Annotated in this window: 101 protein-coding genes, 1 tRNA gene and 1 pseudogene (2 of these 103 only partly in view); 64 read left to right on the top strand and 39 right to left on the bottom strand. The window is 58.4% G+C overall.

The window, feature by feature from the left end:
• From PspS35_RS22290 to PspS35_RS22275, 4 genes are all read left to right on the top strand, one after another.
• Positions 1 to 764, top strand: partial view of a substrate-binding domain-containing protein gene (locus PspS35_RS22290; RefSeq protein ID WP_159936819.1) — the 3' portion only. It extends 220 nt beyond the left edge of the window; only the last 764 of its 984 coding nucleotides appear in the window; the start codon falls outside the window, past its left edge; the stop codon is at positions 762 to 764.
• Entirely contained in the window at positions 761 to 2263 is a 1503-nt protein-coding gene (araG, locus tag PspS35_RS22285; RefSeq protein ID WP_159936818.1) for an L-arabinose ABC transporter ATP-binding protein AraG, read from the top strand. The genes PspS35_RS22290 and araG overlap by 4 nt, the downstream gene beginning before the upstream one ends.
• Before the next feature lie 9 nt (positions 2264 to 2272).
• Positions 2273 to 3241: an L-arabinose ABC transporter permease AraH gene (gene araH, locus PspS35_RS22280; RefSeq protein WP_159934689.1), complete on the top strand. Its 969-nt coding sequence runs from the start codon at positions 2273 to 2275 to the stop codon at positions 3239 to 3241.
• 76 nt (positions 3242 to 3317) lie between these two features.
• On the top strand, positions 3318 to 4121 hold the full coding sequence (locus tag PspS35_RS22275; RefSeq protein ID WP_159936817.1) for an IclR family transcriptional regulator: 804 nt from the start codon (positions 3318 to 3320) through the stop codon (positions 4119 to 4121).
• Here the strand turns inward: PspS35_RS22275 and PspS35_RS22270 are convergent, their stop codons facing one another.
• The gene (locus PspS35_RS22270; protein ID WP_159936816.1) at positions 4122 to 5174 is read right to left on the bottom strand and encodes an NAD(P)-dependent alcohol dehydrogenase; all 1053 of its coding nucleotides are present in this window, start codon (positions 5172 to 5174) and stop codon (positions 4122 to 4124) included.
• Between the two features lie 182 nt (positions 5175 to 5356).
• Between PspS35_RS22270 and PspS35_RS22265 the strand changes: the two genes are divergently transcribed.
• Positions 5357 to 6250: an AraC family transcriptional regulator gene (locus PspS35_RS22265; RefSeq protein WP_159936815.1), complete on the top strand. Its 894-nt coding sequence runs from the start codon at positions 5357 to 5359 to the stop codon at positions 6248 to 6250.
• Here the strand turns inward: PspS35_RS22265 and PspS35_RS22260 are convergent.
• A complete protein-coding gene (locus PspS35_RS22260; protein ID WP_159936814.1) occupies positions 6247 to 7638 on the bottom strand; it encodes a PLP-dependent aminotransferase family protein in 1392 nt (463 codons plus the stop codon). The genes PspS35_RS22265 and PspS35_RS22260 overlap by 4 nt on opposite strands.
• A 348-nt stretch (positions 7639 to 7986) precedes the next feature.
• Here PspS35_RS22260 and PspS35_RS22255 point away from each other — a divergent pair, with 348 nt between their 5' ends.
• Positions 7987 to 9183 (top strand): benzoate/H(+) symporter BenE family transporter, encoded by a 1197-nt coding sequence (locus tag PspS35_RS22255; protein WP_159936813.1) that lies wholly within the window; start codon positions 7987 to 7989, stop codon positions 9181 to 9183.
• A 191-nt stretch (positions 9184 to 9374) separates the two neighbouring features.
• On the opposite strand, the gene PspS35_RS22250 is transcribed toward PspS35_RS22255, so the two are convergent.
• Positions 9375 to 11039, bottom strand: coding sequence for an electron transfer flavoprotein-ubiquinone oxidoreductase (locus tag PspS35_RS22250; protein ID WP_159936812.1), 1665 nt, complete (start codon positions 11037 to 11039; stop codon positions 9375 to 9377).
• Positions 11040 to 11544: 505 nt separating this feature from the next.
• Here PspS35_RS22250 and PspS35_RS22245 point away from each other — a divergent pair.
• The 14 genes from PspS35_RS22245 (at position 11545) to PspS35_RS22180 (ending at position 23221) form a co-directional block, all read left to right on the top strand.
• The gene (locus PspS35_RS22245; RefSeq protein WP_159936811.1) at positions 11545 to 12294 is read left to right on the top strand and encodes an electron transfer flavoprotein subunit beta/FixA family protein; all 750 of its coding nucleotides are present in this window, start codon (positions 11545 to 11547) and stop codon (positions 12292 to 12294) included.
• A gap of 2 nt (positions 12295 to 12296) precedes the next feature.
• Entirely contained in the window at positions 12297 to 13226 is a 930-nt protein-coding gene (locus tag PspS35_RS22240; RefSeq protein WP_159936810.1) for an FAD-binding protein, read from the top strand.
• A gap of 84 nt (positions 13227 to 13310) precedes the next feature.
• Positions 13311 to 14126 (top strand): transporter substrate-binding domain-containing protein, encoded by an 816-nt coding sequence (locus tag PspS35_RS22235; RefSeq protein WP_159936809.1) that lies wholly within the window; start codon positions 13311 to 13313, stop codon positions 14124 to 14126.
• A gap of 9 nt (positions 14127 to 14135) precedes the next feature.
• The gene (locus tag PspS35_RS22230; RefSeq protein ID WP_159936808.1) at positions 14136 to 14498 is read left to right on the top strand and encodes a DUF4398 domain-containing protein; all 363 of its coding nucleotides are present in this window, start codon (positions 14136 to 14138) and stop codon (positions 14496 to 14498) included.
• Positions 14495 to 15310, top strand: coding sequence for an OmpA family protein (locus tag PspS35_RS22225; RefSeq protein ID WP_159936807.1), 816 nt, complete (start codon positions 14495 to 14497; stop codon positions 15308 to 15310). The genes PspS35_RS22230 and PspS35_RS22225 overlap by 4 nt, the downstream gene beginning before the upstream one ends.
• A gap of 271 nt (positions 15311 to 15581) precedes the next feature.
• Positions 15582 to 17021 carry a PLP-dependent aminotransferase family protein gene (locus PspS35_RS22220; protein WP_159936806.1) on the top strand — a complete coding sequence of 480 codons (1440 nt, stop codon included), beginning with the start codon at positions 15582 to 15584 and terminating at the stop codon, positions 17019 to 17021.
• Positions 17022 to 17147: 126 nt separating this feature from the next.
• Positions 17148 to 17639 carry a translation initiation factor 2 gene (locus tag PspS35_RS22215; RefSeq protein WP_159936805.1) on the top strand — a complete coding sequence of 164 codons (492 nt, stop codon included), beginning with the start codon at positions 17148 to 17150 and terminating at the stop codon, positions 17637 to 17639.
• A gap of 162 nt (positions 17640 to 17801) precedes the next feature.
• Positions 17802 to 18056 carry a YkgJ family cysteine cluster protein gene (locus PspS35_RS22210; RefSeq protein WP_017527406.1) on the top strand — a complete coding sequence of 85 codons (255 nt, stop codon included), beginning with the start codon at positions 17802 to 17804 and terminating at the stop codon, positions 18054 to 18056.
• Between the two features lie 41 nt (positions 18057 to 18097).
• The gene (locus tag PspS35_RS22205) at positions 18098 to 18703 is read left to right on the top strand and encodes an START domain-containing protein (protein ID WP_159936804.1); all 606 of its coding nucleotides are present in this window, start codon (positions 18098 to 18100) and stop codon (positions 18701 to 18703) included.
• Between the two features lie 103 nt (positions 18704 to 18806).
• Positions 18807 to 19043 carry a hypothetical protein gene (locus tag PspS35_RS22200; protein WP_159936803.1) on the top strand — a complete coding sequence of 79 codons (237 nt, stop codon included), beginning with the start codon at positions 18807 to 18809 and terminating at the stop codon, positions 19041 to 19043.
• A 213-nt stretch (positions 19044 to 19256) separates the two neighbouring features.
• Positions 19257 to 19598 (top strand): ribonuclease E inhibitor RraB, encoded by a 342-nt coding sequence (locus PspS35_RS22195; protein ID WP_025854181.1) that lies wholly within the window; start codon positions 19257 to 19259, stop codon positions 19596 to 19598.
• A gap of 457 nt (positions 19599 to 20055) precedes the next feature.
• Positions 20056 to 21465, top strand: a complete 1410-nt coding sequence (locus tag PspS35_RS22190) for a circularly permuted type 2 ATP-grasp protein (protein WP_159936802.1) — start codon at positions 20056 to 20058, stop codon at positions 21463 to 21465.
• 5 nt (positions 21466 to 21470) lie between these two features.
• Positions 21471 to 22421 carry an alpha-E domain-containing protein gene (locus PspS35_RS22185; RefSeq protein ID WP_159936801.1) on the top strand — a complete coding sequence of 317 codons (951 nt, stop codon included), beginning with the start codon at positions 21471 to 21473 and terminating at the stop codon, positions 22419 to 22421.
• Positions 22418 to 23221 carry a transglutaminase family protein gene (locus tag PspS35_RS22180; protein WP_159936800.1) on the top strand — a complete coding sequence of 268 codons (804 nt, stop codon included), beginning with the start codon at positions 22418 to 22420 and terminating at the stop codon, positions 23219 to 23221. Before PspS35_RS22185 ends, PspS35_RS22180 begins: the two co-directional genes overlap by 4 nt.
• Before the next feature lie 229 nt (positions 23222 to 23450).
• On the opposite strand, the gene PspS35_RS22175 is transcribed toward PspS35_RS22180, so the two are convergent.
• The gene (locus PspS35_RS22175; protein WP_159936799.1) at positions 23451 to 24257 is read right to left on the bottom strand and encodes a cytochrome c; all 807 of its coding nucleotides are present in this window, start codon (positions 24255 to 24257) and stop codon (positions 23451 to 23453) included.
• Between the two features lie 641 nt (positions 24258 to 24898).
• Here PspS35_RS22175 and PspS35_RS22170 point away from each other — a divergent pair.
• From PspS35_RS22170 to PspS35_RS22160, 3 genes are all read left to right on the top strand, one after another.
• Complete coding sequence (locus PspS35_RS22170; protein WP_159936798.1) at positions 24899 to 26104, top strand: acetyl-CoA C-acetyltransferase; 1206 nt, start codon at positions 24899 to 24901, stop codon at positions 26102 to 26104.
• A gap of 16 nt (positions 26105 to 26120) precedes the next feature.
• Positions 26121 to 28268 carry a 3-hydroxyacyl-CoA dehydrogenase NAD-binding domain-containing protein gene (locus PspS35_RS22165; protein ID WP_159936797.1) on the top strand — a complete coding sequence of 716 codons (2148 nt, stop codon included), beginning with the start codon at positions 26121 to 26123 and terminating at the stop codon, positions 28266 to 28268.
• A gap of 84 nt (positions 28269 to 28352) precedes the next feature.
• Entirely contained in the window at positions 28353 to 29066 is a 714-nt protein-coding gene (locus PspS35_RS22160) for an amidotransferase (protein ID WP_159936796.1), read from the top strand.
• On the opposite strand, the gene PspS35_RS22155 is transcribed toward PspS35_RS22160, so the two are convergent.
• From PspS35_RS22155 to PspS35_RS22140, 4 genes are all read right to left on the bottom strand, one after another.
• A complete protein-coding gene (locus PspS35_RS22155; RefSeq protein ID WP_122305989.1) occupies positions 29063 to 30034 on the bottom strand; it encodes a magnesium and cobalt transport protein CorA in 972 nt (323 codons plus the stop codon). The two genes, PspS35_RS22160 and PspS35_RS22155, sit on opposite strands and share 4 nt — an antisense overlap.
• A gap of 140 nt (positions 30035 to 30174) precedes the next feature.
• Complete coding sequence (locus PspS35_RS22150) at positions 30175 to 30897, bottom strand: 1-acylglycerol-3-phosphate O-acyltransferase (RefSeq protein ID WP_159936795.1); 723 nt, start codon at positions 30895 to 30897, stop codon at positions 30175 to 30177.
• Positions 30898 to 31111: 214 nt separating this feature from the next.
• Positions 31112 to 31804: a crotonase/enoyl-CoA hydratase family protein gene (locus tag PspS35_RS22145; RefSeq protein ID WP_159936794.1), complete on the bottom strand. Its 693-nt coding sequence runs from the start codon at positions 31802 to 31804 to the stop codon at positions 31112 to 31114.
• Entirely contained in the window at positions 31797 to 32063 is a 267-nt protein-coding gene (locus tag PspS35_RS22140; RefSeq protein WP_159936793.1) for a hypothetical protein, read from the bottom strand. Before PspS35_RS22140 ends, PspS35_RS22145 begins: the two co-directional genes overlap by 8 nt.
• Before the next feature lie 60 nt (positions 32064 to 32123).
• Between PspS35_RS22140 and PspS35_RS22135 the strand changes: the two genes are divergently transcribed.
• A tRNA-Ser gene (locus tag PspS35_RS22135) sits at positions 32124 to 32213 on the top strand.
• Positions 32214 to 32848: 635 nt separating this feature from the next.
• Here the strand turns inward: PspS35_RS22135 and PspS35_RS22130 are convergent.
• Positions 32849 to 34534: a YfjI family protein gene (locus PspS35_RS22130; protein ID WP_159936792.1), complete on the bottom strand. Its 1686-nt coding sequence runs from the start codon at positions 34532 to 34534 to the stop codon at positions 32849 to 32851.
• Between the two features lie 233 nt (positions 34535 to 34767).
• Between PspS35_RS22130 and PspS35_RS22125 the strand changes: the two genes are divergently transcribed.
• The 7 genes from PspS35_RS22125 to PspS35_RS22095 all read left to right on the top strand — a co-directional run bounded on the left by PspS35_RS22125 (position 34768) and on the right by PspS35_RS22095 (position 46040).
• Positions 34768 to 34956, top strand: coding sequence for an AlpA family transcriptional regulator (locus tag PspS35_RS22125; RefSeq protein ID WP_105162734.1), 189 nt, complete (start codon positions 34768 to 34770; stop codon positions 34954 to 34956).
• Positions 34957 to 35496: 540 nt separating this feature from the next.
• Positions 35497 to 36171 (top strand): inovirus-type Gp2 protein, encoded by a 675-nt coding sequence (locus PspS35_RS22120; protein ID WP_105162733.1) that lies wholly within the window; start codon positions 35497 to 35499, stop codon positions 36169 to 36171.
• 272 nt (positions 36172 to 36443) lie between these two features.
• Positions 36444 to 37606, top strand: a protein-coding gene (locus PspS35_RS22115) for an IS3 family transposase (RefSeq protein WP_159936791.1) whose coding sequence is annotated in 2 segments (ribosomal slippage) — positions 36444 to 36699 and positions 36699 to 37606 — 1164 coding nt in all. Because the reading frame shifts where the segments join, the coding sequence is not laid out codon by codon here.
• A gap of 422 nt (positions 37607 to 38028) precedes the next feature.
• Entirely contained in the window at positions 38029 to 40845 is a 2817-nt protein-coding gene (locus tag PspS35_RS22110) for an ATP-binding protein (protein WP_137205666.1), read from the top strand.
• Positions 40842 to 42035: an EAL domain-containing response regulator gene (locus PspS35_RS22105; RefSeq protein ID WP_137205665.1), complete on the top strand. Its 1194-nt coding sequence runs from the start codon at positions 40842 to 40844 to the stop codon at positions 42033 to 42035. The genes PspS35_RS22110 and PspS35_RS22105 overlap by 4 nt, the downstream gene beginning before the upstream one ends.
• Positions 42036 to 42137: 102 nt before the next feature.
• Positions 42138 to 45371: a hybrid sensor histidine kinase/response regulator gene (locus PspS35_RS22100; RefSeq protein ID WP_137205664.1), complete on the top strand. Its 3234-nt coding sequence runs from the start codon at positions 42138 to 42140 to the stop codon at positions 45369 to 45371.
• Positions 45372 to 45392: 21 nt separating this feature from the next.
• Positions 45393 to 46040 (top strand): response regulator, encoded by a 648-nt coding sequence (locus PspS35_RS22095; RefSeq protein WP_137205663.1) that lies wholly within the window; start codon positions 45393 to 45395, stop codon positions 46038 to 46040.
• A gap of 4 nt (positions 46041 to 46044) precedes the next feature.
• Here PspS35_RS22095 and PspS35_RS22090 read toward each other — a convergent pair whose 3' ends face one another.
• From PspS35_RS22090 to PspS35_RS22065, 6 genes are all read right to left on the bottom strand, one after another.
• On the bottom strand, positions 46045 to 46527 hold the full coding sequence (locus PspS35_RS22090; RefSeq protein ID WP_159936790.1) for a fimbrial protein: 483 nt from the start codon (positions 46525 to 46527) through the stop codon (positions 46045 to 46047).
• Between the two features lie 67 nt (positions 46528 to 46594).
• Positions 46595 to 47074: a fimbrial protein gene (locus tag PspS35_RS22085; protein WP_137205661.1), complete on the bottom strand. Its 480-nt coding sequence runs from the start codon at positions 47072 to 47074 to the stop codon at positions 46595 to 46597.
• A gap of 18 nt (positions 47075 to 47092) precedes the next feature.
• The gene (locus PspS35_RS22080; protein WP_159936789.1) at positions 47093 to 48049 is read right to left on the bottom strand and encodes a fimbrial protein; all 957 of its coding nucleotides are present in this window, start codon (positions 48047 to 48049) and stop codon (positions 47093 to 47095) included.
• The gene (locus PspS35_RS22075) at positions 48039 to 50630 is read right to left on the bottom strand and encodes a fimbria/pilus outer membrane usher protein (protein WP_159936788.1); all 2592 of its coding nucleotides are present in this window, start codon (positions 50628 to 50630) and stop codon (positions 48039 to 48041) included. The genes PspS35_RS22080 and PspS35_RS22075 overlap by 11 nt, the downstream gene beginning before the upstream one ends.
• Before the next feature lie 41 nt (positions 50631 to 50671).
• Positions 50672 to 51370, bottom strand: a complete 699-nt coding sequence (locus PspS35_RS22070; RefSeq protein ID WP_159936787.1) for a molecular chaperone — start codon at positions 51368 to 51370, stop codon at positions 50672 to 50674.
• Between the two features lie 54 nt (positions 51371 to 51424).
• Positions 51425 to 51997 carry a fimbrial protein gene (locus tag PspS35_RS22065; protein WP_137205657.1) on the bottom strand — a complete coding sequence of 191 codons (573 nt, stop codon included), beginning with the start codon at positions 51995 to 51997 and terminating at the stop codon, positions 51425 to 51427.
• A gap of 581 nt (positions 51998 to 52578) precedes the next feature.
• Here PspS35_RS22065 and PspS35_RS22060 point away from each other — a divergent pair.
• The 6 genes from PspS35_RS22060 to PspS35_RS22035 all read left to right on the top strand — a co-directional run bounded on the left by PspS35_RS22060 (position 52579) and on the right by PspS35_RS22035 (position 59384).
• A complete protein-coding gene (locus PspS35_RS22060) occupies positions 52579 to 53643 on the top strand; it encodes a fimbrial protein (protein WP_159936786.1) in 1065 nt (354 codons plus the stop codon).
• A 231-nt stretch (positions 53644 to 53874) separates the two neighbouring features.
• On the top strand, positions 53875 to 54399 hold the full coding sequence (locus PspS35_RS22055; RefSeq protein WP_137205655.1) for a fimbrial protein: 525 nt from the start codon (positions 53875 to 53877) through the stop codon (positions 54397 to 54399).
• A gap of 62 nt (positions 54400 to 54461) precedes the next feature.
• Positions 54462 to 55148 (top strand): molecular chaperone, encoded by a 687-nt coding sequence (locus tag PspS35_RS22050; protein ID WP_159936785.1) that lies wholly within the window; start codon positions 54462 to 54464, stop codon positions 55146 to 55148.
• A 119-nt stretch (positions 55149 to 55267) separates the two neighbouring features.
• The gene (locus PspS35_RS22045) at positions 55268 to 57850 is read left to right on the top strand and encodes a fimbria/pilus outer membrane usher protein (RefSeq protein ID WP_238785921.1); all 2583 of its coding nucleotides are present in this window, start codon (positions 55268 to 55270) and stop codon (positions 57848 to 57850) included.
• A gap of 43 nt (positions 57851 to 57893) precedes the next feature.
• Positions 57894 to 58892 carry a fimbrial protein gene (locus PspS35_RS22040; RefSeq protein ID WP_159936784.1) on the top strand — a complete coding sequence of 333 codons (999 nt, stop codon included), beginning with the start codon at positions 57894 to 57896 and terminating at the stop codon, positions 58890 to 58892.
• A gap of 81 nt (positions 58893 to 58973) precedes the next feature.
• Entirely contained in the window at positions 58974 to 59384 is a 411-nt protein-coding gene (locus PspS35_RS22035) for a hypothetical protein (protein WP_159936783.1), read from the top strand.
• A 231-nt stretch (positions 59385 to 59615) separates the two neighbouring features.
• On the opposite strand, the gene PspS35_RS30430 is transcribed toward PspS35_RS22035, so the two are convergent.
• Both PspS35_RS30430 and PspS35_RS22025 read right to left on the bottom strand, forming a co-directional pair.
• A complete protein-coding gene (locus PspS35_RS30430; protein ID WP_238785919.1) occupies positions 59616 to 59798 on the bottom strand; it encodes a DUF3596 domain-containing protein in 183 nt (60 codons plus the stop codon).
• 157 nt (positions 59799 to 59955) lie between these two features.
• A complete protein-coding gene (locus tag PspS35_RS22025) occupies positions 59956 to 60267 on the bottom strand; it encodes a hypothetical protein (protein ID WP_159936782.1) in 312 nt (103 codons plus the stop codon).
• Between PspS35_RS22025 and tnpB the strand changes: the two genes are divergently transcribed.
• The 4 genes and pseudogenes from tnpB to istB all read left to right on the top strand — a co-directional run bounded on the left by tnpB (position 60266) and on the right by istB (position 63830).
• Positions 60266 to 60469 carry an IS66 family insertion sequence element accessory protein TnpB gene (gene tnpB, locus PspS35_RS22020; protein ID WP_238785917.1) on the top strand — a complete coding sequence of 68 codons (204 nt, stop codon included), beginning with the start codon at positions 60266 to 60268 and terminating at the stop codon, positions 60467 to 60469. The genes PspS35_RS22025 and tnpB overlap by 2 nt on opposite strands.
• A 173-nt stretch (positions 60470 to 60642) precedes the next feature.
• Positions 60643 to 61418: pseudogene (locus tag PspS35_RS22015) on the top strand (transposase); the annotation flags it as partial.
• Positions 61419 to 61534: 116 nt separating this feature from the next.
• A complete protein-coding gene (gene istA, locus PspS35_RS22010) occupies positions 61535 to 63034 on the top strand; it encodes an IS21-like element ISPpu27 family transposase (RefSeq protein WP_159935364.1) in 1500 nt (499 codons plus the stop codon).
• The gene (istB, locus tag PspS35_RS22005) at positions 63027 to 63830 is read left to right on the top strand and encodes an IS21-like element helper ATPase IstB (protein WP_010466203.1); all 804 of its coding nucleotides are present in this window, start codon (positions 63027 to 63029) and stop codon (positions 63828 to 63830) included. The genes istA and istB overlap by 8 nt, the downstream gene beginning before the upstream one ends.
• Before the next feature lie 332 nt (positions 63831 to 64162).
• On the opposite strand, the gene PspS35_RS22000 is transcribed toward istB, so the two are convergent.
• A complete protein-coding gene (locus tag PspS35_RS22000) occupies positions 64163 to 64528 on the bottom strand; it encodes a DUF2784 domain-containing protein (RefSeq protein WP_159936781.1) in 366 nt (121 codons plus the stop codon).
• Positions 64529 to 64635: 107 nt separating this feature from the next.
• Here PspS35_RS22000 and PspS35_RS21995 point away from each other — a divergent pair, with 107 nt between their 5' ends.
• Positions 64636 to 65322, top strand: a complete 687-nt coding sequence (locus PspS35_RS21995) for an HAD-IA family hydrolase (protein WP_159936780.1) — start codon at positions 64636 to 64638, stop codon at positions 65320 to 65322.
• 66 nt (positions 65323 to 65388) lie between these two features.
• Here PspS35_RS21995 and PspS35_RS21990 read toward each other — a convergent pair whose 3' ends face one another.
• Positions 65389 to 66135, bottom strand: a complete 747-nt coding sequence (locus PspS35_RS21990; protein ID WP_159936779.1) for a 3-oxoacyl-ACP reductase family protein — start codon at positions 66133 to 66135, stop codon at positions 65389 to 65391.
• Positions 66136 to 66261: 126 nt separating this feature from the next.
• On the opposite strand from PspS35_RS21990, the gene PspS35_RS21985 reads away from it, so the two are divergent.
• Positions 66262 to 67185: a LysR family transcriptional regulator gene (locus tag PspS35_RS21985; protein ID WP_159936778.1), complete on the top strand. Its 924-nt coding sequence runs from the start codon at positions 66262 to 66264 to the stop codon at positions 67183 to 67185.
• A 29-nt stretch (positions 67186 to 67214) separates the two neighbouring features.
• Here PspS35_RS21985 and PspS35_RS21980 read toward each other — a convergent pair whose 3' ends face one another.
• The 3 genes from PspS35_RS21980 to PspS35_RS21970 all read right to left on the bottom strand — a co-directional run bounded on the left by PspS35_RS21980 (position 67215) and on the right by PspS35_RS21970 (position 70629).
• A complete protein-coding gene (locus PspS35_RS21980) occupies positions 67215 to 67943 on the bottom strand; it encodes an aspartate/glutamate racemase family protein (protein ID WP_159936777.1) in 729 nt (242 codons plus the stop codon).
• 13 nt (positions 67944 to 67956) lie between these two features.
• Complete coding sequence (locus PspS35_RS21975; protein ID WP_159936776.1) at positions 67957 to 69486, bottom strand: NCS1 family nucleobase:cation symporter-1; 1530 nt, start codon at positions 69484 to 69486, stop codon at positions 67957 to 67959.
• 408 nt (positions 69487 to 69894) lie between these two features.
• Positions 69895 to 70629: a phosphoadenylyl-sulfate reductase gene (locus PspS35_RS21970; protein ID WP_159936775.1), complete on the bottom strand. Its 735-nt coding sequence runs from the start codon at positions 70627 to 70629 to the stop codon at positions 69895 to 69897.
• A 151-nt stretch (positions 70630 to 70780) separates the two neighbouring features.
• Between PspS35_RS21970 and thrH the strand changes: the two genes are divergently transcribed.
• Positions 70781 to 71398 carry a bifunctional phosphoserine phosphatase/homoserine phosphotransferase ThrH gene (gene thrH, locus PspS35_RS21965; protein ID WP_099582722.1) on the top strand — a complete coding sequence of 206 codons (618 nt, stop codon included), beginning with the start codon at positions 70781 to 70783 and terminating at the stop codon, positions 71396 to 71398.
• A 271-nt stretch (positions 71399 to 71669) separates the two neighbouring features.
• Here the strand turns inward: thrH and pabB are convergent, their stop codons facing one another.
• From pabB to PspS35_RS21945, 4 genes are all read right to left on the bottom strand, one after another.
• On the bottom strand, positions 71670 to 73013 hold the full coding sequence (pabB, locus tag PspS35_RS21960) for an aminodeoxychorismate synthase component I (protein WP_159936774.1): 1344 nt from the start codon (positions 73011 to 73013) through the stop codon (positions 71670 to 71672).
• Between the two features lie 99 nt (positions 73014 to 73112).
• A complete protein-coding gene (locus PspS35_RS21955; protein WP_090400363.1) occupies positions 73113 to 74099 on the bottom strand; it encodes an alpha-L-glutamate ligase-like protein in 987 nt (328 codons plus the stop codon).
• A complete protein-coding gene (locus PspS35_RS21950) occupies positions 74099 to 75631 on the bottom strand; it encodes an inactive transglutaminase family protein (RefSeq protein ID WP_159936773.1) in 1533 nt (510 codons plus the stop codon). Before PspS35_RS21950 ends, PspS35_RS21955 begins: the two co-directional genes overlap by 1 nt.
• Positions 75632 to 75636: 5 nt before the next feature.
• The gene (locus PspS35_RS21945) at positions 75637 to 76170 is read right to left on the bottom strand and encodes an ATP-dependent zinc protease (RefSeq protein WP_159936772.1); all 534 of its coding nucleotides are present in this window, start codon (positions 76168 to 76170) and stop codon (positions 75637 to 75639) included.
• 271 nt (positions 76171 to 76441) lie between these two features.
• Here PspS35_RS21945 and PspS35_RS21940 point away from each other — a divergent pair, with 271 nt between their 5' ends.
• From PspS35_RS21940 to prpD, 6 genes are all read left to right on the top strand, one after another.
• On the top strand, positions 76442 to 77155 hold the full coding sequence (locus tag PspS35_RS21940; protein WP_159936771.1) for a GntR family transcriptional regulator: 714 nt from the start codon (positions 76442 to 76444) through the stop codon (positions 77153 to 77155).
• Positions 77152 to 78045 (top strand): methylisocitrate lyase, encoded by an 894-nt coding sequence (gene prpB, locus PspS35_RS21935; protein ID WP_159936770.1) that lies wholly within the window; start codon positions 77152 to 77154, stop codon positions 78043 to 78045. Before PspS35_RS21940 ends, prpB begins: the two co-directional genes overlap by 4 nt.
• Before the next feature lie 160 nt (positions 78046 to 78205).
• The gene (gene prpC, locus PspS35_RS21930) at positions 78206 to 79333 is read left to right on the top strand and encodes a 2-methylcitrate synthase (RefSeq protein WP_159936769.1); all 1128 of its coding nucleotides are present in this window, start codon (positions 78206 to 78208) and stop codon (positions 79331 to 79333) included.
• A gap of 133 nt (positions 79334 to 79466) precedes the next feature.
• Positions 79467 to 82061, top strand: coding sequence for a Fe/S-dependent 2-methylisocitrate dehydratase AcnD (acnD, locus tag PspS35_RS21925; RefSeq protein ID WP_159936768.1), 2595 nt, complete (start codon positions 79467 to 79469; stop codon positions 82059 to 82061).
• A gap of 10 nt (positions 82062 to 82071) precedes the next feature.
• Complete coding sequence (gene prpF / locus PspS35_RS21920) at positions 82072 to 83262, top strand: 2-methylaconitate cis-trans isomerase PrpF (RefSeq protein ID WP_159936767.1); 1191 nt, start codon at positions 82072 to 82074, stop codon at positions 83260 to 83262.
• A 129-nt stretch (positions 83263 to 83391) separates the two neighbouring features.
• Positions 83392 to 84876 carry a 2-methylcitrate dehydratase gene (gene prpD / locus PspS35_RS21915; RefSeq protein WP_159936766.1) on the top strand — a complete coding sequence of 495 codons (1485 nt, stop codon included), beginning with the start codon at positions 83392 to 83394 and terminating at the stop codon, positions 84874 to 84876.
• Positions 84877 to 84938: 62 nt separating this feature from the next.
• On the opposite strand, the gene PspS35_RS21910 is transcribed toward prpD, so the two are convergent.
• From PspS35_RS21910 to PspS35_RS21890, 5 genes are read right to left on the bottom strand one after another with little or no spacing between them, the layout of a single operon-like run.
• Positions 84939 to 85667, bottom strand: a complete 729-nt coding sequence (locus PspS35_RS21910) for an alanyl-tRNA editing protein (RefSeq protein WP_159936765.1) — start codon at positions 85665 to 85667, stop codon at positions 84939 to 84941.
• A 2-nt stretch (positions 85668 to 85669) separates the two neighbouring features.
• A complete protein-coding gene (locus PspS35_RS21905) occupies positions 85670 to 86662 on the bottom strand; it encodes a serine O-acetyltransferase (protein ID WP_159936764.1) in 993 nt (330 codons plus the stop codon).
• Between the two features lie 37 nt (positions 86663 to 86699).
• Positions 86700 to 87614: a PLP-dependent cysteine synthase family protein gene (locus PspS35_RS21900; protein WP_159936763.1), complete on the bottom strand. Its 915-nt coding sequence runs from the start codon at positions 87612 to 87614 to the stop codon at positions 86700 to 86702.
• 15 nt (positions 87615 to 87629) lie between these two features.
• Entirely contained in the window at positions 87630 to 89492 is a 1863-nt protein-coding gene (moeB, locus tag PspS35_RS21895) for a molybdopterin-synthase adenylyltransferase MoeB (RefSeq protein WP_159936762.1), read from the bottom strand.
• A gap of 23 nt (positions 89493 to 89515) precedes the next feature.
• Positions 89516 to 90409 carry an EamA family transporter gene (locus tag PspS35_RS21890; RefSeq protein WP_161799284.1) on the bottom strand — a complete coding sequence of 298 codons (894 nt, stop codon included), beginning with the start codon at positions 90407 to 90409 and terminating at the stop codon, positions 89516 to 89518.
• 160 nt (positions 90410 to 90569) lie between these two features.
• On the opposite strand from PspS35_RS21890, the gene PspS35_RS21885 reads away from it, so the two are divergent.
• Positions 90570 to 91994, top strand: coding sequence for a PLP-dependent aminotransferase family protein (locus PspS35_RS21885; protein WP_159936760.1), 1425 nt, complete (start codon positions 90570 to 90572; stop codon positions 91992 to 91994).
• A 76-nt stretch (positions 91995 to 92070) separates the two neighbouring features.
• Here PspS35_RS21885 and PspS35_RS21880 read toward each other — a convergent pair whose 3' ends face one another.
• The gene (locus tag PspS35_RS21880) at positions 92071 to 92889 is read right to left on the bottom strand and encodes a pyruvate, water dikinase regulatory protein (RefSeq protein ID WP_003193298.1); all 819 of its coding nucleotides are present in this window, start codon (positions 92887 to 92889) and stop codon (positions 92071 to 92073) included.
• 177 nt (positions 92890 to 93066) lie between these two features.
• Here PspS35_RS21880 and ppsA point away from each other — a divergent pair, with 177 nt between their 5' ends.
• The 8 genes from ppsA to PspS35_RS21840 all read left to right on the top strand — a co-directional run bounded on the left by ppsA (position 93067) and on the right by PspS35_RS21840 (position 101162).
• Positions 93067 to 95442 carry a phosphoenolpyruvate synthase gene (gene ppsA / locus PspS35_RS21875; protein WP_159936759.1) on the top strand — a complete coding sequence of 792 codons (2376 nt, stop codon included), beginning with the start codon at positions 93067 to 93069 and terminating at the stop codon, positions 95440 to 95442.
• 106 nt (positions 95443 to 95548) lie between these two features.
• A complete protein-coding gene (locus tag PspS35_RS21870; protein ID WP_159936758.1) occupies positions 95549 to 96538 on the top strand; it encodes an alpha/beta fold hydrolase in 990 nt (329 codons plus the stop codon).
• A gap of 187 nt (positions 96539 to 96725) precedes the next feature.
• Positions 96726 to 97217, top strand: coding sequence for a ribonuclease E activity regulator RraA (gene rraA / locus PspS35_RS21865; protein ID WP_017527456.1), 492 nt, complete (start codon positions 96726 to 96728; stop codon positions 97215 to 97217).
• A 24-nt stretch (positions 97218 to 97241) separates the two neighbouring features.
• Positions 97242 to 98237, top strand: a complete 996-nt coding sequence (locus PspS35_RS21860; RefSeq protein ID WP_159936757.1) for a zinc transporter ZntB — start codon at positions 97242 to 97244, stop codon at positions 98235 to 98237.
• 86 nt (positions 98238 to 98323) lie between these two features.
• Entirely contained in the window at positions 98324 to 98569 is a 246-nt protein-coding gene (locus tag PspS35_RS21855) for a hypothetical protein (protein ID WP_010208493.1), read from the top strand.
• 2 nt (positions 98570 to 98571) lie between these two features.
• On the top strand, positions 98572 to 99396 hold the full coding sequence (locus tag PspS35_RS21850) for a mechanosensitive ion channel domain-containing protein (protein ID WP_003175519.1): 825 nt from the start codon (positions 98572 to 98574) through the stop codon (positions 99394 to 99396).
• A gap of 87 nt (positions 99397 to 99483) precedes the next feature.
• A complete protein-coding gene (gene sigX, locus PspS35_RS21845) occupies positions 99484 to 100074 on the top strand; it encodes an RNA polymerase sigma factor SigX (RefSeq protein ID WP_003175518.1) in 591 nt (196 codons plus the stop codon).
• Positions 100075 to 100181: 107 nt separating this feature from the next.
• On the top strand, positions 100182 to 101162 hold the full coding sequence (locus PspS35_RS21840; RefSeq protein WP_124526652.1) for an OmpA family protein: 981 nt from the start codon (positions 100182 to 100184) through the stop codon (positions 101160 to 101162).
• Between the two features lie 56 nt (positions 101163 to 101218).
• Here the strand turns inward: PspS35_RS21840 and cobA are convergent, their stop codons facing one another.
• From cobA to PspS35_RS21815, 5 genes are all read right to left on the bottom strand, one after another.
• Positions 101219 to 101962: a uroporphyrinogen-III C-methyltransferase gene (gene cobA / locus PspS35_RS21835; RefSeq protein WP_159936756.1), complete on the bottom strand. Its 744-nt coding sequence runs from the start codon at positions 101960 to 101962 to the stop codon at positions 101219 to 101221.
• 26 nt (positions 101963 to 101988) lie between these two features.
• Positions 101989 to 103659 (bottom strand): bifunctional protein-serine/threonine kinase/phosphatase, encoded by a 1671-nt coding sequence (locus tag PspS35_RS21830; protein ID WP_159936755.1) that lies wholly within the window; start codon positions 103657 to 103659, stop codon positions 101989 to 101991.
• Positions 103659 to 104870, bottom strand: coding sequence for a nitrate/nitrite transporter (locus tag PspS35_RS21825; protein WP_159936754.1), 1212 nt, complete (start codon positions 104868 to 104870; stop codon positions 103659 to 103661). The genes PspS35_RS21830 and PspS35_RS21825 overlap by 1 nt, the downstream gene beginning before the upstream one ends.
• A 211-nt stretch (positions 104871 to 105081) precedes the next feature.
• Positions 105082 to 105657 carry an ANTAR domain-containing protein gene (locus PspS35_RS21820; protein WP_159936753.1) on the bottom strand — a complete coding sequence of 192 codons (576 nt, stop codon included), beginning with the start codon at positions 105655 to 105657 and terminating at the stop codon, positions 105082 to 105084.
• A 13-nt stretch (positions 105658 to 105670) separates the two neighbouring features.
• On the bottom strand, positions 105671 to 106897 hold the full coding sequence (locus PspS35_RS21815) for a CmpA/NrtA family ABC transporter substrate-binding protein (protein ID WP_159936752.1): 1227 nt from the start codon (positions 106895 to 106897) through the stop codon (positions 105671 to 105673).
• A 269-nt stretch (positions 106898 to 107166) separates the two neighbouring features.
• On the opposite strand from PspS35_RS21815, the gene sctC reads away from it, so the two are divergent.
• The 3 genes from sctC to PspS35_RS21800 all read left to right on the top strand — a co-directional run bounded on the left by sctC (position 107167) and on the right by PspS35_RS21800 (position 109731).
• Positions 107167 to 108606 (top strand): type III secretion system outer membrane ring subunit SctC, encoded by a 1440-nt coding sequence (gene sctC, locus PspS35_RS21810; protein ID WP_159938104.1) that lies wholly within the window; start codon positions 107167 to 107169, stop codon positions 108604 to 108606.
• Between the two features lie 233 nt (positions 108607 to 108839).
• Positions 108840 to 109238: a winged helix-turn-helix domain-containing protein gene (locus PspS35_RS21805; protein WP_159936751.1), complete on the top strand. Its 399-nt coding sequence runs from the start codon at positions 108840 to 108842 to the stop codon at positions 109236 to 109238.
• A complete protein-coding gene (locus tag PspS35_RS21800; RefSeq protein WP_174244887.1) occupies positions 109231 to 109731 on the top strand; it encodes a transglycosylase SLT domain-containing protein in 501 nt (166 codons plus the stop codon). Before PspS35_RS21805 ends, PspS35_RS21800 begins: the two co-directional genes overlap by 8 nt.
• Here PspS35_RS21800 and PspS35_RS21795 read toward each other — a convergent pair.
• Positions 109712 to 110971, bottom strand: coding sequence for an IS256-like element ISPsy17 family transposase (locus PspS35_RS21795; protein WP_159934745.1), 1260 nt, complete (start codon positions 110969 to 110971; stop codon positions 109712 to 109714). The two genes, PspS35_RS21800 and PspS35_RS21795, sit on opposite strands and share 20 nt — an antisense overlap.
• A gap of 189 nt (positions 110972 to 111160) precedes the next feature.
• On the opposite strand from PspS35_RS21795, the gene PspS35_RS21790 reads away from it, so the two are divergent.
• Entirely contained in the window at positions 111161 to 112183 is a 1023-nt protein-coding gene (locus PspS35_RS21790) for a quinone-dependent dihydroorotate dehydrogenase (RefSeq protein WP_159936750.1), read from the top strand.
• A gap of 155 nt (positions 112184 to 112338) precedes the next feature.
• Here the strand turns inward: PspS35_RS21790 and PspS35_RS21785 are convergent, their stop codons facing one another.
• Positions 112339 to 112554 (bottom strand): ribosome modulation factor, encoded by a 216-nt coding sequence (locus PspS35_RS21785; RefSeq protein ID WP_002553055.1) that lies wholly within the window; start codon positions 112552 to 112554, stop codon positions 112339 to 112341.
• 532 nt (positions 112555 to 113086) lie between these two features.
• Between PspS35_RS21785 and rlmKL the strand changes: the two genes are divergently transcribed.
• Positions 113087 to 115343: the 5' portion of a bifunctional 23S rRNA (guanine(2069)-N(7))-methyltransferase RlmK/23S rRNA (guanine(2445)-N(2))-methyltransferase RlmL gene (rlmKL, locus tag PspS35_RS21780; protein ID WP_159936749.1), read on the top strand. 8 nt of this gene lie beyond the right edge of the window; the window shows 2257 of its 2265 coding nt (coding positions 1-2257); the start codon lies at positions 113087 to 113089; the stop codon falls past the right edge of the window.

The following is a 115343-nucleotide window of genomic DNA, read 5'->3' as shown; positions in this document are numbered from 1 at the left end:
GCCTGGCCGCCAACGGCGCCAAGGGCTTTGTGATCTGCCCGCCGGACGTGTCCCTCGGCCCGGCCATCGTGGCCAAGGCCAAGCTCAATGGCTTGAAAGTCATGGCGGTGGATGACCGCTTCGTCGATGCCAAGGGCAACTTCATGGAGGACGTGCCGTACCTGGGCATGGCTGCGTTTGAAGTCGGCCAGAAACAAGGCGCCGCCATGGCCGCCGAAGCGAAAAAACGTGGCTGGGATTGGAAGGACACCTACGCGGTGATCAACACCTTCAATGAACTCGACACCGGTAAAAAACGCACCGACGGCTCGATCAAATCCCTCGAAGAAGCCGGCATCCCCAAAGACCACATCCTCACCGCCGCGCTGAAAACCCTCGACGTGCCGGGCAGCATGGATGCCACCAACTCGGCGTTGGTCAAGCTGCCCAGCGGCGCGAAAAACCTGATCATCGGCGGCATGAACGACAACACCGTGCTCGGCGGCGTGCGCGCCACGGAAAGCGCCGGCTTCAAGGCGGCCAACGTGATCGGCATCGGCATCAACGGCACCGACGCCATCGGCGAACTGAAAAAGGCCGACAGCGGCTTCTTCGGCTCGATGCTGCCGAGCCCGCATATCGAGGGCTACAACACCGCGCTGATGATGTACGAGTGGGTCACCAAAGGTACCGAACCACCGAAGTACACCGCGATGGATGAAGTGACCCTGATCACCCGCGCCAACTTCCAGGAAGAACTGACCAAGATCGGGCTGTGGAAATGACCGCTGCGGCCCTGCGGTTCGAGGGGATCGGCAAAACCTTTCCCGGGGTCAAGGCGCTGGACGGCATCAGCTTCAGCGCCCAGCCGGGGCAGGTGCACGCGTTGATGGGCGAGAACGGCGCGGGCAAGTCGACGCTGCTGAAAATCCTCGGCGGCGCCTACATTCCCAGCAGCGGCACGGTGCAGATCGGCGAGCAGACCATGGCGTTCAAATGCGCGGCGGACAGCATCGCCAGTGGCGTCGCGGTGATCCACCAGGAGCTGCACCTGGTGCCGGAAATGAGCGTGGCCGAGAACCTGTTCCTCGGCCATCTTCCGTCGCGCTTCGGCATGGTCAATCGGGGCCTGCTGCGCAAGCAGGCCCTGGCTTGCCTCAAGGGGCTGGCGGATGAAATCGATCCTGAAGAAAAGCTCGGACGGCTGTCCCTGGGCCAACGCCAACTGGTGGAAATCGCCAAGGCGTTGTCCCGTGGCGCCCATGTGATTGCCTTCGACGAGCCCACCAGCAGCCTATCGGCGCGGGAGATCGACCGCTTGATGGCGATCATCACGCGCCTGCGCGATGAGGGCAAAGTGGTGCTCTACGTGTCGCACCGCATGGAAGAAGTGTTCCGCATTTGCAACGCAGTGACGGTGTTCAAGGACGGCCGTTACGTGCGCACCTTTGACGACATGAGCGCGTTGAGTCACGACCAGTTGGTGACCTGCATGGTCGGTCGCGACATTCAGGACATCTACGACTACCGCCCGCGTGAGCAGGGTGAGGTGGCGCTCAAGGTGGATGCTTTGCTGGGCCCCGGCCTGCGCGAGCCGATCAGTTTCGAGGTGCGCAAGGGCGAGATTCTTGGGCTGTTCGGCTTGGTCGGGGCAGGGCGCACGGAGCTGTTCCGCTTGCTCAGCGGTTTGGAGCGCAGCAGTGCCGGCAGCCTTGAGTTGTGCGGCGAAACATTGCAACTGCGCTCCCCGCGTGACGCCATCGCCGCCGGTGTTTTGTTGTGCCCGGAAGACCGCAAGAAGGAGGGCATCATTCCGCTTTCCAGCGTCGCCGAGAACATCAACATCAGCGCCCGTGGCGCCCATTCCGCGTTCGGTTGGTTGCTGCGCGAAACCTGGGAAAAAGGCAACGCCGACCAGCAAATCAAGGCGATGAAAGTCAAGACGCCGGATGCGCAACAGAAAATCATGTACCTGTCCGGCGGCAATCAGCAGAAGGCTATTTTGGGCCGCTGGCTGTCGATGCCGATGAAGGTCTTGCTGCTGGATGAGCCAACGCGGGGCATCGACATCGGCGCCAAGTCGGAGATTTACCAGATCATCCACAACCTCGCGGCCAGCGGCATTGCGGTGATTGTGGTGTCCAGCGATTTGATGGAAGTGATGGGCATTTCCGACCGCATCCTGGTGCTGTGCGAAGGCGCCCTGCGCGGTGAGCAAACCCGTGCACACGCCACTGAATCCAACCTGCTGCAGCTGGCCCTGCCGCGCCGCGTGACGAACTGAGAGACGACCATGACCACTCAAAACAACGCGTTGCCAACCGCACGCAAACCCCTCGACCTGCGTGCATTGCTCGACAACTGGGCGATGCTGTTGGCCGCGGTGGGCATCTTTGTGCTGTGCGCCTTGCTGATCGACAACTTCCTCTCACCGCTGAACATGCGCGGCCTGGGCCTGGCGATTTCCACCGTGGGCATCGCCGCCTGCACCATGCTGTTCTGCCTGGCGTCGGGGCATTTCGACCTGTCCGTAGGTTCGGTGATTGCCTGCGCCGGCGTGGTGGCGGCGATTGTGATGCGCGACACCGAAAGCGTGATGCTCGGCATCGGCGCTGCGCTGTTGATGGGCCTGATCGTCGGGTTGATCAACGGCATCGTCATCGCCAAGCTGCGGGTCAATGCGTTGATCACCACCTTGGCGACCATGCAGATCGTGCGCGGCCTGGCCTACATCTTTGCCGACGGCAAAGCGGTTGGCGTGTCCCAAGAGCAGTTCTTCGTATTCGGCAACGGCCAGTTGTTCGGCGTGCCGGTGCCGATCCTGATCACCATTGTGTGCTTCGTGTTTTTCGGCTGGCTGCTGAACTACACCACCTACGGGCGCAACACTATGGCCATCGGCGGCAACCCGGAAGCGGCGTTGCTGGCGGGGGTGAACGTTGATCGCACCAAGATCCTGATCTTCGCCGTACACGGCCTGATCGGCGCACTGGCCGGCGTAATCCTCGCCTCGCGCATGACCTCGGGCCAGCCGATGATCGGCCAGGGTTTTGAACTCACGGTGATCTCGGCATGCGTGCTGGGCGGGGTGTCGTTGAGCGGCGGGATTGGCATGATCCGGCATGTGATTGCGGGGGTGTTGATTTTGGCGATCATTGAGAATGCGATGAACCTGAAGAACATCGACACGTTTTATCAGTACGTAATTCGCGGCTCGATCCTGCTGCTGGCGGTGGTCATCGACCGCATGAAACAACGCTGATCCCTCCCACATTTGGATCTCCACTGCATTGAGGTTTTTGCCATAATGCCCGCGCTTTTTTACTTATAGGCCTGATATGCAACAACCTCCCGACAGCCCGAGCAAAGACGCCGCCCCCACTGGCACCCAGACCCTGCTGCGTGGCCTGGGCGTGGTGCAGGCCGTGGCGGCCGGTGCGCGGGATCTGAAAGAGATCGCCAAGCGCATCGGCACCACCCGCAGCACCACCCATCGCCTGGCCAGTTGCCTGGTGGACGAGCGCTACCTGCGCGTGGTGCCGCAAGTCGGTTACCTGCTAGGGCCAAAGTTGATCGAGCTGGGGTTCCAGGCCCGCGAAGAGTTGCCGTTGGTGACCCTGGCCGTGCCGTACCTGGACGAGCTGTCGGCGTTGACCGGCGACACCATTCACCTGGCGATTCGCGAGTTCGACGACGTGCTGTACCTGCACAAGAACCCCGGCCGTAATGGCCCGGAAATGCGCTCGCGGGTCGGCCACCGCATGCCGCTGGCGCGCACGGGCGTAGGCAAGGCAATGTTGCTGGATGACTCGGTTGCAGAGTGGCAACGCTTGTACGAAACCAGCCTGCCAGCGGGCGGAAAAAACCTGCAGTGGCCGCAGCACCCGGAACAGTCCTGGGCACAGTTCGAGCAGCGCATGCATGAATACGTGGTGGGTGGGTATGCATTCGACCTGGAAGACAATGAACCGTCGATCCGTTGCGTCGCGGCACCGGTGCGCGATGCCAGCCGGCGAATCGTCGCCGGCATCAGCATCGCCAGTACCGTGCCCTACATGCCGCTGGAGAAAATGGCCGAGCTGATCCCTGTGATCAAACAGGTTGCGGCGCGGCTGTCAGCGGAGTTGGGCGCGAAGGCCTGATCAGACCTTCAGGGTCGCCATGTCGATGACAAAGCGGTACTTCACATCACCGGCGATCATGCGGGCGTAGGCCTCGTTGATCTGGCGGATGTCGAGCATTTCGATGTCGCAGGTGATGCCATGTTCGGCGCAGAAATCCAGGACCTCCTGGGTTTCTGCAATGCCGCCGATCAGCGAGCCGGCCAGCACTTTACGCCCCAGCACCAGTTTGGCTGCGTTGACCGGCGGGTCCACCGGCTCGATCAAACCGACCAGGATGTGCACGCCATCAAAGCGCAGCACGTCGAGGTAGGGGTTGAGGTCATGCTGCACCGGAATGGTGTCCAGCAGGAAGTCAAAGTGCCCGGCGGCGGCTTTCATCTGCTCGGCGTCGGTGGACACAATCACGTGATCGGCGCCCTGGCGACGGCCTTCCTCAGCCTTGCTCGCCGAGCGGGTGAACAGCGTGACTTCTGCGCCCATCGCCTTGGCGAACTTGATGCACATATGGCCCAGGCCGCCCATGCCCAGGATCCCGACTTTATCGCCGGCCTTCACGCCGTAGTGCTTGAGCGGCGAATACGTGGTGATGCCGGCGCACAGGATCGGCGCGGCGCTGGCCAGGTCGAGCTTGGCCGGAATCTTCACCACAAAGTGCTCGCTGACCACGATGCTGTCCGAGTAGCCGCCCATGGTGTTGCTGCCATCCACACGGTCCGGGGTAGCGTAGGTCATGGTCGGGCCTTCGAGGCAGTATTGCTCCAGGTCCGATTGGCAGGCTTCGCAGTGACGGCACGAATCGACCATGCAGCCCACGCCGACCAGGTCGCCGACTTTATGCGCGGTGACGCTGGCGCCGACGGCAGTGACCTTGCCGACAATCTCATGGCCCGGCATCAGCGGGTACACCGCGATGCCCCATTCGTTGCGTGCCTGGTGGATGTCGGAGTGGCAGACGCCGCAGTACAGAATCTCGATGGCCACGTCGTCGGCGCGCGGGCTGCGGCGTTCAAACGACATGGGGGCGAGGGGAGTGGTGGCCGACTGGGCGGCATAACCGATGGCGGTATACATGGTGAAACCTCGCAAAAAGCAGTGACAAGTGAGGCGGGTCATTCTCCCCATCGACCGTCGGGGCGGCCATGACGATTGCTCCGAGTCTCATGCCTATTCGTCCGGGAGTGCCCTGTGTTTGGATTTATGTGCCCCCAGACCTGCGATGATGTTCCCATCCCTTTTTCGCGAAGTTTTTTGCCATGTTGTTGACCCGCCATCTCGATGCCAACGCCACGCTGGTTTCCCTGATTGAGGGGCTCACGCCCTGTGACGGTTTTTCGCCGACCCACCTGCCCGGTGTAAAGGTGCTGCGCGCCAGTTGCGATGTGGCGCGTGGCCCGCAGATCTATGAGCCGAGCCTGATGTTCGTGGCCCAAGGCAGCAAGCTCGCGTACCTGGGGCCGCGTACCCTGGAGTACGGTGCGGGGCATTACCTGATCCAGGCGATGCCGGTGCCGTTCGAGTGCGAGACATTTGCCCTGGCGCCCGATGCGCCGCTGTTGGGGGTGTCGGTGGGTATCGACCGTGTGGTGTTGGGGGAGTTGGTGATGGCGATGGGCATGCAGGCCGGTCCACCGCCGACGGCACAGACCTTGGCGTCGATGAGTTCGGTGGTGCTTGATGACGCCATGCGCGGCTGCGTCGAGCGCCTGTTGCAGTGCCTGCACGATCCGCTGGAAAGCCGGATCATGGGCCCGGCGCGTGTGCGCGAATTGTTGTTCACCGCGCTGCGCGGGCCCCAAGCCGATGTACTGCGTGCGTTGGTGGAGCAACAGGGGCAATTCTCGCGGATTGCCACTTCACTGAATCACCTGCATGCCCATTTCGCCGAGCCGCTGAATATCGAGACGTTGGCTGGCTATGCGCACATGAGCGCATCAACCTTTCATGAACACTTCAAGCGCTGCACCTTGCTGTCGCCGGTGCAGTACCTCAAGCGCCTGCGCCTGCTCAAGGCCCAGCAGTTGCTGCTGCTCGAAGGCATGGGTGTGGCCCAGGCGGCGCACAACGTGGGCTACCAGAGCACGTCGCAGTTCAGCCGCGAATACAAACGCTACTTCGAGCGTAACCCTGGGGAAGAGCGCGCGGCCTAGTAGTAACGGCGCGGGTCGGAATCGATCAGGCTGGCCAACTTGGTCAGGGCGAAGCGCAATTCGTCCTGGCTGGTGGGCGACATCAGTACCAGCCGCACACTGCGCGTCACCCCGCAGCGTTCGGCCTGGAACTGCGTGCCACTGAGCACCAGCACCCCGTTGGCCCGCGCCAGCATGGTGAATTCATCGCTGGTCCACGGCTCGGGCAGCGTCAGCCAGACATGGTAGGAGTAGGGCTGGGTCTTGAGTTCGTAATTGGCGAAGATCTCCTGGGCAATCGCTTGGCGCCCGGCGGCTTCGTTGCGCTGGATACGGATCAGTTTTTTGTCCAGCCCTTCGGTGATGACATTGCTTGCCAGTTGCGCGGTCAGTGGCGACGGCATCCACACGCTGCTGCGCACCATCGACGTCAGGCGTGACAGCAGTTTTGGCGGGCTGTACAGGTAGCCGATGCGCAGCGCAGGCATCACCGACTTCGACAGGCTGGTCAGGTACACCGAGCGGTCCGGGGCAAACGCCGACAGCGGCTTGATGGACGGGTCGGTGGCGAGAAAACCGTAGATGTCATCGTCGAGGATGATGAAGTCGAACTCTTCGGCCAGTGCGGCGATTTGCGCCCGGCGTTTTTGCGACATGATCGCCGCTGTCGGGTTCTGGCAGGTTGCCACGCACACCAGCATCGCCGGTTTTTCGCGCAGGCACAGTTCGCGCAGAGCCTCGGGGATGATGCCTTCGTCATCCATCGGCACGCCCCGCAGGCGGCGCTCCAGGCCGTGGGCCAGGGAGATGATGCCGGGGTAGCAAAGTTCTTCGCAGAGCACCAAATCACCGGCGTTGGTCAGGGCGCTCATGGCCACCATCAAGCCGTGCTGGGCGCCGGCGGTGATGATCACTTGCTGCCACTGCGCGTCCGGCAATGAATGCCGCAACCACTGCGCGCCCGCCTCGCGATGCGCCGGGTGGCCGCCGTCCGGGGCGTAGTCCAGGGCGCGTGCGAAATCGGTGCTTTTGGCCATGCCGATCAGTGCGTCGCGCAGCCAGTATTCCAGGGTTTCGCTGTAGGGCTTGATGATCGACAGGTCGAGCAGTTCGGGATGCCCCAGGTTCAATGGCATCGACGCGCTGTCACTCGCCGGCAGTTCCAGTTGCTTCTGATTGAGCACGTACGTCCCGCGCCCAACTTCCCCCTGCACCAAGCGACGCCGCTGGGCTTCGCTATACGCCCGGCTGATGGTGCCCGGCGTGACATTCAGGGTCGTGGCCAGCTCCCGCAGGGTCGGCAGGCGATCGCCTTCGTTCAATACGCCGTTGCCGATGTCGCGTGCCAACGCATCGGCAATCGACAAATACATCGGCTGGCCGAATTCGCTTAGCTGGGGAACCCACATGAATGATCACTGCCCATCGTAGAAATGATGAATATCCGAGCATATCACATGGAGGTTGAGCAGCTAATAAATCGACACAATCGATAAATTGAGTCGATTGATGCTGTGATTGAGTCGAGATTGATCGTCAGGTCCGGATATTTTTTACTTTTTTAATCGCTTTATAAATCAATTGATTAAATGGTTTTCAAGCGGAAAATCGGCACCATTGGCAAAAAAACATCTGCTAACAACCTCATTGGCTATTGAGTCAACTCAATTACCTCAAATACACTCATTTCGAATCGAGTCAATCGACTCAATTCTCCCCAGGTCACTGCCGGCCCTGCCGCGCCAACTCGAGGCATCATGGACACACTCAGAAAGGATCTATCCCTGTCAGCCGTCATCGCGGGCTTTATCGCCGTGATCATTTCCTATGCCGGCCCCTTGATCATCGTGTTTCAGGCCGCCAAGGAAGCGCACCTGCCCAACGACGTGGTGTCTTCGTGGATCTGGGCGATTTCCATTGGCAGCGGCATCACCGGCCTGTTCCTCAGTTGGCGCCTGCGGGTTCCGGTGATCACCGCGTGGTCGACACCCGGTGCGGCGTTGCTGGTGTCGATGCTGCCCACGGTGACGCTGCCACAGGCCATCGGTGCGTATGTGGTCGCCTCGGTGATCATTGCCGTGGTGGGTTTGTCCGGCGCCTTCGACAAGTTGATGAGCCGCCTGCCCAAGGCAATCGCGGCTGCCATGCTTGCCGGCATCCTGTTCCGTTTCGGTGCCGAGCTGTTCACCTCGATCAAGCTGCAGCCCGCGCTGGTGTTGTCGATGATCGCGGCCTACCTGATCTTCAAGCGCCTCTCGCCGCGCTACGCGATTCTGTCGGTGCTGATTGTCGGCTGTGCGGCCGCCGCCTCGTTTGGAGAGCTGAACAGTACGGCAATCACCATCGCCGTGGCGCACCCGGTGTTTATCGCGCCGCAGTGGAGCTGGCACGCCATCATCAACATCGGCTTGCCGCTGGCGCTGGTGACGCTGACCGGGCAGTACGTGCCGGGCATGGCGGTGTTGCGCACCTCGGGCTACAACACCCCGGCGCGCTCGATCATTTCGGTGACGGCGATTGGTTCGGTGCTGATGGCGCCGTTCGGCTCCCACGGCGTTAACCTGGCGGCGATCACCGCCGCCATCTGCACCGGCCGCGAAGCCCACGAAGACCGCGACAAACGCTACATCGCCGGGATCGCCTGCGGGGTGTTCTACATTCTCATGGGCACCTTCGGCGCGACCCTAGCCTCGGTGTTTTCCGCCTTGCCTAAAGAGCTGATTGCCTCCCTCGCCGGGCTGGCGCTGTTCGGTGCAATCAGCGCCGGGCTGACCGGGGCTATGGCTGATGAGAAACAACGGGAAGCGGCGTTGATCACTTTCCTGGTCACCGCCTCGGGCATGAGTTTCCTCGGCTTGGCCGCCGCGTTCTGGGGCTTGATCTTTGGGCTGGTCGCCCACTGCGTGCTGACCTACACCCGGGAAAGCAAGGCCGTCGCGATGGCGGGGGGGTAGCCGACCATGAGCCTGCAAAATCTCTATCCCGTCGTTGCCCGTCTGATTGGCCGCGAACGCAATCGCCAGCAAACCCACCCGGCGCCGTGTGATGCGCCTGTGTGAATGTTTTCCAGTGTACTTGCTGAGCGGATGCCCACAAAAAAGCCAACGCGTTGGGGCGTTGGCTTTTTGTGTTTCAGGCAACCGGCTTACATGTTCGGGTAAGTCGGCCCACCTGCGCCTTCCGGCGTGACCCAGGTGATGTTCTGCGAAGGGTCCTTGATGTCACAGGTCTTGCAGTGCACGCAGTTCTGGGCGTTGATCTGGAAGCGCTTCTCGCCGTCTTCCTTGGTGATCACCTCATATACGCCGGCCGGGCAGTAGCGCTGCGCCGGTTCATCATAGAGCGGCAGGTTGGTGCCGATCGGGATGCTCGGGTCCTTGAGCTTCAAGTGGCACGGCTGTTCTTCTTCATGGTTGGTGCTGGAGAGGAACACCGAGCTCAGCTTGTCGAAGCTCAGCTTGCCGTCGGGTTTGGGGTAGTCGATCTTCGTGCTGTCTTTGGCCAGCTTGAGGCAGGCGTAGTCCGGCTTGGTGTCGTGCAGGGTGAACGGCATTTTGCCGCCGAGGATGTTCTGGTCGAACCAGTTGAAGCCAGCGCCGATGATCGGGCCGAACTTGTGCATCGCCGGGCCGAAGTTACGGGTGGCGAACAGTTCTTCGTAGAGCCAGCTGGCTTTGAAACTATCGACGTAGTTGGTCAGCTCGTCACCGCCTTCGGACTCGGCGAACAGACGCTCGGCCACGGCGTCTGCGGCGAGCATGCCGGACTTCATGGCGGTGTGGCTGCCTTTGATCTTGGCCACGTTCATGGTGCCCAGGTCGCAGCCGATCAGCGCGCCGCCCTTGAAGACCATTTTCGGCAGCGAGTTGATGCCGCCCTTGGCCAGCGCACGTGCGCCGTAGCTGATGCGCTTGCCGCCTTCCAGATACTGGGCCAGCACCGGGTGATGCTTGAGGCGCTGGAACTCATCGAACGGCGACAGGAAGGTGTTGCTGTAGGACAGGTCGACGATCAGGCCCACGACCACCTGGTTGTTTTCCAGGTGATACAGGAAGGAGCCGCCGGTGTTCTCGTTGCTCATGATGTCCAGCGGCCAACCGGCGGTGTGGACCACCAGGCCTGGCTGGTGCTTGGCCGGGTCGATTTCCCAGATTTCCTTGAGGCCGATGCCGTAGTGCTGGGCGTCGGCGTCGCTGTCCAGGTTGAAGCGTTTGATCAGTTGCTTGCCGATATGGCCACGGCAGCCTTCGGCGAACAGCGTGTACTTGCCACGCAGTTCCATGCCGGGGGTGTACACGCCTTCCTTGGGATTGCCTTCGCGGTCGACGCCGAGGTCACCGGTGATGATCCCGCGTACCACCCCGTTCTCGTCGAACAGGGCTTCCTGGGCGGCGAAGCCTGGGTAGACTTCCACGCCGAGGTTTTCGGCCTGTTGGGCCAGCCAGCGGCACAGGTTGCCGAGGGAAATGATGTAGTTGCCTTCGTTGTGCATGGTCTTGGGCACAAAGAAGTCAGGCACTTTGGTGGAGGCTTCGGGGCTGCGCAGTACATAAATGTCATCGCGCACCACGGGGGTGTTGAGCGGGGCGCCGAGTGCTTTCCAGTCCGGGAACAGTTCGTTCAGGGCGCGCGGTTCAAACACGGCACCGGAGAGGATGTGTGCGCCGACTTCGGAGCCTTTCTCGACCACGCAGACGCTGATTTCCTTACCGGCTTCGGCGGCCTTCTGCTTCAGTCGGCAGGCGGCGGACAGGCCAGCCGGGCCAGCGCCGACGATGACCACGTCGAATTCCATGTATTCGCGTTCCACAGGCTATCTCCTACTCAAGGCTCAACAGGCTTTTTTTCTAATGGGTGGAGGTTCGGTGTCGTCTTGCGGCAACGGCAAGACCCACCTTTCTCTCTAGGTGGCGCATTATATATAGACCACTGTCAGCGTCCAATACAAACGTTTGTTTGAATTGCCCGCAGGCTAGGTAAATCAAAGCAACGCGGCTTATGACTGGCCATTTTGGCGTATTGACCAGAATAGGCGTTCCAGTCAATATACGGTCGGTTTTGCGCTTACCGTAGGCAGACAGCAGGTTTCAAGAGCACGTCCAAAAGCGAAACAGGTGACGCGCGCCTAAACACCGGCGCGCAGTTTACACGCCGCGATAAAGAATGACCTCTCAGTCACCACTGACGAACGGTCATCATTTCCCGTGAGCAAGGTCATTTGTCCAGGTTTTGGAGGTGCCCTTGTGTGCCGATGAGCATCAACCGCCAGGTTCGCCTAGGCGACTTTCTTTTCACCGGAGAGTAACGAGGAATCCATGAAGGTTCTTGTAGCTGTCAAACGCGTTGTCGATTACAACGTGAAAGTTCGCGTCAAGGCGGACAATTCCGGCGTCGACCTTGCTAACGTCAAGATGTCGATGAACCCATTCTGTGAAATCGCCGTGGAAGAAGCCGTACGCCTGAAAGAAAAAGGCGTGGCGACTGAAATCGTCGTGGTTTCCATCGGCCCAACCACTGCTCAAGAGCAACTGCGTACCGCCCTGGCACTGGGTGCCGACCGCGCCGTGCTGGTCGAGTCCGCGCACGAGCTGACCTCCCTGGCCGTTGCCAAGTTGCTCAAGGCCGTTGTCGACAAGGAGCAGCCTCAACTGGTGATCCTCGGCAAACAAGCCATCGACAGCGACAACAACCAGACTGGCCAGATGCTGGCTGCACTGACCGGTTATGGCCAGGGCACCTTCGCTTCGAAAGTCGAAGTGAGCGGCGACAGCGTTGCCGTCACCCGTGAAATCGACGGCGGCGCGCAGACGGTTTCCCTGAAACTGCCGGCCATCGTCACCACCGACCTGCGTTTGAACGAGCCGCGTTATGCGTCCCTGCCAAACATCATGAAAGCCAAGAAGAAGCCTCTTGAAGTGCTGACTCCGGATGCTTTGGGCGTTTCCACCGCCTCCACCAACAAGACTGTCAAAGTCGAAGCGCCGGCTGCACGCAGCGCGGGCATCAAGGTCAAGTCGGTGGCTGAACTGGTCGAGAAACTGAAAAACGAAGCGAAGGTAATCTAATCATGACTATCTTGGTAATCGCAGAACACGACAATAAGGTTGTGGCCCCCGCCACCCTGAATACCGTGGCTGCTGCCGCTAAAATCGGTGGCGATATTCATGTGCTGGTAGCCGGTCAAGGCGCTGGCGCTGTGGCTGAAGCCGCTGCGAAAATCGCCGGTGTGAGCAAAGTACTGCTGGCCGACAACGCCGCCTACGCTCACCAACTGCCGGAAAACGTAGCTCCGTTGATCGCAGAGCTGGGCGCTGGCTACAGCCATATCCTGGCTGCCGCCACCTCCAACGGCAAAAACATCCTGCCACGCGTTGCCGCGCAGCTGGACGTTGACCAGATCTCCGAGATCGTTTCGGTCGAAAGCGCCGACACCTTCAAGCGCCCGATCTATGCCGGTAACGCGATTGCCACCGTGCAATCGACCGCTGCCATCAAAGTGATCACCGTGCGTGCCACCGGTTTCGACCCGGTTGCCGCTGAAGGTGGTTCGGCTGCCGTTGAAGCCGTCGCTGCTGCCCACGACGCTGGCACCTCCAGCTTTGTCGGCGAAGAGCTGGCCAAGTCGGATCGCCCTGAGCTGACCGCTGCCAAGATCGTCGTTTCCGGCGGTCGTGGCATGCAGAACGGTGACAACTTCAAGCACCTGTACGCCCTGGCCGACAAGCTGGGCGCTGCGGTTGGCGCTTCCCGCGCGGCCGTCGACGCAGGTTTTGTACCCAACGACATGCAGGTCGGCCAGACCGGCAAGATCGTTGCGCCACAGCTGTACATCGCCGTCGGTATCTCCGGCGCGATCCAGCACTTGGCCGGTATGAAAGACTCCAAAGTGATCGTCGCGATCAACAAGGACGAAGAAGCGCCGATCTTCCAGGTGGCCGATTACGGCCTGGTGGCGGACTTGTTCGACGCCGTACCTGAGTTGGAGAAGCTGGTCTAATCCAGCCGCTTCACTTATAAAGAGCCCGGTCTTATGACCGGGCTTTTTTTTGCCCGGGCTTTTTTGAACATCGGAGAAACCGCCATGGAACTGCGCCCCTGGGCCGTACTGCTGGGCCTTACGCTACTGCCGAGCCTGACCCTGGCCGCCGGTAAATGCGAGCGCCTGGTGATCACCGGCAGCCCGGACGCACCGCCGTTGCTATGGCGTGACCCCCAAGACCCGACGCATCTGATCGGTGCCACCGCTGACGTCTTGCAGCAACTGGCCAAGGACCTTGGGTTGAAAATCGACCTGCTCTACGGCGGCAAACGTTCCCTAGCCCTGGACGAAGTGCGCAGCGGGCGCATGGACATCCTTGCCGATGCGCCATTGAATCTCGGCGAGCTGGACAATCTCGACTACATCCACCCGGCGTTGGTGCAGACCGATTATCTCGTCTGGACGCGCAAGGACTCGGCCTTGGTCTATACCACCGCTGCCGATCTGCACGGGCATAAGGGTGCAGTGTCGGAACGTTCGCGGTTGAGTGCCGGATTCGAGACATTCGCCGCTGAGCAATTGACCCTGCAGCGCCTGCCAACGTTGACGCCGGCGTTCCAGAAACTGCTGCTGGGAGAAGTGGACTACGTGCTGGCCGGACGTTACTCCGGCATGGCGATGGCCCAGACGCTGGGCATGAGCCATGACCTGGTTGCTCGCGATATGCCTATTGACCAGCCGGGCCTGTACCTGGCGATTTCCCACAACTCGGCCTGCAATGATCCGTGGTTGCGCGGACAGCTCGCTAAAAAGATGACAGAATTGTCCTCCTCCGGTGTGGCACAAGCAGCGTTGCAGAGCAATCTGGAGCGCTGGAAAGCGCAGTTGCAGCAACCCGTTGGCACTCCAGCAAAGTAAGGATTTTCAGTGAATCTTCGACCCCTTTTCGCGGCCCTCGCCGTTGTCGCTCTGGCGGGATGTGCAACCGATCCTGCGCCGAATGAACAAATGCGCCTCACCCAGCAAGCCCTGGAACAAGCCAGTGCGGTGGGGGCAAACGCGGATGAATCGCCTGAATTGAAACTGGCCGAAGCCAAATTCGCCCGCGCCAAGGGCAGCATGGCCGACGAATCCTACAAGAACGCCCGCATGCGCGCCGAGCAAGCGGAACTGGACGCACGCCTGGCCGAAGCCCAAGTGCTGACCCGCAAGAGCCAGGAACAACTGAACGTGCTTAACACCCGCATTACGCGCTTGCGCAAGCAGTTGCAGTTGGGAGAAGCCCAATGAGCCCGCTGATCCGTGGTCTGAGCGGTGCCGTGTTGCTGGGCAGTGCAGTGCTGGGCGGTTGCGCCAGCCACCCGAGCGGCGAGCAAGCCTTGCAACAGGCCGGCAGCGATTTCCAGAAGGTCAAGGAAGACGCCAATGTGCTGCGTATCGCGCCCAAGGACGTGATTCGCGCCGGTGAATCCCTGGCACGGGCCGATCGTTTGTCCAGCTACTGGGGCAGCGGTGCCGACGTGGTGCATTACGCCTACCTAAGCCAGCGCTACAGTGCCATCGCCCGTGAACACACCGAGCAGGCCCTCAACGAAGAGCGCGCCGCCAAGCTCGAACTGGAACGCCAACGCCTGCAATTGGCCCTGCGTGAAAGCAAGTTGATCAGCGTGCAGCAACAGGGCAAATGGCTCGAAGAACAGATCGCCAGCCTGACCACCACCCAGACCGATCGCGGCCTGGTGATGACCTTGGGCGATGTGCTGTTCGACACTGGCGAGGCAGAGCTGAAAAACTCGGCCAACCGCACCGTGCTGAAAATCGTGCAGTTCCTGCAACTGAACCCCAAGCGCGTAGTGCGCATCGAGGGTTACGCCGACAATACCGGCGGCCAGCAGGAAAACCTCAAACTGTCCCGTGACCGCGCGCAATCGGTGGCTGATGTGCTGGTGGACCTGGGGATCGACGAGAAGCGCATCCACGTCGAAGGCTATGGCGACCAGTACCCGGTGGAGGCCAATGCTTCCGAGCGGGGCCGGGCGCAGAATCGTCGCGTTGAAATAGTCTTCTCGGACGAGAAGGGCCAACTGGGCGCCGCACGCTAGCGCCTTGCACCGATCAAAACTGTGGGAGGGGGCTTGCCCCCGATAGCGGTGGTTCAGTCAATATTTTCGGTGACTGACACTCCGTCATTGGGGTGTAGCCCCCTCCCACAGTTTTCTGCACCCGCCTGAAAACTCTATCCGCCGCCCCTACAGTTTTTACTGTCACTCCCGCCCGCGCTCGACTATTGTGGCAACTGTCCCCGTACACTTCTAAACTGTGCTGGTATGTTTCACACAAAAATAAAATACCCGTGAAATCGAGTGCTGCGTCATGACCAATCTGTTGCTTTACCAACGTATTGCCCAGCAACTGGCTGAGGACATCCGCCGTGGTGTCTATCAGCCGGGTGAGCGCGTGCCTTCGGTCCGCAAGATGAGTTCCCAGCTCAATGTGAGCCACGCCACGGTATTGCAGGCCTACGCCAACCTGGAAGACCAGGGGCTGATCCGTGCGCGGCCGCAGTCCGGCTACTACGTGCACCAGACGCCAGCGCTCACTGCGCCGACGCCGGACATTGCACGGGTCGAGCGCCCGGGGTTGGTCACACGCAGCAGCATTATCCAGCAGGTATTGGGCGAGTCGCGCCGCGAAGGCGTGTTCCCGCTAGGCGCAGCGGTGCCGAGTGTCGACTACTTGCCAGTGCGGGCGTTGCACCAGCAATTGGCCAAGGTCACGCGGTTCCAGAGCCCGCGCGCATTCAGCTATATGTTCAGCCCCGGTTTCGAGCCGTTGCGCCGCCAGGTGGCGATCCGCATGCGCGATGCCGGCGTGGTGGTGGACCCGTCCGAAGTGGTCATCACCCACGGTTGTGTCGATGCCTTGCAGATGTCGCTGCGCGTGCTGACGCGCCCTGGCGATCTGATTGCAGCGGAATCACCGACCTATTACGGGTTGCTGCAACTGGCCGATCTGCTGGGCCTCAAGGTTATTGAGATCCCCAGCGATCCGTCCACCGGCATGAGCCTGGAAGCCCTGCAACTGGCGGCGAACCAATGGTCGATCAAGGCCCTGGTGCTGACCACGCGCTTGAGCAACCCGCTGGGCGGCACCATGCCCGAGGAGCGGCAGAAACAGTTGCTGCGCCTGGCTTCGGATTTCGATATCCAGATTGTCGAGGACGATATCTACGGCGAACTGATGTTCGAAATCGGCCGCACCAAGGCGCTCAAGGCCTACGACCGACTCGACCGGGTGATCTACTGCTCAAGCTTCTCCAAGACCTTGTCGCCGGGCGTGCGCATCGGCTGGATGATTGCGGGCAAGTACCAGCAAGAGCTCCAGCGCCTGCAAATGTTCAGCACCCACTCGGCGTGCAGCGTCACGCAGATGGGCGTAGCCGCGTATCTGGAGAATGGTGGCTACGACCGGCACCTGCGCTACATCCGCCAGGAATACCGCAAGAACCTCAGTGCTTTTCAGCTGGCGGTGCAGCAGTATTTCCCGGAGGGTACCCAGATGACGCGTCCGACCGGCGGTTTTATCCTGTGGGTCAGTTTGCCGGGGCGGGTCAATACCCAGGAACTGCACGTGCGTGCCCTGCAGCAGGGCATCAGCATCGCGCCGGGGTTGATCTTCAGCAACACCGAGCAGTTCAACCACTGCATTCGCCTCAACTGCGGTACACCCTGGAACCGCGAGGCCGAACGTGCGCTGATGACACTCGGCATGCTGGCCAGCCAGTTATGCCAGGAAACGGCTGCCGGCTTTTGAGGTGTGTTTAACACGTGGTTGAGGCGCACAAAGGGGACAACGGCGATAGTCGGTGTATCACTGTGCTTGTCATGCCGCGTACAACAAGCGAGCATACGGCCCTCTGCCGATAATGCTGTAGGCGATATGACCCCGATTGTTCGCGTTGCTTTGGTGATTGGCCTGTTAAGCCTGTGGAATGTCAGCACGGTGCTGGCGGCAGCGCCTGTGACGGTGGACACGCCTGCTGCCAGCGCCCAACAGAAACCCTCCGCGACGAAACCGGCTGCGGCCAAACAAAGTGCAGTCGCGAAGAAGAAAGCCGCTGCGGCGAAAAAACGTGCGTCGGCTGCTAAAAAGTCCAAATCAGCCCAAGAAGTGGCACAGACCCAATTGCCACCGGCACAGTTGGACCTGTCGCTGCCTTCGGACATGGTCAGGCACTTGCAACCCCTTGGCACGATGCCCAGGCCCAAGAGCGTGCCATTGCTGCCACCGATGTTCGGTGAAAAGCCTACCGATAACAGCGCGTTCCAGATCAACGGCCGTTTGCTCAGCAATGAGATGAAGCTGCAACTGCGCAACGAAGAGCGGCGCGATGTGGAAGGCGCAGCGTTGGAATTCGAGTTCAAGCAGTAAACTTTTCCTGCTCGCGTGACGCCAGCGGCTGACCATCTGTCGCAGACTGGTCGGTCACGTTTGTTTTGTGCGAAAAACCCCTGTTACACCATTTTAAAACGGCTGTTTAAGGGCGTACTCTAGCCCGGCCATCCCTATTGAGTCGTCGAGGACCTGCTGGTCATGAATTGCCGTGAAGGCTGTGGCGCCTGCTGCATCGCCCCCTCCATCAGTTCGCCGTTACCGGGAATGCCCAATGGCAAACCGGCAGGCGAACGCTGCCTGCACCTGTCGGTCGAACAACTGTGCCAGCTGTTCGGGCAACCAGAGCGCCCGGCAGTGTGCAGTGATTTCAAGGCGGATATCGATGTCTGTGGCACCGACCAGGCCGATGCGATCCGGTTGATCGGCTGGTGGGAGCAGATGACGGCGGCTTGATGGGCTTTACTATCGGAACGTCAACAATAAGGAATACAACAATGGGTTCGCTGAAACGAATGGCTGTGCTGTGCGGGTTTACGGTGTTGTTTGCTGCCACTGCCCAGGCTGAGGATTGGCAAGTCGCGAAGGATGAAGACGGCATCAAGATCTCGCTTAGCGAAGTTGCCGGTTCCAAATACAAGGCGTATCGCGGTGTCACCGTGATCAACGCGCCGGTGGCCAAGATCCAGGCCCTGCAAGAAGACGTGGCGGGTGCGTGTTCATGGATTCACGAGTGCAAATCCCAGAAACTGGTGGATAAGAAGGGCGATGAGGCTTGGACCTATACCCAGTTCAAGGCGCCGTTCCCGGTGACCGATCGTGATTCGTATATCCATGTCACCACCACCAAAAACGCCGATGGCAGCGTAACCCGCACCTTGCAGGGCGTACCTACCTACAAGCCGGAAGAAAAAGGCTACGTGCGTGTGGCGCAGGTCGAAGGCTTCTGGAAGCTGGTCCCCAAGGGTGATAACCAGACCGAAGTGACCTACCAGGTCCACACCGAGCCAGGCGGCAGCGTGCCTTCGTGGCTGGCCAACAAGTTTGTGGTGGACGCTCCGTTCAACACCTTGAAAGCCCTCAAGGAACACGCTGAAAAATAAGCGCAGGTGATCCGGTGCCTCCAACCTTGAGTGGAACGTTTGCCCAGCCCTCAAGGTCCAGATAAAGGTAAGCCCATACACGGGCTTTATCGAGGAGGCACCGATGCAAACGTGGCAGATTACCTTTGTTGATGATCACGGCGAGACCTCCGTGCAGCAGTTCACCTGCGATCAAAAGCCCAGCCTCGAAGATGCGGCACACATGATTCGCGCAAAGCTTGTGCCGGTGGCCGCCGAACTGGACCTCAATGACCTTGAGGGGCGCAAGCCCGAGCCTACGGTCAAAATCCTCAAAGACCAGAACAGCATTCAAATCCTCGACATCTCTCCCGCCCCCTGAATATTTCCCGTATGCCATCCAGGCACCTCTGGTGGAGGTGATAGCTTCGCGCTACTCTGCAAGTGAGATCAGCGAATGAATCGCTAAGGTCTGGTCTTGTCAGCTACATGCTTGTTTTCCAGCGGTGATGTCATTGCCGTAGTACTCGCGCCAGTAGGGTGCGGGCTTCGGGAAGCACGGAAAGTCTATCCATCGGTTTGAGGAGGACGTTTCATGAGCACAGCCTATCAAGAAGACATCAGCACCAACGTTCTGCGCCGCATGAAAGAAGGCGGTTTCGACTTTTCACGTTTTCACCCCATCGAGTTCTACGCCATTTTCCCGGATGAGGAACGGGCGCGCAGGGCTGCGGGTGAGTTTCGTGGAGAATCCCTGAATGCCCAGGTCAGCGCGCGCGACGATGGCGCCTGGTACTTGGAACTGAGCAAGATCATGTTCGCCACCTACGACGGCATAGGAGATTTCGAGCAAGACTTTGGGGCGGTGGTCGAGCCCCTGGGCGGGATCATCGAAGGATGGGGCGTCAAGCAGGAGGTGCGTGGGTTACCCATGTAGTGATTGATTTTATGAGCAGCGCAGCGTATCGGCTGACCTTTGGGTCGGCCGATTTTGTTTGGGGCACTGAAAACTCGCGGAACTTGTGCGGATGTTTCGCGCACCAAAAAAAAGCCACCCGAAAAGGGTGGCCTAAAGGGAAGACCGAAGGAGCCGGTCGGTGCATGAGGCACCAAGGTACCGGTTGCGTAATGGTTAAGGCTGTAGGACGTATCCTGTTCAGCGGATGCAGACGATTATCCGCAGACTGGGTCGGGCAGTGAAATCAACTCTGGCTATGCTGTTGATAGTCAAAGCCCGCATTGTGATGAGGCGCTCGACGGTACGCCGGGCATTCTGCGCACCAGGACGGTGCGATCAGGTTCTTGCGTTTATTTAACTCACTGATTTTTAAGTGTTTATGCCGCTGGCACGGGCCTTGCGATGGTTCTTGCGTCCGGGTGACAAGGAGTACGGCATGATCCGCACTTATTACGACGAAATGTACGACGGGGCAGGGCAGGTACGCCCCCATTACCGCGAGTTCGCCCGCTGGTTAGCCGAAACCCCCGCAGAACTGCTGGCCCAGCGCCGGCGTGAAGCCGACTTGCTGTTTCACCGCGCCGGGATCACCTTCACGCTGTACGGGGACGAGCAAGGCACCGAGCGCCTGATTCCCTTCGACACCATACCCCGCAGCATCCCGGCCAGCGAATGGCGAATCGTCGAGCGCGGCTGCATCCAGCGGGTCAAGGCGTTGAATATGTTTCTCGCCGACCTGTACCACGAGCAGCGCATTATCAAGGCCGGCATCATCCCCGCCGAGCAGGTGTTGGCCAACGAGCAATACCAATTGGCGATGCAGGGCCTGAACCTGCACCGTGATCTGTATTCCCACGTCTCCGGCGTCGACCTCGTACGCGATGGCGACGGTACTTACTACGTGCTGGAGGACAACCTGCGTACCCCCAGCGGCGTGAGCTACATGCTCGAAGACCGCAAGATGATGATGCGCCTGTTCCCCGAACTGTTCGCTGCCCAGCGTATCGCGCCCATCGACCATTACCCGAACCTGTTGCTCGACACCCTGAAAAGCTCCAGCCCCCTGGATAACCCCAGCGTGGTGGTACTGACGCCGGGGCGTTTCAACAGCGCATTCTTTGAACACGCATTCCTCGCCCGGGAAATGGGTGTGGAACTGGTGGAGGGCGCCGACCTGTTCGTGCGCGACGACCGCGTGTTCATGCGCACCACCGACGGCCCCAAGGCCGTGGATGTGATCTACCGCCGCCTCGACGACGCGTTCCTCGACCCGCTGGCGTTCAACCCTGACTCCATGCTCGGTGTGCCCGGCCTGCTGGCGGCCTATCGCTCCGGCAACGTGGTGCTGGCCAACGCCATCGGCACCGGAGTGGCGGATGACAAATCGGTGTACCCCTTTGTCACCGAGATGATCCGTTTCTACCTGGATGAAGAGCCGATCCTCAAGAACGTGCCCACCTTCCAGTGCCGTAAACCTGACGAATTGTCCCACGTGCTGGCTAACCTGCCAGACCTGGTGGTCAAGGAGACCCAAGGTTCCGGCGGCTACGGCATGCTCGTGGGCCCGGCGTCCACGGCGGCGGAAATCGAAGCGTTCCGTGCGCGTATCAAGGCCAAGCCACACGCCTATATCGCCCAGCCAACGCTGTGTTTATCCACGTGCCCGACGTTTGTCGACAACGGTATCGCCCCGCGGCATATCGACCTGCGCCCGTTTGTGCTGTCGGGCAAGGAAACCCGGGTGGTGCCTGGCGGCTTGACCCGCGTGGCGCTGCGCGAAGGTTCGCTGGTGGTCAACTCGTCCCAGGGCGGCGGCACCAAAGACACCTGGGTGGTTGAGGACTGAATGCCATGTTGAGTAGAACTGCCTCGGATTTGTACTGGATGTCGCGCTATCTGGAGCGCGCCGAAAACCTCGCGCGCATGCTCGATGTCAGCTATTCGCTGTCGCTGATGCCCCAGGACGGGCGCGGCGATGGCCTGCACGAACTGGCGATGCCGCTGCTGATCACTGGCACGCTGGATGATTACCGCGAACGCCACGGTGAATTGCACGCCGAACACCTGCTGCACTTCTTTGCCCTGGACGCGGCCAACCCGGCGAGCATCTACAGCTGCCTCGGCGCGGCGCGGGCCAGTGCCCATGCGGTGCGTGGGCGAATTACCGCCGACATGTGGGAAAACATCAACGCCACGTGGTTGGATATTCGTGATATCGCCCAGCAAGGCCTTAGCCGCTACGGCATGAGCCGCTTCTGTGAGTGGGTCAAGGAACGCTCCCATCTGTTTCGGGGTGCGACCTACGGCACCATCATGCGCAACGATGCTTTCCGTTTTATTCGCCTGGGCACCTTTATCGAGCGCGCCGACAACACCCTGCGATTGCTCGATGCCCGTTATGAAATGGCCGGCGACCGCGCCGAAGCCGTCACCGATGGTACGGCCCACGCCTACTATCAATGGAGTGCATTGCTGCGCGCGTTGTCGTCGTTCGAGGCCTACACCGAGATCTATCGCGATGCCCCCGGCGCCCGGCAAGTTGCCGAACTGCTGCTGCTACGCGCCGATGTACCGCGTTCGCTACGGGCGTGCAGCGAAGAAATCGACCAGATCCTGGCCAGCCTGCCCGGCCTCAACGGTCGACCGGCCCAGCGCCTGGCCGCCGAGATGGACGCGCGCCTGCGCTTTACCGCCATCGATGAAATCCTGGAGGAAGGCCTGCACGCCTGGCTGACCGACTTTATCCCCTTGGTCCGCCAGTTGGGCGACGCCATCTACAGTTCCTACCTGGAGGCCGCATGAGACTCTCCATCAGCCACGAAACCACCTACCACTACGAAGACCAGGTGCGTGCCAGCATCCAGTACCTGCGCCTGACGCCCCACGACAGCGAGCGCCAGCATGTACTCAGTTGGCAACTGGACCTGCCGCGCCCGGTGCGCGCCCAGGTAGACCCTTTCGGCAATATCCTGCATGTGCTGACCCTGGACGAACCCCACGATGCCATCATCATCGGCGCCCGTGGCCAGGTGGACATCGACGAGTTGCGCGAGGCCGAGCATGAGAGCCAGTCGGCGTTTCCGTTCCTGCGCTGCACCCGCCTGACCGAGCCGGATGAAGCCTTGCGCAACTTTGCCGCACAGCACTGCCATCAGCGTCGCGACCGCACGGCGTTGATCGACCTGATGCACGCGCTCAACCACGTGATGGTCTATACGCCGGGCGCCACCGAAGTCGACACCTGCGCTGCCCAGGCCTTCGCCGGCGCTGCGGGCGTGTGCCAGGACCATACCCACGCGTTCCTGGCCTGTGCACGCAGCCTGGGGATTCCTGCGCGCTACGTGTCGGGGTATTTGTACACCGAAGACAGCACGCACCTGGCCAGCCACGCCTGGGCCGAAGCCTGGCTGGATGACGCCTGGTACAGCTTTGACGTGACCAACCAATTGGCGCGGCCGGAGCGCCATCTCAAGCTGGCCGTTGGCCTCGATTACCTGGATGCCTGCCCGGTGCGTGGCATGCGCCGTGGCGGCGGGCATGAGCAGATGCACGCCAAGGTGTTTGTGGCGCCGACGCCGGTGGTTTCCGTACAGCAGCAGTAAGCGACAAGTTGATAGCGATTTCGGTGGTGAGCAGGCCTCTGTGGTGAACGGGCTTCTGTGGTGAGCGGGCTTGCCCCGCGCTGGGCTGCGAAGCAGCCCCAATAAAAGCAGAATGCGGTGTGCCAGACATTACGCGGCGGATGGTTTTGGGGCTGCTTCGCAGCCCAGCGCGGGGCAAGCCCGCTCGCCACAAACAGCTCGCTCAACCTAACCAGCCAGTTCACTTGCTTCACGGCTGCTGCTTACGGCTCGCCATATGCTTCAAATAGCCCACCAATAAATCCAGCTCGCTGTCAGGCAACACACTGGCAGCGAAAGCTGGCATCTTCGCCTGTGGCCAATGCCTCAGACTCTGTGGGTCACGGATATAGCGCTTGAGGAAATCTGCGCTGAAATATTCCGTAGGGCTGTAGGGAATATTCAGATCCGGACCCACCTGCGCATCGCCGGCGCCATTGAGGCGATGGCACGCCAGGCAATTTTTCTGGAACAGTGCAAAGCCCTGGTTGATGGGATCATTCGTTGCCAGTTTCGGGTCGGGCAGCAGCGCCGGAAACCGCTCCGCCACGGTCTTTAATTGTTTGATTGCCGAGACTTGGAACGGCCACTGCTCAGGGCTGACATGCCCGGCTTGCGGGTCGGTCCACACCAGATAAAACGGCCCGGCGCTATGTTTACCTTCGCCCAGGGCGGGCCACGGTTGAGCGGGGTCTTCCACCGCCAGCCAGGCGCGGGCGCCGTGTTGTTCCAGCAGCGGTGCGGCGCTGAGTTCGGCAGCGAAGCCATCCAGGGCAACGGCTTGCAGATGACTCTGTGGTGTAAGGCCGGGTAGGAGCACTGCCAGCGGCACTGCGCGATAGGTCATGCTGCGCTTGTAGGAAACATCATCGGTGATCTGTACGGTCTGCGCTTGCGGATGCTTGAGCAGGTCGGCGGTTTGCCAGGATTTGCTGGTATGGTCCAGCTCGATGGTCAGTTGCGCCGCTTCGACAGGCAGGGCAAGCAGTAAGGCGACGAGTGCGAAGATCGGTTTCAAGACAGCAGCCCCGTGTTAAGTGTTGATGGGGCTCACAATAGCGGAAAAACACGCGTAAAAAGGCAGCCCCTGCAACAGGATCGTTTTGCACGAAGGCCTGGCAGGTGCTGCCAAAAAGCTACAGTCCTGATGCGCGGAATGCGCAGGATGTGAGGTCACCCAATAACCTTGGTCAAGTTGGGCAAGATCAGAATCAATGTGGTGGCGAAGAGAATAAGTCCCGCCTGACGTACTTTCGAGTGCTTGAACATGGCTGACTGCCTTTTGTTGTTATTCCTGAGCGTCAAATACGTGCCGTTTTATTTCAGTATGGCGCTATGACGTGTCACTTTTCTTACGGCTGCTCCAGCAAAACCCGGCAGCAACTTCTTACTGATTGAACCTTAGAGCCCTCGTTCTTTGCGGCTTAGATCCATTTCATATCAACTAATCAGGATTTCAGCTTAAAAAGACATGAGGCAGAACGCCATCTTGGCGCCAATGCCTTGGCTAGACAGCTAAAACGTTTAATCCGTGAATGTGCTTAGGCGCCTACCGTTCGTCCGAGCGTGCGGGTCAAAAGCAATGAGCGCATCCGTCATTGAAACCGTGTCAATCGGGCCTAAGGTAAGGGCACTACTGCGCAATGGTCCGAGGATGTCATGACCCAAGCTTTGATCTTTGATGCGATACGCACGCCGCGAGGCAAGGGCAAGGCCGATGGTGCCCTGCACAGCGTCAAACCGGTAAACCTGGTGGCAGGCCTGCTCACGGCGTTGGCACGGCGCAGCGACCTCGATACGTATCAAGTGGATGACATCGTGCTCGGCTGCGTAACCCCGGTAGGCGACCAGGGCGCCGATATTGCCAAGACCGCCGCGTTGGTGGCGGACTGGGCCATCAGCGTCGCCGGCGTACAAGTCAATCGCTTCTGCGCCTCAGGCCTGGAAGCGGTGAACCTGGGGGCAATGAAAGTGCGCTCCGGTTTTGAAGACCTGGTAGTGGTGGGTGGTGTCGAGTCGATGTCCCGCGTGCCCATGGGCAGTGATGGCGGTGCCTGGGTGCTCGACCCGCAGACCAACCTGCACAGCCATTTCACGCCTCAGGGGATCGGTGCAGACCTGATCGCTACCCTGGAAGGCTTCACCCGTGAAGATGTCGATACCTTTGCCCTACAGTCCCAGCAGAAAGCGGCCAGGGCTCGCGCCGATGGTTCCTTCAACAAGTCGCTGATTGCAGTGCAGGACCAGAACGGCATTGTGTTGTTGGACCATGACGAATTTATCCGAGGCGACTCCACCCTCGAAGGCCTCGGCAAGCTCAAGCCAAGCTTCGAGATGATCGGGCAACTGGGTTTTGATGCCACCGCATTGCGGGTCTACAGCCATGTGGAACGGATCAATCACGTGCACACCCCGGGCAACAGCTCCGGCATTGTCGACGGCGCAGCGCTGATGTTGATCGGCTCCGAAGCGAAGGCCCGTGAACTGGGCCTGCAACCGCGGGCGCGCATTGTCGCCACGGCGGTGACCAGCACCGATCCCACCATCATGCTCACCGGCCCCGCGCCGGCCACTCGCAAAGCCTTGGCCAAGGCCGGTTTGCGCGTGGAAGACATCGACCTGTTCGAAGTCAACGAAGCCTTTGCCTCGGTGGTGCTCAAGTTCATCAAGGACATGGGCATTGATGCCGCACGGGTCAACGTCAACGGCGGTGCTATCGCGATGGGGCATCCGTTGGGCGCCACGGGCTGCGCAATCCTCGGCACTTTGCTCGACGAACTGGAGTTGCGCCAACAGCGCTATGGCCTGGCCACCCTGTGTGTCGGCGGTGGCATGGGCATCGCCACCATTATCGAACGCCTCTGAGCCCAAGGAAGCTGTCATGACCTCAGCCATTCGTTACGAAAAAGGCCAGGACCAGATCGTGGTGCTGACCCTCGATATGCCCGGCCAGAGCGCCAATACCATGAACGGCGTCTACCGTGAGGCTATGGCGGCCACCGTCCTGCGCCTGGAGGCGGAAAAGGACCACATTGCCGGGGTGATTATCACCTCGGCGAAAAAGACTTTTTTCGCGGGCGGCGACCTCAATGAATTGATCCAGGTCGATAAGGCCCACGCCAAGGATTTCTACGCGAATGTGTTGGTGCTCAAAGCGCAACTGCGCCGCCTGGAAACCCTCGGAAAACCCGTGGTGGCCGCGGTCAATGGCGCGGCCTTGGGCGGCGGCTGGGAGATTTGCCTGGCGTGTCATTACCGCGTCGCGCTTGACGAAAAGTCGGTGCAGCTTGGTTTGCCGGAAGTCACCCTCGGCTTGCTGCCAGGCGGCGGTGGCGTAGTGCGTATGGTGCGTATGCTCGGCTTGGAAAAAGCCCTGCCGTATCTGCTGGAAGGTAAAAAGGTCCGGCCGCAACAGGCGCTGCAAGCCGGTTTGATCAACGAGTTGGCCGTGGACCGTGACGAGCTGCTGGCCAAATCCCGCGCCTGGATCCTGGCCAATCCCGAAGCCAGACAGCCTTGGGACGACAAGGCGTATCAAATCCCCGGCGGCACGCCGTCGAACCCGAAAGTTGCACAGATGCTGGCGATTGCGCCGTCGATCCTGCGCAGCAAAACCCAGGGCTGCTTTCCGGCCCCGGAGAAAATTCTCTGCGCCGCCGTCGAAGGCGCCCAAGTGGATTTCGACACTGCACACCTGATCGAAACCCGCTACTTCACCGAGCTGGTCACCGGTCAAGTGGCGAAGAACATGATCGGCACCTTCTGGTTCCAGCTCAATGACATCAACGCCGGCCGCTCGCGGCCCCAGGGCGTTGCCCCTTATGTGACGCGCAAAGTGGGTGTGCTTGGCGCCGGGAGGATGGGGGCGGGAATCGCCTATGTCAGCGCCTGCGCAGGGATCGAGGTGGTGCTCAAGGACGTCAACCTCGCTGCCGCCGAGAAGGGCAAGGCCCACTCGGCGGCACTGCTGGACAAGAAGCTCAGTCGTGGGCAATTGACCGTCGAGCAGCGGGAAACCACGCTGGCGCGAATTCATCCGACGGACTCGGATGCCGATTTGGCCGGCTGCGACCTGATCATCGAGGCGGTCTTCGAAGACCGTGAGCTGAAAGCCAAGGTGTCGGCCGCCGCGCAACGTGTGGTCGGTGCAGGCGCAGTGATCGCCTCCAATACCTCCACCTTGCCCATCAGCGGTCTGGCTGGCGCCGTGCCTTACCAAGGCAAATTTATCGGGCTGCATTTTTTCAGCCCGGTGGACAAGATGCCTTTGGTGGAAATCATCAAGGGTGCCAACACCTCGGACGAAACCCTGGCCCGAGGTTTTGACTTCGTCCTGCAAATCAAGAAAACCCCGATTGTGGTCAATGACAGTCGCGGTTTCTTCACGTCGCGGGTGTTCGGTACCTTTACCAACGAAGGCATCGCCATGCTCGGCGAAGGCGTGGCCGCGCCGATGATCGAGACCGAAGCGCGCAAGGCCGGCATGCCGGTGGGGCCGTTGGCGGTGTCCGATGAGGTGTCCCTCAGCCTGATGAACCATATAAGGCAGCAAGCGGCGAAAGATCTGCAGGCTGAGGGCAAGAGCGTGCCAGCGCACCCTGCGACGGCCGTCATCGATCTGCTGGTTAACGAGTACAAACGTGCCTGGAAAGCGGCAGGCGGCGGGTTTTATGAATATCCCAGTGGCGGGCAAAAGTACCTGTGGCCTGAACTGAAAACCCGCTTTGAGCAACCCGGTCAACGGATCTCTTCGCAGGATATACGCGACCGTTTGTTGTTTATCCAAGCCATCGAAACCGTGCGCTGTGTGGAGGAGGGCGTGTTGATGTCCACGGCTGATGCCAACGTGGGTTCGATCTTCGGCATCGGTTTTGCAGCATGGAGCGGTGGGGCGTTGCAGTTTATCAACCAGTACGGCTTGGATGACTTCATCGCCCGGGCGCGCTACCTGGCAGAGCAGTATGGGGCGCGGTTTGCGCCGCCGGTGTTGTTATTGGACAAAGCGGCGAGGGGTGAAGTGTTTCGGTGATTAATGGAGGGGCTTGCCTTGAAGGGGTGTTTCAAGGCAGGCTCTGGGTGTTCAATATTCCAATCGCCGTGTCAGGTATTTTTTATGTCGCTACGCGTCTGCATCCTGGAAACCGATATCCTGCGTCCAGGCTTGATCGATCAGTACCAAGGTTACGGGCAGATGTTCAAACGCCTGTTCTCCAAGCAGCCGATTGCGGCCGAGTTTGTGGTCTACAACGTGGTACAGGGTGAATATCCCTCGGACGATGAGGTGTTTGACGCCTACCTCGTCACGGGCAGCAAGGCCGATTCCTTCGGTACCGACCCTTGGATCCAGACGCTCAAGACCTACTTGCTGCAGCGCTATGAGCGTGGCGACAAATTGCTCGGCATCTGCTTCGGTCACCAGCTGTTGGCCTTGCTGCTCGGCGGCAAGGCTGAACGCGCCAGCAAAGGCTGGGGCATGGGCATTCATGACTACAAGCTCGATACCAAGGCCCCGTGGATGAGCCCCGAAGTGCCCGAGCTGACGCTATTGATCAGCCACCAGGATCAGGTCACCACCTTGCCGGACAACGCCACGGTCATTGCCTCCAGCGATTTCTGCCCGTTTGCCGCGTACCACATCGGCGACCAAGTGCTGTGCTTCCAGGGCCACCCGGAATTTATCCACGATTATTCCCGCGAACTGCTGGAGATTCTTCAGACAACCTTGGGCGAGAAGATCTACACGAACGGCGTCGCCAGCCTGGAGCGCGAGCACCACGGCGCCACCGTGGCGCAATGGATGATGCGCTTTGTGGCGCACAAAGCCTAAAGCCAGCCCGAACGCTTGAAACTGGCCCACAGGCTGGTGCATCCCACCGCAATAAACCCGAGTACCGCAAAATAGCCGTAGTGCCATTGCAGCTCGGGCATGTTCTGGAAGTTCATCCCATAAATCCCTGCCACTGCGGTGGGGAATGCCAGGATCGCTGCCCACGCGGCAAACTTGCGCTGCACCACGCTCTGGCGCGACGCCTCCAGCAACACACCGATCTCGATGGTCTGGCTGGCGATGTCGCGCAGGGTGGTGAGGTCTTCCATCTGCCGGGTCACGTGGATCTGCACGTCACGGAAGTACGGGCGCATGTTCTTGTCGATAAACGGGAAGCTCAGCTTCTGCAGCTCCTGGCTGATCTCCACCATCGGCGCCACATAGCGCTTGAGCCGCAGCACGTCGCGGCGCAGGCCGTGGATCTTCTGGATGTCTCGCTCACTCAGCGAACTGCACAGCACGTTGCGTTCGAGTTCATCGATCTCGGCGTGGATTGCTTCGCTGACCGGCTGGTAGTTTTCGGTGACGAAATCCAGCAACGCATAGAGTACGAAATCTTCCCCGTGCTCCAGCAACAGTGGGCGCGCCTCACAGCGCTGGCGCACAAAGCCGTAGGACGCGGAGTGACCGTTGCGTGCGGTAATGATGTAGCCGTTGCCGGCAAAAATATGGGTCTCGATAAACTCCAGCTTGCCGTTTTCGCGCACCGGTGAGTAGGTGACGATAAACAGCGCATCGCCGAAGGTTTCAAGCTTGGGGCGGCTGTGTTTTTCCAGGGCGTCTTCGATGGCCAGTTCGTGCAGGTTGAACTGGCGTTGCAGGTTGGCCAATTCCTGGGCGTCGGGCTCTTCCAGGCCGATCCACACAAAATGTCCGGGTTTGGCGGCCCAGGCCGCGCCTTCATCAAGGGTGATATCAGTGACTTTCTTACCGGCGCTGTAGACGGCGGCCGCAACAACTCTACCCATGATGCTGATCACTTCTTGTTAGGAGGACAGGTGTTGGGCAGCTTAGCTTGAATGACGTTCCGTCGTGGTCGTGGTTGCGGCGAGTTTTGTGTGGTGAGCGAGCTTGCTCGCGCTGCGGTGCGAAGCGCCCCCAAAAGGGTTCAGGCCGACTGCAACTCGCGATCCAGCTCTGCAATGCACTCATCCATCTGCGCCTGACACGCCTGCATCAACGCCGGGACGTCATTCGCTGTCAACCCAACCGTAGGAACCGGCGGCAACGAACGTATGAGCACATCACCACTGTTCCAGCGATTGAGCTTCATATGCGTGACGTAATTGCTCACGCACACCTGCACGATGGGCACACCTGCGGCGATCGCCATATGAAACGCGCCTTTCTTGAACGGCAGCAAACCCTTGCCCATATTGCGCGTGCCTTCCGCAAACACCCAGATCGAGGTGTCTTTGTGCTGCAGCGTATGGGTGGTGGTCAGCATCGCACGGCGCGCCTTATGCGCATTACCGCGATCGATCAACACATTGCCCGCCAGCCAGAACAACTGGCCGAACAACGGCACCCATTTCAGGCTTTTTTTGGCGATACACACCGTGCGATAGGGCACCACATTGCCCACCACGAACAGATCATAGTTGGACTGGTGGTTGGCGATCACCACGCACGTACCCGGCTTGTTGCGCAGCGAGTCGACATCCGTCTTCACGTTCAGCCCCAAGATGCGCATCGCAGGTAACGCATACAGGCGTGCGCACAGGCGGCTGTTGTCCGGGTTGAATGGCCGGCAGATCCCTATAAGCACGCCCAGCACACCGGCGAGCATAAAGTGCAGGCCCATCAACAGCATACGTAACAAAAAAAGCATCGACACGGCCTACGGGGGCAAAAGGTGGCGCAGTGTACGGTTGTGCACTGTCTTCGGCAATTACCCCGGTGGCGGTAGGAGATAGCCGATGTTTAAGTGCATGTTTCAACGCCTTCTGGCACCGGCTGGCTAGAGCGGCTTAGGATGTTTTTAACTGGTGTGTAAGAAAAAGCCCGACACAGGGTCGGGCTTTTGCACGGTTGCGACGAGGGGCTTAGATCACGTTGTGGCCCTGATCCTGAATGATCGCGTCGTCCAATGCGTCCAGCAGCGCCTTGCGCACTTTCAACTTGGTATGTTTGTGGGCGTTCATATTGATCTTCTTTAACTGGCGTGCAGCTTCCAGTGCCGCTGCGTGCAACTCTTCGGGCGCAACCACCTTATCGAGGAAGCCGGCCTGCAACGCGCCCTGCGGGTCAAACATCTCGGCATTGATTACCGAACGGTGGAACGCCGACTTGCGCAGACGATCCCGTGCCAGCTCAATCCCGGCGTGGTGCATGGTCATGCCGATTGCCACTTCATTCAGGCCAATGCTGAACGGGCCTTCCACGCCAATCCGATAATCCGCCGACAACAACAGGAACGCGCCCTTGGCCACCGCATGCCCAGGGCACGCCACAATCACCGGGAACGGGTGCGACAGCAGACGACGCGCCAACGTCGAGCCCGACGTCACCAGGCCGATGGCCTCTTTAGGGCCGGCGGTCATCACCTTCAAATCATAACCGCCCGACAAAATCCCCGGCGTCCCGGTGATCACCACCACCGCCCGATCTTTCTCGGCCTGGTCCAGCGCTGTATTAAACGCACTGACCACATCCGGAGAAATGGCATTGACCTTGCCGTTGCTCAGGGTCAGGGTCGCGATACCGTCTTCGAGGTGGTAGGCAATCAACTCACTCATGACGCGGTTCCTTGTAGGACTTGTTATAGAAGAATGCAGCAGACGTTACCCACCACGCCCGTCCCGGTAAAGCGCCGTGACTGACTGGCCAGTCAGCCTTTTCCCGCATCCCCACCCGCAAATGGCCTGCAGCAGGGCACAGCACCGAGCCTTGACCATCAAAACCCTGCCCAAGATTGGCACAATCACCGCCCTGCACCGGGCCCATTCCGGCATAACTGCCTAAGCGCATGAAAATTCTGAAAAAAACCTTTGCCATCAGAAAGGCTTTCGACTACATTAGCGCGCCTCGACAGACTGAACTAGTTTGACGAGATACGGTGAAGTGTCCGAGTGGCTTAAGGAGCACGCCTGGAAAGTGTGTATACAAGAAATTGTATCGAGAGTTCGAATCTCTCCTTCACCGCCATATTTTACTGAAAAGCCCCGTTTTTACGGGGCTTTTTTGTATCTGGTGATTTTGTTCCCCCATCTGTTCCCCCATCTGGATTTTGAGGCATTTCTTGCCTCGGAAGCCTGTCGATAGTTTCCGCTGCAAGTCTATCCATCATTGCGACGTGCGGCATTTGCTTCGATTCAAGTTGCAAGGAGTCTTTTCCGCATGTGTTGTAGCTTCAACTCAAATTCACCTTTCTCTAGCAGTCATATTTGAACGCAATGAGGTTGAGCTGCATCCTTATCCTCCTCATCCTTTATCGGCCTTTCGACGTGCATCTATCTCGTCGCGATTCAAGGGTGGCTAGCGCGCATCGTCGATGAGTCCTCACCAAGTCTCTCCATGCGTCACTCATTTGGCTCATCAGTCCCATAATATTCGAGAGTGTCCTACCTTGGGCGTACCATCGATTTTGTGATTTTCCTCAGTTGCTTAATTTGCCTCGGCCTAGCTTGGTTAGGGCTCCCTAATCATAAGCGGACTAAATCAATCGAGCTGTTGCGATAACTCTAAAAGCGTATGTTATAACGTATCGATAAGGCGTGAAAATTTCATCGGCGCTACGAGTGGTTTATATTTATTGCCATTGAGCTTTTCCCGGTTGGTAGCTACGTTCGGATTTTTATGAAGTAGCCTGATGTATTTACCAACCCGCGGCGCCGCTCAGGTTCCCAACACTCTTGCTCACTGAACAGCGGTAACTCTTTAATGGTGATAATTTCGCCGTTCTTAACTTCAGGTTTTCGTTTGAGCAAAATGGTTTCCTGAAAACGATAGTAGCTTCCTACCTTGTCGACATGTCCGAGCTGGATTAACAACTTAATCGTCGCCTCGAGTCGCTCGGCACTGGCGCGGCCTCTCAGAGTGCTGGGGCCGTACTGTTTTACCTGTGTCAATGTGAATTGGGTTTTTGCCCCCGGCTTCAAATCGTTAGGTCGAGGCATATTAGCGGAACCGCTGATTGGGTTGATTTCATTTTTGCGTGCAGTTCTCGGCTCTTGTTCTGTACGGGACTCTTTGTAAGCCGTTTGCAACAAGTAGTGCACTAAATTATTGGCATCTGTAACAAGTTGCGGCTCATTAGCCAGATGGTCGATGAAGTGTTTTGAGCAAATCTGTGCGAACTTCCAACAAAACTGCAGGGTGGATTCTTCAATCTCGATGTCGTTGTCCAGCTCGCGCTCGAACGTATGTAGGATGGCCGCCAGGCGGCTGGTGTTTTCGAGCAACTTGGAGGCGTGATCCTTGAGGTAATAGTAGAGGCCGTTCTCTTGCATCTGCTGTTCGAGGCCTCGACTGCACTGAAGCCAGAATTCTGCTGCTGACTCCGAAAAGCGCAATACCTGGCGGTCAGTCTTAACGGGGGCGGTCAGTCGTTCGTGGATGCGGGTATTGAATGCCTGTTGGCGCGGCAGTGCAGATAGTTTTACCGGACTGCGTTGACCCGCCATTTGACGCGGTTTGACGACCAAGAAGCGAGCGAGGAATCCCGTGCCGCGGGCTTCCTCACCGCGTTTGCCCATGAAACGTGCTATCACGCTCGGCTGCGCCATGAGCGACAGTGTGAGTCGGGCATTTTGGAGAATAAAGCCTGCTCTTGAGACGCGATCAACGATCACGCTGTTGCCATCCCAGAGGGTGTTGAGTTTGTCTAGTTCGCCCAGGGCTTTGCCACTAAAAATACTGCTGGCTTCGCTGGTCAGCAGGCAACCGTTCGGCGAGTTTTCATAGAGCATTTGCACTAGCGCTTGTGGGGTCGTGTCTTCGTAGAGAAATTTGCCCGAGCGCTCAGGTTGCGGTTCAGTCCTGACGTGTTCGGCGACAGCATCCCGAGCGGCGAGCGTTGCGGGTTCGTCTTGTTGAGAGGCGCACTTGCTGTAGGTGCGCTCTAAGTGGCGTTTATGCGTGCCCCAGAGATGGTGTTTGACCTTGTGCTCCGCCAGGGCTTCATTGTTGGCCTTATACGCCGAATCATTTCGCGCGTTGATGGCCTTGAAGAAGTAATTCTGCGTCGTGGTCTTCCGCTCACCAGAATCAGCAATGGTCAACAGCATGAGTGAGGTCGGTACTTTATGCCCGGTGGGCATTTCGACATCCACGTGCCCCTGACAGGCTGTTGCCATAGCGCCGAAGGCGCACATTATCGCCATCTCTCGGTGAACCTGCAGTTCTCGGGCAGCCTCTCTCACCGCCCCGTCCAACAAGCTGTTTTCACGGAAACTCGGCCAAATGTCCTGCGAGGCATCTGAATAGGTTTCAATCATGGTGGGAATTTCAACATCAATCGAATTCACTTTTATCTGCTATATCCGCTATTTATAGCGACAATAGCAGACGAAATGAATAATTCCACTCTCTATTATTGAATAAACGACGACGCGACCCTGCGCTCGCGTTGTCTTTGAATCACGCAGGTTATGCGTTTTAGGTGGGGGAAGCTGCCTCAGCGAAGTAGGTGCAGGAGCCCGGTGTGAGTCATTTTTTACTAACCCAGCCATTCCTCTGAGCCATACAGAGGAGCCCGCTCATGCGAATCATCCGACTGAAGCAAGTCACCGACTCCACCGGCCTGGCACGGTCGACCATCTACAAATACATCGCGGAATGTACCTTCCCGAAACCGGTACCACTGGGAGAGCGCAGCGTTGGTTGGGTGGAGAAGGAGGTACACGATTGGATTCTGGCTCGGATCGAGGAGCGCGACCTGGCCGAATGAGTTGCAGTCTGGCGAGAGCTGACTACCGGGCATAAGTGCCATGACTGGCTAGCTGCCAGTCATGGCACTTATGCCGATTAGCAGTTGAGAGCTCCCCCCAAGGGACTGTCAACGATGCTTGCGTGCCCTGCATTGCATTGCATTGCATTGCATTGCATTGAATTGAATTGAGGTCCAGCGCTGGTCTGGTTGGTGCCTAGTTGATATTTCCCCAGAGTAAACCGCCCCTTGAAGACGCCTGCGAATGCTGTGTTTGTGGACGAATTCATTCCGTCAGACCTGTGCGTGCCCGGTGGCTAGTCCTCGGAAAACAGTACTACGCTATAGCTCCTATAACCATTATGTTTATAGCTCCTACAACTCTACTCCTACAGCGCTTATAACCTTTTTAATCCAGTGACTCGGAACCTATATAACCAACGGGGTAATCAGCATCTAGAGATACCAGCCGGCTGAGAGAGGACCCTGGAATCTGAATCACTCCAGTTAAAAACAACACAATCGGCTTGAGGTATGACCTAACAAACAGGACATACCGTCATGACCCCTTCATTCAAACCCAAACGCATCCCTGGTAATACGAATCTGCGCTACTGGCATGAAAGTACCTACGATGGTTACCCGCTCATGTTGGACAAGGGCCCCTTCATTGAGCAGTACTTGGAAAAGCTGTACCAGACTCTGCAATACGCTCTGTCTGACTACGCCCGTGTATTTGCCTTCAGATTTGACTTGAGGCTGCCCTGTGGGAAGCCGCTGCCTGATGATGCGATGACTAACCAGGTGATACAGCGCTTCAAGGCGTCACTGGACGCGCAGATCAGTCATGATCGTGAGCGGGCACGGATGCGCAGTAGATCATCCCATGACACGTGCGCGAGGCTATTTTGGGTGAGAGAGGTAGGGAAGGGCGGCCGGCCTCATTACCACTGCATCGGATTTCTCAATCGTGACGCCTACTGCTCGCTTGGCTATATCAAGTCTACGAGCAAGAACATGTACAACCGTCTCACATTGGCTTGGGCTAGCGCGCTTCGTCTACCGGTGGATGATGTGCTGGGTGCCGTACATGTTACTAAGGACGCTACTCATCACTTAGCTCGGCATGACTATCTCGGTCATGATGAGTTCTTTCGCCGCTCTAGCTATCTGTGTAAGTCCGCTACGAAGGTCTTTGGTGATGGTCAGCATGGATGTGGAGGGAGTCGGTGCTAAGGGGCGTTGATATGTAGGCGGCTGGGGTTCAGTTGCAGCCGATGGTCGATGCGTTGCGCGAAGTGGTACTCGGGCACCAGGTTAAGGGCTAGAAGGTAAGCTGGATGTTGGGTGCGGATATCACGTCGTTTCTTTGGTGAGATCGACAATGATTGGATACTGACCGTAAGCAATCGGATGGACGCCCCCGCCCATAGTCGCATCGCTATGTAGTGGTCTAATGAAACCGGACACCCTTTTAGGCGAGAATACTCGCCAGATCGAGGTGTCAGATGACCAAACAACGCCGTACCTTTTCCGCAGAATTCAAACGCGAGGCTGCCGACCTCGTGCTCAAGCAAAACTACAGCTTCATCGAAGCCAGTCGTTCACTGAGTGTTGGTGAGTCGCCGCTGCGCCGCTGGGTCGACCAGCTTCAGCAAGAGCGCACCGGCGTCACGCCCCAGAGCAAGGCCCTGACACCAGAGCAGCAAAAAATCCAGGAGTTGGAAGCTCGGATTGCTCGCCTCGAGCGCGAGAAATCAATATTAAAAAAGGCTACCGCGCTCTTGATGTCGGAAGATCTCGAGCGTACGCGCTGATCAATCAGCTAAGCGTCCATGAGCCTGTTGACTGCTTGTGCGAGGCGTTTGAGGTCGCTCGTTCGGGGTACTACGCGCATCGTCTAAGGCGGCGAACACCAGATGTTGAGCGGCTAAGGCTGCGTAGCCGAGTGAGCGAGTTGTTCACCCAGGGCCGAAGTGCTCCCGGCAGTCGAGGCATCACGTTGATGATGCAAGAAGAAGGTGAGCAAATTGGACGGTTTAAGGTACGCAGGCTGATGCGTGAGCTGGAGTTGGTCAGCAAGCAGCCAGGATCACACGCCTATAAAAAGGCGACAGTCGAGCGGCCGGATATCCCAAATATATTGAACCGCGAATTTGTTGTCGAAGCGCCCAACCAGGTCTGGTGCGCCGACATCACCTACATCTGGGCGCAGGGGAAATGGCACTACCTTGCGGTTGTCATGGATCTTTACGCTCGCCGAGTGGTGGGCTGGGCGTTATCAGAAAAGCCGGATGCAGACTTGGTGATCAAGGCGTTGGACGTGGCTTACGAGCAGCGTGGCAAGCCGCAAGGCCTGCTATTTCTCTCAGGCCAGGGATCGCAATATGGCAGCCGCAACTTTCGCCAGCGGCTGTGGCGTTATCGCATGCGTCAGAGTATGAGCCGCCGAGGAAACTGCTGGGATAATGCGCCGATGGAGCGGGTTTTTCGCAGCTTGAAAACAGAGTGGATACCAACCACTGGCTACATGACCGGCCACCAGGCTCAGAGAGACATTAGCCAGTACCTGATGCATCACTACAACTGGATTCGACCTCATCAATTTAACGATGGATCGGCCCCAGCGAAAACGGAAGAAAAACTCAAAACCGTGTCCGGGATGAGTTGACCACTACACTATGCTAGAGTGAGTGGATGTCACCATCCACCTGTACGAAGGGGTAATCAGTGGACTTGCCCCTTCAAAACCGGACACCAACTCCCCGTTAAATTGATGCCACTGCCACCATCGCCATTAATTTGGGCGTTCGGTAGGTGTGTTGGCTGTTCGCTTACTACTGACCCTTCTAGGGCATCGGATTGCAGATCTGTGGGCGCTTGGATTTATCTACAAAATGACTCTAGGCAGTTGTTATGGAGGATGGCTACGGCCAGAGGGGCTTCGGCACAGTGATGTCGCAGTTACCAATGTGACCGCCATAACACCGTTGGAACTGCTTGAAATCGACGCGGGCGCCACACGAGGATCCGTTTTTAGCTTTTAAGGATTGTCTGATTATTTTTTAAGCTACATCCTATTAGAGTTGGCGGATGAAACTAAGCCAGTTCATCCGTCCACTCGACCCCTCTTTTTCCACGCCCAAAGCTGCGCGAATGCTCCTCCATATGTTCGCGCTGGCTTTGGTGTTGGGCACGTATGCTGGGGGCTACAGCTATCTTCGTGCGTCGCTTGATGAGGGGATTTCTTCACGTCGCAGCAACATGAACGATGCGATCTCCGATGCTCAAAATTTCTTCATCGCGCGCCAGACACTAATCAAAAGCGTAGGGCTCGCGGCAGTGCGCAACAATACACAGCCGCTCGCGAACGCCAATGAAGTTCCAGGAGAGGAAACGCACATTATCCTCGGTGAACAAGGTGGCGATACCTGGAGCCTGTGGCTTACGTACCGCTTGATGTCTTATCTGCGCACCGAAAAAGTCAATTTGCTCTACGTTTCAACCAGTGCCCCAGCGAAAGTCATTCGATTGTTTGATGCTTACGATATTGCCGAACAGCCCGCGGTACTTTCTCGTAACGTGCTGAACTCGCTGGCCAGCAGTGAGAAAAGCCAAGATGTGTGGGTCACGGATCAGCAGAATCCGGACGCGGGCCTCTATGTATTCTCACGTCTTGACGAGCGCGACCCAGCGTCCGGCTGGCTTGGTTTGGAGGTTGGAAAGCAGGACTTGCTCAAAGCGCTGCGCCGCGAGGATGCGGGAGATTTTCTGCTTCTGGATGCCAATAACCAATTGCTCTATTCCGGCGCCGCTGGCCTGGCGCTGTCAAGGTCTTTGAAGCAACTGCCCAGCGGGCGTGCTTTTGGCATCGTGGGTAGTCTGTTGTTTTTCCATCAAATAGCGATTGTCAAAGACCTTGGTTGTTCGGATTGGCGAATAGCGTATACGACGCAACTCAAAGCGTTATGGCCGCCTTTGTTCTGGCCCTTACTCATCTGTTTGCTCATTTGCACGGGCGTGACCTGGTTTATGGTGTGGCTGGTAATTCGGATTGATCGCAGACTTATTATCCCGGCCGGTCACCGCATCGAAGCCTTGGTGGAAAGTGAGGAGTTCAGCCGCGCGGTGATTCATATCGCACCTATCGCGCTATGTGTTCTGCGCCGTCAGGATGGCCAAGTAGTACTCGAAAATCAGTTGTCGCAGCAATGGTTGGGGCCAGGAAGCGAACGCAAGAATCTATGCCATGACTGGATATGTAGAGGGTTCGACCACCAGGAACAAAACAACACCGACGAGCTGCAGATAAGCGATGGACGCCATCTCAGCTTGAGCTTCGCTGCCACACGCTACAAGCGTGAGGACGTTCTTATCTGCGCGTTCAGCGATATCAGTACGCGCATACAGACGGAAGTCACTCTCGAGCAGGCTCGACAACTGGCCGATGCCGCAAACCAAGCCAAGACCCTGTTCTTGGCGACAATGAGTCATGAGATCCGCACGCCGCTTTACGGGGTGCTTGGGACCTTGGAGTTATTGGCCCGCACCCAACTCAGCGCCCAACAAACCAACTACATCAGCGCGATAGAGGGGTCTTCCGCAAACCTCTTGCACTTGATTTGCGATGTGCTTGATGTGTCAAGGATCGAGGCGGGGCAATTGTCACTGGAGTTGGTACGGTTCTCGCCACTTCAATTGATTGAAGAGGTGATTCAGAGCTACGTCGGCGCCGCACATGGTAATGGGCTGCAACTTTTCGCCTGCGTCGACCCAAGTCTGCCGGACTGGGTGAAAGGGGATGTGGTGCGCATTCGGCAGATACTCAATAACTTACTCAACAATGCGCTCAAGTTTACCAGCAGCGGTCGGATTACCTTGCGTGTGAAGTTGGACAGCCGCGACGACGAACGCGCCATGCTTCACTGGCAGGTCGCGGACACCGGAAAAGGCATCTCTCATGAGGACCAGCAGCAAATATTTGAGCCGTTCTACCAGGGCGATGGCCATACCAATGTGGTAAACGGTGCTGGCTTGGGGCTTTCGATTTGCAAACGCCTCATGCATTTGATGAACGGTAGCATGCGCGTCGTCAGCGAGCCCGGTCTGGGTAGCAGCTTCACGTTGTGTTTGGCACTTGAGCAGTTGAGCGAAGTTGAAGGCGATAGTTTTTTCAGCGAACTGTGCGCCGAGGTGGTCTACGTGGTGTCGCCGGTTCGCGAACTGGCCGAAAGCGTCTGCGGCTGGTTGCGCCGCTGGGGCGCGCGAGCGCAGATAGCTACGTCGGCTGCTTATGAACATGAAGGCGGCGCGGTACTGGTCGAAGTTCACCCAGGGCGAGTCGAAAAGCAGCTCCAGCCACAGTGGACCGGCCCGCTGGTGATAGCGGCAAGCGACGAGCACGATGCGTGTCATATTGATCACCCCCATCGCATGGTCAGCCTTAGCCGATTGTCGGCCCTGCACCGTGCAGTCGGCGAGGCTCAAGGCCAGAGAGGGGAACAGGAGCTGTCTCAGGAGTCAGTCCAAGCGACGTTCAATCTTGAGATGCAAATACTTGTAGTGGAAAACAACCTCATCAACCAATTAATACTGTACGACCAGCTTGAGGCGCTCGGGTGCGAGGTCGAGTGGGCTAACAGTGGTCTGGAAGCACTTGAAGCCTGCCGTGTCTCGCAGTTTGATTTGATTCTGACTGATCTGAATATGCCCCATATGAATGGGTATGAGCTAAGCGCCAAACTGCGTGAGCTGGGATGTTCAGTGCCGATCATTGGGTTTACAGCCAATGCGATGCGCGATGAAAGCGAACGTTGGCTTGCCGTGGGCATGAGTCATTGCCTGGTCAAACCTTTCTCCTTGCGCACGCTGTATACCTGTTTGCAACCCTATCGACGGAGCAAGGTTTGAAGGTCTATAACGTAATGATCGTCGAAGATCACCCTTTCCAGCAGGAGTATCTTTACCATGCCTTTTCCGAAGTGGGCGGGTTGAGCGTCAACACAGCATGGGGTGGTGTGGAGGCGCTTCGCTTCTTGCAACAGAAGGATTATGACTTGGTGGTCAGCGACCTGTTCATGCCCGATATGGATGGTGTCCAACTGATTCAGGAAATCGCTGTACTTCCAAAGAGACCGGCACTGGCATTAATGAGTACCGCGTCGCGGCGCATTTTGATCAGCGCCGGGTTGGCCGCAGAAAGTTCAGGCCTCACGGTGATGGGGCTGTTCTCCAAACCGGTGGAGTTGACGGCAGTCATGCAGCTGCGTGATCGTCTGGATAAATTTCACAGCGCGGCGCCTCCTGCGGATCGGGTAGTTCAGAAAAGTCGGCAGTTGTTAGTGCGGGCCATGAAGAGCGGTCAGATACAAGCCTGGTTTCAGCCGAAGAAATCACTGCGCACCGGTCGAATATGTGGCGCCGAGGCTCTTGTCCGTTGGCGGCACCCTACGCTCGGGTTGCTGGCGCCTGTGGACTTTCTGGATGCGATCAACCAATTCGACTTACAGGAACAACTGCTGTGGCGGATGCTCGAAGACGGTCTTGCAGCGCAATCGCTCTGGCGTCGGCACGGTTATGACGTGCCCATTTCAGTCAATTTGCCGACTCATTTACTGGACAGCCATGACTTCACCGACCGGCTGTTGAAGAAGGTGGTCGGGGCTCAAGCCGAGCCTCGCTTGATTATCTTCGAACTCATGGAAAGCTCGACGACCGATGACCCGAGTAATTTTTACGCCGGCGCTTGCCGCCTTCGCATGATGGGTTTTGGCCTGGCTCAGGATGACTTCGCCAAAGGTTATAGCTCTTATTTCAATTTGATCTCGACCCCGTTCAACGAAATAAAAATAGATCGCGCTCTGGTCCACGGCTGTGTCGAAAATGAAAGTCATGCCACTGCCCTGCAGAGTGTGGTCGATTTATGCCACAAGCTTGGATTGGTCGTCACTGCCGAGGGGGTCGAGACTCCCGCCGAGTTAGCATTTCTGCGCAACATCCGTTGTGATCAGGTGCAGGGGTATGTGATCAGTGGGGCGGTCGCGAGCGTGGACTTTATAAAGATGCTTGAGGCTGATGGCATAGGGCCAATATTTACCTGATAGACTAATCTACCTTTGCAAACCAGCCAGGGATTAGCTGTATTTGCGCCGGTCTCTTGCTGTTTCGACTGGGGGATAGCGCCCCAAAGTGAGTTTATGTAGATGATCCCGGAAAATGCGGGCCTTGGTGCTCTGGCGATGAGTTTTCAACGCCTGAATAAACTTCTTTTGCTCGTAGTGGGGATTGCGTTATTGCTATTGGGCATGTGCTTCTGGGCAGGTGATAGGGTTCTGGAGGAGGAACGGGACAAGGTCCGGTCGCACTTTGAGCGATTGATCGAAAGCATTCATGAGCATGAGATTTTCCTGCGAAACGCGGCAATTGCTTACAGCCAGACGAACAAGAACATCACGTCTGATATACGACCCATGTCGACGATAGAATTAATACGCCATGGTGACGAACTGCTGTATCAGGTCCGAGGGTTGGCGTTGTCGCTGCCCTTTACATTGGCACAACGGGTGCACTATTCATCGGCGCAGATGCAAGGTGCATTCTCGTTGGGCGTGCAACTGACCGATTACTACACCGCCTACTGGTCGGGGTCGTATTACGGTGCCCCTCAGTTGTTTATGTTTTCACCGACTCCGCAGTTCAACATCGCGATACCCGGTATCGGCAGCACGCCAAGGCAACCCCGGCTCGGCATGGGAAATTTCTTCCGCGTCAGCGGACGCCTTTACGACAGCCTGCACAACAGGCTTGACACACTGAGTGACAATCGAGTGCGCTGGATGCGTGCCCCCCTGGATTTGTTTCCCGAGTATAAGACGATTGTCGCGTACAGCGGAGTGGCCTTCCCAGGCTCCGTTATGCCCTCAGGAAAGGATGAAGGGCTTTCATTTCTGGCCGCGTTGCTTAATGTGGAAGTGCTCAATGACGCAGATCATCAACTGATCAGCTCGATCAACAGTAGCCTCACATTAATTTCCCCGGAGGGAGAAACCTTGCTTGGGACTGACACGTCCTATGCGCAAGTCCCCGACGGATTCAGTTTTGATAGTTATGGCCTGCGATTTAAGTTGTTGTCAGCGGGAAACGAGGCTTGGATCGGGCTCTATACCATCAGCTACAGTAAATTTTTTCGTTATGCCAAGTGGTCTTTGCTGACGGCTACCGGAGTATTCAGCGTCGTTTTGTTATTGGGCTGGTGGATCAATCGCCTCTACCGTTTGAGGGTCGTCGAACCTGCGCAGCGCGCCAGCCGCCGCTTGAGCGAGAGTAATGCCTTCAACCGTGTAATGGTGGACAATGCCCCGGTCGGGTTATGCGTCTTGCGGCGCAGTGATGGTGAAGTACTGTTAGAGAATCAGCGGGCTCAACAATGGCTGATCACGCCTCAGTTGGTTAGCTTTCTCAATCGTGATTACAACGACGCGCAGCCCGGTGAAGTGCAAATCGAAATCGACGGGCGTTACCTGTTGGCCAGCGTCGTATCTACGCGCTATCAGGATGAAGACGTGCTGTTGTGCGGTGTCAACGACGTCACACGCCATGTCGATGATACCAATCTGATGGAGCAGGCTAAGCACTCGGCTGACGCGGCCAGTGAAGCCAAGACTCTATTCCTGGCAACCATGAGCCATGAAATTCGCACGCCCTTGTATGGCGTGCTGGGCAATCTGGAACTGCTCGAGCTGACCGACTTGAAGTCCGATCAACGCGAGTACTTGCAAACGATCCATCGATCTTCCGCCGCGTTGCTGCAGTTAATCAGCGACGTGCTGGATGTCTCTAAGATCGAATCCGGGCAGATGGCCGTTGAGTCAGTGGTGTTCTGTCCGTTGGATATCTTTGAAGACGCCGTACGTAGTTATACCGCTTCTGCACTTAACAAAGGCCTTCAAATATACGGCATCGCGGATTCCAGTCTTCCGCCGTGGATGCAAGGTGACCCTGGACGCATCCGGCAAATCATTAACAACCTGCTGAGCAACGCGATTAAGTTCACCGATTCTGGCCACGTTGTTTTGCGGGTTAAAGTCAGCGATCAGGAGGGTGGGCACGCATCGTTGCAATGGCAGGTCTCGGACACGGGTGTCGGGATCAGTCATAAAAAAATGCCCGATCTATTCAAACCGTTTTCGCAGTTGGGGGAATCTCAAAGCCCAGGCGGGGCAGGGTTGGGTCTATCGATTTGCATGCGCTTGAGTCAATTGATGTCGGCTACCCTCAGGGTAGTCAGTGAGCCTGGTCTTGGCAGCAGCTTTTCCTTGAACATACGGTTACCGGAAGCGACAGGTGATGTGGCTGAAAACCGTGAGATCGACCTCCAGGGGATTACCGTATTTGTTCGGGCGCCGATCAAGGAAATGGAGCAGTCGCTGGCCGATTGGCTCAGCCGTTGGGGGGCGAGAGCATCGCCGTTGCCGCCGTCGTTCAACGGTAATCCCGGGGAAGTATTGCTGGACATGATACCGGGCGCGGCAGGCCGGGACGATTGGCGCGGTGAGCGTGTGATTGCCAGCCATTCGGGTACACTCGAGCCCGAACATGACGGCATTGGATGGATGGTAAATGCTTACGATATGCAAGGTATTGCCAGCGCGCTGGAACGTGCATGCCACAATCCCACCTTCCGCTTCATACCCCGGCGGGTTGAAGAACTGACCCACGTCGGACTGCGGGTTCTTGTCGCTGAGGACAACCCTATCAACAGAGGCGTCCTGGCCGAGCAACTGCAAGCGCTCGGCGCCCAGGTAACAATCGCGGAGACGGGAGAGAAGGCACTTGTGGCGTGGGCGCCGAAGCTATTCGATCTGGTGATCACTGACTTGAACATGCCGGTGATGGATGGCTATGAACTGGCTCGAAAGTTACGCTTGCGCGACCTCGATATCCCCATCGTAGCGGTGACGGCCAATGCGTTGAGAGAGGAAGGGGAGCGCTGTCTTGCGATAGGTATGAATGCCTGGCTCGTCAAGCCGTTGAACCTGAAAATCCTGCGCGAGACGCTCGCCCGGTACTGCCCGCCCGCCACATCGGTCACGCGACGTCAACCACATAGCTCTATGGTGCTCGGTGACCTGGACGGCTGGATAAAATTATCGGTACCTATGCAGCAGTTGCTGGTCGACACGTTGCAGGTCGATCTGGACAGCGCACAAATAGCGCTGGATAAAAAAGATACATCCGCCTTGGTGAGCCTACTGCATCGCCTCAATGGTTCGTTCGCTTCAGTGCGTGCCAAGGCGCTATCCGCCGCCTGTAACGATTGGGAAGTCACACTGTCGACTGAGGAATTGAATGTCACCTCGGCTCGTGCAGTCCATCGCTTGTTGGAGAGACTGTATTCGGTCCTGCTCGCGTTACGCGGTGCTCTTAGTCAAGAATGAACGATGGATGATTAGCACATAATGCGTAAAATAAAAGTTGTAATAGCCGATGATCACCCAATCGTGTTGGTTGGCGTCCGGGAATTGATGTCCAGAGACCCGCGCTTCAAAGTCGTGGCCGAGGCCACCAGTCCAACGCAGTTGATCGCTGAACTGACCGCTCATGCACCCGACGTAGTTCTGACCGATTTTAACATGCCAGGTGATGCGAACTATGGTGATGGGCTCAAGCTCATCAGTTATCTTGTCAGGCAGTTTCCGAAGACGCAGATAGTGGTGCTGACGATGATATCCAGCAGCCTGATTCTTTCCAGGCTTCATCAGCTGGGTGTCGTTGCCGTCTTGCAAAAGAGCCAACTTCAAGATGAGATCCAGCATGCGTTGGATGCGCTGACCGCGTACCGTCAGCGCCAGAACGCCGAGGGCGCAGCCAGTTTGGCGTCTGCCAGCATCGGCGATGTCGACGAGCGCTTATCCAGTCTGTCACCCAAAGAGCTTGAGGTGTTGCGCTTATTCATGGCGGGAAGCAGTGTTGGCAGCATTGCGCTTCAACTAAAGAGAAGCGCCAAGACTGTAAGCGCACAGAAAGTGGCGGCCATGCGCAAATTGAAAGTGACGAGTGATCTGGACTTGGTGTCGTATTGCATCACGGCCGGTCAGTTTATATGACGACTCACTGATAACTCATTTCCATCAATAAGGTTGCGGTGAACGCGCCGGTGGAGGGCAACGCGGCCCCCAACAAAACTGGTTTTACCCGAAGAATCAAGCCTATTGAAGTCCCGTCCGCGAGCATGCTCAATGCCGTGTCAAGGCTCGGCGAAACGTTGCCCAGGTTTAAGTAAATACCACTCACGAGAATCTGGAGACCTAATTGCGGCAAGCTAGTGCTCAGTATCTGCGGGGCTAGTTGGCCACTTCCCGGCAATAGTTTAAGTATCACGCGACTGCCTGGGGCGCACTCAAAGCTCAGATGCACCTCGGTGGTAGCACTGCGACTTGCGCTGAGATCACTGCGCGATACCTGCCCGAGATTTATCGGCATGGTGGCTGGGAATTGTGGCGTGCACGGCGGTTTGACCAGCTGGCCGTCGATTTGTAATTTGTAGTCCATGGAGCTTGCGGCCAACGCCGGCGTCGCGGCCAGGTGAAGCATGAAGGCCATCGAGCCTAGATCAAACCAAGTGCGCCATGACCGAGCGTTAGCTTTCACTTAGTGCCCCTCACAGGTAGTCGATGGTCAGGACCAAAGCAGAAGAATAACTGCCCACCGCGACAGTACCCGTTGAAACCAATTTTGCGTTCAAACTCAGGTCGACGCTGCCGTTCAAGCCGGTAAAGGCCTTTTTGACCCCCTCCATATTGGCGGCGCTTGAATCCGACGCATATAGCAGTGCAACACCCAAATTGGTAACGTTCGTTTTAGCGACCGTGGCGGAGATCGTACCGTTGGTCGAGGTAAAACTCATGTTGAGTGACGAGCCTGAAGGACAGGTCATCTTCACCGGGACTGAAACTACCGGCGCGCTACTGATCTCGTCGGTACGAACGCTGTTGAAGTTTGCCGTCAAGGCTGTCGCAGATGTCAGCGTGCAGGGAGGACGGGTCATCGTCCCGCGGACGTTGATATTGACGGTGTCGGCCGCAAAGGCTGGGACGTTGATGAAGGCTGCCAGCGCTGCCAGCGATAAATTCTTGATCATGATGTGTGCGCTCGTCGGTTAGCGATAGTTGATGGTCAGCGTGTACTGATTTTGGAATGTCCCTGTAGGGACCGTCTGATTCATGACGTAGGGAATGAAGCTGATGGCGACCGTGTTGCTGCCTTTGGCTAACTGTATCGTCCGCGTCGCGTTCAGCGTCACGGCAGAGGCGGTATCGGCCCATTGGGCTTGCAGAAAAAGGCCGGCCAAGCTGGTATAGGAAAGCCCTCCCGCTGCGCTGAGAACAGTTTGCGATGACGTAAGCACAAGGTCCGCCGTCTTCGCGCTCAGACAGGTGACTGAGATATTCGCAGTCTGCTTGGCAACGCTGTAATCCGCGCTGCTGAGCGAGCCGAAGTTCAACGTCGCGGAACTTGCGGAGCTCAAATTACACGCCGGGGCTGTGACGGTGTAGGCGATCGGCAGTTCGAATATCCACTCCGCGTAATCGAGCCAATTGATGGACGTCACCCCGAACTGGAAGTGGAAGTTGTATTTGCCTGGTTCGGGCGCTACAGCCTTAAGTGACAGGTTGTACGGCAGAACGGTGCCGATCGGTGCTTCTCTGCATACTGAGCCTGCGCCGAGGCAGACACCGGTGTTGGAGCCTAGCCCCACTTCCGGCAACGTCGTGGCGGTGTAGTTATTGATGATGGAAAAACGCGGTTGCCTGGTGCCGCTGGTTAAACTGATCAGTTGATTAAGTGCTGCACCGTAGGGAAATCGGCGCGTGACGGTGCAACTGCCACTGATGTTAATTTCAATTTGCTGGCCTGCCTCGAAGGTATAGCGAAGTAAAGGTTGTTTGGCGTCGCAATTGAGGTTGCCGCCAACCAGCGCGTGTGCGGGAGGAGCGATAAAGACAAATGTCGCCGCAACGGGAAGCGCAATAGCAAGGGCGCGTTGCCAACTGCCAAAATACCTACTTTTGGCTCTCGATGGCCGGATGCTTGTGCTGGGCCATTCACTCATCATGAAGAATTCCTTTGTCACTGGTCACATCCTTGGATTTGACTGCGCAGTTAATAGTCATTTGTACGATCGCCGCCTCAACTTGATCTGTCGGGGGAAGTTCAAGCACTTGAGCGCACCAGCGATTATTGTTGACCTTGAGCACCAACTCGGAGCGCGCGGGTACACCCGTTAGATAGACCCGGCCGTTATCCGCCATCATGGCGCTGACCAACGGTTCGCCCTCTATTCCGAACAACTGGACGTCGGCGGCAAACGGGGCTGGCTGGCCCGACTCACCAATTACGGTCAGAAGTACGCGACGACCGATGCGCGTCTCAAATTTCGCCAGCGAAAACGCCCCTCGATTAGGCGTGACTTCCTGCACCAGCTTTGAGATATCTGTGTCGTCGGACAGCGAGGCGGTGTCCAGCGCGATGCGGTTCTTGCGATAAGGCTGCGCCGACGGAACCACGGTGTAGCCGACGCCGTTGGTACGAATCCCGCTTTTGTTCAATATTGCGACCTCAGCGGCGCCTGGGGTTGAGACGATGACATTGGTTTCCCCAAGCGGCTGGGTGAACATCAGATTGCTTTTATAGGCCACTACGCCGCCTTCAATCCCGTATTCGAGTTGGCGAGTATCCGCAGACTGATTGATTCCGCCATGCACGATTGTGTTGGCGGCGTTATAACGTGCGGCTATGGATCCTCCCGTGACATTGTCGGCCTGGGTTACTTGCTGAGTGAGCCCGACGTTGTAGGACAGCGCGTTATTGTCATAGGCCGAGCCACTGAGCCCGGTCGAACGCACTGCGGAGCCTTGGGAATCCTGGGTGGCGCTAACGGTGACGCGCTTGCCGCTCTGGGGAGTACCAAGCGGTAAACTCAGGCTAAGCGACAGGCTTCGGCTATTGGATTGCCGAGACGCGCTCTGAGCCACTCCGAGGGAGTAATTGACGCTGCCAATGCTGAAGTTGTACCCAATCTGAACGGAGGTATTGCTTTGGCTGGCATTCCAGTAATCGGACTTTGAGAAGTTGACATACAGCCCCCCCATGGAGCCGAACTGCTGAGAGACACTTGCATTGAAACTACTCTTTGTGTGACTGTATTGAGCACCGTCGTACCAACGGGTGTTGGCCTGGCTATCGAGCGCTTCGGTGAATGTATAAAACCCCTTGGTGGAATATCGATAACCCACTAGGCTGAAGTTAGTGTGGGTTGCCGACAAGGATTTGGAATAACGAAATCGGTATGACTGACCCGAAAGGCTCTCGCGGGCGGCCCCGATGTTGTCACTTTGAGCATGGGTGACATCCACAGAGATCGCCCCCACACCAGCAAAGTCACGAGCGAAGCCGAGCAGGCCGGATGTGTAATTCTCACTGATCTGCGTTCCGCCAAAAACGGTAGTGCTTGTGCTCAATCCTCTACGCAACGTGGCCTGTACCAATGCCGGCTTAGCAATTTCGGCGTCCTCCTCGCTTGGGCGATACTGGCCGGCCGCGATCGAATAGCTCTGTTGGGTCTCACGTAGCATGTAGGGCACCGATGAGAACGATTGGGTGAACTGTTGGCGCTCACCACTGGGGCCTTCGATGGTCACCTCTAGATCGCCGTTTCCGGCGGTGGAATAAAGATTGGTGAGTGCAAAAGGGCCCGAGGGCACCCATTGTTCGTTGATGACATAACCGCGTTGGCGGATGGTTATGAGGGAGCGGCCCGTCGCAATACCGCGTATGACGGGTGCAAATCCCCGACTTTGTTCGGGAAGCATGTCCAGGTCCGAAGCGATCTCTACGCCCCTATAAGGGACGGACTGGAAGAGGTCGCCTTCTGTGGATGTTTCGCCCACCGTCGCAATCGCCATCCAATTGCCCATGTCGCGTTGGACATAGGACTCCAGGGACTGCCACTTACCAGGGGAGGCGGTGCTTTTATGCCAATTAGAGTAGTTACGCAGGCGCCAAGGGCCGATATTGAAGCCGTTACGCAAACTGGCAAATTGATTATTTTGTTGCGCATCATTGTATTTGCTTGTACTACCGGAAAAACTGTAGTTGCTGAAGGCTACTTGTTCGCCGTCGCTCCACTGTTGGCGGCGCACCGCGAAAGGTAGTGGGCCAATGTAGGCTTGGGGTATCTCGAGGGACAGTCGCTGGCGGTTGAAGTCATAGTGATAGCTGATATCGGCAATGGCACCGGTGAATAGGACGCAGCCATTGGTGGTGTACGTGGGATTCGATAGGTACTCGGCCTTTATCCCTCGTCCTTGCAGAAAGGAGAGGTCAAAACACGGGAAAAGTCCGTTTGCCGATGGCTGCGCGATTGTTTCCTTGATAAATTGCAGGTCGCGTCGGTCGATGAGTTTCTCGTTGACAATAATGTCGACGCGGTACAATCCCGGTATTTGCCCCGAGCTCATGGCGTCGACTTGTTCAATTACCTGCGCCGAGCCAGGACCTCCGCCGATTTCCAGGAATGAGGCGTCAAAGCGATAGGCTGCGTGAACTTGCGACATCAGCAGTCCGCCACCCATCACCACAAGGTAGCCGACTCCTTTGCCACTGCTCTTAAGCGTAGTAGGGAGCAAGCGGGGCATGTAGACTTCCTTAGTTGGTTTTTGCAGGTTTCATTATGCAATCAATTGACAATTACACCGGGTGCTTTGTTTGAGCTTCCATACTCATCTATATAACTTAGCGATAACTCGTCGCCGTTAAGCGCGTGTATCTTTAGCTGTAGGGTGCTCAAAGGGGGAATGAGTTCTGGCATCGATTTCATCAGCAGGCCGTTGATCTTCACTTCATTGACTACAATATTAAAAGCTGAGTCGTTTCGCACGTTGAGTTGGCCCTTGCTGGCTGACCATTTGAGCTGTTGGACGGCATCTTTGACTTCGCCTTTTAGTGCAGCTGGACGGTAAAAAAGCTTGATCGTAGTCTTCAAGGCAATTTGCAAAACGTTCTGCGTCGCCTGCGACTTACTCAATGCCGGAATAGCCTTTATATTGAGTAGAAAAAGGCTTTCCTGGTTTTTTGGTAACTTTTTTTCATCGATCCGAATGATTCGTAGAATGTTTTCGTCGTTGGGATCCAAGCGAAACAGAGGGGGCGTAATGATAAAATCCGGCACACTTTTGCTTGCCGTATCACCGTAAAGACTGACCCATGACTGCACGAGGAACGGTGCATCGTCGCCTTTATTGCTCAGCGTCAAGTTTGCCTCTTTTTCCGCCCCGTTGTAAATTACGCGGGTGGCGCCGACTGTCACTGCAGCCTGTGCGGGTAAAATGCACATCAAGGGCGACAGAACGCAGGGAAGTAAGTATTTGTAGAACATTGACTGACCCTCAGTACCCCTGTGCCGCGTATGGCCAGCACAGGGGAAGTTGCATTACTTATAAGTTACGTCGAAGCTGGCCAACGCATAGACCTGACCTGTGCCGATACCACTGGCAGTGACATTGCCATCGGAGTCAACCGTATCTGCTGCCGTGCGGACATAGGCCGCGGTGAAGTCGTAAGTATTACTTTGCGGACGCAGTACATAGTCCGTGGTTGGGGTATTAAGCGGCAATTTCGTTCCGGTACGCGCGTCATTTATTTGAATAGCAAGTCCGGAAACCTGACCGGAGCCGGTGAGTCCCAGCAACGTAGCGTCCGTGAGATCCTGCTGGCCACTGAAGGTAATAGCTACGTTCTTCTTGGTCGATGTGCTGCAGTTTTCGAGGCTGATCGAGAACGGTGTAGCGTTAGCGGTAGAGCCCACAGCTGCGGCAAAGCTGGACAGTTGCACCTGGCCCAAACTTACCGTTTTACTGACACTATCGGTCATAATAGTGCAGGCATTGTCATTTACACTTCCGGTGAACTCGACCTGGCCGTCGGCGGCGTTGACGGTGGCAGCGAAAACCATCAAAAGCGACGACGCGCACAGCGCTGAGCATCTGGCGGTGTTATTAATCATGGGGCGTAGCTCCTGTACGTAACTATCCAATATAAGGTACTTGCGGTTTTACTCCCGCAAGTGCTTTTATCTTGGCAGTTGGAATAATGTCAATGCTATAAGGCGATTCTCAAATGAAACCGTGATGTGTTTTTTCACGGTTATGTGGTGGCGTAATGAAATGGTGTAATATTGAGGATTGTCTTATATTCAATGTTCACCGAATTTGCTACTCCGGCAGTCCCTCGATTTCACGCATTGTTTACTTATATTGCGTACTAAGCTCGTTGAGCTTTGAATGCTTTATGAGGAATGATTTGGTTTGGCTATTTTTGGTCGCTTAGGTGGCGTTTCCTACAGTTGATAACACTGTCGATGGTGATATCAGTCTCAAGGGAACTATCGCCGGTGCCTATTCTCGTGCACCGTATTTAATGGGCTGCATCCGGCCACTGTAGGTGTTGTTTAGCGGCTGAACGTTGAGCGTGCAGCGTGTTGGAGCATTCATAAACAGTGGGAGGATATTTTTAAGGATCGTCTCATTTCATTAAGGTGTGCATTGGTTTACCTTTTAAGTAGGGCGCAGGTCGCTGGAGTAATAAATGGAATTTATTTTTTATATGAGCTATTTCTTCACTTGCCGTGGACGTTTATTGGGTCGCTTTTTAGCTGTCATAGCGTGCATCTTATACGGTGTTGGGACTGCCTATGGCGCCACCTATACGTGCATATCTAATGGGTCGCGGACTTTGACAATCCCTAGCATGACTGTTATGCGAGATGCGGCAATAGGTTCTGAGATTATGACTGTTTCGGCATCAAATGTTGTCGCGTACGGATGTGCGGTGAATTCGGTAAGTGACAGTGGTTACGGTGAGTTTTTTGGTGTCAGGGGGTATGGCGTCCCCGCTGGGCAAATTAATGGCAGGAACATTTACGTGCTGGGTTCGGCGGCCACTGGAGTGGGCTATGCTATCTATGCAGCAACGCAGGATGTTAAAAGTTACATCACCGCTGGTGATAACGAGCTTGATGTTTTATCTAACGCAAAGACATTAGGCGCCTCCAGTAGGACTGCTAATGCGTTGAAATTAACATTTTATAAGATAGGCCCCATAACTAATACCTCAGTCCCTACTCAGCTTGTGGCGGCCTTCTATGATAGACAAAGCGTGTCATTGGGCTCGCCGGGTGTCGATATTAGCCCAAACTACCCTATTTATACCTCGGGCGTCGGTGTGCTCAGTGCTGGCTGCGAAGTACAGCGTTCTCAAATCTCCGTGTCTTTAGGTTCCGTCAATCGCAGCCGTTTTGGTGCTAGTTACGGGGATACAGGGGGGGAGCAGTTTTTTTCTGTTCCGTTAGTGTGCGACGCGGGAACACGGGTACGCATAAGCATTGATTCAGGCGCTGCAGGCGTACTTAATGCAAATAAAGGCGTAATTAATCTTGATTCATCGGGTGATGGAACCGCTGCTTCTGGTGTGGCGCTCCAAATTTTGCAGGGAGGGACGCCCGTTGTAATAAGTTCCTTTCTAACAATGGGCGTGCCTGGTGAAACAGGGGAATACAATTTAGCGTTCTCGGCTCGTTATTTTCGAACGGCAGATAAGTTGACCCCCGGTACCGCCAATGCAACGGCGACGTTCACAATGTCCTATGAATAGCTTAATTAATTGTTAGCTTGCTTGCCTGTCGTGAAGTTGTCGATGTGGCATGCGGCGCAAAAAAAACGCTACTGAATTTTCCCGTGATCAAGGATGGCAGGGTCATCAAGGTGAGACTTTAAGGATCGTCCTATATTCAGGGGCGCGCATTTGCAGGCACTATTTCAATCGCTCGATTCCACTTAAAGTTTATCGCCCGCGCAACCTTGAATTGTTGGGCTTGGAGAATTTATGAAAGTCAATTTGCTTTGGGTTTCGTTGGCTACGTCGCTGGTGTGCTCTACAGCGGCGGCCGCTGCCGACGGCACCATCAACTTCACTGGCAATATCACAACTGCCGCTTGTACAGTCAGCACCGCCAGTGCCTCGCAGACTGTCAATCTTGGAACCGTCACGGCTTCCTCTTTCACGGGCGGCGCCGGCGTGACGGCATCGCCAACTCGCTTTACTATCGCGCTCAGCGCTTGCCCGGATACGCTGGCCTCTGCCAGCATCAAGTTCGACGGTGTCGCCAATACGACTAACAGCAACTTGTTGGCTTTGAGCAGCGGACAAACCGCTGGCGGTGTGGGTATTGGTATCTATGAAGCCAATGGCAGTACACTCATTCCGCTTCAAACCGCCTCTTCAACTATTACGTTCGACGCAACGGGTAACGCCTCAATCGATTACGTTGCCAAGTACGTGTCAACAGCCGCCAGTGTAACCGCCGGTACGGCAAACTCGGTTACCAACTTCACTATCGCTTACAACTGATGAAACCGCTACGAGAGCTTCTTTCGTAGCGGCTTTTTAGAAGGGTAGATAAGGAGGTCTTGATGAAAAAGTGGTTAGCCAGCGTGTGCGTCGCGGCTGGAATAGTAGCTTATATAGATCATGCGCAAGCGGGTGTGGTGATCGGAGGCACACGTTTGGTTTATGACGCGAGTAAACGGGAGGCCAGTTTGTCCATCAATAATCCGGAGAAAACTACGCCTTATCTTATTCAGTCCTGGTTGCAAAATATGTCCAGTATCGACACGACCAAGGTTCCGTTTGTCATCACGCCTCCGCTGTTTCGACTGGACCCTGGTCAACAGAATGCCCTGCGCATCGTGAAAGTTGGAGGGAATCTAACAGAACGTCAAGAGTCAGTTTTCATGCTCAACATAAAGTCGATTCCCTCCTCCAAACTTTCCGAATTCAACCAGCTGCAGATTACCGTAAAGGCACAATTGAAGTTGTTCTACCGACCGTCTTCACTCAGCGGGCAGAACGCCGATGAGGCTTATAAGGCTTTGACATTTACTCGGCAGGGTCAACAGCTTCAGGTTAGTAACCCTACGCCGTTCTATGTGTCGTTCTACAGCGTCAAGGTGGGCGGCGTCGCCATTGAAAACCCGCAAATGGTCGCCCCTCATGGCACGCTGCATTGGCCAGTCGCGGTGCCTGACAATTCCACTATTACTTGGCAAGCCATTACGGATTACGGCGGCATCACGCTGCCGGCCAAAGTTCAGTTGTAAGTTCTGGTATTTTCGCCGGCTGATGGCAATAGCGAACAGTTCATTATTGTGCCGCCGTTACAGCGAGCGGGCGTGCTTTCCTCCTATGGAGGGGCATCAAGATTTCCTGGGAAGGTTAAATGCTTGGTATCTCAATGCTTCATCGGGGATGGCGACGGTCGCATTGCAAGCCCGTACGTTTAATCACGATCATTGTGCCCCGTGTGCTGGGAGCTTATATAGGCGTCGTCGTATTGCTATTCTGCGATGGCGCACTGGCAGATGACTACTTCAATCCCTATGCCCTTGAGCTGAGCGACCCCGCTGCGCCGGCTCTTAGCCTCGCGCTGTTTTCCCATGCGGGCGGGCAGTTGCCCGGCCGCTACCACGTGGACATCTATTTGAATGATCGCGAAATTGACACTCGTGATGTTTCGTTTGTTAAGCAGGGTGATGCGCTACAAGCGGAGTTGACGGTGCAGCAGCTAAGGGATATGGGCGTAAAAGTTGCGGCTTTTCCGGCACTCGATGCGATCGACGGCGCGGCGGTCGTTACTGATTTGGGGTTCTATATACCTGCCGCGGTTAGTCAGCTGAACTTTTCCGAACAACGACTCGATATCAGTATTCCGCAGGCTGCACTGAATGTTGAAGCGCGTGAATTTGTCGACCCCAACACTTGGGATGAAGGCATCCCCGCGGCGTTGTTCAACTATAGCTTCAGTGGTTCCAATACCCGTTATGACACCACGTCGGTTACCAGTAACAGCGAGTACTTGAACCTGCACAGTGGCGCCAATCTAGGTGCGTGGCGCTTTCGTAACTATTCAACCTACACCGACAGTGGGCAGAATAGTAGCAGTTGGAGCAGTATCAATACCTACGTACAGCGCGATATTCAGCGTATCAAAGGTCAACTGACTGTCGGCCAAGGATTCACGCCGAGCAATGTCTTCGACAGTGTGCAGTTCAAAGGTGTCCAAGTAGCGTCGGATGACAACATGCTCCCCGACAGCCTGAGAGGTTTTGCGCCTGTGGTTCGTGGTATTGCCCGAAGTAACGCTCAGGTGACGGTCCGTCAGAACGGCTACATCATCTATCAGACTTATGTGGCACCCGGTGCATTCGCGATCTCCGACTTATATCCGACATCCTCCAGTGGCGACCTTGAGGTCATCATCAAAGAGGCAGATGGCACCGAACGGCGATCGGTCCAGGCGTTTTCTGCAGTGCCGACGATGGTGCGTGAGCGCCAGCTTAAATACTCGGTCACCGCAGGTCAGTTCGCATCGCAAATTCAGGGTGCCGAAACACCCACGTTCATGCAAAGCGCTTGGGTATATGGTCTACCTTGGTCCACGACGGTGTATGGCGGTCAGCTTTTTGCCAATAATTATAATGCTATGGCGGTGGGCGTCAGCCGCGGATTCGGTGATATTGGCTCCTTGTCATTCGATGTGACCCAGGCCAACGCGCAACTCAAGGATGGTTCAGATCGTCAGGGGCGTTCTTACCGTGTGCAATACGCCAAGGATATTCAGGCTACCGGTACTACCTTCACGTTGGCCGGCTACCGTTACGCCACCGACGGCTATTACGACTTCCAAGAAGCCAATGAATCCCAAGCCTCGGGATTGGACAGCCGCGTGCAAGGCTATATAAAACGGAGCAAGACTCAACTCAGCATCAATCAGTCAATGGGGCGTTACGGCAGCGTTTATCTGTCCGGTTACCAACAAGATTATTGGGCACGCACGGGTTATGAACGCAATATCAGTGCGGGCTACAACATCAGCCACAGAGGCGTTTCCTATAGCCTTAGCTACACCTTCAGTCAGTCCCCGAGTCTGAATACGAGCGATCAGCAATTGGCTTTCACCGTCCAAATTCCATTGGATATCCTGAGGCCAAACATGTGGATTACCTACAGCGCCAATGCTGACAAGCAAGGCCTTGTGTCGCAGCAAGCAGGTATCAGCGGCACGGCATTGGCCGATAATAACTTCAATTACAACGCCCAGCAGACCCATGGAGTCCGCGCCGGTAACAGCGGGAGCTTGAGTGCTGATTATCGGGGTGCCAGCGGGCAGCTCAATGGCAGCTACAACTACAGTGACGGTTCGCGCCAGATCAACTATGGCGTGCAAGGTGGTGTTGTCGTCCATCCTTATGGCGTGACGCTTTCGCAGCCATTGGGCGATACCCTGGCATTGGTGAGAGCACCGGGTGCCAGTGATGTGAAAGTGGCAAACAATACGGGCGTCTACACCGACTCCAAAGGTTATGCGGTGGTTCCATATGTCAGCACTTACCGCAAGAACAGCGTCACACTCGATACCCAGACGTTGCCGGAGGATGTGGATATCAAGACTACCTCGCAAACTGTTATTCCAACTCAGGGCGCGGTGGTGTTGGCCGATTTTGTGACCCGAGTGGGCAGTCGTGTTTTGTTCAACCTCACGTATAAAGGCCGAGCGGTTCCATTTGGTGCGCAGGTAGAGTTGATAAACGACAGCGTGGACGACGGCAGCAACTCCTCAATTGTGGGGAGTAACGGCGAGGTGTACCTGAGTGGGGTGCCACAGGGAGGCCAACTGGCGGTGCGATGGGGCCCTCGCGCTCTGCACTTGTGCCGAGTGAACTTCAACTTGCCGTCGCCCGTCAGTAATCATGGTGCAACTGTCTCTGCGGCGATTCAAAGCTTGGATGCGGTATGTTACTGATATGAGAAAAGTGATGTTTAATACAAAATTAACGTGCGTGGCCATGGTCCTCGTGACCGCGGGTATGTTCGGTTTCACTCCGAGGGCGTATGCTTATACCTGCACGACCTTGATACCCACAACAACCCTGACGATCCCCGACATGGTCGTCACTCGGGATACCGCGATCGGGTCAGTCATTGGGACAGCCGTTTCCACCGGGACTCTTTCAACTTATCAATGTACTAACGAGGCGCCGGTGTTGACTTTTCAGTCATACGGAGTTAAAGGGTACGGTACATCGTCCACAGCGATAAACGGTCGTAATGTCTACTTGTTAGGGCCCGCGTCTACAGGCATCGGTTATACTGTCCAATTGGAATCGAACAGTGCCTGTGTTTCAGTTAAAAATTATTATTTGGTAAGTGGTTCCAATATTGGATATGCATGCTTTGTCAATGGCATGTTCGAGAACCAGCCTATTCAGGGATCACTAGGCTTCACCTTTTACAAGGTGGCGAATGTAACGTCGTCCAGCGTTCCTGCACAGTCATTGGCTAGTTTTATTCTGCAAAATGACAAGAGCGTCTATCAATCTCCTGAAGCTTTAATACAAAGCACTGCGTTTAAAATTAGAAGCTACGGTTGCACCTTGTCTAATACAGCAATCACTGTGCCCATGGGTACAGTGAACAGTTCAAAATTTTCCTCCAGTAGTTATGGCGCGACCATGCCGGAAGTATATTTTTCCATTCCTTTGGCCTGTGACGTCGGGACGGCGGTTAAACTGCAGATTGATCCGGGAGCCTCCGGTACAGTGGATTACAGAAATGGGGTGCTCATGTTGGACCCGTCCACCTCAGGCACCGCTGCGACCGGCGTGGCACTTCAGATTCTGCGCAACGGCAGCCCGTTGACCACGGGCGCTAAAATCAGCATTGGTACACCTTCGGCTACCGGTGTGTTTGATATTGTGTTAAGTGCTCGATACTTTCGCAGCGCGGCGACCGTGACGGCCGGTCAGGCGAGTGCTAGCGCTACTTTTACGTTGATATACAACTAAATCAGCTAAGTATTAAGCTTTAGTGGCGAAACTTTTTTTGGGAATAAGTTTGTCTGGCGTGGCGAGCGCCCAGATACTGATATGGCGCTGATGCAGGTGTTAAGTGTTATGGGCTCTGATCAAGAAAATATTGTTGTTATGTGTCAGCATTCGGGAGTTTTACTTAACTATAGTGCGATGTTGAATTGCCTTGGTTATTTCAAAGTTGTTCTGTGTTCGAATATGAAAGATGTGCGCAGGGCGTTAGGTAATTTACGGAGTGTTGATATTTTTTTGTTGGATGATTTTAAAGTTGGAAGTGTTGATGTGCAGCATCTTATAGATATTAATTGTGGTGGGCGGGTCAAGCGATTTTTGCTGGTTGGAGATTTTACTTTTGATGACCACTTTCGCGTGTTTGCATGGGCAAAAGCTCATCATATTTCGCTGCTGGGAATGATCAGGCACCCTGTGCGCGCGCATGAAATCTTGGATTACCTAACGTCATCCTAATCAAAACGGTAGCGCCGTTACGGCAATCAACTGTGTGCGCCTCCCTATTCCGGTTCAACGCGTCGATTTTCTGCAGAGCATCCCAGCCTGGGGCGAGTAGACGGACCTTGCGCGTCGATAGGAGTGTTTCGTCACGCGGGAAGCCCCGCATACCATCGATCTCCGAAAGGTTGCGGTGCTTTGCTCGAGGTTGACATCTTCCCAGGTCTGGCTATTGGCCTTGATCTTTAGCTACAGGTCCAGGCAGTGCCCGAAGGTGATCTCGACCAGCTTGGCCGAGTTGGGGAAGTGCCGTACATAATCGAACGTGCCGGTGTGGATTTTGTACTCGATGATTTCGACCAAGCGCACTTGGGCCACGATCTTGGGCGTGTTGCCACCTGGGACTGCTTCCCGGCATTTCTCCCCGCGCAATTGACTCCGCGAGCTAGCGTGGTTTCGGTCAGAGCGCGCATTATCAGCCTCGACGATTAGCGTGAGCGAAGCCGTTGACGGTTATCGGAGGTATCAACACCAAGCGGGCAAAACTCCCCGTGACACGAGGGACTATGGGGCGTTCGTGCACAATGGGTCAATCCAGTTGCGGCACCTTGGCGATCACCGTCAAGCCGATATATCGATGCACATCGGATTCGGATTTCAGGCGGTCATCCAGGAATTCAATAACGAAAGCCAGGCCAATACCACCAAGCAGACCGCCCAATTCCAGCCAGAGCTCGTGGCTGAACGTACGATTGTTCACCGTAGCCCGATGGACCACCGAACCGTTACCGATCTGGGCTTCGGCTTGTTGACTGTAAGTGATCCATGTTCCCTCATTCCTAGCCCGTCTTTCATCCCCGATGCTGTACTCCCGATCTCTTTTTGGAGCCAGCCCCGCCATGATGCGACCCGACGCCAAAGTCGAAAAAGTGTACATCTTCCCCAAGCCGGTGGACTTTCGAAAATCCATCGACGGCCTCGCCGCGTTGGTCGAGCTGCACATTAAAGTAGCCGTGTTCGATCCGGTGCTTTTCGTCTTTTTCTACAAGTTCCGCAACCGCGTGAATATTTTGTACTGTGAGCGCAACGGCTTCTGCCTTTGACTCAAGCGCCTGGAGCCCGAGCGCTTAAAACGTCGCCCGATGCCACGGACGAGGCGATTACCATCTGCGTCCAGGAACTGAACTGGCTGCTGGACGGTTTCGACCTCTAGCGCAACCGTCCTCATTAGGTTTTGAAGACTCGCTAAGTGGCGTGCCCCGACACAATCCGGGCCATAACTTCTATACCCGACAACCTTCCTGATGATCCTGTTTTGCTCAAGCGACTGCTGCTTGAGGTACTCGGTCGCCAGGAAGAACCGGCGCACGCTTATCAGCCCCATATTGTCGACCTGAAAGAACATATCAAGCTGTTGCGCGACTGTCTGTTTGGGCGCAAGTCCGACCAAACAGTTGAGCGCAACACGCCGCAATTGGGCTTGTTCAACGAGCCTGAAAGCGAACCCATGCCGCTAGTTGGCGACTCAGATGAAGAAGTCTTTGCACCGATACGTCGCCGTGGAAATCGCAAGCCATTGTCGGCTGGGCTACCACGTATCGAAGTTATCCATGAACTGCCAGAACATGAGCTGACCTGTATCTAGGGTTGCCGCAAGCATTCCATTGGCTAGGAAACCAGCTAGCAGTTGGATATCCTGCCGATGCAGGCCCGCGTAATCAAATATATCCGCAAGATCTAAGCTTGCCGAGGTTGCGAAACTGCACCGGTCACCGCGGAAAATCGGCTTAGTTGATCGAAAAAAGCATGGCCAGCCCCAGCGTGTTGGCCCTGTTGCCGGCCACCAAGTATGTTGATGGCTTGCCGCTGCACCTGTTTGAAACGGTGCTTAGCCGACACGGCATTGATATTCCGCGTCAGACTCGCGCGCGCTGGGTCATCCAGTGCAGCGAACACTTTCAGCCGCTGCTGAATTTGAATTTGAGACGCGACCGATTACTGGATAGTCCGGTGATCTATTGCGATGAAATCCGCGTCCAGGTGTTGAAAGAGCTGTTGCCGCTGACCGAAAACTGACCCAGTAAAGGCTGTTCTGCCGACTGAAAACTGACCCAGGTGTTCAACTGCTTCTGCTCACTTTTCGAGCAGGAGAACACAGGGTGATCAGCATGGAAATGTTGGGAAAAATCCGGCGGATGTACTTCCGCGACAAGCTCTCGCTGCATCAGATAGCCAAGCGTACCGGACTGTCGAGAAACACCATTCGAAAATGGGTCAGAGCACCCGAAGCCACCCAGCCGGCGTACCAACGGTGCGCAACCTTCAACAAACTCAGTCCATTTCACGAGACGCTGGAGCAGGCGCTCAAGGCCGATTCGTTTCGGGCAAAGCACAACCGCAGGAGTGCCAAAGCACTCTTCGAGCAGATCAAGGCCGAGGGCTACGACGGCGGCTACAGCCAGCTCACCGCCTTCATACGCGCGTGGCGCGGCGAGCAAGGCAAGTCTTTTCGGGCCTTTGTGCCGCTGACCTTTGCACTCGGGGAGGCCTTTCAATTCGACTGGAGCGAAGAAGGTCTGCTGATCGGCGGCCTGTTCCGACGCATCCAGGTCTCCCATATGAAGCTGTGCGCCAGTCGCGCATTTTGGTTGGTTGCGTATCCCAGCCAAGGCCACGAGATGTTGTTCGATGCCCATACCCGCTCGTTTGGCGCGTTAGGTGGGGTGCCGCGTCGCGGCATCTACGACAATATGAAAACGGCTGTCGACAAGGTCAACAAAGGCAAAGGCCGCACAGTCAATGCCCGGTTTGCCGTCATGTGTGCCCACTACCTATTCGATCCGGACTTCTGCAACGTGGCCTCCGGCTGGGAAAAAGGCATCGTTGAAAAGAACGTTCAAGACAGCCGACGGCGCATCTGGCTCGATGCTCAAAACTGCATGTTCCATACCTTCGAGGAATTGAATGCCTGGCTCGGCCAACGCTGCCGTGCGCTCTGGGACGAACTGGTGCACCCGCAGTACAACGGGCTGACAGTGGCGGACGTCCTGGAGCTAGAACGCGCCGAATTGATGCCGATGCCGACTGCCTTTGATGGCTACGTCGAGCGCACCGTACGGGTCTCCAGCACCTGCCTGATCAGCGTGGCGCGAAATCGCTACTCGGTGCCGTGTGAGCGGGTCGGCCAGTGGGTCAGCAGCCGTTTGTATCCCACACGGGTGGTGGTCATCGCCGATGAAACGATGATTGCCAGTCACGAGCGCCTGTTTGATCGAGATCAGGTCAGTTTTGACTGGCAGCATTACATCCCGCTCATCGAACGCAAGCCCGGTGCGCTGCGCAATGGCGCTCCGTTTGCCGATCTGCCGAAGCCGTTGCAACTGCTAAAACGCGGTCTGAGGCGGCACACCAATGGTGATCGAGTCATGACTCAAGTACTGGCGGCTGTTCCCATCGCCGGGCTCGACGCCGTATTGGTGGCTGTGGAGTTGGTACTTGAATCCGGCAGCTTGAGTGCTGACCACATCCTGAATGTCCTGGCTCGACTGACATCGACAGCAGCCCCTCCGTCTGCCGAAACCAGCCTTCAACTCAAGATAGCGCCTGTCGCCAATACGGCACGCTACGACCGGCTCCGTACCACCGATGAGGAGACTCGCAATGCGTGATCTTATGGCGGAACTCAAAGAACTGCGTCTGCATGGCATGGCCAGCGCCTGGGAAGAACTAGCCTCGCAAGGAGAAGCTTCGACGGCATCCTCGAAATGGCTGCTCGAACATCTGCTTCAACAAGAACATGCAGATCGAGCGGTGCGCTCAGTGAATCATCAGATGAACATGGCCAAACTGCCCATGCATCGTGATTTGGCCGGCTTCGACTTCAGCGCTTCCAGCGCAGATGCCCGCCTGATCAGGGATCTGTCCAACCTGGAGTTCACCGATACCGCGCAGAATGTCGTGTTCATCGGCGGGCCTGGAACAGGCAAAACACACCTCGCCACCGCCTTGGCCGTTTCCGGGATCACGACGCATCACAAACGCGTGCGCTTCTACTCCACGGTGGATCTGGTCAATCTGCTGGAGCGCGAAAAGTACGACGGCAAGACGGGCCGCATCGCTCAAGGGCTGCTACGAACAGACCTGGTGATACTCGATGAACTGGGGTATTTGCCCTTCAGCCAGAGCGGTGGTGCCCTGTTATTTCATTTGCTGTCCAAGCTGTACGAGCACACCAGCGTGGTGATCACCACCAACCTCAGCTTCTCGGAATGGTCGAGCGTGTTTGGTGACGCCAAGATGACAACGGCGTTGCTGGATCGGCTGACACACCACTGCCACATCGTCGAAACGGGCAACGAGTCCTACCGCCTGCAACACAGCAGCTTGGTCGCCCAGACCAAGATCAAATCACGTGAACGAAAGCGCAAAGACAATGATGGTGCCGAGGACGATGAGCTGTTTTGATCCGCACCGAAAATACCCTGCCGCATGCCCAAATGCGGTGGGGCTTTAATGCCTCTTCCACCGGGACACGACTGCTAAGCTTATCCACAATTGCTGATGCCAAAATCAGCAATCCGCCCTGGGTCAATTTTCAATCGGCAGGGTGGGTCAGTTTTCATTCAGCGCCGACAGTGCCTACGGCTTCTTTGGGTTGTGCGGACACCGGTCTCTCTCCTTGATAGCGCTATGATATTTACTATATAGCGATGGTTGCAGCGGGCCCAAGTGAAAATATCCAGGACGTTCCCCCAGGTTCTCGCGGCTGGATGTTCATTTTTATCCGTGTGACCGTCTCAAGCCTGTACGTAACGCCGAATCAACCGCGCATACACCGCAATGTTGATCAGCAGCACCAGGGCGCCCAGCACCAATTGGATCTGCGCAGTCAGGCCAGCCGGATAGATAAGCGCAACTATGTAATGTTCGATAAACCCACCGCCGTAGCCGTCCTGGCCGGCGAGCTGGCGAAGCAGGTTTTCCCAGCGCGTCAGTGGGCAGGGCAGGTGGAAAACTTCGACGGCCACGCCCCACGCGGCAGCAGGCAGGTGCAGCCAGATAACCGGCCGCCACGTGAGGGCCAGCAGCCCGCCGAATAATACGAACAGGATAAAACACAGGTGAAACAGCACGAGGCTGTCGGCAGCTAGACGGTAGAGCATTGTGTGCGCTTCAAAAGGAAGAGGGCGTAGTTTAAAGGGTTGCCCGCAGGTAAGCGGGGCCGTTATTGTGCTGAATCCTTTTAGTCGTTGCCCCAGGATCTGTTGTGATGAATCCACCGCGTACCGTTGCCCCGATCAAGGCTGTGATTTTCGATATGGACGGGTTGTTGCTGGACACAGAAGGCATCTACACCGAAGTCACGCAGATCATCGCCGAACGCTACGGGCGTACCTATGATTGGGGGATCAAGCAGCACATTATTGGTCGCGGGGCGCAGGACTTGGCGGAGTACGTGGTCAAGGCGTTGGACTTGCCGATCACACCGGCCGAGTTTCTGGAAATTCGCGAGCCGTTGATGAGTGAGCGTTTTCCCAAGGCCCTGGGTATGCCAGGCGCCGAGGCCTTGGTGCGGCATTTGAAGGCGCACAATATTCCGATCGCCGTGGGCACCAGTTCGTCGCGCAACTCGTTTGGCCACAAGACCACGTTGCACCGCGAGTGGTTTGGCCTGTTCGACACCATCGTGACCGCTGACGACCCCGAAGTCGGCGCTGCCAAACCCGCGCCGGATATTTTCCTCACCGCCGCCCGCCGCTTGGGTGTGGCGCCGCAAGATTGCCTGGTGTTCGAAGACTCGCCGTTCGGCGTCACTGCCGCGAAGGCCGCCCATATGACCGCCATCGCCGTGCCCGATGAGGCCATGGCCGACAGCAAGTACCAGCATGCCGACCAGATCATCCGCAAGTTGGCGGACTTTGACCTGGCGGCCTATGGCTTGCCGCCGATGTCCTGATTCACGGCAGGGCAAAAAATGTGGGCGGGAGCCCCTCCCACATTTGATTTCATGGCTTTAGAATTATCAGGCGCTGAACCCGCCATCGATCGTCAGGCTGGCCCCCGTGATATACCCCGCTTCCGGTCCCGCCAGGTACGCCACGAAACTGGCAATCTCTTCCACATGCCCGTAACGCCCCACCGCCATCAACCCGATCAGGCTCTCGGCAAAATCGCTGTTCGCCGGATTCATATCGGTATCCACCGGCCCAGGCTGCACATTATTAATCGTGATACCCCGTGGCCCCAGGTCCCGCGCCAAGCCCTTGGTCAGCCCCACCAGCGCCGCCTTGCTCATTGCATACGGCCCGCCGCCGCCAAACGGCATGCGCTCGGCATTGGTGCTGCCGATATTGATCACCCGGCCGCCTTCACCCATGTGCTTGGCCGCTTCCTGGGTGGCGATGAATACGCTGCGTACGTTGATCGCCAGGGTCTGGTCGAAGTCTTCCAGCTTGAAGTCTTCCAGCGGCGCGATGGCCAGCACGCCAGCGTTGTTCACCAGGATATCCAGGCGCCCAAAGGCTTCGACGGTGGCGTTGACGGCGTTGCGAATCGCGCTGGCATCGGCGCTGTCGGCGTGAATTGCCAGGGCTTTGCCGCCTGCGCTGATTACGCTGTTCTGCAATTCTTTTGCCTTGGTGGCCGAGCTGACGTAGGTAAAGGCGACGGCGGCACCTTGCGCCGCGAGGCGTTTGACGATGGCGGCGCCGATGCCGCGCGAACCGCCTTGAATCAAGGCGACTTTACCGCTGAGGTTGAGTGTGGTCATGACGATCTCCTGGCTGTTCAAGGCAGGATGCCTTGTTGTTGGAGCCGAGTATCGACCTCGCCCATGCCTACCGGTAGACCGTGATTGCTATAGTCTGTGTAAACCAAAAGTTTAGAGTGGGGCGAAATGGAGAGCTTTGGCAGTATCGAATGCTTCGTGCGCAGCGCCGAAGGCGGCAGCTTTGCCGAAGCGGCGCGGCACCTGAGCCTGACCCCGGCGGCGGTAGGAAAAAGCGTGGCCAAGCTGGAACTGCGCCTCGGTGTGCGGCTGTTCCAGCGCAGCACCCGGCGCCTCACGTTGACCGAAGCCGGCAAGCTGTTCCTCGAAGAGGTCAGCGGCAGCCTCACGACTATCCAGAACGCCGTGGCCAACCTGGCCAGCGCCGAAGGGCGGCCGGTGGGTACGCTCAAGGTCAGCATGGGCACGGTGTTCGGCAATCGTTATGTGGTGCCGATGCTGGGGGAATTCATGGAGCGCTTTGCGGATATCAGCCCGGATTGGCATTTCGATAACCGCCAGGTCGACCTGATCGGGCAAGGCTTCGATGCCGCGATTGGCGGTGGTTTTGAGCTGCCCCAGGGCGTGGTAGCACGCAAGCTGACACCGGCACACCGAGTGCTGGTGGCGTCGCTGGATTACCTGGCGCAGTGCCCGCCGGTGCTGGCGCCGGAGGGTTTGGCGCGTTGCCTCGGCATCCTCATCCGCTCACCGCAAACCGGCCGCGTTCGTTCCTGGCAATTGACCAGCCGCGAGCGTGAACACCGCCCGCTCGTGCTCAAGCCCGGCATGACCATGAGCGATTCCGAAGCCGCCTGCTGCGCCAGCGCCCAGGGCCTGGGCATTGCGCTGGTGAGCATGCCGATGGCCGTGCCGTTCCTCGATAGCGGCGCGGTGGTGCGGGTGTTGCCGGACTGGTATGTCGACGACGGCAACATTTCCATCTACTACGCCGAGCACAAGTTACTGCCCGGCAAGACCCGGGCGTTTGTGGATTTCATCATTGAGCAGTTTGCCGAGCAGGGCTTGGGACAACGATTCAGCGCGATCTAAATGCGGGCAAGCCCGTGCCCATTGGATTTTCAGTGGCCAAACCTGCTTGGCCAACCAATAACCTTCTTCGGCCGTGGCGTTGCGTAAGTCCTGATCTTCGAGGTCGACAACCCCAAGCGCACCAGCGACTCGGCAATCGTCACCGCCGCCGTCACCCCATCCACCACCGGTACGCCGGTGCGCTGGCGAATCTGCTCATCCAGCCCCGCCATGCCGCCGCAACCCAGGCAGATCACTTCGGCTTTGTCTTCGCGAATGGCCAGTTCCGCCTGGCGCACGATGGCTTCCATAGCGGCCAACGGGTCTTCTTCCAGTTCCAAAACCGCCATCCCGCTGGCCCGCACCGAGGCGCAGCGTTGGTACAGGCCGGCGAGTTTCAGGCGGTCTTCGATCAGCGGCACTGTGCGGTCCAGGGTGGTTACCACCGAATAGGCATGGCCCAGGAACATCGCGGTGCTGGCGGCGGCTTCGGTGATGTCCACCACCGGCACGTTCAACAATTCCTGCAGGCCTTCGCGGCCGTGTTCGCCGTAGCCGGCCTGGATCACCGCATCGAACGGCTGGTCGTAGGCCATTACCCGGTCCATTACGGCGATGGCGGCCAGGTAGCTTTCAAAGTTGCCCTCCACCGATTCGGCGCCGAAGAAAGGCGTGAGCCCGACGATCTCGGTGCCCGGTGAGGCCACGGCCCGCGCTTGCTGGGCGATGGTGTCGGTAATGGATTCGGTGGTGTTGACGTTGACCACGAGGATGCGCATGGAATGTCCTTGTTTAATGACTGGCGTTATCGACTGCAATGCTTTCGCCGCTGACATCGGCGTAGAACGGCTGGCGCTTGGCGATCAGCAGGTACAGCAACCCTGCAATACCGGCGCCAAACAACCAGGAAAACGGCGAGACACTGGCGAACCCTGGCAACAGCGCGAGCAGAATGGCGATGACGGCCGCGGGAATAAACGCAGCCACGGCGCGCAGATTGACCCCACGGCTGTAGTAATAAACGCCCTGCGGGTCTTCGCTGTACAACTGCGGCACGTCCACCTGGCTTTTACGGATCAGCCAATAATCGACCATGATCACCCCGTACAACGGCCCCAACAGTGCACCGAGGCCAGAGAGGAAGTACACGATCACCAACGGGCTGTTGTAGAGGTTCCACGGCAGGATCAGCACGGCCACGGTGGCGCTGATCAACCCGGCACGGCGGAAGTTCAGGTACTTGGGCGCCAGGTTGCTCAGCACAAAGGCTGGCGCAACGAAGTTGGCCATGATGTTGACGGCCACGGTGACGATCAGGAACGCCAGGCAGCCGAGCACGAGGAAGAAGGTATTGGGGATAGCCGCGATGATTTCGGTCGGGCTCTCGATCACCCGGCCATTGAGTTGGAATTGCCCACCGCACAACAGCACGGTGATGGCGGCAAACACCAGGATATTCACCGGCAGGCCCCAGAAATTGCCGACCTGGATGGTTCTGCGGCACGGCGAGGAGCGGGCGAAGTCGCAGAAATTGAGGATCAGCGTGCCGTAGATCGACAGCCACAATGCGCCGCCGGCAAAGATATTGCGCCACATCTCGCCGCCGCTCAGCGGCTCGCGGATCGACCAGGCAATGTTGCCGCCCGCCTGGAAGTACATCCAGCCGGCCAATGCCGCCACCGTAGCCAGAATCACTGGCCCGGCGAAGCCTTCATAGCGACGCACCATCTCCATGCCGTAGGCCAGGATCACCAGTTGCACGAACCAGATCGCCACAAAACAGGCCCAGCCAAGGGATGACAGGCCGAGGATCGAGTTGTGGTCATAGTCGGCAAACCCTGGATGAATTGCGGTCAGTAGCACGCGGAAAACCACCGAGGCCAGGTAGGTCTGTATACCAAACCAGGCAATCGCAATCACGGCACGGATCAACGCTGGAATCTGCGCGCCGTGAATGCCGAAACTGATGCGGCTGATCACCGGGAACGGTACGCCGGTCTTCTGCCCCATATACCCCGACAAGTTCATGAAGAAGTACACCAATGCCGCACCGATCCCCAGCGACAGCAGGATCTGCCAACCGCCCAGGCCCAATGCATAAAGGCCAATGGCGAACGAATAGTTGGCGATGTTGTGCACATCGTTGGTCCACAGCGCAAAGATGCTGTAGCGCCCCCAACGCCGACCTTCGACCTTGGTCGGCGCCAGGTCTTTGTTGTGCAGGCGTGGGCTGAGGACCAAGGGGCCGGCGCTTGCGGCGTCTGGGTTCAGCGCGCAGGAGGGCAGATCCAGTGCGAGGTCATTCGAGAGGCTTGTACGCATTCCGGCAGGCTCCAGCACATCTGCTGGGAAACGGCAGATGGCAAAGTGTATGTAGGTTTTGTATTTATTGTATACAAAGCACATTTCACCTTAAGCCACATGCGTGCCAGTTTTGGATCTATGAAAATCCTGGGTAATTTCGTTTTTATAGGTTGGTTAAATAAATGACTGAATTTGAAGAAATATAAATTGACCGATTGAACAGCTATTTATTTTTGGGCTGTCAGCGCGCGATTCGCCAGGCCAATCGAGGGGACGGGAGAGGTGTTACGTTATGGTGCGGCTTAAGGAAAATTGCACACATAAATGGCACCGATGGTTACATCTATGTGTACATCTCTAGCATTCAACACAAAAAAATGTGGGAGGGGGCTTGCCCCCTCCCACATTTTCTAACCGCGTCAGCCCTTAGGCCTTGCTGATGATATTCCCAGCATGCAGCCCGCATTCCTTTTGCGTGGCTTCTTCCCACCACCAACGACCTTCGCGCTCGTGCTGGTTCGGCAGCACAGGCCGGGTGCAGGGCTCGCAGCCGATGCTGATAAACCCGCGCTCATGCAAGCTGTTGTACGGCAACTCCAGCATGCGGATGTAACCCCAGATCTCTTCGCTGGTCATTTGCGACAGCGGGTTGAACTTGTACAAGGTGCGTTCCGGGGTAGAGAAGGCTGTGTCTATCTCCAGCGCCGCCACCTGGCTGCGTGTGCCGGGGCTTTGGTCACGGCGTTGACCGGTGGCCCAGGCTTTCACGCCCGACAGCTTGCGGCGCAACGGCTCGATCTTGCGCACGCCGCAGCATTCGCCATGGCCGTCCTTATAGAAGCTGAACAGGCCCTTTTCCTTGACGAAGGGTTCCAGCTTGCTCTGGTCCGGCGAGATCAGTTCGATGTCGATCTTGTAGAAGTCGCGCACCTGCTCGATAAACCGGTAGGTCTGCGGGTGCAGACGACCGGTGTCGAGGCTGAACACCTTGACGTTCTTGTTCAGCTTCCAGGCCATGTCCACCAGCACCACGTCCTCGGCGCCGCTGAAGGAGATCCACAGGTCATCGCCGAACTGGCTGAACGCCAGCTTGAGAATGTCCTGGGCGGATTTGTTGGCGTAAGTCGCGGCGAGTTCAGCGACGTCGAAGGCTTGGTTCATCAGGACGGTTCCTACAGGTCAGTGGCGCTGAGCGCTCTATAGGGGAGCGATGGTATCAAAATCCGCTCTGCGTTGCGGCGGCGAGCATGAATCGCTAGAGTTCGGCAGTCATTTTGCTCGCTCAACCAACAACATCTAATGGGAGTGTCTTGTGGAAATTGCCTGTCTCGACCTGGAAGGGGTACTGGTTCCGGAAATCTGGATCGCCTTCGCCGAAAAAACCGGTATTGAATCCCTGCGGGCCACCACTCGGGACATTCCCGACTACGACGTGCTGATGCAGCAACGTCTGCGCATCCTTGATGAACACGGCCTCAAACTCGCCGACATCCAGGCTGTGATCGCCACGCTCAAGCCGCTGGACGGTGCCATCGAGTTCGTCAACTGGCTGCGCGAGCGTTTCCAGGTGGTGATCCTGTCCGACACCTTCTACGAATTCTCCCAGCCACTGATGCGCCAACTGGGCTTCCCGACCCTGCTGTGCCACCGCCTGATCACCGATGAAACCGACCGGGTGGTGAGCTACCAACTGCGCCAGAAAGACCCCAAGCGCCAGTCGGTATTGGCGTTCAAGACGCTCTACTACCGTGTGATCGCCGCCGGCGATTCCTACAACGACACCACCATGCTGGGTGAAGCTGACCGTGGGATTCTGTTCCATGCGCCGGAAAATGTAATTCGCGAGTTCCCGCAGTTCCCGGCGGTGCATACGTTTGAGGACTTGAAGAAAGAGTTCATCAAGGCGTCGAACCGGCAGTTGAGCCTGTAAGTCATTCTGTGATGCTGTTGGCCCTATCGGGGGCTTGCCCCCGATAGGCATAGGTATCTACACAACTCTTAAAGGCTGACACATAACTCTGTGGTGAGCGGGGCAAGCCCGCTCACCACAGAAGCCTGATTGCCATAGATTCCGTATTCACTGGAAGTTGTGTAGATACCCATGCCCCGATAGGGCCGGCCCTGCCATCGCTTCTACCGGATCAGAAGGTTGCATTGGAAAATGTTCCGCTTCGTACTTTTCGGACGGTCGGAGTTGGACGCTACAGGCCTTCCAGCGTTTGCAACAACACCCGCACCTTCGTCAGCGACTCCTGGTATTCCGCCTCCCACTGCGAATCCGCCACGATCCCGCCGCCGCCCCAGCAGCACACCTGGCCATCCTTGACCAGCAAGCTGCGGATGGCGATGGAGCTGTCCATCTCGCCGCGCACGTCCAGGTACACCAGCGAGCCGCAGTACAAGCCGCGTCGGGTCGGTTCCAGTTCGTCGATGATCTGCATGGCGCGAATCTTCGGCGCGCCGGTGATGGAGCCGCCGGGGAAGCTGCCGGCGATCAGGTCGAGGGCGTCTTTGTCGTCGGCCAGGGTGCCGGTCACGCTGCTCACCAGGTGGTGCACGTTGGGGTAGCTTTCCAGGCTGAACAGCTCCGGCACGTTCACCGAGCCGGTGCGGCAACTGCGGCCCAGGTCGTTGCGCAGCAGGTCGACAATCATCAGGTTCTCGGCGCGATCCTTGGGGCTGGCCAGCAGTTCGGCGGCGTGGGCGGCATCTTCTTCAGGCGTGGCTGCGCGGGGGCGGGTGCCTTTGATCGGGCGGGTTTCGACCTGGCGCTCGCTGATGCGCACGAAACGCTCGGGCGACAGGCTGAGCACCGCGCCGTCATCCGGCAGGCTCTGGAACCCGGAGAACGGCGTCGGGCAGGCTTCGCGCAAGGCGCAATAGGCGACCCAGGGATCACCGCTGCACGGCGCGCGAAAACGCTGGGCGAAGTTGACCTGGTAGCAGTCACCGGCCTGGATGTACGCCTGGATGCGCTCGATGGCCTGCTGGTAAGCCTCGACGCTCAGGTCCGGTGCCATCGGGCCTTGCAGTGTGAAAGTCGCCGGGACGGCGCCAGCGTCGCTGCCGAACAGCGTCATCAGCCGCTGCCGCTCGCTCTCGGCCAGCGCCGGGTGAAACACCAATTGGCTGGTCTGTGCCAGGTGATCGCTGATCAGCGCCCAGGCATACAGCCCGAAGCGCGCATCCGGCAAGTGCAGGTCATCCACCGCCAAGTGCGGCATTTGTTCCAGATGCCGGCCGAAGTCGTAGCTCAGGTAGCCGATCAAGCCGCCTGCAAACGGCAACTCATAGTCGTCTGGCAATGTTGCTTCACCCAACTGCGAAAGGTTTTTGCGCAATCGCCGTAGGAAGTTGCTGCCGCTTTCGTCAGGATCCACCGTCAAGGTCGCCTCAGGCCAAGCACTGAGCAGGTCATAACGACCGCGTTCGGCAGCGGGCCGGCCACTGTCGAGTAGCACTGCGCCGGGGGCGTGGCGAATCGCCGCAAAATACTCGGCGGGGTTGGCCCGGTAGGGCAGCGGGTGTACGGAACATGTCGACATGCGGGGGTGGATCAGCCAAGGCGCGGGGGAGGGGATTGTAGTCCCCCGTAGGATTTGCTCCTAGAGGGGATGTCGGGGATAGACAGATTGAAGGCTGGATCAGCCCTCTACAGGAGGAATATGCCCAAACATTTCCTGCACGAACTTCACCCGCTCCTCGGGGGTTTCCGTCACGCCGGCGGCTTTCAGTTCTTCCAGTCGCGCTTCTACCGCATGAGTACGCAAGGTCAAGCCGCAGTCGTTGGCAATCTGGATATTCAGCCCCGGCCGCGCATTCAGTTCCAGGATCAACGGGCCTTTTTCCTGGTCGAGCACCATGTCCACACCGATATAGCCCAGCCCGCACAGCTCGTAGCAGCCGGCCGCAAGCTTCATGAAGCCGTCCCAGTTGGGCAGTTGCACGCCATCCACTGCGTTGGTGGTGTCCGGGTGTTTGGTGATGATGTTGTTCAGCCAGGTACCACGCAGGGTCAGGCCGGTGGCGAGGTCCACACCGACGCCAATCGCGCCCTGGTGCAGGTTGGCCTTGCCGCCTGACTGGCGGGTTGGCAAGCGCAGCATGGCCATCACCGGATAGCCCATCAGCACGATGATGCGGATGTCCGGCACGCCTTCGTAGCTGATGCTCTTGAAGATCTGGTCAGGCACCACGCGGTATTCGATCAGTGCACGGTCGCGGTGGCCGCCCAGGGAATACAGGCCGGTGAGGATGCTGGAAATCTGATGCTCGATTTCCTCATGGCTGATGATCTTGCCGGATACCGTGCGATAGCGCCCTTCAAAACGGTCGGCCACCACGAGGATGCCATCACCGCCGGCGCCTTGGGCCGGCTTGATCACGAAGTCGCTGCGCCCACCGATAATCTCGTCGAGCTTGTCGATTTCCTTCTCGGTGGAGATCACTCCGTACATCTGCGGCACGTGAATACCGGCGGCAATCGCCCGTTCCTTGGTGATGATCTTGTCATCCACGATCGGGTACAGGCTGCGCTTGTTGTACTTGAGCACGTAGTCGGCGTTGCGCCGGTTGATGCCCATGATGCCCCGCGCTTCGAGGGCCTTCCAGGTCTTCCAGAAGCCGAACATTACGAGTCAGCCTTCAGGAAGGCCTTGAAACGCACCAGTTCGGTCAGGCGGTAGCCGCGATAACGACCCATGGCCAGCATGAAGCCCACCAGGATCAGCAGGATCGCCGGGAAGGTGAACACGAAGTAGATCAACTCCGGCACGCTCATGATGATGTGGGCCAGGGAGGCGGCAAACAGGGTACCAATCGCCACCTTCATGGCATGGCCGCCGCCGCGCTCTTCCCAGGTGATGGACAGGCGTTCGATGGTCATGGTCAGGATCACCATCGGGAACAGTGCCACCGACAGCCCGCGTTCAAGGCCAAGCTTATGGCTGAACAGGCTGATGGCCGCGATCAGCACCACCACGAACGTCAGCACCACCGAGAGCCTTGGCAGCATCTGCAGTTTCAAGTGTTCAAGGTACGACCGGAGTGACAACCCCAGCGCCGTGATGATCGTAAACAGCACAATCCCGAAGCCCAGTTGGGTCTCGCGAAAGGCCAGCGCGATCAGCACCGGGGTAAAGGTACCCAGGGTCTGCAGGCCGATCAGGTTGCGCAGGATCAGGATCACCAGCACGCCGATCGGGATCATCACCATGATCATGAAGGTCTGCTGGGTTTGCAGCGGCAGGCCGTACAGCGAGTATTCGAGGAAGTTGGCGTCGGTGTTCTCGTCGGTCAGCTTGGCCAGGCGAATGGCGTTCATTTCGCTGTTGTTGAGGCTGAACGTGACCATGGCTTTCTTGCCGCCATCGACGGTGATCAGGTTTTCATCGCCGGTCCACCACAGCAGGCGGTCGGTGGGCAGGCCCTGTTCGCCGGTTTCCGGGTTGAAGTACAGCCAGTCGTTGCCATTGAAACTGCGCAGCCACAGTTCCGGGGTTTGCGGCTGGTCGGCGACCAGGCGAATGGTGTGGACCTTTTCTACCGGCACATGGGCAATGGACAGCAGCAGTTCGACGATCTTGGCCTTGTGCGGCGTGGACGGGTCGCCTGCCAGCAGCAGCTTCACATTGTCGTCGTTGAGGTTGTTGGTGCGCTTGATGGCTTCGGTGATGAAGGTCTCGACATCGGCCGAGTGCTGGCGGATCGGCGCCAGCAGGGCTTCTGCGGCGATTTTTTCCGGGCCTTCCACGGCGATGCTGTCACGGAAGGTCGGGCCCTTGATCTTGGTTTTCTCGCCGCTGTAACGCTTGGTCAGTACCAGGCGGTAATACAGGGTCTGGTTGCCCTTGGCCCGGCGCGCCGACCAAGTGACCTTGCGGTTGCCGTCGATGCGGTTGACGCTCACCCCGTAGTTATTGGAGATAAAGCTCTCATTCAGGCTGACGAAGTCGCGGCTCAAGGGCGGCACGAACATCTGGATCTTCACCGGGTCTTTCGGGTTGGCGACGAACTCGACCTTGGCGTCGATGTTCCACAAGTCGTCGGTTGCGTCCTCGGTGACAGGAATGCCCAGCACGAAGATCTGGTAGGCGGTGACCGAAATCCCCAGCACCACCAGGATGGCGATCAGGATTTTCAGGTGCAGGGTAAGAGAGCGCATTCGGTTTACTCGGCGGTATGAGCGTCGGCGGCGCAGGCAGGTTTGCCTGCTGCATATTTAAGACTGGGGTCGACCAGCGCATCAAAGCGTTTGAGCGCTTCGGAGCCGATCAGCAGCGGATATTGGAAAGCGCTGCGGTCAGTCAAGTTCACTTCGATGCTGCGTAAAGCGCGGCCCATGCAGATATCCAAGGCAATTACCGGGCGGGCGGTGTAGTTCTTGTCTTCATCGGGGTCGTAGTCGCCGGCGCGGCGCTTGATCTTGCTGACGCGCGCCAGCGGGCGTTCGATGGGGTAGGAGTGGGCGGTGTCGATGGCCAGGTAGAAGCGCACCCAGGATTCGCCGTTGCGCTTGAAGCGCTTGATATCACGGGCACTGAGCGAAGCGGTCTTGGCGCCGGTGTCCAGCTTGGCGGCCACTTCCAGGTCGATGCCGGCCAATTGGGCGTATTCGTTGAGGCCATACACAGTCTTCTCGGCGGCAACGCCAAGGCTCGGGAGGCACAGTAGGCAAAACAGGGGGAAGGGCTTGAGTCTCATAGATCCTGAGGCGGTGCAGTGCGATGTTCAATTCAAGGCGACTGGCATTGCTGCGCAAACTCCCTCGTGCGCCGTTTCATCCAATGATGTCAGGCAAATTCGACGGGCATTCTAACATGATGCTTTTTTGGCGCCAGCGCTGGCAGCCGGCCATGCCCGTATCGAGTGCGCTTGGGTTATTAGACGATTGTCGACAATGTGTATTTATTCTTTGACTATCAGTGGGCGATTGGCTAGTTTTTGCCACATTGATTTAAAAGGTGTCGACAATATGCGGGTTCAATCGGAATCTTTGGTAGCCGCTTCGGACGATTCCCAGACAATGTCGGAGAACGTCTTCCGGCGTATCCAGGCCGCGATCGTCAAGGGCGAGATCGCCCCCGGCAGCAAGATCTCCGAGCCGGAACTGGCGCGCACCTATGGCATCAGCCGTGGCCCTTTGCGTGAGGCGATCCACCGCCTGGAAGGCCAGCGCCTGCTGGTGCGTGTGCCCCATGTGGGCGCACGCGTGGTGTCGTTGAGCCATGCCGAGCTGGTCGAACTGTATGAGATCCGCGAATCCCTGGAAGGCATGGCGTGTCGCCTGGCCGCCGAGCGCATGACCGATGTCGAAATCGAAGAACTGCGCCAAGTGCTGCACACCCACGAACGGGATGCCGCGTTCCAGGCCGGTGTCGGCTATTACCAGCAGGAAGGCGACTTCGATTTCCATTACCGGATAATTCAAGGCGCCGGCAACCGCACCCTCACGCAAATGCTCTGCGGCGAGCTGTATCAGTTGGTGCGGATGTACCGCATCCAGTTCTCCGCCACTCCCAATCGTCCACGCCAGGCCTTTGCCGAGCATCACCGCATTCTTGACGCGATTGCCGATCGCGATGGTGAACTGGCCGAACTGCTGATGCGCCGTCATATCGGCGCGTCCAAACGCAATATTGCCCGTCACTTCCCCGACGGCGCGCCCCAATCACGAGGTGAGTCATGAGTTCCTACAATAAGAACACCCCAGGCCAGCGTTTCCGTGACGCAGTCGCCAGCGAACAGCCCTTGCAGGTCGTTGGCGCAATCAACGCCAACCACGCGCTGCTGGCCAAGCGCGCGGGCTTCAAGGCGATTTACCTGTCGGGCGGCGGCGTGGCTGCCGGCTCCCTGGGGGTGCCGGACCTGGGCATCACCGGCCTGGACGACGTGCTCACTGACGTGCGCCGCATCACCGATGTCTGCGACTTGCCACTGCTGGTAGACGTGGACACCGGTTTCGGCTCCTCGGCGTTCAACGTGGCGCGCACCGTCAAGTCGATGATCAAGTTCGGCGCCGCGGCCATTCATATCGAAGACCAGGTCGGCGCCAAGCGCTGCGGCCATCGCCCGAACAAAGAAATCGTGTCCCAGCAGGAAATGGTCGACCGCATCAAGGCCGCCGTGGATGCGCGCACCGACGACAGCTTCGTGATCATGGCGCGCACCGATGCGCTGGCCGTCGAAGGCCTGGAGTCCGCCCTGGAACGCGCCGCCGCTTGCATTGAGGCTGGCGCCGACATGGTGTTCCCGGAAGCCATCACCGAACTTGAGATGTACAAACTGTTCGCCGCCCGGGTGAAAGCGCCGATCCTGGCCAACATCACCGAATTCGGCGCAACCCCGCTGTTCACCACCGAACAGTTGAAATCTGCTGATGTTTCCCTGGTGCTGTACCCACTCTCGGCCTTTCGCGCCATGAACAAGGCCGCCGAGAACGTGTACACCGCGATCCGTCGCGACGGCACCCAACAGAACGTGATCGACACCATGCAAACCCGCATGGAGCTTTACGACCGCATCGACTACCACACCTTCGAGCAAAAGCTCGACGCGCTGTTCGCCGCCAAGAAATAAACCTGTAGGAAGGTGCTTGTGTGGGAGCGGGCTTGCTCGCGAAAGCGGCGGGTCAGATAGGCGTCTGCTGACTGACACACTGCATTCGCGAGCAAGCCCGCTCCCACAAAAAACCGCTCCCCTAGGCGGCTCCCTATAAATACAAAATTGGAGAAGAACCATGGCTGAAGCAAAAGTATTGAGTGGCGCCGGCCTGCGTGGCCAGGTGGCCGGGCAGACCGCACTGTCCACCGTCGGCCAGGCCGGTGCCGGCCTGACCTATCGCGGCTATGACGTGCGCGAACTGGCCGCCGACGCGCAGTTCGAAGAGGTCGCCTACCTGCTGCTGTACGGCGAACTGCCGACCCAGGCCGAACTGGCCGCCTACAGCAAAAAACTGAGCACATTGCGTGACCTGCCCCAAGCACTGAAAGAAGTGCTGGAACGCATCCCTGCCGACGCCCACCCGATGGACGTGATGCGCACCGGTTGCTCGTTCCTGGGCAATATCGAACCCGAGAAAGACTTCAGCGTGCAGCGCGATGTCACCGACCGCCTGCTCGCCGCGTTCCCGGCGATCATGTGCTACTGGTACCGCTTCAGCCACGACGGCAAGCGCATCGACTGCGTGACCGACGAACCGAGCATCGGCGGCCATTTCCTGCACCTGCTGCACGGCAAGTCGCCGAGCGAGTTGCACGTCAAGGTCATGAACGTCTCGTTGATCCTCTACGCCGAGCACGAGTTCAACGCCTCGACGTTCACCGCGCGGGTGTGCGCGTCGACCCTGTCCGACCTGTATTCCTGCGTCACCGCCGCCATCGGCTCCCTGCGTGGCCCGCTGCACGGCGGCGCCAACGAAGCGGCGATGGAAATGATCGAGCGCTTCGCGTCGGCCGAAGACGCCGTCGAAGGCACCCTCGGCATGCTGGCGCGCAAGGACAAGATCATGGGCTTTGGCCATGCGATCTACAAAGACAACGACCCGCGTAATGAAGTGATCAAGGGCTGGGCGAAAAAACTCGCTGATGAAGTGGGCGACACGGTGCTGTTCCCGGTCTCCGAAGCCATCGACAAGACCATGTGGGAACAGAAAAAACTGTTCCCCAACGCCGACTTCTACCATGCCTCGGCGTACCACTTCATGGGCATCCCGACCAAACTGTTCACGCCGATCTTCGTCTGCTCACGCCTCACCGGCTGGGCCGCGCATGTGTTCGAGCAGCGCGCCAACAACCGCATCATCCGTCCAAGCGCCGAGTACACCGGCGTCGAACAGCGCAAGTTCGTGCCAATCGAACGTCGCTGAAGACCGACGATCCCAGGACTGGAATGAGGTCAACATGTGGGAGGGGGCAAGCCCTCTCCCACATGTTGACCTCATTCCAGCCTCGGATCGGCCCAGGTCTTCCTTTTGCAATCACCGTGACCGAGTCCTGACGATGAACACAGCATTTCGCAAACCGCTCCCCGGCAGCCGCCTGGATTTCTTCGACGCCCGTGCGGCAGTCGAAGCCATCACCCCCGGCGCCTACGCCACCTTGCCCTACACCTCTCGTGTGCTTGCCGAGAACCTGGTGCGCCGTTGCGACCCCGCCACCCTCAACGCATCCCTGAGCCAATTGATCGAGCGCAAACGCGACCTCGACTTCCCCTGGTTCCCGGCGCGGGTGGTGTGCCACGACATCCTCGGCCAGACCGCCCTGGTCGACCTCGCCGGCCTGCGCGATGCCATTGCCCTGCAAGGCGGTGACCCGGCGCAGGTCAACCCGGTGGTGCCGACCCAATTGATCGTCGATCACTCCCTGGCCGTTGAAGCCGGTGGTTTTGACCCGGATGCGTTTGAGAAGAACCGCGCCATCGAAGACCGTCGCAACGAAGACCGTTTCCACTTTATCGAGTGGACCAAAAAGGCCTTCAAGAACGTCGACGTGATCCCACCGGGCAACGGCATCATGCACCAGATCAACCTGGAAAAAATGTCCCCGGTGATCCAGGTACGTGACGGCGTGGCGTTCCCCGACACCTGTGTCGGCACCGACAGCCACACGCCCCACGTGGATGCGTTGGGCGTGATCGCCATCGGCGTCGGCGGCCTGGAAGCGGAGAGCGTGATGCTCGGCCGCGCCTCATGGATGCGCCTGCCGGAAAGTGTCGGCGTCGAACTTACCGGCAAGCTGCTGCCGGGCATCACCGCCACCGACATGGTGCTGGCGCTGACCGAGTTCCTGCGTAAACAGAAAGTCGTCGGCGCGTGGCTGGAATTCTTCGGTGAAGGGGCTTCGGCACTCACGTTGGGCGACCGCGCCACCATCTCCAACATGGCACCGGAATATGGCGCGACGGCGGCGATGTTCTACATCGATCAGCAGACCATCGCTTACCTGAAACTCACCGGCCGGGAAGACGAGCAAGTCGCCCTGGTCGAGCAATACGCCCGCCTCACCGGCCTGTGGGCGGATGACCTCAAAGGCGCGCAGTACGAGCGTGGCCTGACCTTCGACCTGTCCAGCGTGGTGCGCAACATGGCCGGCCCGAGCAACCCGCACGCCCGCGTCGCCACCCGCGACCTGGCGGCCAAAGGCATCAGCGGCCAGTGGGATGATGTGCCGGGGCAAATGCCCGATGGCGCGGTGATCATCGCCGCCATCACCAGTTGCACCAACACCAGCAACCCGCGCAATGTGATCGCCGCTGGGCTGTTGGCGCGCAATGCCAACAAGCTGGGGCTCAAGCGCAAACCGTGGGTCAAGTCGTCCCTGGCGCCGGGTTCGAAAACCGTGGCCATGTACCTGGAAGAAGCCGGCCTGGGGCATGAGCTGGATCAGCTCGGTTTTGGCGTGGTGGCGTTTGCCTGCACCACCTGCAATGGCATGTCCGGCGCGCTCGACCCGGTGATCCAGCAAGAGATCATCGACCGCGACCTCTACGCCACCGCCGTGCTCTCGGGCAACCGCAATTTCGATGGGCGCATTCACCCGTACGCCAAGCAAGCCTTCCTCGCGTCGCCGCCGTTGGTGGTGGCTTACGCAATTGCCGGCACCATTCGTTTCGACATCGAAAAGGACGTACTCGGCCTCGACGCCGACGGCAAGGAAATCCGCCTGCAAGACATCTGGCCCAGCGACGAAGAGATTGACGCGGTGGTCAAGGCGTCAGTCAAGCCGGAGCAGTTCCGTGCGGTCTACATTCCGATGTTCGCGATCCACGAAGACACCGGCCCCAAAGTCACGCCGCTGTACGACTGGCGCCCGCAAAGCACCTATATCCGCCGCCCGCCTTATTGGGAAGGCGCATTGGCCGGTGCGCGGCCGCTCAAGGGCATGCGCCCGCTGGCGGTGCTGCCGGACAACATCACCACCGACCATTTGTCGCCGTCCAACGCGATCATGCTCGACAGCGCCGCCGGCGAATACCTGGCGAAGATGGGCCTGCCGGAAGTCGACTTCAATTCTTACGCAACCCACCGCGGCGACCACTTGACTGCGCAACGCGCAACGTTCGCCAACCCGAAACTGTTCAACGAAATGGTGCTGGAGAACGGCAAGGTCAAGCAGGGTTCCCTGGCGCGCATCGAGCCCGAAGGCCAGGTCACGCGGATGTGGGAAGCCATCGAAACCTACATGGAGCGCAAGCAACCGCTGATCATCATCGCCGGCGCTGACTACGGCCAGGGCTCGTCCCGCGACTGGGCGGCCAAGGGCGTGCGCCTGGCCGGCGTGGAGGCGATTGCCGCCGAAGGTTTCGAGCGTATCCACCGCACCAACCTGGTGGGCATGGGCGTGTTGCCCCTGGAGTTTTTGCCGGGCACCGACCGCCACACCTTGCACATCGACGGCAGCGAAACCTATGACGTGGTCGGCGAACGCACCCCGCGTGCACTGTTGACCCTGGTGATCAACCGCAAGAATGGCGAACGTGTCGAGGTGCCGGTGACTTGCCGCCTGGACACCGCCGAAGAAGTGTCGATCTACGAGGCGGGCGGCGTGTTGCAACGTTTTGCCCAGGACTTCCTGGAATCGGCGGCGACCGCTTAAGAGGACGACCATGGCACACGTACCGCAAATCAAGATCCCCGCCACCTACATGCGTGGCGGCACCAGCAAGGGCGTATTTTTCAGCGTTAAGGACCTGCCCGTGTCGGCGCAGGTACCGGGTGCTGCCCGCGATGCCTTGCTGCTGCGCGTGATCGGCAGCCCCGATCCCTACGACAAGCAAATCGACGGCATGGGCGGCGCCACGTCCAGCACCAGCAAAAGCGTGATCCTGGCCAAAAGCACCCGCGCCGGGCACGACGTGGACTACCTGTTTGGCCAGGTCTCCATCGACAAACCCTTCGTCGACTGGAGCGGCAACTGCGGCAACCTGTCGGCGGCGGTGGGTTCGTTTGCCGTCAGCGCCGGCCTGGTCGACCCGGCCCGCGTCCCGCACAACGGCGTGGCGGTGGTGCGTGTGTGGCAGGCCAATATCGGCAAGACCATCATCGCCCACGTGCCGATTACCAACGGCGCGGTGCAGGAAACCGGTGACTTCGAACTGGACGGCGTGACCTTCCCTGCGGCCGAAGTGCAACTGGAGTTCATGGACCCGGCGGCGGAAGAAGAGGGCGGCGGTGGTTCGATGTTCCCCACCGGCAACCTGATCGACGACCTGGAAGTGCCCGGCGTCGGCACGTTCAAAGCCACGTTGATCAATGCCGGTATCCCGACGATTTTCATCAACGCCGAAGACCTCGGCTACACCGGCACCGAGCTGCAAGGCGCAATCAACAGCGACCCCAAGGCCCTGGCCATGTTCGAGACCGTGCGGGCCTACGGCGCACTGCGCATGGGTTTGATCAAGCATCTGGACGAAGCCGCCCAGCGCCAGCACACGCCGAAGGTCGCGTTTGTCGCCAAGCCTGCAGATTACGTGGCATCCAGCGGCAAGGCGATCAAGGCCGGCGATGTGGATTTGCTGGTGCGCGCACTGTCCATGGGCAAGTTGCACCACGCCATGATGGGCACCGCTGCGGTGGCGATTGGCACGGCGGCGGCGATTTGCGGCACGCTGGTCAACCTCGCCGCGGGCGGCATTGAACGTAATGCGGTGCGCTTCGGGCATCCGTCCGGCACGTTGCGCGTGGGGGCCGAAGCCACCCAGGTGAACGGTGAATGGGTGGTGAAGAAAGCCATCATGAGCCGCAGTGCACGGGTGCTGATGGAAGGTTTCGTCCGCGTCCCCGGCGACGCCTTCTAAAACCCTGCACACATCCAATGTGGGAGGGGCAAGCCCGCTCCCACAGTCATAAACAGGCATTCAGACCTGCGAAACGATCAACCCTGACCCTGAGGATGCAACAACCCTAACTCACTTTGGAGATCTGCCATGAGCACCAACGTCGACCAGAACAACCGCCCCGATTACGACCAGGTTTTGCAGGACATCGCCGACTACGTCCTCAATTACCGCATCGATTCCCAGGCCGCCCTCGACACGGCCCGCAACTGCCTGATGGACACCCTCGGTTGCGGCCTGCTGGCCCTGCGTTTTCCCGAGTGCACCAAGCACCTGGGGCCGATTGTGGAGGGTACGGTTGTGCCATTCGGCGCGCGCGTACCGGGTACGTCCTTTCGGTTGGACCCGGTCAAGGCTGCTTGGGATATCGGCTGCATCGTGCGCTGGCTCGACTACAACGACACCTGGCTCGCCGCCGAATGGGGCCACCCCTCGGATAACCTCGGCGGCATTCTTGCCGTGGCTGATCACCTGTCGCAAAAACGTGTGGCCAATGGTGATGCGCCCCTGACTGTGCGAACCGTGTTGGAAGCCATGATCATGGCCCACGAAATCCAGGGCGTGATCGCGTTGGAAAACTCCTTTAATCGCGTCGGCCTCGACCATGTGCTGCTGGTGAAAGTCGCCTCGACGGCAGTCACTGCCAAGCTGATGGGCGCCAACCGTGAGCAACTGCTGTCGGCCTTGTCCCATGCGTTTGTGGACGGACAGGCGCTGCGCACTTACCGCCATGCGCCGAATGCGGGCTCGCGCAAATCCTGGGCTGCCGGTGATGCGTCGAGTCGTGGCGTGCGCCTGGCGGATATCGCGCTGCGTGGCGAGATGGGCATCCCCGGTGTGTTGAGCGCGCCGCAGTGGGGCTTTTACGACGTGTTGTTCAGCCACACCAACAAGGACCTGGCGCTCAAGCCCGAGGACAAACGTGCGTTCAGCCTGTCCCAGGCATACGGCACTTATGTGATGGAAAACGTGCTGTTCAAGATCAGCTTCCCCGCTGAATTTCATGCGCAAACGGCCTGTGAAGCGGCAGTGACACTGCACCCGTTGGTGAGGGGGCGCCTGCATGAAATCGAACGCATCGTGATCACCACCCATGAGTCGGCGATTCGCATCATTTCCAAGGTCGGCCAGTTGGCCAACGCCGCCGACCGCGACCACTGCCTGCAATACATGACCGCCGTGCCCCTGGCGTTTGGCAATCTGGTGGCCGAGCAGTACGAGGACACGTTTCACGCCGCCCACCCGATCATCGATCAGTTGCGCGACAAGATGGTCATCATCGAAGACCCGCGCTACAGCCGCGAATACCTGGAGGCCGACAAGCGTTCCATCGCCAATGCGGTGCAGGTGTTTTTCAAGGATGGCTCCAGCACTGAGCAGGTGGCGGTGCAATACCCCATCGGTCATCGTCGGCGTCGGGTGGAGGGCATTGCGTTGCTGGAAGACAAGTTCAAGGCCAACCTGGCGACGCGGTTCACGGCGCAGCGCAGTGCCGAGATTTTTGCCTTGTGCAAAGACCAGGCGAAGCTTGAGGCCACAGCGGTGAACCGCTTCATGGACCTGTTCGTGATCTAGAAAGCAACTGGGTACAAAAAGTGTGGGAGGGGGCAAGCCCCCTCCCACATTTTGAACCGAGTTCACTCAAACCTAAGGATCACCCTCCGGTTGTGCTTGCTCTTTTTCTCGATTTTCTCGCAGAACACCCGGCCGATTTCTTCGGTGTTGATCACATGGGTGCCGCCGCAGGGCTGGATGTCGACCCCGGCGATTTCGATCACCTGGACCGCGCCTTGGACCACCGGCGGCGCAACCGCCTGGGTGCGGGTGATTTGCAACAGGGTGGAGTATTCCGTGGCGGCCATCGACAGGGTTCTTACCGGGTGAGCCTGTTCGATCAGCGCATTGAGGTCACGGGTGATGCTGTCCTTGTCGAGGGTCATTTCCGGCAGGTCGAAATCCAGGCGGCCTTTGTCGGCACTGATGCTGCAGCCCGTGACAGGCGCATCGATGAGCGAACACAACAGGTGCAGGCAGGTGTGCATTTTCATGTGCTGGTAGCGCCGTTCCCAATCCAGGGATGCATCGACCAGGACCCCGGCGGTCAACTGCGCGGGGCAGTGTTCTACCTGGTGCCAGATGATCGAGCGCAATACGGGATCGCGTACGGTGCCGCTCACCGTCACCTGCGTACCATCGGGCAAGGTCAAGTGGCCGGTGTCGCCCGGCTGTCCGCCGCCGGTGGGATAGAACAGCGTGTGTTCCAGGGCGATGCCCTGTTCGCTGACGGCAATCACCCGGGCGCTGAATGCGTTCTGGTAGGGCGCGCTGTCGAACAGCGCCAGGGTTTCCATGGTGTGCACGGACATGTTCAACCTCCGACGATCAGTGGGCTGGCTTGCAGCAGGTGACGCACCATTGCACTCAAGCCAGGGGGGGACAGCAGGGTGATTTCAAACTCCGGGCCGCAGATTTTCAGGTTCAGCGGCAGGCGCGGCAGTTGGTTGCTGGCTTCGACGCGGTGCAGGCGAAATTGCAGGTGGTGACGCTCCTTCACGGTCGGCTCCAGCATCAGCCCCGGCAAGGGGTGGAAGTCGGCGTCCAGCACCGTGACCTTGTGGCTGGCGTTGACCTCTCCGACCACGTGCAGGCGTTCATCCAGGGCGAAGGCGCCGAGGTAGTTGCTGTGGTCCGACTCATCGTTTTTTTGCAGTTGGATCTGGTTCACCACCTTGACCTTGGTGCCGGCGGGCACGTCCTGGGTGATCACGCAGGACGGGCTGATAAACACGTTATCGCCAATCAACACATACCCCAGCACCCGTGCGCCGGAGCCGATTTCGACGTTGTTGCCCAGCCGAGGGTGGCGCTTGCCGTCGGGGTTGTTGGCAATGCCCCGGGCGCCGAGGGTCACACCGCAGAGGATGTAGCAGTCGTTGCCGATCTCGCAGGTTTCACCGATCACCGTGCCGTAGCCGTGGTCCAGCACGAAGCGCCGACCAATGCGCGCCGCCGGGTGGATCTCGGCGCCGGAAAGGACTTTGCCCTGGTTGCTGAGCTTGAGGGCAATCCGTGAGAACACGCCGTTGGTCTGGTCAGGGAAGTTCCACACGCGGTGCGCCAACCGGTAATACAACACCGCCTTGAACGAGGCATAGGACTCCAGGATCAGCTCGCCGCGCCCACGGGACGCCGGGTCGCGATAGGCGTAGGCAATCAGGTCCTCGGCTACCGCCTGGGCGGTCTGCTGGATCAGTGGCGCCAGGTGCGGCTCCAGTTTTTTCATCTGTGCGGGCGTGAGGGTCTTGATGAGGTGGGTGAGCAACTCATCGTGCAACTGTTGCATGTCGATAAAGCCGCCCATTGAGGCACCCCCGCATTCTGGCTGGTTGGAAAACCGGTTATTCGAAACTGGGCAGGTAGCTGTCGGCATTGTCATAGACCATGGTCAACACCACCGTTTCGGGCGGTAGTTCGGGGGCCAGTTGGGCGACGGCCACCATATTGGCAGCGGAGGACAGACCCAGGCTGATGGCATCGGTGCGCATGATGCGTTTCATCATGTCGATGCAGTCCTGGCGCGAGACCTTGAGCATGCCGTCGATCACATCGAGATTGAGGATGCTCGGAATCAGGCCAATCGACAGGCCTTGGATGTGGTGTGGCGCATGCTGGTTTTTCAGCAGGTCGCATTCTTCCGGTTCCACACCCATGACGCGGATGGCCGGCCAGGCGGCTTTGAGGGTTTCGCCGATGCCGGTGATGTGGCCACCGGTGCCGATGCCGCTGACGAAGTAGTCCACGCGGCGCTCACCAAAGGCGCGCAGGATTTCCGGTGCGGTGGTGTCGCGGTGGGTCTGCGGATTGGCGCCGTTGCGTTGCTGGTTGAGCATCACGTAGCTGGGGTTTTCCAGCTGCAGCTCCATGCACTTTTCGCCATGGGAATTGTTGCCCAGGCGGCTGTCCGAGAGCACCACCTTGGCGCCGTACAGGCGCAGCAGCTTCTGTTTTTCGGGGCTGTAGTTGTCGGGAATCACCAGCACTACCTTGTAGCCCAGCACATTGCCCGCCATCACCAGGCCGATGCCGGTATTGCCGCCGCTGGGCTCGATGATGGTTTGCCCGCAATCGCGCATCAGCACGCCCCGCCGTTCGGCGTCGAGGATCATGCCCAAGGCGATGCGCGCCTTGTGGCTGCCACCGGGGTTGAGGGATTCAAGCTTGGCGTAGACCTCGATGCCGAGGTCTTCGGAGAACTGTGCCAGGCGCACGATAGGTGTGTGGCCGATGGCGTCGAGGATTGAGTTATGCAGCATCAGTCAGCCCTCCGATCAGTACAACGGCATGTCGGGTTCGACGTCGCGAACCCAGTGTTTCATGCCGCCTTGCAGTACCTTGGTGTTGGCAAAGCCGGCCGCCAGCAGCGTACTGGCCGCTTGCTCGGCGCGGGTGCCGGCATAGCAGATCAGGTAATGGGTGTTGTCGCGGCTGAGGCGGTCAAGTTGGCCATCCAGCTCGGCCAGGGGGATGTGCACCACGCCCGGTAACTTGCACACCTCCAGTTCGCTGGCGTCGCGCACGTCCAGCAGCACGTCGGCGCTGCGCGGGTGGTCGAGCAATTGCTTGAGCACTCGTGGCTTGATGTAGCGCTCTTCGGCCAGTGACGGTGTGCTGGGCATGGCGTCGGCACACACGGCTGGCGCGACGTTTTCGCTGTGGCGTAGTTCCGAGCAGCACGGGCAGTCGGCGCGCCGCTTGAAGCGGATCTCGCTGAACTTCATCGCCAACGCGTCGAAGCGCATCAGGCGCCCGGACAAAGGCTCGCCAATGCCGATCAGCAGCTTGATCGCCTCGGTGGCCTGGATCATCCCGACTACGCCGGGCAACACGCCGATCACGCCACCGGCACTGCAATTGGGCGCCAGCTCTGCGGGCGGTGCGCTGGGGAACAGGCAGCGATAGCACGGCCCGCCCTTGTAGTTGAGCACGCTGATCTGCCCGTCGAAGCGGTAGATCGCGCCATACACCAACGGCTTTCCAAGCTGTACGCAGGCATCGTTGACCAGGTAGCGGGTGTCGAAATTGTCGGTGCCGTCGATCACCAGGTCATAGGCGCCCACCAGTTCCAGGGCGTTATCGGTATTCAGGGCGGTGTCGTGGGCGTTGATCTGGATATGGCGGTTGAGGTCTTGCAGCCGTTGTTTGGCGGATTCGACCTTGGGCATGCCCAAGGTGCTGTTGCCGTGGACGATCTGGCGTTGCAGGTTGCTGCTTTCCACCACGTCGAAATCCACCAGGCCCAGGGTGCCGACACCGGCTGCCGCCAGGTACAGGCTGATGGGCGAGCCCAGGCCACCGGTGCCGATGATCAGCACTTTGGCTTTCTTGAGGTTCAATTGCCCTTCGCGGCCCACGCCGGGCAAGGTGATGTGGCGCACATAGCGCTGTACTTCTTCGTTGCTCAGGGTGTCGACGTCAATGCCGCCCGAGGTGGCGAGCAACACTTCGATCCGGGCTTTTTCCGGCAATAGTTCGTCGGCCTCGATCAGTTCCTCCTCGGCGGTAAACAGGAAGTGTTCCTTGAGCTGGTTGTTCTTCTCGTGAAACAGATGCGGACGCAATTGCGGGTGGTTGTTGCAGAGGTTTTCAATGACTTCGCGCAATGTCGATCCGGTGCTCTCAAGGGTCGATTCCGGCAGCTTGGCCACGCGAACCAGGATATCGGGGAAAGAGACAGCGTTCATGGACAACTCCGTGTGCAGGTCGTTGAAGGGTTGAAGGGCGAAATGCTTGCCATCCCAGGCAAACAGCTTGGAACCCAGGGCCTGGCCTTGGCGAACGTCGACCACCAGGTAGCTGACGGGGTGGATCGGTTCGCCCAGGAACAGTGCCTTGTCCTGGTCTTCGTCGCTGAAGTAGGCGCCGACGTCCGGGTGGGAGTGGTAGATCACCACCACCGGGTTATCGCTGCGAAAAGCCTTGTTCAGCAGCAGGGTGTCGGCCACTGAGAAGGTGTAGCCGTTGGCCGCGCTGCGCGGGTACATCCCAGGGTTCTTGCGGTGCAGTTCATTCTGGATATTGCTGCCCAGGTACACGCTGCCGTCGGCGAAGACGTAGCCACAGCACTCCTCGGGGTAGCTGCGGCTGGCGTGGGCGTAGATTTGTTCCAGGGCTTTTGGGCGGAGGACGTCCATGTTTCTCTCGCGTTGATGGAGGGTCAATTTTTCTTGGCCAGGAGTTTTTCAACAGGCAACTTGGTAATTGCGAAACCAGCCAGCAAGATGGCCGAGTACAGCATCAGGTCGCGGGAAATCGCCAGGCCTTCGTACCAGGCGCCGATGATCACCGCGAACACCGGAAAGATGATGAACACGAACGACAAGATGATCGGGCTCAAGCGCTTGAGCAGCATGAAGTACACGATGAACCCGCCCACCGAAGCCACGAGCCCCAGATAGAACAGGGCGCTCCAGGAGCGCAGGGTGATGTCTTCAAATGTCGGCGTTTCAAACCACAGCCCGGCAACGAACAGCATCAGCCCGGCAATGCCGATGGGCAGGGTGTTGTAGGTGATCACGCTGATGGCGCTGCCTTTTTGCTTGGTAATGACGTAGCACAACGCGTGCATGATCGCGGCGGTCAGAATCGCCAGTACCCCGAAGAACTCGGCGTGGTCCAGGTGCAGGCCCTGGCTCTTGATGATCATGTACAGGCTGCCGAAACCGATACCAATGCCGACCACCTGGGAAAAGTAGATGCGCTCACGCAGGAACAGCGCCGAGAAAATCAGGATAAACACCGGCATGCAACTGAACAGCAGCGCGGTGAGGCCGGACGAGACATGCATCTCGCCGTAGTTGAGCAGGTAGTAGGGAACGCTGAAGTACGACAGGGTCACGAACACGAAGAACCAGCGGCTTTCGCGGGGGAAAAGGATCGGTTCGCGGCGCACCAGGGCAAAACACAGGAACAATGGGAAGGCGATCAGGAAGCGCAGGCCCGCAGAGGTGAGGGGTGGCACGCTTTCCACGGCAATCTTGATGCCCAGCCAGGTGGTGCCCCAACTCAGGCACACGATCAGGAACATCACACTGGTGACCAGCCCGGCCAGCCACTGTTTTTGGGTTTTGGTTTTGGCGGTGTTTTCGATAACGGCGGACATTGGCATCGTTTATTGCTTCCCTGAGCCGGAATTGAACTCTATATTGAACTTGTAATGAGTTATAAAATTCGGCGATTGAACCCGTAAAAGCACACTATTAGGGCGAAAGATGGCTGTCAAAACAAATATTGACATGGTGTCAATTATGCGTGAGGGCTTGTCCAACGGTCAGGGCGTGAAGTACAAGCGCCTGTCCGATGTCATGGAACGGGGCATCCTCGAAGGCTTGATTGAACCGGGACGAAAACTGCCGCCCCATCGGGTGCTTTCCGACAACTTGGGTGTGACCATCGGCACCATCAGTCGCGCCTACGGCGAACTGGAGCGCCTCGGGTTGGTGGTGGCGCGCGTCGGTGACGGAACATTCGTGCGCAAGCGTGGGATGGAGCGCCAGCGCGATGAAGGCTTTCGCAACGTCAGCGAGGAACCGCGCCAATACTTCGACATGAGCCGCAACATGCATATTCCCGGGCAGGAGACCGCCTTCCTGGCCCAGAGCTTCCAAACCCTGTCGACCAACGCCAAGTTCCTCCAGGACATTAGTGCCTACACCCCGGATGCCGGCCTGCCGCGTTACCGCGAGGCCGGCGCGCAATGGCTGGTGCAGCGCGATTTTCATCCGATCCCCGAGCAGGTCATTTGCGTCAATGGCGGCCAGCACGGCTTGCTGTGCGCGATGATGGCCCTGCTACGGGCCGGCGATACGGTGGTGACCGAGCAGCTGACTTACCCTGGGCTGATCACGGCAGCCCGGATGCTCGGCATCCGCCTGATCGGCTTGGAGATGGATGAAGAAGGCGTGTTGCCGAATGCGCTGGATGAAGTCTGTCGTAATCACCGGGTTTCGGCGTTGTACTGCACGCCGACGATCCAGAATCCCACCACCGCGGTGTTGTCGGTGGCGCGCCGCGAAGCACTGGTCAAGGTGTGCCGCGAACACAACCTGTTGATCCTTGAGGATGAAGCTCACGGCGTATTGGTAGAGGACCGTCCGCCACCCCTCAGCCATTTCGCCCCCGAGCGTACGATTTTGATCAGCAGCCTCAGCAAAGCGGTGTCCGCTGGATTGCGGGTGGGGTATGTGCACGCGCCGCCGGCGCTGGTCAGCCGGATATCAGCGGCCCTGCGCTCAACTTGCTGGATGGCCACGCCAGTGACCCTGGAACTGGCCACCCAATGGATCGAAAACGGCACGGCAGAGTACCTGCTGCGCCAGCAGATCAACGAGATCAGCCGGCGTAAAGCCCTGGTACGCGACCTGCTGGAAGGCCTGCAATACCGCACTCACCTCAACAGCCCGCACTTCTGGATCGAAGTGCCGGAGCCGTGGCGTGCGTCGGAAATCGAGGCGGAACTCAAGCAGAACAACTACCTGATCGCCACCGCCGAGGCGTTTGCCGTGGGCCAGACGGCGGTGCCGCAGTTTATTCGGGCGAGCATCTGCAATACGTCGGGGGATGATCAGCTGTTGCGCGAGGGGTTTGATGCGTTGGCGACGGCGCTGGGGCAGGGCGGGGGCCGGTTTCAGCTGTAAGCGTCAAGCCACAAGCTGCAAGACAAGAGCCGAGTGGCTTTTCCTTGCGGCTTATAGCTTGAGGCTTCCGACTGCTTCACTTGAACCTGCGCTCCACACCTTTCTCCACCAGAATCTTCGCCGAAATCTCTTCCACCGAAAAATGCGTGGAATTGATGTGCGCAATATTCTCGCGACGGAACAGATTTTCTACTTCGCGCACTTCGAACTCGCACTGGGCATAGCTGGAGTATCGGCTGTTGGGCTTGCGTTCATTGCGGATGGCGGTGAGGCGGTCCGGGTCGATGGTCAGGCCGAACAGCTTGTGGGAGTGAGCGCGCAAGGCGGCCGGCAGCGTCAAATGCTCCATGTCGTCTTCGGTCAGCGGGTAGTTGGCCGCGCGGATGCCGAATTGCATGGCCATGTACAGACAGGTGGGCGTTTTGCCGCAGCGCGACACGCCCACCAGGATCAGGTCGGCCTTGTCGTAGTAGTGCGTGCGGGCGCCGTCGTCGTTGTCGAGGGCAAAGTTCACCGCCTCGATACGCTCCATATAGTTGGAGTTGTGCCCAATGGAATGGGACTTTCCGACGGAGTATGACGAATGTTCACTCAACTCTTGCTCCAGCGGCGCCAGGAAGGTCGAGAAGATATCGATCATGAAACCATTCGACGTTGCGAGAATCTCACGAATGTCTTGATTGACGATGGTGTCGAAAATGATCGGCCGAAAGCCGTCTTTCTCAGCCGCCAGATTGATTTGTTGTACCATGGCCCGCGCTTTATCCACGCTGTCGATATAGGGCCGCGTGAATTTGGCGAAGGTAATGTTTTCGAACTGCGCGAGCAGGCTTTGACCCAATGTTTCGGCTGTGATGCCGGTGCCGTCGGAGATAAAGAAAGCAGATCGTTTCATTTGAGCCCTGGGCCTTAAGCTGATGACGAATCTTGGATATGATAGGCGCGATTTTGCCGTCCCGCAGTGGGCCGCATTCTCACTTATTTTCCAGGTCCAGGCCACAAACGCGGGTAATCGCTCCTACGAGCAGCCGGCGTCCTGAGCTTTTCCAACACAGTTAGTGGAGAGATCACCTTGGTAGAGTACGTAGTTTCCCTCGATAAGCTCGGCGTCCATGATGTAGAGCATGTGGGGGGCAAGAACGCATCCCTCGGCGAGATGATCAGTAATCTTGCAGGCGCTGGTGTGTCGGTGCCCGGTGGTTTCGCCACCACGGCCCAGGCTTACCGTGATTTCCTCGAACTGAGCGGCCTCAATGCTCAGATCCATGCCGCGCTGGACGCCCTGGACGTCGATGACGTCAACGCCCTGGCCAAGACCGGCAGCCAGATCCGCCAGTGGATCATGGACGCCGAATTCCCCGAGAAGCTCAACGAAGAGATCCGCACCGCCTTCGCCGCACTCTCGGCCGGCAACCCGGACATGGCCGTTGCCGTGCGTTCCTCGGCCACCGCCGAAGACTTGCCGGATGCCTCCTTTGCTGGTCAACAAGAGACCTTCCTTAACATTCGCGGCGTGGAAAACGTGATCCGCGCGGCCAAGGAAGTGTTTGCCTCCCTCTTTAACGACCGCGCCATTTCCTACCGTGTACACCAGGGTTTCGACCACAAGCTGGTGGCTTTGTCTGCCGGTGTGCAGCGCATGGTGCGTTCGGAAACCGGCACCGCCGGCGTGATGTTCACCCTCGATACCGAGTCGGGTTTCCGTGACGTGGTGTTTATCACCGGCGCCTACGGCCTGGGCGAAACCGTCGTACAAGGCGCGGTCAACCCGGACGAGTTCTACGTCCACAAGCACACCCTTGAAGCCGGCCGCCCGGCCATCCTGCGCCGCAACCTGGGCAGCAAGGCCATCAAGATGATCTACGGCGACGAGGCCAAGGCCGGTCGTTCGGTGAAAACCGTTGATGTGGACAAGGCCGAGCGTGCGCGTTTCTGCCTGACCGACGCGGAGGTCAGCGAGCTGGCCAAACAAGCGATGATCATCGAAAAGCACTACAAGTGCCCGATGGACATCGAGTGGGCCAAGGACGGTGACGACGGCAAGCTGTACATCGTGCAGGCCCGTCCGGAAACCGTGAAGAGCCGCACTTCGGCCAACGTCATGGAACGTTACCTGTTGAAAGAAACCGGCACCGTGCTGGTGGAAGGCCGTGCCATCGGCCAACGCATCGGCGCCGGCAAGGTGCGGATCATCAAGGACGTGTCCGAGATGGACAAGGTCCAGCCAGGCGACGTGCTGGTCTCCGATATGACCGACCCGGACTGGGAACCGGTGATGAAGCGCGCCAGCGCCATTGTCACCAACCGTGGCGGGCGTACCTGCCACGCGGCGATCATTGCCCGTGAATTGGGGATTCCTGCGGTTGTCGGTTGCGGTAACGCCACCCAACTGCTCAAGGATGGCCAGGGCGTGACCGTGTCCTGCGCCGAGGGCGACACCGGTTTCATCTTCGAAGGTGAACTGGGCTTCGACATCAAGCAAAACTCCATCGACGCCATGCCCGACCTGCCGTTCAAGATCATGATGAACGTCGGCAACCCGGACCGTGCCTTCGACTTCGCGCAGTTGCCGAACGCCGGTGTGGGCCTGGCCCGCCTGGAGTTCATCATCAACCGCATGATCGGCGTGCACCCCAAGGCCCTGTTGAACTACGACGGCCTGCCGCTGGACATCAAGGAAAGCGTCGACAAGCGCATCGCCGGCTACAACGACCCGGTGGGCTTCTACGTCGAGAAGCTGGTGGAAGGCATCAGCACCCTGGCTGCGGCGTTCTACCCGAAAAAGGTGATCGTGCGCCTGTCGGACTTCAAGTCCAACGAATACGCCAACCTGATCGGCGGCAAGCTGTACGAGCCGGAAGAAGAAAACCCGATGCTGGGTTTCCGTGGCGCCTCGCGTTACATCAGCGAAGCGTTCCGTGATTGCTTCGAGCTCGAATGCCGTGCGCTGAAACGTGTGCGCAACGAGATGGGCCTGACCAACGTCGAGATCATGGTGCCGTTCGTACGCACCTTGGGCGAAGCGAGCCAAGTGGTGGACCTGCTGGCCGAAAACGGCCTGTCCCGTGGCGAAAACGGCTTGCGCGTGATCATGATGTGCGAACTGCCGTCCAACGCCATTCTGGCCGAGGAGTTCCTGGAATTCTTCGACGGTTTCTCCATCGGTTCCAACGACCTGACCCAGTTGACCCTGGGCCTGGACCGCGATTCGGGGATCATCGCCCACTTGTTCGATGAGCGTAACCCGGCCGTCAAAAAGCTGCTGGCCAACGCCATCCAGGCCTGTAACAAGGCCGGCAAGTACATCGGCATCTGCGGCCAAGGCCCTTCCGACCACCCGGACCTGGCCAAATGGCTGATGGAACAGGGTATCGAGAGCGTCTCGCTGAACCCCGACTCGGTGCTGGAAACCTGGTTCTTCCTGGCGGAAGGCCAAGCGTCCGCCTAAGCTCGTTACGTCAAAAGTGCCGGTCACCCGTTGTGGGTGACCGGCATTCTTATCTGTACAGGGCGGGAATCCTTGCGGACGCCGCCCTTTTTTGTGCAAGAGCATTATGCAAAGCAGCAGCAACCTGTTTCCCGTCGCCCTGATCAGCGCTGAACGTCGTGGCGACCTGAGTGAAGACGTGTATCGCCTCAAGCCCGGTAACAGCCCCGACGGCACCGTCGAGCTGGCAGTTACCCGCTTGGGCCTGGCCGATGTCCAGGAAAACCGGGGCATCCCGGTTATTTTGTTGCACGGCAGTTTTTCCAACCGGCGTTTTTGGTATTCGCCCAAAGGCATCGGCCTGGGTGCCTACCTGGCACGCCAGGGGTTTGATGTGTGGATCCCGGAAATGCGCGGCCATGGTTTGTCCAAGCGCAATCATGACTACGCCAAAAATCGGGTCGCCGACTACGCACGCTATGATTTGCCGGCCATCGGTGCGTTTGTGCGCGAGCAAAGCGCGCAAATCCCCCACTGGATCGGCCACTCCTTAGGCGGCACAGCCTTGGTGGCGGCTCTGGGTGGCCAGCACCTTGGTGCGCCTGCAGTGGCTTCAGTGGCCTTGTTTGGTTGCCAGGTCAGCCGTACGCACTGGCCGTTGAAACTGCCTCCGGTGGAGTGGACTGGTCGATTGCTGCTCAAACGCTTCGGGGAATTGTCCGGCTCACGCTTCAAGCGTGGCCCAGAGGATGAGCCCGCAGGTGTATTGATCGAAGCCATGCGTTGGAATGGCCTGTTTGGCCGCTTTGGCGAGGGTAAGCACGACTGGTGGAAAGGCCTGGCAAACGTCGATGTGCCGCTATTGGCCGTCAGCGCTGCCGGTGATCACCAGGACCCCGACTGGGCGTGTCGCAAGTTGTTCGAGCAAGTCGGTTCTGAGCATCGCCAGTACCTGTGCCTGGGTCGCCAGCAGGGTTTTACCGAGGATTTCGGGCATGTTGAAATGCTCGTGAGCAAAGCCGCCCAGGCCGAAGTGTGGCCATTGGTGGCGCAGTGGTTGAAAGACCCGTTAACACCATTGTTCGGCGCGCCGGCCGAGGCGTTGGCGATGGTTTGACGCAGCGTTCTGCCATGGGCGTTTCGCTCGTGCAAGGTTGCGGCTAAGATATGACGCGCTGAACGCTTCTGGTCATATTCAGTCGCGCAGTGGCGCTTGCGTTGCGGCCAAGCGAATGGGATGTTCCCCGTCCGCTTCGACCGGTACTTCCTTGAAAGACACTTCTTTGGCAGAAAGGAATTTTTCGATGAACCATTACGTGACCCCCGACCTGTGCGACGCCTACCCCGAGTTGGTGCAGGTAGTCGAGCCGATGTTCAGCAACTTCGGCGGCCGAGACTCCTTCGGCGGCGAGATTGTCACCATCAAGTGCTTCGAAGATAACTCGTTGGTCAAGGAACAAGCCGACCAACCGGGCGCCGGCAAGGTGCTGGTGGTCGACGGAGGCGGTTCCCTGCGCCGCGCGTTGCTGGGCGACATGATTGCCGAAAAAGCCGCGAAAAACGGTTGGGAAGGGCTGGTGATCTACGGTTGCATCCGTGATGTCGATGTCATCGCCCAGACCGATCTGGGCGTGCAGGCCCTGGCCAGCCACCCCATGAAAACTGACAAACGCGGCATTGGCGACCTGAACGTGGTGGTCACGTTTGCGGGCGTGACGTTCCGCCCGGGTGAGTACATCTACGCAGACAATAATGGCGTGATCGTGTCGCCAAGTCCGCTGAAAATGCCTGAATAAACCGCAATAATCGACGGGGTGAGGATGTTCGAGGAAGAAAACGCGCAATGGGGGCTGGTACATGCCCTGGTGCTGGATGGTAAAGGCGGTGCGCGTTCGATTGCCCGGACTGACCTCGATGACCTGCAACTGCAGCCCCAGGAAAGCCTGTGGCTGCACTGGGATCGCAGTCATCCGCAAACGCAGACCTGGCTGCGCAAATCCAGTGGTTTGAGCGAATTCGCCTGTGACCTGCTGCTGGAGGAGAACACCCGTCCGCGCCTGTTGCCGTTGCCGGACGCCGAGCTGCTGCTGTTCTTGCGCGGGGTTAACCTCAACCCAGGTGCCGAGCCTGAAGACATGGTCTCGGTGCGGATTTTCGCCGCTGCCAGCCGCGTCATTTCCTTGCGCCTGCGCCCGCTGCGTGCCACCGATGAACTGCTGGTGCAACTGGCGGACGGCAAAGGGCCGAAAACCGCTTCTGAACTCATCCTTTATATGGCGCAGTACCTGACCAATAAAGTGCAGGATCTGGTCACTGACTTGTCGGAAGTGGTCGATGCCGAGGAAGAAAAACTTGATACCGACGAACGGTATACCCCGGAGCACGGCAGCCTCCTGCAGATCCGCCGGCGAGCGGCCGGACTCAAGCGATTCCTGGCGCCGCAGCGGGATATTTTTGCCCAGCTCACGCGCATCAAATTACCGTGGTTCTGCGACGACGATGCCGATTATTGGAATGAATTGAACAACAGCCTGACCCGGTACCTGGAAGAACTCGAATTGACCCGCGAGCGCGTGGGCCTTGTGCTTGAGGCAGAAGACCGACGCTTGAGCGTGCGCATGAACCGCACCATGTACCGTTTCGGCATCATTACCGGGATCTTCTTGCCGATGAGCTTTTTGACCGGTTTGCTGGGTATAAATGTGGGCGGCATACCGTTCTCCGAGAGCCCCTACGGGTTCATGGTTGCATGCCTGTTGATGGTGTCGGTGGCGCTCGGACAATGGTGGCTATTTCGACGATTGCGCTGGGTTTGAGCTGAATACCAGCTGAACGTAGGAAGGGTCCTATGTGACCCAAGGAATTTTACCCTCGTCTTTTAAAACACTTGCGAGAGGTCTTTATGCACGATCCGTTCGAACAGTCTTTGCGTGACATGCTCAATGCCTCGCCGTCCAACCGCGACGACGATGCCTGCCTGGGCCGCGTGTTGAAAACCGCTAACCGCCAGGTGGGCGCAGGTGACCTGTTCGGTCTGCTCGGTCGCTGGGTGCCAGCGTTGATGATGGCCCTGAACAATGGTTCGGCCCACGTATCGCCGGTTTCTCGTCGTAAATCTCTTGCTCGCACTGCTGATAAGGCTGATTGAATATGGAACTTGATCTCTGGACCCAGAGCCTGGTCACCGCGATGACCGCATTGTGGACCAAGGTGGCGAATTTCATTCCCAACCTGTTTGGTGCCCTGGTCCTGGTATTGCTGGGCTTTGTTGTCGCCAAGCTGCTTGACACGTTGTTGTCGAAATTACTCGCAAAACTCGGCCTCGACCGCCTGATGGCAGGCACCGGCTTGACCAAACTGCTGGGCCGCGCCGGGCTGCAAGTGCCGATCTCCACGTTGATCGGCAAGATCGTCTATTGGTTCGTTTTGCTGATTTTTCTGGTTTCTGCGGCTCAATCCCTTGGACTTGAGCGAGTTTCAGCTACGCTCGACATGCTGGCGCTGTACTTACCAAAGGTTTTCGGCGGTGCGCTGGTACTGCTGGTAGGTGTTCTGCTGGCGCAACTGGCCAATGGGCTGGTGCGCGGCGCTGCCGAAGGCGTGGGGCTGGACTATGCCGCTGGCCTGGGGCGAATTGCCCAGGGGCTCGTGATCATCATCAGTATTTCGGTCGCGATCAGCCAGTTGGAGGTCAAGACTGACCTGCTCAACCATGTGATTGTGATCGTTTTGATTACCGTTGGTCTGGCCGTTGCGCTGGCCATGGGCTTGGGAAGCCGGGAAATTGCCGGCCAGATTCTTGCGGGAATCTATGTGCGTGAGTTGTATCAGGTTGGGCAACAGGTGCGTGTAGGCGAGGTCGAAGGGCAAATCGAGGAGATCGGCACCGTCAAGACGACGGTACTGACCGATGACGGCGACCTGGTGTCGTTGTCCAATCGGATTCTCCTGGAGCAGCAGGTCAGTAGCCGCTAACCCGGCAAACCCTGCTAATGTACGCCGCCGCAAACCCGGCTGACCGGGTTGTAGCGGACATTGACCTGACTGTCGGCACGACTTGTTTTGAATAAAGCCCAAACGCTGTCCACGCGCTACGACCCCCGTGAGCTCTCTGATGAGGAGTTGGTCGCGCGCGCGCACACGGAGCTGTTTCACGTAACTCGCGCGTACGAAGAATTGATGCGCAGATATCAACGCACTCTGTTCAACGTTTGTTCAAGGTATTTAGGGAACGATAGAGATGCGGACGATGTCTGTCAGGAAGTGATGCTCAAGGTGCTGTACGGCCTGAAGAACTTCGAGGGCAAATCGAAGTTCAAGACATGGCTCTACAGCATCACGTACAACGAGTGCATCACGCAGTATCGCAAGGAACGGCGAAAGCGTCGCTTGATGGACGCGTTGAGCCTTGACCCCCTTGAGGAGGCGTCTGAAGAAAAGGCGCCGGCACCCGAGGAGAAGGGCGGGCTTGATCGCTGGTTGGTGTATGTGAACCCGATTGACCGGGAGATCCTGGTGCTGCGATTTGTCGCAGAGCTGGAATTCCAGGAAATCGCTGACATCATGCACATGGGTTTGAGTGCTACAAAAATGCGTTACAAACGTGCTCTAGATAAATTACGTGAGAAATTTGCGGGCGAGACTGAAACTTAGTGCGTGGCAAATATCTCTTACGTGTAGGCAAGTTCTGTTAGACTTGTCGCCGAGTTGTCCCCCGGTTTGTGGGACTGCTTTACAATCACCAGATGGGGATTTAACGGATGAAACTGAAAAACACCTTGGGCTTGGCCATTGGTTCTCTTATTGCCGCTACTTCTTTCGGCGTTCTGGCACAAGGCCAAGGCGCAGTTGAAGGCGAGCTGTTCTACAAGAAGCAGTACAACGATAGCGTCAAGCACATCGAAGACGGCTTCAATCCTGGCGCTCGCATCGGTTACTTCCTGACCGACGACCTGTCCTTGAACCTGTCCTACGACAAAACCAACCACACCCGTTCGAACGACGGTACTGGTAACCAGAAGATCAAAGGCGATACCGGCAGCCTGGTTGCTCAGTATCACTTCGGTCAAGCTGGCGTTGACAGCCTGCGTCCATACGTAGAAGGCGGTTTCGGCCACCAGAGCCGTGGCAACGTTAAAGCTGACGGCCACAGCGGTCGCGATCAGACTACCTTCGCTACCGTTGGTACTGGCGTGAAGTACTACTTCACCAACAACCTGTACGCTCGTGCCGGTGTTGAAGCTGACTACGGTCTGGACAACGGCAAGTGGGACTACTCCGCACTGGTCGGCCTGGGCGTGAACTTCGGCGGTAACGCTGGCGCAGCTGCTCCAGCTCCTACCCCAGCACCAGCTCCAGAGCCAACTCCAGAGCCAGAAGCTCCAGTTGCTCAGGTTGTTCGTGTTGAGCTGGACGTTAAGTTCGACTTCGACAAATCCGTTGTTAAGCCTAACAGCTACGGCGACGTGAAAAACCTGGCCGACTTCATGGCTCAGTACCCAGCTACCAACGTAGAAGTTGCTGGTCACACTGACTCCGTAGGTCCAGACGCTTACAACCAGAAGCTGTCCCAGCGTCGTGCTGACGCTGTTAAGCAAGTCCTGGTTAAAGACGGCGTTGCTCCTAGCCGTGTAACTGCTGTTGGTTACGGCGAATCCCGCCCAGTTGCTGACAACGCAACTGAAGCTGGTCGTGCTGTTAACCGTCGCGTAGAAGCGTCGGTTGAAGCTCAAGCTCAGTAATTACTGAGTAGAAAAAGCCCGGCTCAGGCCGGGCTTTTTTTCGCCTCAAATTTGTCTCAGGCGCTGACGGCGGTAGCGACATACGCCGCTTGCTCGGCAGCGGCCACACGGCCGATCACCAGGATCGCCGGGCTCTTCAACGCAAATGCCTGCGCGTCCTCATGCATGCGCGACAATTCGCTGCGGCATTCGCGCTGTTGGGGCAGCGAAGCATTTTCGATCATCGCCACCGGCATATCCTCTGGCATCCCGCCTTCGAGCAACTGCTGGCGGATCTCTTCCAGTTTGGCCACGCCCATGTACACCACCAGCGTCGTGCCACCTTCCGCCAGCGCCCGCCAATTAAGGCTGCTGTCGTCCTGGGTATGCGCGGTGACCAGGGTCACACCGCGGCTGACACCACGCAACGTCAGTGGAATCGCACAATTCGTCGCGCCCGCCAGCCCTGCGGTAATCCCATTGACCAGCCCCACCTCGACACCGCGTTCGCGCAGCCACAGGGCCTCTTCGCCCCCGCGCCCGAAAATGCACGGATCGCCGCCCTTGAGCCGCACCACGCATTTGCCTTGGCGTGAGTAGCGCAACATCAGTCGGTGGATAAAGTCCTGGGGGGTGGAACGGCAGCCGCCGCGCTTGCCCACCGTAATCACGCGAGCCTTGGCGCAGTGCTCCAGCACGGCTGGGTTGACCAAGTCATCGATCAACACCACATCGGCCTCGTTCATTGCCCGTACGGCCTTGAGGGTCAACAGCTCAGGGTCGCCGGGGCCTGCGCCCACCAGCCAGACTTTTGCATTCATGGGTTTTCCCTCGTGTAGAGATGACTTCAGCTATGAAAGAGTGAATACAGCAACACCAGATTGATCAGTAGCGACAGCAGCGCCAGGGTCCGCCAGACTTTCAACGGTTCGCGCTCCAACAGAGGCCTGGGCTGAACGCTCAGCTCTCGTCGATCCCCGTGCTCGAGCGCCAGCAACCATTCTTCGGCGGTTTCGTAACGGTGTTCCGGTTGAGCGGTGATCGCCCGTTCCAGGCTCAGTGGCAGCCAATCCGGCAGATCGGGGCGATAGCGGCTGGCGCTGACCGGCTGGGTGAACCTGGGGCGTTGGAAGGCTTCGATTTCCCCGTAGGGGTAATGCCCGGTCAACAGGTAATAGAGGGTGACGCCGACGCTGTATAAATCCTGCTGGGCCGTAGGACGGTCGCCATTGAAGGCCTCTGGTGCGATAAAGCTTGGCGTTCCGGGCAGTGCATGCGCACGGTCCTGCGAGAGGCCGGGGCAGTAGGCCAGGCCGAAATCCAGCACGCGCAGTTCACCGTCGTCGCCCAGCAGCAGGTTTTCGGGCTTGATATCGCGGTGCAGGATCTGCCGTCGATGCAACATGCCCACGGCCCTTAGCAAGCGCTCGGCCAAGGACTGCCATTGGGCCAAGGGCAAGGGGCCCTGCTGATGGAATAGCTCGGCCAAGGTTTTCCCTGGGTATTCGCGCATGACGTAATACAAATGCTGGCGCCCGTTGGCGGCATGCACTTCAGGAAATGCGCGCCCGGCCATCCGTCGCAGGAACCACTCTTCCGACAGCAATGCTTGTCCGGCGTCGCTGTCATCGTCACGGCTCAGAGGCAGGGTCTTGAGCAGCCAGGGTTGTTCTTGGGCATCGTGTACCCGGTACAGCAACGACTGTCGGCTTTGCGCCAGGACGGCGTTCACGTGCCAGCCCTCAAAGTGTTGCCCGGCTTTCAGCAGCGGTGGCAGGGGCCATTGCTGCAGTTGCACCAAGGCGTCCCCGAGGGTGACTGCGCCAAGGGTGTCGACGCGCACCAGCAAGGCACTGGCATTGTCCTGGCTACCCGCCAGGTGTGCGGCGTTGACCAAGGTGTTTACGGCCAGGTCCAGGTCGGTCTGCTCGCGCAGGATCGCCCGGATGCTGTGATCGCCCAGGGTCGCCCAAACGCCATCGCTGAGCAGCAGGAAGCACTCGCCCTCGCGCAACTGGCCGTCGAGAAAATCCAGCACCAAGTGTTGATCCAGGCCCAGCGCCCGTTTGAGCACATGTTGCATGCCCGGCTGCTCCCACACATGGTCTTCGCTGATGCGTTGCAACTCGCCGTCCAGCCAGCGATACGCCCGGCAATCGCCAACGTGAGCCAGGGTGAAGCGCTGGCCGCGAAACACCAGGGCGCTGAGGGTGGTCAGCAGCGGCTGGCCACCACCGTTGGCCTGCAGCCAGCGATTCTGCGCCAGCAGCAGGCGCTCCAGGGCCTGGGCCACGCCCCAGGTTTGCGGTGTGGCGTAATAATCCAGTGCCAGGGCCTGCAAGGTCGAACGTGCGGCCAGGCCGCCGTCGGCACACTGGCTCACGCCGTCGGCCATGGCGCACAGGTAGCCTTTGCTCGCCGCCAGTTCCGCCACGGGCGTGACCACCCGCAGCGCATCCTGGTTTTCCTCCCGTGGGCCGATGGCGCTGGCGTGGGCGACGCTCAGTTGCAGGCTCATCAGACGCGCGCAGCAGTCACGGCGGCCGAGCCCCAAGTGGTTCTCCAGCGACGCTTGACGCCGTGCAGGCCGAACCACGCCAACACGCCCAGGCTGGCGAACAACCACAAGGCCAACTGATAGCTGCCGGTGCTTTGCTTGATGGCACCCATGCCGGCCGCCAGGGCGAAGCCGCCGATGCCGCCGGCCATACCGATCAGGCCGGTCATCACACCGATCTCACGCCGGAAACGCTGTGGCACCAACTGGAATACCGCGCCGTTGCCTGCGCCCAGGCCCAGCATGGTGCACACGAACAGTGCCAGCGCCGCATAGGAACTTGGCAGGTTGAAGCCCACTGCCGCAATGCAGATTGCCGCCACGCTGTACATGCCGAGCAAGGTGCGGATCCCGCCAAAGCGATCGGCCAGTGCGCCGCCCAGTGGGCGCATCAGGCTGCCACCGAACACGCAGGCGGCGGTGTAGTAGCCAGCGGTCACGGGGCTCAGGCCGTACTGGTCGTTGAAGTAGCCGGGCAGGGCGCTGGCCAGGCCGATAAAACCGCCGAAGGTCACGCTGTAGAAAAACATGAACCACCAGCTGTCACGGTCGCCCAGGGCCTTGAAGTAGTCTGTCATGGATTTGGCTTTAGGGCGCTCGGGCGCATTTTGCGCGAGCCAGGCGAACACGATCAGGGTCAGGATCAGCGGAATCAGCGCAAAGCCGAACACGTTGCTCCAGCCAAACGCCGCCGCCAGTACCGGCGCCAGCAAGGCGGCGAATACAGTGCCGGAGTTGCCTGCGCCAGCGATGCCCATGGCCTTGCCCTGGTGCTCCGCCGGGTACCACTGGGACGCCAGCGGAAGCGCCACTGCAAAGGACGCCCCGGCCATGCCAAGGAACAGCCCCAGCAACAACGCTTGCTCGTAGCTGTGGACCCCCAGTTTCCACGCGCCGAACAACGCGACGATCACGATCACCTGGCCAATCAGCCCGGCCGTCTTGGGTGACAGCTTGTCCGCCAGCATGCCCATCAGAAAGCGCAATATCGCCCCCGCCAGGATCGGCGTTGCCACCATCAGACCGCGCTGCTGGGTGGTGAGCTGCAAGTCGGCGGCAATCTGCACCGCCAGCGGCCCCAACAAATACCAGACCATGAAGCTCAGGTCGAAATACAGGAACGCGGCAAACAGGGTCGGGGTGTGCCCGGATTTCCAGAAGCTTGATTTCATCACGCACCTCAACGGTTGGGAGTCTTGTAAGAAGGCCTGGTGATGGAGCCGCCGACTGAGGCCGCCCCATCGGCCCCGTGTTACAGGGGCCAAAACAAAAAAACGCCGCCACCGGGTTCGCGAGTGCAAACCGGGTGTGCGACGTCTTTGTCGTGAAGGGGCAACCGCCGTTGGTTACCTGTGATGATTGTTTAGCAAGTCCCGCGCCACATCAGCCGAGCAGCTCACTCATGGCGATAATCTGTTCCGCCACTTGGATCAGTTTCTGTTGGCGGCTCATGGCCTGACGACGCATCAACGTGTAGGCCTCTTCTTCGTTGCAGTCCTTCATTTTCATCAGCATGCCCTTGGCCAGTTCGATGCGCTTGCGCTCGGCCAACTGCTGGTCTCGGGCCTGGAGCTGGGCGCGCAAGGCCTGGTCGCTTTCGAAACGGGCCATGGCCACGTCGAGGATCGGTTGCAGGCGCTGGGCCTGGATGCCTTCAACGATGTAGGCGCTGACGCCGGATTTGATCGCCTGGCGCATCACGTTCGGGTCGTGCTCGTCGGTAAACATGACGATCGGCCGTGGCTGGTCGCGGCTGACGAGCACCACTTGCTCCATCACATCGCGACCGGGTGACTCGGTATCGATCAGGATCACGTCTGGGCGCACTGTTTCGACGCGCGACGGCAGGTCGATGGTCAGGCCGGACTCATCGATCACCTCAAAACCGGCCTCGATCAATGCTGTTTTGAGGCGCCCGACTTTGCGCGGGGTGTCGTTGATCAACAGGATTCGCAGCATAGAAGTGCTCCTGTCAGCGCAAGGCTTGGCGGCTGGCGGGGTTGGCCAGTGCATGCAGGCGGAAGCTGTGGGCGTAACCGATGGGGTCCGAGCCGTCCCAGATCTTGCCGTCGATCAACTGGCTGCTGCGCATGTCTTGAGGCGCGGCGCAGATACCCAGTGCATCGGCCGCCTGGCGATACAGCGCCAGTTGCTGGACCTGGCGGGCAACGCCCAGGTAGTCAGGATCTTCACGCAGCAGTCCCCAACGTCGAAACTGGGTCATGAACCACATGCCATCGCAAAGGTACGGCAGATTCACTTCGCCTGCGGCAAAAAAGCGCAGGGCGTGGGGGTCCTGCCAGTGGTTGCCCAGGCCGTCGTCATACGTGCCCAGCAGGCGCGGTTCGATGCAGTCGAGCGGGGCGTCGAGGTAATCTCGGCCGCTGAGCAATTGTGCGGTGGAGCGGCGGTTTTCGGTGCTTTCTTCAATAAAACGGCTGGCTTGCAGGATGGCCATTACCAGTACGCGAGCGGTGTTGGGGTATTGGTCGACGAAGGCTTGGGTGCAGCCGAGTACCTTTTCCGGGTGGTTTGGCCAGATCGCCTGGGAGGTTGCCAGGGTAAAACCCTGGTTTTGCGCGACTGCACTGGCACTCCAGGGCTCGCCCACGCAAAAGCCATCGATACGCCCGGCTTGCAGGTGCGCGACCATTTGCGGGGGCGGCACCACGACACTTTCCACGTCCTGCAATGGATGAATGCCCTGGCTCGCCAGCCAGTAATACAACCACATGGCGTGGGTGCCGGTGGGGAAGGTCTGGGCGAAGGTCAGTTTTGTTCGGCTTTGGTGCACGTGGCGCTCCAGTGCCTCAGGAGTGATCACGCCCTGCTGTTGCAGACCGTGGGACAGGTTGATGCTCTGGCCGTTTTGGTTCAGCCCCATCAAGACCGCCATATCGGTGGGGGCGACGCCTCCGATGCCCAGGTGCACGGCATAGATCAGCCCGTACAGGCTGTGAGCGGCGTCCAGCTCGCCGCTGACCAGTTTGTCCCGCAGGTTGGCCCATGACGATTGGCGCTTGAGGTTCAGGGTCAGGCCATAGGGTTGGGCGAAACCTTGCGTCGCCGCCACCACCAGGGATGCGCAGTCGCTCAAGGCCATGAAGCCCAAGTCAAGGCTGCTTTTCTCCGGGGCATCACTGCCGTTGACCCAGGCCAGCGGATCGTTTGTGGGGCTGTTGCCACCCGAGTCGTTCATTGACACCTACCTTTTTCAAAAAAAACGTCGTTCCCTCAGATGGCGCTAGAAGGCCATTGCGGGTAACGACGCCTTTGTCCGTAAGCCCGCTCCGCCGTTGGCGCGTGCTTCTATACACAGTGCATAGCAAGGCACATGCCACGGGCTGGCAAGCGCGGCCCGTCGTCAATTTTCCATCAAGATTGAAAGTGGGCGGCCTCTCAGTATGGCCGCCTCTTACCGCCAGGCCGCCCAGGAAACCCACGGTGAACGCTGACTTGCCCGCATTGATGATCCGCCCCTGGTTTTTCCGGGCGGTGCTTTGTGTATTGCTGGTGTTGGGGCATGCGGTGGCCAGGGGTGAAACCTATCAGGCGCAGGACGAGAGCCTGCATACCGTGTTTACCGTCTTGTCGTTGCCCTTGGGCTTGCCCGTCGTGGTGAGTCGGGACGTGGCGCGCACGCGGTTCAGTGGGGCGCTTGACCTGGACGCGCCGCAAGAGGCGTTGGAGGCATTGGCGCTGCAACACGGCTTGATCTGGTACAGCGACGGGCAAGTGCTTTATCTCTATGACGCTGGCGAGGCCAAAAGCTCGGCGGTGGCATTGCAACATATCTCTGTCGACAGGTTTCGTAGCCTGATGCGTCGCTCGGGGCTCGATGAATCGCGTTATCCGCTGCGGGCGAGTGGCGAGCGGATGTTCTATGTGTCCGGCCCCCCCAACTATGTCGACCAGGTGCTGCGCCTGGCCCAATTGCTGGACCGCCAGCGCGCTGAGTTGCGCCTGGGCAACCAGGCCTTTGGTGTGGTCCATGTCCTCAATACCCACGTGGCGGACCGCGAATACGAGATGGGTAAAGACAAGGTCACGGTGCCAGGGATGGCGTCGATGATCGAAACCCTGCTGGCCAGCGAACAGGAGGGCCTGCTGGCCGACAAGTCCCTGGCGGTGATTGCCTACCCGGATAGCAACAGCTTGCTGATCAAGGGTGAGCCCGCGCAGGTGAGTTTCATCGAGCAACTGGCGGCGGAGTTGGATATCCCCAAGCGGCCTATCGAGGTCTCGCTTTGGCTGGTGGACATCGACCGTGACGAGCTTGAGAAACTCGACCTGGCCTGGGACAAGGAGGCCAAGGCCCCGATCACACGAGTCCTGGAACCATTGGACGACAACCGCTTGATGGAGCAGATCGTCACGCTGGAGCGCCGCAGGAAAGCGAGTGTGGTGACGTTACCGGTAATCCTGACCCAAGAGCATGTACCGGCCGTGTTCAAGGACAGCCGTACATTTTATCTACCAGGCGCTGGAGATGATCTCGCCGACTGGAAGCCTGTGCGCTATGGCACTCAGGTCAGTGTGCTACCGCGTTTTACCGAGGGGAATCAGGTCGAGATGCTTCTCGACATCGAGGATGGCCGCCAGGTGAGTGAGGCGCGGCGACGTAACAAACCGACAGCGGTAGGGCGTGTTGGCATCAACAGCGTGGTGAGGGTAGCGCAGGGTAAACGCCTGTGGCTGGGGGCGTTCAGGCGTGATGCACAGGAGCCTGGGCGTAGCTCGGTGCGCGGTCGCTCGGCAGGCGTTCGCTTGTTTGTGGTTCAGGCCGGGGCCATCGGTGGCGAATTGAAGGGCCAAGCGCCAGGCTTCAGGCCACCACCGCTGACTGCCCGGCAGTACGAACGTGTGCAACGTGCGTTTGTGCGGCCAGAGGGAAATCTTTCCCCGTAAAAACGGGTTGATTCCTGAGCCTGGGCATTTTCTGCGGGAACACCGTTATCGCCGCAAATGCCAGGCCGCTGGGTGTGGAGAAGCGTCTTACAAGACTTTTCTGAAAAACGATGGATGTATCGGTTTTTTCCTAGCGTGGGCAGTCAGGCAGGTTTTTATAGTCGTGGCCGGGGCATAAAAGCCAGTAATTGAAATAAGGACTTCAATGTCAGTAGTTGGATATCGAGGTGGACATGGGCGTCGCTAATGATGGATCGACGACGATCGCTTTGGTCTTTGCTCGTTGGGTGCTGCAGGGTGATGGCCGTTTGACCGGCGTAGGGCCGGATATTCAGTTGCAGCCCAAGGAGTGGCATGTCTTGCGACTGCTGCTGGTCTCTGGCGGTGTACTGATGACCAAGGACCGTTTGCTGGAGTTGGCCTGGCCCCATGGCGAGGTCGCCGAAGAGTCGCTGACACGTTGCATCTACTCGCTGCGCAAGCACCTTGGCGTCGACAAGGGGTTTATCAAGACGATCTACGGGCGGGGTTATCGCTTTATATGCCCGGTAAGTGTGGAGCGGCAAGCTTCGGGGCCTTTCGGGCTGCTGGAACATGTGTGTCACGCTTGTGGCCAAGTCCGTCATGGGTAAGGGGTGGCACCGGCTGCTGTTGTTTTGTGTGCTGATGAGCGGGAATCAGGCATTGGCTTATTGTTGGGAGGAAACCGCCCGTCGCTACGATATTGAACCGGAACTGCTGCAGGCCATCGCCGCGGTTGAGTCGGGTCATCGGGCAGAGGTGATGAACTACGATAACCGTAATGGCACCCGCGATATCGGCCTGATGCAGATCAACAGCGTCCACTTACCGCGCCTTTTCAAGCAGGGCATTACCGAGGAGCGGCTGTTGAGTGAGCCCTGCCTCTCTGTGGAGGTCGGGGCATCGATACTTGCCGGGTTCATCCAGCGTTTTGGCTACAACTGGAAGGCAGTAGGCTCTTACAAAGTGGGGCCGGGGGCTGGGCCGGAGCGCGAGGCGTTGCGCATGCGCTATGCAGAAAAAGGGAGTATCAGTTTTTTTGTGTTCGGGCTGGTTAGGGCCTGCCGTCAGGCAGGCCGTTGTTTTACCAGCTCGGTCTGGTAAATCGGTCTCCGTAAAGAATCGCAAACTGATTCATTGCCACTTTCCAATCATGCGCCGGGTGCCCCCAGTTAGCCGTGATATTTCGTAGTCCCAGCCAGATCAGCTTCGTTGCCGCATCGTCGGTCGGGAAGTGCCCACGGGTTTTAATAATCTTTCGTAGCTGAGCGTTGATGCTTTCGATGGCATTGGTCGTATAGACCACTTTTCGGATACCCGCCGGGAATACAAAAAACGGTATAACCCGATCCCAGGCGCGACGCCATGCAGCAACTACAGTCGGATACTGCTTACCCCAAGGCCCCGCTTCAAAGGCGTTGAGCTCTTGCTCGGCCACGTCGGCATTGATCGCCTGGTAGATCGGCTTGAGGGCTTTGGCCAATGCCCGACGTTTATCCCAAGCGGCATAGTCCAAGCTGTTGCGGATCAGATGCACGATGCAGGTTTGCAGCGTCGTGGCAGGAAAAACCGCTCCCAAAGCCTCCGGTATCCCTTTAAGGCCATCCGTGACGGCGATTAGAACATCTTCTACCCCACGCGTTTTGAGGTCGTTGAAGACCTTCATCCAAAACTTGGCGCCCTCGGTGCTCTCAATCCAGATCCCCAGAATGTCACGTGTGCCATCGGGTAATACGCCCAGCGCCAGATAAATGGCCTTGTTGCGCACTAACCCCTCGTCCCGGATTTTGACCCGTAGCGCATCAAAGAAGATGACCGGGTACATAGGCTCCAGGGGGCGCTGCTGCCAAGAGCCGACTTCTTCCATTACGGCATCGGTGACTGAGCTGATGAAGTCATGGGACACGTCAGTTCCATACTGCTCAGACAGAAAAGCGCGGATCTCACGCACCGTCATACCCCGGGCGTACATGGCAATTATCTTGTCGTCGAAGCCTGTAAAACGGCGTTCGTGCTTGGGAATCAGGATCGGGGCGAAGCTACCATCGCGGTCTCTGGGGATATCCAGGCGAAGCGGCCCATCGTCGGTAAGAACCGTTTTGCCACTCTTGCCATTGCGCTGATTGGTCGACTCCTCAGGGCGCTCCGCGCCCTGAGGATAACCAAGGTGGTGACCCAGCTCGGCACCTAGCGCGCGCTCGATCAGAGCCTTCTTGAACGCCATGGACGCGTCTTGAATGGCTTCGGCGCTCATCGGGCCTTTAACAAACTGCTCGATCAGCTCTTGGGGAATCGAGGGTAACTCCCTCGCTGCTGCATGGGCGGGCTTCTTTTTGGTCGGCATAGATGCACCTCTAGCTACATGTTATGCCCGAACACAAAATTTCTGACAGTCTCCAGAAAAAATCTGGGCGCATTACGAGGCCTTGGTACTGCAGCGCTAATGGCCTTTGGGCTGCACGCCTCGCGTGCAACCCTTCACCCCGGCTATAATCGCTGCCACTTTCCGCCGCCATCCGAGTCTAGCCCGCCCATGTATACCCTGGCCCGCCAGCTGTTGTTCAAACTCTCCCCGGAAACTTCCCACGATCTGTCCCTGGACCTGATCGGCGCCGGTGGCCGCCTGGGGCTCAATGGCCTGGTATGCAAGGCACCCGCAAAGATGCCCGTGACGGTGATGGGGCTCGACTTCCCCAACCCGGTCGGGCTGGCTGCCGGCCTGGACAAGAACGGCGCGGCCATCGATGGCTTTGCGCAACTGGGCTTCGGCTTTGTCGAGATCGGCACCGTGACACCAAGGCCACAACCGGGCAACCCCAAGCCGCGGATCTTTCGCCTGCCGGAAGCGGAGGCGATCATCAACCGCATGGGGTTCAACAACCTGGGTGTCGATCACCTGCTAGGGCGGGTTCAGGCGGCAAAGTACACGGGCATCCTGGGGATTAATATCGGCAAGAACTTCGACACCCCGGTTGAGCGTGCGGTGGACGATTACCTGATCTGCCTGGACAAGGTCTACGCCCATGCCAGCTATATCACCGTCAACGTCAGTTCGCCCAATACCCCCGGCCTGCGCAGCCTGCAGTTTGGCGACTCCCTCAAGCAATTGCTCGAAGCCTTGCGCCAGCGCCAGGAAGACCTGGCCGTGCGCCACGGCAAGCGTGTGCCCCTGGCAATCAAGATTGCCCCGGACATGAGCGACGAGGAAACCGTGCTGGTGGCCCAGGCCTTGGTGGATTCGGGTATGGACGCGGTCATCGCGACCAACACCACGTTAAGCCGTGTCGGCGTCGAAGGCCTGGCCTATGGCGATGAGTCGGGCGGCCTGTCGGGCGCACCGGTGCGGGACCAGAGCACCCATATCGTCAAGGTGCTGGCGGCTGAACTGGCTGGGCGCTTGCCGATCATTGCGGTGGGCGGCATCACCGATGGCAAGCACGCGGCCGAGAAGATCGCGGCGGGCGCCAGTTTGGTGCAGTTGTACTCTGGCTTTATTTACAAAGGCCCGGCGCTGATTCGCCAATCGGTGGATGCCATCGCTGCGTTGCGCGTGTAGCAGCGAGTTTGCTCCTGCAGCAGTCCTCATTTTTCTCAACGCAATAAAAAGGGCTCCTTAAGAGGAGCCCCTGGGCCGAAGCCCGCCGCCTGGATAGGGCGTGCGTGGTTAAGTCGTTACCTATTCGTGGTGGTGTCGGAATTAGATGCCCTTGATTAGCCGACGGCGTGAAGTTCGTTGAGTCTGTGGATTCCCGCAGTGCCAGTCATACCGTCCCAGTTGTCGCCGCGTCCTTCTCGCCAGCCGTTGATCCAGGCTTGGCGTACTGACGGTAGAGTAAATGGGCAAAGCTCACGGGATTTGCCATGAACGCCATATTGATATCCGCGTAAAAATGCTCTTTCCAACGGATCACGCTTAAGTCTTCTCATAGGGTGTTTCCCTCACTTGTTGACTGTCTTGATATCCTTCGGCCTCGTCTGAGGCCGGGCAGAGTTTTTCTGCCGTTGGTGGGCTCGCTGCCGGCGTGGCGAGCCTAGGTGTCGGCGTCGTTACGGCGCCAACCTGTGTTGAGTTCTAACCAATAGGTCACATGGATTCAATGATCGTTTTGTCATAAGCACGTAACGATAACGATGCTATAGCCATAAGCTGGGATGGCTTTTCGCCCCATTTGTGTGGCAAAGCCAGCTATGATGCACCCTGCAAAGAGAGCGGGTTTAATCCTTTAGTGAGAATGCCCGCCCGATGCAGTCGGTTATTATTCGACGAAGGGTCGGAATATTTCTTTTTGTTGCTTAAAAAATTCACTCTGCCCCGTCGATAAAGGCTCAAGAGCCCGTCAGACGGGGTGGGACGGCACATTCGTGCCACGCGGGCACTCTTCAAGAAAAGTGCTTGATTGAAAACCGAGCCGGCGATGCGTCGCCCGTTCATTTATTGCTGAAAAGCCTGGAATGCCCCATGTCGGACCGTTTTGAACTCTTCCTCACTTGCCCCAAGGGCCTCGAAGGCCTGCTGATCGAGGAAGCCGTCGGGCTTGGCCTTGAGGAAGCCCGCGAGCACACCTCGGCCGTGCGCGGCATGGCCGACATGGAAACCGCCTATCGCCTGTGCCTCTGGTCGCGCCTGGCCAACCGCGTGTTGCTGGTGCTCAAGCGCTTCCCGATGAAGGACGCCGAAGACCTCTACCACGGCGTGCTGGATATCGAATGGGCCGACCACATGGTCAGCGACGGCACCCTGGCCGTAGAGTTCAGCGGTCATGGCTCGGGCATCGACAACACCCACTTCGGCGCGCTGAAGGTCAAGGACGCAATCGTCGACAAACTGCGCACCCCGACCGGCGAACGGCCATCCATCGACAAGATCAACCCCGACCTGCGCATTCACCTGCGCTTGGACCGTGGCGAAGCCATCCTGTCCCTCGACCTTTCCGGCCATAGCCTGCACCAGCGCGGTTACCGCCTGCAGCAGGGTGCGGCGCCGCTTAAGGAAAACCTGGCGGCCGCGATCCTGATCCGTGCTGGCTGGCCGCGTATTGCGGCCGAAGGCGGCGCGCTGACCGACCCGATGTGCGGTGTGGGTACTTTCCTGGTCGAAGGCGCGATGATTGCCGCCGACATGGCGCCCAACCTCAATCGCGAACTCTGGGGTTTCACCACCTGGCTCGGCCACGTTCCGGCGTTGTGGAAGAAACTGCACACCGAGGCCACCGAACGTGCCGCCATCGGCATGAACAAAACCCCGTTGTGGGTGCGTGGCTACGAAGCGGATCCACGGCTGATCCAGCCCGCGCGCAACAACATCGAGCGCGCAGGCCTGAGCCACTGGATCAAGGTGTACCAGGGCGAAGTCGGCACCTTTGAGCCGCGCCCGGACCAGAACCAGAAAGGCCTGGTGATCTGCAACCCACCTTACGGCGAGCGCCTGGGTGACGAAGCCAGCCTGTTGTACCTCTACCAGAACCTCGGCGAGCGCCTGCGCCAGGCGTGCATGGGCTGGGAAGCCGCTGTATTCACCGGCGCGCCGGACCTGGGCAAGCGCATGGGCATCCGCAGCCACAAGCAGTATTCGTTCTGGAACGGCGCGTTGCCGTGCAAGCTGCTGCTGATCAAGGTCAACCCGGACCAGTTCGTCACTGGCGAGCGTCGCACCCCGGAGCAACGCCAGGCAGAGCGCGAGCAGGCGGCTTACGATCAGGCCCCGGTCGAGCCACAAGAGCGCCAGTACAACAAGAACGGCAATCCGATCAAGCCCGCACCGGCCCCCGTGGTCGAGCAAGCGCGCTTGAGCGAAGGCGGGCAGATGTTCGCCAACCGCCTGCAGAAGAACCTCAAGCTGCTGGGCAAGTGGGCCAAGCGCGAAGGCGTGGATTGCTACCGTGTGTACGACGCCGATATGCCGGAATACTCGATGGCCATCGACCTGTACCACGATTGGGTGCATGTGCAGGAATACGCCGCGCCGAAGTCCATCGACCCGGAAAAAGCCTCCGCCCGCATGTTCGATGCCCTGGCCGCCATTCCCCAGGCGCTGAACATCGACAAGAGCCGCGTGGTGGTCAAGCGTCGTGAGCGTCAGAGCGGCACCAAGCAGTACGAGCGCCAGAGCGCCCAGGGCAAGTTCACCGAGGTCAGCGAAGGCGGCGTGAAGCTGCTGGTCAACCTCACCGACTACCTGGACACCGGCCTGTTCCTCGACCACCGTCCGATGCGCATGCGCATTCAGAAGGAAGCGGCCGGCAAGCGTTTCCTCAACCTGTATTGCTACACCGCCACGGCCAGTGTGCACGCGGCCAAGGGCGGCGCGCGCAGCACCACCAGTGTCGACCTGTCCAAGACTTACCTGGACTGGGCTCGCCGCAACTTTTCACTCAACGGTTTCTCTGACAAGAACCGCCTGGAGCAGGGTGATGTGATGGCGTGGCTGGAGGCCAGCCGCGATGAGTTCGACCTGATCTTCATCGACCCGCCGACCTTCTCCAACTCCAAGCGCATGGAAGGCATCTTCGACGTGCAGCGTGACCACGTGCAGTTGCTCGACTTGGCTATGGCCCGTCTGGCACCGGGCGGCGTGCTGTACTTCTCGAACAACTTTCGCAAGTTCGCGCTTGAAGACAACCTCACTGAACGCTACGCGGTCGAGGAAATCAGCGACAAGACCATCGACCCGGATTTTGCGCGTAACGCCAAGATCCACCGGGCCTGGAAAATCACCG

The organism is Pseudomonas sp. S35, assembly GCF_009866765.1.
Taxonomy (GTDB): domain Bacteria; phylum Pseudomonadota; class Gammaproteobacteria; order Pseudomonadales; family Pseudomonadaceae; genus Aquipseudomonas.
This window is presented reverse-complemented; position numbering and strand designations above follow the sequence as displayed.

Coding starts and splice junctions, on each gene's coding strand:
- araG (WP_159936818.1), top strand. CDS start 761: ATGACCGCTGCGGCCCTGCGGTTCGAGGGGATCGGCAAAACCTTTCCC.
- araH (WP_159934689.1), top strand. CDS start 2,273: ATGACCACTCAAAACAACGCGTTGCCAACCGCACGCAAACCCCTCGAC.
- PspS35_RS22275 (WP_159936817.1), top strand. CDS start 3,318: ATGCAACAACCTCCCGACAGCCCGAGCAAAGACGCCGCCCCCACTGGC.
- PspS35_RS22270 (WP_159936816.1), bottom strand. CDS start 5,174: ATGTATACCGCCATCGGTTATGCCGCCCAGTCGGCCACCACTCCCCTC.
- PspS35_RS22265 (WP_159936815.1), top strand. CDS start 5,357: ATGTTGTTGACCCGCCATCTCGATGCCAACGCCACGCTGGTTTCCCTG.
- PspS35_RS22260 (WP_159936814.1), bottom strand. CDS start 7,638: ATGTGGGTTCCCCAGCTAAGCGAATTCGGCCAGCCGATGTATTTGTCG.
- PspS35_RS22255 (WP_159936813.1), top strand. CDS start 7,987: ATGGACACACTCAGAAAGGATCTATCCCTGTCAGCCGTCATCGCGGGC.
- PspS35_RS22245 (WP_159936811.1), top strand. CDS start 11,545: ATGAAGGTTCTTGTAGCTGTCAAACGCGTTGTCGATTACAACGTGAAA.
- PspS35_RS22240 (WP_159936810.1), top strand. CDS start 12,297: ATGACTATCTTGGTAATCGCAGAACACGACAATAAGGTTGTGGCCCCC.
- PspS35_RS22235 (WP_159936809.1), top strand. CDS start 13,311: ATGGAACTGCGCCCCTGGGCCGTACTGCTGGGCCTTACGCTACTGCCG.
- PspS35_RS22225 (WP_159936807.1), top strand. CDS start 14,495: ATGAGCCCGCTGATCCGTGGTCTGAGCGGTGCCGTGTTGCTGGGCAGT.
- PspS35_RS22220 (WP_159936806.1), top strand. CDS start 15,582: ATGACCAATCTGTTGCTTTACCAACGTATTGCCCAGCAACTGGCTGAG.
- PspS35_RS22215 (WP_159936805.1), top strand. CDS start 17,148: ATGACCCCGATTGTTCGCGTTGCTTTGGTGATTGGCCTGTTAAGCCTG.
- PspS35_RS22210 (WP_017527406.1), top strand. CDS start 17,802: ATGAATTGCCGTGAAGGCTGTGGCGCCTGCTGCATCGCCCCCTCCATC.
- PspS35_RS22205 (WP_159936804.1), top strand. CDS start 18,098: ATGGGTTCGCTGAAACGAATGGCTGTGCTGTGCGGGTTTACGGTGTTG.
- PspS35_RS22200 (WP_159936803.1), top strand. CDS start 18,807: ATGCAAACGTGGCAGATTACCTTTGTTGATGATCACGGCGAGACCTCC.
- PspS35_RS22195 (WP_025854181.1), top strand. CDS start 19,257: ATGAGCACAGCCTATCAAGAAGACATCAGCACCAACGTTCTGCGCCGC.
- PspS35_RS22190 (WP_159936802.1), top strand. CDS start 20,056: ATGATCCGCACTTATTACGACGAAATGTACGACGGGGCAGGGCAGGTA.
- PspS35_RS22185 (WP_159936801.1), top strand. CDS start 21,471: ATGTTGAGTAGAACTGCCTCGGATTTGTACTGGATGTCGCGCTATCTG.
- PspS35_RS22180 (WP_159936800.1), top strand. CDS start 22,418: ATGAGACTCTCCATCAGCCACGAAACCACCTACCACTACGAAGACCAG.
- PspS35_RS22170 (WP_159936798.1), top strand. CDS start 24,899: ATGACCCAAGCTTTGATCTTTGATGCGATACGCACGCCGCGAGGCAAG.
- PspS35_RS22165 (WP_159936797.1), top strand. CDS start 26,121: ATGACCTCAGCCATTCGTTACGAAAAAGGCCAGGACCAGATCGTGGTG.
- PspS35_RS22160 (WP_159936796.1), top strand. CDS start 28,353: ATGTCGCTACGCGTCTGCATCCTGGAAACCGATATCCTGCGTCCAGGC.
- PspS35_RS22155 (WP_122305989.1), bottom strand. CDS start 30,034: ATGGGTAGAGTTGTTGCGGCCGCCGTCTACAGCGCCGGTAAGAAAGTC.
- PspS35_RS22150 (WP_159936795.1), bottom strand. CDS start 30,897: ATGCTTTTTTTGTTACGTATGCTGTTGATGGGCCTGCACTTTATGCTC.
- PspS35_RS22145 (WP_159936794.1), bottom strand. CDS start 31,804: ATGAGTGAGTTGATTGCCTACCACCTCGAAGACGGTATCGCGACCCTG.
- PspS35_RS22140 (WP_159936793.1), bottom strand. CDS start 32,063: ATGGCAAAGGTTTTTTTCAGAATTTTCATGCGCTTAGGCAGTTATGCC.
- PspS35_RS22125 (WP_105162734.1), top strand. CDS start 34,768: ATGCGAATCATCCGACTGAAGCAAGTCACCGACTCCACCGGCCTGGCA.
- PspS35_RS22120 (WP_105162733.1), top strand. CDS start 35,497: ATGACCCCTTCATTCAAACCCAAACGCATCCCTGGTAATACGAATCTG.
- PspS35_RS22110 (WP_137205666.1), top strand. CDS start 38,029: ATGAAACTAAGCCAGTTCATCCGTCCACTCGACCCCTCTTTTTCCACG.
- PspS35_RS22100 (WP_137205664.1), top strand. CDS start 42,138: ATGATCCCGGAAAATGCGGGCCTTGGTGCTCTGGCGATGAGTTTTCAA.
- PspS35_RS22095 (WP_137205663.1), top strand. CDS start 45,393: ATGCGTAAAATAAAAGTTGTAATAGCCGATGATCACCCAATCGTGTTG.
- PspS35_RS22090 (WP_159936790.1), bottom strand. CDS start 46,527: ATGCTTCACCTGGCCGCGACGCCGGCGTTGGCCGCAAGCTCCATGGAC.
- PspS35_RS22085 (WP_137205661.1), bottom strand. CDS start 47,074: ATGATCAAGAATTTATCGCTGGCAGCGCTGGCAGCCTTCATCAACGTC.
- PspS35_RS22080 (WP_159936789.1), bottom strand. CDS start 48,049: ATGATGAGTGAATGGCCCAGCACAAGCATCCGGCCATCGAGAGCCAAA.
- PspS35_RS22075 (WP_159936788.1), bottom strand. CDS start 50,630: ATGCCCCGCTTGCTCCCTACTACGCTTAAGAGCAGTGGCAAAGGAGTC.
- PspS35_RS22070 (WP_159936787.1), bottom strand. CDS start 51,370: ATGTTCTACAAATACTTACTTCCCTGCGTTCTGTCGCCCTTGATGTGC.
- PspS35_RS22065 (WP_137205657.1), bottom strand. CDS start 51,997: ATGATTAATAACACCGCCAGATGCTCAGCGCTGTGCGCGTCGTCGCTT.
- PspS35_RS22060 (WP_159936786.1), top strand. CDS start 52,579: ATGGAATTTATTTTTTATATGAGCTATTTCTTCACTTGCCGTGGACGT.
- PspS35_RS22055 (WP_137205655.1), top strand. CDS start 53,875: ATGAAAGTCAATTTGCTTTGGGTTTCGTTGGCTACGTCGCTGGTGTGC.
- PspS35_RS22050 (WP_159936785.1), top strand. CDS start 54,462: ATGAAAAAGTGGTTAGCCAGCGTGTGCGTCGCGGCTGGAATAGTAGCT.
- PspS35_RS22045 (WP_238785921.1), top strand. CDS start 55,268: ATGCTTGGTATCTCAATGCTTCATCGGGGATGGCGACGGTCGCATTGC.
- PspS35_RS22040 (WP_159936784.1), top strand. CDS start 57,894: ATGGTCCTCGTGACCGCGGGTATGTTCGGTTTCACTCCGAGGGCGTAT.
- PspS35_RS22035 (WP_159936783.1), top strand. CDS start 58,974: ATGGCGCTGATGCAGGTGTTAAGTGTTATGGGCTCTGATCAAGAAAAT.
- tnpB (WP_238785917.1), top strand. CDS start 60,266: ATGATGCGACCCGACGCCAAAGTCGAAAAAGTGTACATCTTCCCCAAG.
- PspS35_RS22025 (WP_159936782.1), bottom strand. CDS start 60,267: ATGGCGGGGCTGGCTCCAAAAAGAGATCGGGAGTACAGCATCGGGGAT.
- istA (WP_159935364.1), top strand. CDS start 61,535: ATGGAAATGTTGGGAAAAATCCGGCGGATGTACTTCCGCGACAAGCTC.
- istB (WP_010466203.1), top strand. CDS start 63,027: ATGCGTGATCTTATGGCGGAACTCAAAGAACTGCGTCTGCATGGCATG.
- PspS35_RS22000 (WP_159936781.1), bottom strand. CDS start 64,528: ATGCTCTACCGTCTAGCTGCCGACAGCCTCGTGCTGTTTCACCTGTGT.
- PspS35_RS21995 (WP_159936780.1), top strand. CDS start 64,636: ATGAATCCACCGCGTACCGTTGCCCCGATCAAGGCTGTGATTTTCGAT.
- PspS35_RS21990 (WP_159936779.1), bottom strand. CDS start 66,135: ATGACCACACTCAACCTCAGCGGTAAAGTCGCCTTGATTCAAGGCGGT.
- PspS35_RS21985 (WP_159936778.1), top strand. CDS start 66,262: ATGGAGAGCTTTGGCAGTATCGAATGCTTCGTGCGCAGCGCCGAAGGC.
- PspS35_RS21980 (WP_159936777.1), bottom strand. CDS start 67,943: ATGCGCATCCTCGTGGTCAACGTCAACACCACCGAATCCATTACCGAC.
- PspS35_RS21975 (WP_159936776.1), bottom strand. CDS start 69,486: ATGCGTACAAGCCTCTCGAATGACCTCGCACTGGATCTGCCCTCCTGC.
- PspS35_RS21970 (WP_159936775.1), bottom strand. CDS start 70,629: ATGAACCAAGCCTTCGACGTCGCTGAACTCGCCGCGACTTACGCCAAC.
- pabB (WP_159936774.1), bottom strand. CDS start 73,013: ATGTCGACATGTTCCGTACACCCGCTGCCCTACCGGGCCAACCCCGCC.
- PspS35_RS21955 (WP_090400363.1), bottom strand. CDS start 74,099: ATGTTCGGCTTCTGGAAGACCTGGAAGGCCCTCGAAGCGCGGGGCATC.
- PspS35_RS21950 (WP_159936773.1), bottom strand. CDS start 75,631: ATGCGCTCTCTTACCCTGCACCTGAAAATCCTGATCGCCATCCTGGTG.
- PspS35_RS21945 (WP_159936772.1), bottom strand. CDS start 76,170: ATGAGACTCAAGCCCTTCCCCCTGTTTTGCCTACTGTGCCTCCCGAGC.
- PspS35_RS21940 (WP_159936771.1), top strand. CDS start 76,442: ATGCGGGTTCAATCGGAATCTTTGGTAGCCGCTTCGGACGATTCCCAG.
- prpB (WP_159936770.1), top strand. CDS start 77,152: ATGAGTTCCTACAATAAGAACACCCCAGGCCAGCGTTTCCGTGACGCA.
- prpC (WP_159936769.1), top strand. CDS start 78,206: ATGGCTGAAGCAAAAGTATTGAGTGGCGCCGGCCTGCGTGGCCAGGTG.
- acnD (WP_159936768.1), top strand. CDS start 79,467: ATGAACACAGCATTTCGCAAACCGCTCCCCGGCAGCCGCCTGGATTTC.
- prpF (WP_159936767.1), top strand. CDS start 82,072: ATGGCACACGTACCGCAAATCAAGATCCCCGCCACCTACATGCGTGGC.
- prpD (WP_159936766.1), top strand. CDS start 83,392: ATGAGCACCAACGTCGACCAGAACAACCGCCCCGATTACGACCAGGTT.
- PspS35_RS21910 (WP_159936765.1), bottom strand. CDS start 85,667: ATGTCCGTGCACACCATGGAAACCCTGGCGCTGTTCGACAGCGCGCCC.
- PspS35_RS21905 (WP_159936764.1), bottom strand. CDS start 86,662: ATGGGCGGCTTTATCGACATGCAACAGTTGCACGATGAGTTGCTCACC.
- PspS35_RS21900 (WP_159936763.1), bottom strand. CDS start 87,614: ATGCTGCATAACTCAATCCTCGACGCCATCGGCCACACACCTATCGTG.
- moeB (WP_159936762.1), bottom strand. CDS start 89,492: ATGGACGTCCTCCGCCCAAAAGCCCTGGAACAAATCTACGCCCACGCC.
- PspS35_RS21885 (WP_159936760.1), top strand. CDS start 90,570: ATGGCTGTCAAAACAAATATTGACATGGTGTCAATTATGCGTGAGGGC.
- PspS35_RS21880 (WP_003193298.1), bottom strand. CDS start 92,889: ATGAAACGATCTGCTTTCTTTATCTCCGACGGCACCGGCATCACAGCC.
- PspS35_RS21870 (WP_159936758.1), top strand. CDS start 95,549: ATGCAAAGCAGCAGCAACCTGTTTCCCGTCGCCCTGATCAGCGCTGAA.
- rraA (WP_017527456.1), top strand. CDS start 96,726: ATGAACCATTACGTGACCCCCGACCTGTGCGACGCCTACCCCGAGTTG.
- PspS35_RS21860 (WP_159936757.1), top strand. CDS start 97,242: ATGTTCGAGGAAGAAAACGCGCAATGGGGGCTGGTACATGCCCTGGTG.
- PspS35_RS21855 (WP_010208493.1), top strand. CDS start 98,324: ATGCACGATCCGTTCGAACAGTCTTTGCGTGACATGCTCAATGCCTCG.
- PspS35_RS21850 (WP_003175519.1), top strand. CDS start 98,572: ATGGAACTTGATCTCTGGACCCAGAGCCTGGTCACCGCGATGACCGCA.
- PspS35_RS21840 (WP_124526652.1), top strand. CDS start 100,182: ATGAAACTGAAAAACACCTTGGGCTTGGCCATTGGTTCTCTTATTGCC.
- cobA (WP_159936756.1), bottom strand. CDS start 101,962: ATGAATGCAAAAGTCTGGCTGGTGGGCGCAGGCCCCGGCGACCCTGAG.
- PspS35_RS21830 (WP_159936755.1), bottom strand. CDS start 103,659: ATGAGCCTGCAACTGAGCGTCGCCCACGCCAGCGCCATCGGCCCACGG.
- PspS35_RS21825 (WP_159936754.1), bottom strand. CDS start 104,870: ATGAAATCAAGCTTCTGGAAATCCGGGCACACCCCGACCCTGTTTGCC.
- PspS35_RS21820 (WP_159936753.1), bottom strand. CDS start 105,657: ATGCTGCGAATCCTGTTGATCAACGACACCCCGCGCAAAGTCGGGCGC.
- PspS35_RS21815 (WP_159936752.1), bottom strand. CDS start 106,897: ATGAACGACTCGGGTGGCAACAGCCCCACAAACGATCCGCTGGCCTGG.
- sctC (WP_159938104.1), top strand. CDS start 107,167: ATGATCCGCCCCTGGTTTTTCCGGGCGGTGCTTTGTGTATTGCTGGTG.
- PspS35_RS21805 (WP_159936751.1), top strand. CDS start 108,840: ATGGGCGTCGCTAATGATGGATCGACGACGATCGCTTTGGTCTTTGCT.
- PspS35_RS21800 (WP_174244887.1), top strand. CDS start 109,231: ATGGGTAAGGGGTGGCACCGGCTGCTGTTGTTTTGTGTGCTGATGAGC.
- PspS35_RS21795 (WP_159934745.1), bottom strand. CDS start 110,971: ATGCCGACCAAAAAGAAGCCCGCCCATGCAGCAGCGAGGGAGTTACCC.
- PspS35_RS21790 (WP_159936750.1), top strand. CDS start 111,161: ATGTATACCCTGGCCCGCCAGCTGTTGTTCAAACTCTCCCCGGAAACT.
- PspS35_RS21785 (WP_002553055.1), bottom strand. CDS start 112,554: ATGAGAAGACTTAAGCGTGATCCGTTGGAAAGAGCATTTTTACGCGGA.